Raw genomic sequence first — 115343 nt, 5'->3', positions numbered from 1 at the left:
CAAGCGAGCCTTGCAAACTCGGCTATGGGTGAAGGCGATAATGAAGATGTACATTTCTCAGATACCATTAAAGGAAGTGACTGGGGAGCAGACCAGGAAGTAGCACGTATGTTTACTCACTGTGCCCCAAAAGCCATAAGAGAACTTGCTCACTGGGGTGTTCCTTGGAGCAGGGTGAAACGCGGTGATAGAGAGGCAATTATCAATGCTAAAAAAGTGACTATAACTGAAAAAGATGAGGCGCACGGGCTTATTACGGCCAGAGACTTCGGAGGGACTAAAAAGTGGAGGACTTGTTATACCTCTGACGGTACGGGACACTCCATGCTTTATGCGATGGATAACAAAGCTCATGAAGAAAAAGTTGAGATACATGAGAGACTAGAAGCCATTTCGCTTATCCATGAAGACGGAAGATGCTACGGTGCAGTTGCAAGAAACTTGATGAGTGGAGAGTTGGTAGCCTATGTCTCAAAAGCTACGACTATAGCGACAGGCGGATACGGCCGCATCTACAGTGTCTCTACAAATGCGATTATCTGTCAGGGAATGGGTCAAGCCATAGCTTTGGAGAGCGGTGTCGCGACCTTGGGAAATATGGAAGCTATACAGTTTCACCCGACTGCTATCGTTCCTGTCGGGATTCTTACAACCGAGGGTTGTCGCGGAGACGGCGGTCTTTTACTGGACAAAGACGGTTACAGGTTTATGCCTGATTATGAGCCTGATAAAAAAGAGCTTGCATCCAGAGATGTGGTAAGCCGCAGAATGACGGAACACATCAGAAAAGGCAAGGGTGTAAAGTCCAAATACGGCGATCATCTTTGGCTTGATATTACAATTTTAGGACGTGAACATATTGAGAAAAACCTAAGAGAAGTAAAAGAGATATGTGAGAACTTTTTAGGAATAGACCCTGCAGTCGATTGGATACCTGTCCGTCCGACACAGCACTACTCAATGGGTGGAATTCGTACAAAGTACACAGGTGAGTCTCAGACTATGAAAGGTCTCTACTCTTGCGGTGAAGCAGCTTGCTGGGATTTACACGGGTTTAACAGACTGGGAGGAAATTCCGTAAGTGAGACAGTTGTATCGGGGATGCTTGTAGCCGAATATATTAGTGATTTTCTTGATAGCAGTGAGAGCGATATGAATATTCACAGTGCAAAAGTAGAGTGTTTTTTAAAACAAGAACATGACAAGATTGAAGCACTTCTTACAAAAGAAAATGGAGAAGATGCGTATGTACTTCGCCGTCGTATGGAAAAGATTATGATGGATAAGGTGGGCATCTTTAGAAACGGCAATGATTTAAAAGAAGCTGTTGACGAGCTTGAAGAGTTGCTTAGAAGAAGTAAAAACATAGAAGTCTTTCGTTCAAAATCCCGCGCTGCAAATCCTGCACTTGTAAATGCATACAGAACTAAAAGAATGATAAAAGTGGCACTTACTTGTGCGCTTGGAGCATATTTAAGAGAGGAGAGCCGCGGTGCTCACTCAAGAGAGGATTTCCCAGAGAGAGATGATGAAAATTGGTTAAAAAGAACCATAACTTCATGGCCGGACCCTCAGCAGATGCTGCCTAGTGTGAGTTATGAAGAGATTAACATATCCAAGATGGAGATGCCCCCGGGGTTTCGCGGTTATGGTAAAGATATGACTCATCATCATCCAATGACAAAAGTAAGGCAAGCCAGTGTAGAAGCAACAAGAGCGAAACTTGAAGAAGAATGTCTGGACAGATTTGAGATTCAAAACGCACTTATGCCTTTTATGGATAAGCTGCCTAAAAAATATCAGGGAATCAATGAGAGATTGGGAGAAAATGTATAATGGATGATAATAAACCGAGACTTTTAAAGATAAGCATCTTAAGATTTGACCCGCATGACCCTGAGGATGTTCCTCATATGGAAACCTTTGAGGTTGAAGAATCAGACGGAATGACTCTCTATATTGTCTTAAATGAGATCAGAGAGCACCATGACAACGCTTTGAAGTTTGACTTTGTATGTCGTGCGGGAATCTGCGGAAGCTGTTCTATGCTCGTAAACGGAAGACCAAAGCTTGCATGCAGAACTCTGACTTCAAAACTTGGAGAACACATCACCCTAGCGCCTCTTCCCCTTTTTGAGTTAATAGGAGACCTCTCTATTTATACAGGAAAATGGATGCGTTATCTTAACGAGCATCTGGAGACTTGGATACATGATAAAGAGGGTGAATTACAAGTAGATAAATTGGAAGAGAGAATGGAACCAGAGCTTGCTGATGAGATATATGAGCTTGACCGTTGTGTAGAGTGCGGGTGTTGTGTTGCGGGATGCGGTACTATCCAGATGCGACCGAAGTTCACGGGAGCTGTAGGGCTTAACAAGATAGCCAGATATCATCTTGATCCGAGAGATAAACGCAGTGATGAAGAGTATTATGAACTTATCGGGAATGAAGACGGTGTGTTTGGATGTATGACTCTTTTAGGTTGTGAAGATGTCTGTCCTAAGGATTTGCCACTGCAAAGCAAGATAGCATATTTAAGAAGAATGATGATAAAAACATCAATGAAAAATTAAGAGAATTAAATTTAAATAACAGGAATTTCAGTGACTATAGCAGAGAGTAAAATTAAAAAATTTGAGAGTGAAAATTGTGAGCAGGATAAGGTTTTTTATCAAGCGATGGAAGAGGTTATTTACTCAATAGCACCGCTTTTGGAATCAGATGAAAGATATAAGCAGCACGCGATTTTGGAGAGGCTTGTAGTTCCTGACAGGATTTTTAAGTTTAAAGTGACTTGGATGGATGATAACCAAAATATTCAGGTAAATACCGGCTACAGAGTACAGTTTAACAATGCACTCGGACCATATAAAGGCGGTCTTCGTTTTCATCCGTCTGTTAATGAGGGGATACTGAAGTTCTTAGGTTTTGAGCAGATACTTAAAAATGCACTTACGGGATTGCCTATAGGCGGTGGAAAAGGTGGAAGCGACTTTGACCCAAAAGGTAAAAGTGATTTTGAAGTAATGAAGTTTTGTTCGGCTTTTATGACTGAACTTCATAAATATATTGGACCTCGGATAGATATTCCTGCCGGAGATATAGGTGTGGGAGCGAGAGAGATAGGTTACCTTTTTGGTGAGTATAAAAAGATAACTTCTTCGTATGAGGGTGTTTTAACAGGCAAGCCTTTTATGTTCGGCGGTTCGCTTATGAGACCAGAAGCTACGGGTTACGGTGTCGTCTATTTTACTGAGACTATGCTTGAGATAGAAGGAAAAGAACCATTGGCTGGTAAAATATGTACTGTCAGCGGAGCAGGAAACGTTGCCCTCCATGCCATAGAAAAGCTTCAACAAATAGGAGCGATCCCCGTTTCATGTTCGGATTCTAAAGGAACTATCCACGATTCAAGAGGTGTTGACCTTAAACTGCTTAAGGAATTAAAGTTAGAAAAAAGAGCATCTCTGCAAGAGTATGTAGAAATACATACGGAAGCTAAGTATATTCCGGTCTCAGAGTATCCGGAAGATGGACATGCAGTTTGGGATATCCCTTGTTATGCGGCATTTCCTTGTGCGACTCAAAATGAGTTGAACGGTTTTGATGCACAGAATCTTATAGTAAATGGTTGTGTCAGTGTGAGCGAGGGTGCAAACATGCCATCAACGCCGAAAGCCATCAATGATTTTTTATCTCATAAAATCTGTTTCGGTCCTGCAAAAGCGGCAAATGCCGGAGGTGTAGCAGTCAGTGAGTTTGAGATGGCTCAAAATGCTTCTATGAGCAAGTGGAGTTTTGAAGAAGTTGATGAGAAATTAAAAGATACAATGCAGCAAATTGCAAAAAGAGTAGCATTGACTGCAAAAGATTACGGAGTTGGAGGCAACTACGTAGACGGAGCAAATATTGCAGGATTTAAAAAAGTAGCAGATGCCATGATTGCCGAGGGCATCTAAATATAACAAGGAGTCTCTTATAAAACAGCTAATTATAATTTTAATATTGGTCTTAAACCTGTTTGGTGATTCTGGTGCAGATTTCTCACCGTTTGTCCGTCAACAGCTTACTCTTATCAAACAGATGAATGATGATAATGTCACTCAAGAAAAGATTATGCAAATCGCTAAAGAGCAGGAAGCTTTTTATTCTATAGCTTTAGATGATATACTAAAGAATAAAAATAAATTCATAAATAAATCAAGAGTCTACGATTCTGAAATCTTTGCGCTAGAGAAAATCATAAAACTCAATAAACGTCTCGGTAATAGATATGCGACAATCAGAGATGAGGTATTAGTAAAGTCATATAAACTTTTAAATGCTCAAAATTCAATGATTAAAAATATTCTTTTAGCTTTGGATAAACTGAGTTTTGAGGACTTTCAGGTTTATGTGAGCGATATGTTTGCAAAAAATCAAGAATACAACGCAAATATCACAGATGTGGACTATGAAAATATATTGCAGCTTGATGAACCATCAAGAACTCTAAAACAAGCTCAGGAAAATATAAGAGATTATTACGCATTACTGGAGTTAAACGCGGATACTCTGAAATATCTTTCAGTGTTTGAGAAAAAAATGTACAGGTTAAATAAATACTCAAAGTACAATCTTATAAATCCTGTTATCTCAATAAACAATACCACTTTAGCAACAAAGATAAATTCAGTAATGCGTCCATACGGCTTGGATGTTGTCAAAATAATTTTCATGCTGCTTGTTTTTATTATTATATACATAATACGCAAATATCTCTATAAAGAGTTAGAAGCATATATAGTTAAGATTAAATCTCTTAAGAAGTATTCTAAAAATATTTTAAACAGTGTTCGTAAACCTATAGAGTTGATTATTATTTTAATAAACATAGAGGTGACTCTTTATATCTACAACGACTTTGCCGGTATAGGAAAGTTCGATAAATTTTTTACTATAAGTTATGTTGTCGTTCTTACATATATAGTTTACAAAGTCATAAATGTTATCTCCAGCATAAAAATACATGAGATAGATACAGAAAATAAAAAGATTAAAAGTGAAGTCATAAATGTAGGTATAAAGATAGTAAATTTTGCAATAATGATTATCGGATTATTATTTATTTTACATTTTGCGGGAGCAAATCTTACTACGGTGTTATCAGGTCTTGGAATAGGCGGCTTCGCGGTAGCACTTGCTGCAAAAGATTCTCTGGCCAATTTCTTTGGAACCCTTTCCATACTGATAAGTGATGTTTTTTCGCAGGGTGACTGGATAGTTATAGACGGAGAAGAAGGAACAGTAGTAGAGATAGGTTTAAGAGTCACGACACTCAGAACATTTGACAATGCTATTATTGCGATTCCAAATTCTATTTTAGCCAATAAGGGTGTAAAAAACTGGAACAAACGTTCACTTGGTCGAAGAATAAAGATGAATATAGGTGTTAAATACGATTCAAAACCAAGTGACATTAAAAATGCCGTAAATGAGATTCGAGAGATGCTTGAAAACCATCCACAAATTGCTACAAAAAATACAGAATATGACTATTCACACTCAAAACGTTCAAAACTTGTATCAAAAGACGATGAGCTTGGTGTCAAAAGAACTCTGCTTGTGCATTTGGATGAGTTTTCAGGTTCAAGTATAAATATACTTATTTATTGTTTTTCTAGAAGCGTAATGTGGAAAGAATGGCTTGAGACAAAAGAGGATGTTATGTATAAAATCATGCAAATCTTGGAAGAGAATTCATTAGAATTTGCATTTCCTTCAATCAGTATTTATAATGAAAACGGAGTTATTGAGCCAAGCTAATCATATTTTCAGTCTTTTGTGATAAAATCATCACTTTAAAAATAAGAATTTATAATTTTAACAAATAAAAAAGGTATATAACCTATGCAACAAACACAAGCAAGAGTGAATATTTACGCATTGATGTCTCGCATCTTACTGCAAGAATTAGATATCGATACGTTAAAAATGATAAAAAAAGATGAAAATATTTTAGATTTCTTTCCGACTTTTAAAGATTGGGAGGCATTAAAAGAGATTGACGAAGCTAAACTTTTGGATGAGTACATCAATCCGGATTTTGTAAATCTATCTATTCTTCACCTTATACCTTATGAGTCTTTTTATGTTAGAGAAGACCAGATGGTAGAAACCGGCGGAGCCAATCCTGTTACTGATATGTACAGTGCTTATAATTTTATGGTTGATTATGAAGCTTCCAGAACAGTCTCATCAGATCATATCGGTGTTGAACTTGAGTTTATGCATCATCTTTGTCAAGCAGAGTTAAAAGCTATGGAAGATGAGGATTTGGAATCTGTTAAAGAGATTAGAGAAGTTCAGCATGAGTTTTTAAACAAGCATCTAATCAAATGGGCACCTCTATATCTTATAAACATGAAGTTTGAAGCAAGAACACCTCTTTACTACGATGCTGCAGAGATGGCGTTGGAGTTTATTCTCAGCGATAATGAATATCTTACACAAGAGTCAAAATAGTTAAATGTCATTAATCTCATTAAATGCCAGCCGATGCGTTCGCTCACTCGCACGCGAGAGTGAATGTAACAAATGTGAAGTGATCTGTCCTACAGGTGCTATTGTCGTAGGGGATAATCCTCTGCCGGCGATTAACTTTTCATCTTGTGTCGGTTGCGGTGCATGTGACGCAGTCTGTCCAAGTGAGGCTCTTTCTCTTGATTCTTTCAAACCTACCGAGTTTTTCTTTGAGTTTGTAGAAGATAAAGATAATCTTATATCTTGTCGTAAAAATGTTCCTTGTATAGCAGCTCTTAGTGTAGAACATATCATCTCTTTGGCAGTGCTCAAAAAAGAGATGGTTCTTGATATGGGACATTGTGAAGGCTGCTCAATCGCTCACAAGTGTAAACCTCAAATCCTTAAAAACCATGAAGAGGCGACATACCTCTTAAGTGCCATGGAAAATGAGGCTGAGGTAAGACTTGAAGACGTTTGCTTTGAAAATGAAGAATCAGAAGAAAAAGAGAGTGGCAGAAGAGAATTTTTCAGCTCTATAACTATGGGAAATGTTGCAAAAGGCAAACATGCTTTTGAAGCAGAGGTCAAAAAAGCGACTGATGAGTTAGTAGAACATACACTTGAAAAAGCAGATATAGCACTGCTTAAGAAAAAAAGGGTACCGGAGAGAAGAAAGCTGTTCTTCACGGCTATAAAAAGAGTAAGTAAGCCTTCTAATTATCATGTAGTAGATGCCACAGAAGTAACGTTTACTTCGCAAAAACTTTTAAATGAAGATAGCTGTACGGCTTGCCAGATGTGTTACAGGGTCTGTCCTAGCGGTGCTCTGACATCAGATATCAAAAACTCGAAGATAGATTTTGACCCGTTTCTTTGTATAAAATGCAGCATCTGCCACGATGTCTGCGAACCGGATGCAATAACGCTGTCCACTTCGTACAATGTAAAAGAGTTTTTTGAGCCGAGTGTTCAAAATCTGATTTCGTTTAAAGTAAGAAGATGTGATGAGTGCAATATTATATTTAGCACAAACACAAATGATAAAATGTGTTACAGATGCAAAGCAGAAGATGAAGAAGCTCGAGAACTTTGGGGGATTGTAGGACAATGATGAATAACGCAAATGAAATCTCTCGTCAGACGAGACTGTTTGGGTATATTGGCGAGAATGCCGGTGTAAGCAGATTTAGCGCAGTGATAAACAAGATGTTTAAAGCAAACGGTGATGATGCAATGATGATTCCAATGAACATCAGAGAAGACGACCTTTATTTTACACTCTCAAATATGAAAAAATCACATGTAAACGGTGCTGTGATATCTACTGAATATGTTAATGATGTTGTAGAGATATTGGATGAAGCAAGTGGCATGGTTAAAAAGACCGGAATGTGCGATATAGTCTTTAAAGAGGGTGAGAAGCTTAGAGGTGATGTTTTTAGCATCAGAGTACTTAGCGAGTATTTAAAAGATATACGTGCTTCTAAAGTTGCTGTAATAGGTGTGAATGCACATGCTAAAGCTTTTTCTTTTTTAGCTTGCGGTTTTAATGTGAGTTATTTCAATGAAAACCTTGAAGAGCTTATGAAGTTTACAGAGGAAGTGGAACTTAAAGATGCAGACTTAAACCGAATAGCATCCGGTTTGACTCTTGATTTATCAGGATTTGATGCAGTTCTTGATTTTTCAGATTTAAACTCTTTAGAGATGATTGAAAAACTTCCGCCACTGAGTTTTGATATGAAAAACACAAAGCAGTTTTCGGCTTTGAGACAAAGAGCGCAAGAGTTAAATGCAAAGTATGTCAGTTATGATGATTTGATTGATAAACTTACTGAACAAGCATATAGATTAATAATTAAAGGATAAAAACAGATGAATGAACATGATTTAAGTGATTTAAGAGCAGAATTTGATAAGTTTGTTAGTGATAAATGTTCACTAAACCCAGAAGATGCAATGAAACAAGACAGAGATATCGGTGACAAGGAAGACGAAGAGCCTGTTCCACAATTTGTAGATGCTTTGACATCTAAACTTTTAGCACCTGCACACAGCGGTGTCTATCTTTCTCGTTTGGACATTAAAAGAATCGCAGAAGCAATCGATGAGTCTATTCCGATTAAAGAGCGTATAAAGATGGTCAGAGCGCTATTTAGACATACCACTAAAAAAGAATACCTAAAAGAAGCATTTGCAGAGATAGACAGACATATCAACGGACGTATTTTAATATATCAAGAACTTGCTGAGGCTTTTCCTGCATCTAAGAGTGTTTTTGATGAAAACATTGCTAAAGCTAAGAAAACTATGAAGATGTTCAGTACGATTGTTGAAGATTTTGAAGAGATAGAGCCTACAAGCGACCCTTTATTCGTTTAATTTTAATTGCGGTAGCAGTTAGAATTAAAATAGCAATGCATTTGCTGCGTTGCTTCGTTCGTCATGTACTTTTAGTACACTTCCTTACTCAGCCCTTGCAACTACACTACTCTTTTAATCCATTTGATTTAAAGTTGTAATGATGAATATTACATCATCCCCTGAAGTTGTACCCAAGCCTGCCAGATAAGTGAACTAACGATACCTGCCGCAAAACCTGCAACTATATCATCACCCATTACACCGATTCCGCCTTTGGCTTCTCTGTCTATTCTGCCTATAACGGAAGGTTTTTTGATATCAAAATATCTAAATAGAACAAATGATAAAACGGCTTGGATTAAAAATCCATTCTCAAATTGTGTTATCTCACCAACAGAGATGCTCATTGCAGGAGCTACGCTAAGTGCAAACCACATTCCTGCAAGCTCATCGATGACTATTCGTTTATCATCATGTATGCCGCTCTTTTCTTCATATTTGTTAATCTCACGGATTGCTATAATAGTAATCAATATAGTTGCTAAAAAAAGTGTCTCAACTTGAAAAAAGCCCAGTATTAAAATACCAAGTATAAGTGCCACAAAGCTTCCTGCAGTGCCGGGAGCTTTTGGAAACAGGCCACTGTAGCCCAGAGTTATAAAAAACCAGTTCATTATTTTCCTAAGTTAGTGATGTAGTTTGGTAGAGTTTCATTAACTCCAGGTAAAAATCTCTTTCAGTATGTTCTTCTAAAAGACCTTCCACAGGCAAGATATCATAGTATAGTTTCTCTAAGTTTTTAAATCTGTTTGGAAACAGTTTAGAGAGTATCTGTGCCGAGATTTCTTTTCTGATAAGCATAGTCGGAGGCAGTAAACCTAGCTCTAAAAGCTCTAATATGGAGTCTGCATGATAAGAGATTTGGTGATGCTGACCGTGAGGACAAGTGTTTTTACTTACAAGAGTAGTACATTTGTCGCAGTATACATATTCACTTGCCACTGTGATGTCTATATCGATTCCTACAACTTTGTCTATGATAGATTTATTTGAATTACAGTCATAAAACATACCAAGTCCGGCATGATTTCGCCCGATTGTCAATCTGTCACAGCCGTAGTTTTTGGCAACTATGGCATCAATGATAATCTCATTGTATCCTGCAAAGATATAGCTGTTCTCAAGAGGCACAACAATTACATGGTTCTTGGTTAAAAAGTTGTTTATGAAAAAATCCAAAGATTCTCTTCTTGTATCATAATCTAGATTTGACTCAGTGGATGACTTTAGTAAAAATATTACAAGCAAGTCAGTATTTTCTAATGCCTGACGAATAAGTCTTTCGTGAGCACGATGAAGAGGATTCGCTGCCATGACAAGAGAAGTAGTATGTTTTGCTTCTACAAGCTTTTTAGCATCTTCTATTATCTGTTTATTCTTATTACTTGATTTGTTGATCAGTTCATATTCACCACAAACGGCAAGAGGACCAAGTCTATTCATGGTTGCCTGTACACCTGGATGATTGACATCATCTGTTCCATAGATATGTTTGATTCTGTCACTGGGGTCAATATGAAAAACTTCTTCTACAACAAGTGTTGCAAAAGGTTTATTGTCAAATAAAATTGTAATCTCTTCACCGTTTTGCAAAGAGCTTAGAACTTCTGCATTTACTTTACCAGATGGTGCTAAGATGAACGGAAAAGGGAATGTTTTTCCATTTATCAGACCTGTCTTTAAAACATTTTGGCTCTCTTTGAAGTTCATCAAAGAAGTAGCAGGAGCAAGTAATCCGTCTTTTAACAACTCTAATGCAGATGCTGCTTCCTGGTCTATTAATAGAGTCTTATTTTTTCTTGATGATGTCATATTTCTTTCGTTTTTCCCATAAACTTTTACGGCTTATTCCTAATTTTTTAGATAGTTCGATATCTGGAAATTTATACTGGTAGTTAAGAACTATATACTTAACATAATCTTCTATCGGCAATATATCGCCCTGATCGAAAATATTGTTTTCACTCTTTATCTCTAGAATTTTATGCTCAACATCTTCAATTTTGTCCGTACTTGAGATAATGGCTTTTTTATTACTTATAAGAGAACAAAAAGTTTTTCTGTCGCCTTTTTTAAGTGTTTGATAATCTATTATGTAGATAATAGCGTCTTGATTCAATGATTCTATTTCACTCATAGCTTTTGGATCACTTAGACTTATAAAGTGGATTGGGAGATCTTTTTCATATGCATGTTCAAAAGCAAAAGCATCTGAATACTTTTGAAATGAAGATGATATAAAGATAGGAAGATCAATATTAGAGTGATCATATTCATGAGTGACTGTTGAAAAAGAGTGTGTCAAGTACTTTTTATAAGCTCTATCTCTCTTTTTTAGTTTTTCGTAATCTTGGTAGTGATCTATCTTTCTTATGAGTTCTTCAATCATAAATGGTTTTAAGATGTAGTCTTTCGCACCGGCACTAAGCGGTTTTGAAACAGTATCATTTGAGATGTAAGAAACCATCAAGATGATAATCGCATTTTTAAATGTCTCAATTACAGGGTTGAAATCTTGACCGTTGATGTTTGTAGAGAGTAAAACAACATCATAGTTGTTACTCTTTATAGCATCTCTGGTTGATGTACACATTTCACATATATGACCTAACTCGCCTAACTTCGTAGCAATACTCTGTGCTAAATAAACTTCGTTTTCTATAATTAGTATTTTCAAATCTTCGTCCAATCAAAATATTTTAAATTTGCATTCGCAATTACTCCAACGCCTTCACTTCGACCAATAAAGCCGAGTTTTTCAGTTGTTGTAGCTTTTATATTTACTCGTGAGCTGTCGCACTTTATTATATCTGCAATGGTCTTTCTCATCTGTAATTTATACTTGCCAATCCTTGGCGTCTGTGCTGCTATTGTTAAATCAACATTCACAATAACAAAACCAAAGTTGTATATTTTATTAACAACTCTTTGAAGTAGAATTTTTGAGTCAATATTTTTGTACTCATCACTACTGTCTGGAAAACTATCTCCAATATCACCCATTCCAGCCGCTCCTAAAAGAGCGTCAATAAGAGCGTGAATAGCAACATCACCGTCACTATGAGCTTTAAACCCGAAACTAGAGTCTATTTTGACACCGCCTAAATACATCTCTTCGTTTTCATCAAAAGCATGAACATCAAAACCCGTACCACTAAGTATGTCACTTGATGGCTGAGATAAACATGAAAGAGAGTTTAAGTCTCTTATAAAAGTTATCTTATTTGCCTCATTGTCTCCAAGTATAAATTCTCTTGAACCGCCGTTTGCAACTATGGCACTACTCTCATCGGTAAACTCTACATCTGTTTCAAGAGAATCTCTAAGTACAGATGTTTTGGATAACTGAGGAGTTTGGATTCTCTTTACTTGGTCTCTGTCTATAGTCTCATTATGATATACGATGGTATCGCTGACTTTTAAGTACGGGACTATGCAGTCAGCTTTTCCTTTTTTAGAAATAATGTTTTTCAAAAATTCTTCGTTTATACAAGACCTTGCAATGTCGCTTACAAGTACAAAATCAGTTTCAACTTCTTTTAAAGCATTCTTTAAAGAGTTTTGTCTAGTGGTAGAACCTTCTACAAATGTAAAAGAATCATAGCTTTTCATATATTCAATATCATCACTTGAAGAGGTGATGATTATTTTATTAAAAAGTTTAGTTTCTACACACTTACGGGCAACATATTGCCATAAAGGCTCATGACCAATCCTTAACCACTGCTTCTTAACATCACATTCAAAGCGACTTGAACTACCAGCAGCAAGTAAAATAAGTGTTATGCCAGCCAAATATACTCCTGTTTTTGAAAAGTGTTACGAAATTATACACTCAGAAAGCTTTTTTTTCTCTTGTTTTTACAATATAGTCTTATATTATCTTTGAAACCCTTTTTTATTGAAGCCCTTAATGCTACTTTAACTTTATTTGATTATATTTCCACATACTAATCTATAAACATATGGAGAATACTATGAGAACTTCATGGGTGAAAAAACGAGAAAATGATTCTGTAAGAACTCAAATGTATTATGCAAAACAGGGCATAATTACTGAAGAGATGGAACATGTTGCAAAAGTAGAAGATTTATCTCCTGAACTTGTAAGAAGTGAGATTGCAAGAGGTAGATTAATCATCCCTGCAAATATAAACCATACATCTTTAGAACCGATGGCTATAGGAATAGCAGCTAAATGTAAAATCAATGCCAACATAGGTTCATCTGCAATAGCTTCTGATGTTCAAGGCGAGGTAGAGAAGATGCAGGTATCTCAGCACTATCATGCCGATACAGCAATGGACCTCTCTACCGGTGGAGACTTGGATGAAATACGTAGAGCCGTAATAGGAGCTTCAAAGATTCCAATAGGGACAGTTCCAATCTATCAAATTCTTCACGATGTTGGAAATAAAATAGAAGACTTAAGCATAGATGTAATGCTTGAAGTACTAGAGCGTCAGGCACAACAAGGTGTCTCTTACTTTACTATTCATGCAGGTTTCTTGCTTGAGACTATGCCAAAGATTGCAAAAAGAAAAATGGGTATCGTAAGCCGCGGCGGTTCGTTAATGGCTGCATGGATGATGCACTATCACAGAGAAAACCCGTTCTATACAGCATTTGATGAAATACTTGATATTTGTGCAAAATATGATGTTTCACTAAGTCTTGGTGATTCACTTCGCCCGGGTTGTTTAGCAGATGCATCTGATGATGCACAGCTTGGTGAGCTTAAAGTTCTTGGTGAACTGACTCTAAGAGCTTGGGAAAAGAATGTTCAGGTAATGATTGAAGGTCCGGGACATGTTCCTCTAAATCAAGTTGAGCGTAATATGAAACTTCAGCGTGAACTTTGTCATGAGGCACCTTTTTATATACTTGGACCTTTAGTTACAGATATTGCTGCAGGTTATGATCATATATCTTCTGCTATCGGTGCTGCTGTGGGCGGATGGCACGGAGCTAGTATGTTGTGTTATGTGACTCCTAAAGAGCACTTAGGTCTCCCAAATGCAGATGATGTACGTGAAGGTATCATTGCTTATAAAATTGCTGCTCATGCGGCTGATATCGCTCGTGGCCGTAAAGGTGCAAGAGATATCGATGATGCTATGAGTGATGCCCGTTATTCATTCGACTGGGAAAAACAGTTTGAACTGGCACTTGATGGAGAGAGAGCTCGTGAATATCATGATGAGACTCTTCCTCAAGATGTATTTAAAGAAGCAGAGTTCTGTTCTATGTGTGGACCTAAATTTTGTTCTTATAAAATAACACAAAATATAATGGATAATCCTGAAGCTATCGAGCAGATTGCAAGAGAAGCTAAAGAAAAGGAAGCACAAGAAGCAATAGCTTAAAAAAATAAATTATTGATATAAGACAATTTTTGTCTTATTTAGATATGCTATAGTTTTAGAGTTGATTTTTACAAAATTAAAGCGCAATTTAACTATGCGTAGACTTGACACCGAGTCAAAACGATTGTAGATGTAGAAAATAAATTAAAGGAAATATATATAATGACTAATGAAATTGTAAATTCAGCACTATCAAAAGTTATGTATCCTGGTTTTACTAAGGATATTGTAACTTTCGGTTTTGTTAACAGTATAGAGATTAACGGAAATGACGTGAGTTTCAATGTAGAGATTACTTCGAGTGCACCTGAAGTTGCACAACAGATTATCGATGATGCGACTGCGGAGCTTAAAGCTGTCGGTGCTTCAAACGTAAAGTGTAACATTAACGCTCCTAAGATGCCGGAAGCTCCTAAACCGAAAAGCAAAAATATTGCTCCACAAGTTAAAAATTTTTTAATGGTTAGTTCTGGAAAAGGCGGGGTTGGTAAATCAACTACATCTGTAAATATTGCTATCGCTCTTGCTGCTCAAGGCAAAAAAGTAGGTCTTTTAGATGCTGACATCTATGGTCCGAATATTCCTCGTATGTTAGGTGTAGCAGATGTAAAGCCTGAGGTTAACGGAAATAAAGTTCTTCCTATTAAAGCTTACGGTCTTGAGATGATGTCTATGGGTTCACTTATGGAAGAGGGTCAGTCACTTATGTGGCGTGGTGCTATGATTATGAAAGCTATTGAGCAGTTTTTAAGAGATATTCTATGGTCTGAGTTAGATGTATTGGTTATCGATATGCCTCCGGGAACAGGTGACGCTCAGCTTACTTTGGCTCAAAGCGTACCGGTTACTGCAGGTCTTACTGTAACAACTCCTCAATCAGTTTCTCTTGATGATTCTCGTCGTTCATTGGATATGTTCAAAAAACTTAATATTCCAATTGCCGGAATCGTTGAGAATATGAGCGGATTCATTGCACCTGATACCGGTGTTGAGTATGATATCTTTGGTAAAGGCACATCAGGGCCAATGGCTAAAGAGTTTGATACTAAGATAATCGCAGAAATTCCAATAGAGCCAACTATCAGAACAGGTGGAGATGAAGGTAAACCAATTACTTTCGTAAGTCCGACTTCTGAGAGTGCAAAAAGATATATGGCTGCTGCTGAGTCTATTTGGGCTACTATCGAGTCTGTTAATGCAGCAGGCGGTGCTTCAAATGAGTCGGTACAACCAACAACACCTCCAGGAGTATCAGCTTGTTCTATGTAGAATAAGTTTTTCTTCGCAAAATTCAAATAGCGACGCATTTGTTGCGTTGCTACGTTCTCATGCACAACAGTGCACTTCCTCTCTAAGCGCCTTGCAACTACGTCACTCTTTGAATTTTTTAACTTATATGTTGCAACATCTGCAGAGCCAAAAAATAGAAAATAAATGCTGTTAGGAAAATCCAATTGTTTGAACGAAGTGAGTTTTGGATTTTTAGGGATTTGTGTTCTGCTTTTTGGGAACCTCACAAAGTGAGGCTCGAAGCCGTTGCAAGAGTTTTTGCTTACTTTTTGCTCACAAAAAGTAAAGAGAGAAAGGTTATCGTAAATCTCCGCTTTCGCCCATTTCTTTTTCATAATTAACAATCTTATTTCTACCTGTTGTTTTTGCAACATAAAGAGCCGTATCGGCAAACTTGATACATTTCCAGATAGTGTCTCCGTCTTTAGGAAATTTGGAAATTCCTATACTCATAGTCTTTTTCAGCGTTTCACCTGTTCCCACATCAAAAGAGAGGGCACCAAAAGCATCGTGAATTTTCTGAGCAACTTCCTGAGTCCCTTTATCACTAGGATTATGAAGCATTACTACAAACTCTTCTCCACCGTATCTGATAGCTAAGTCTGCACCGCGGATATTTGATTTTAAAACTTTGCCAATTTCTACGATTACTCTGTCTCCTACGTCATGTCCATATGTGTCATTTACCATTTTAAAGAAGTCGACATCAAGCATCATAACAGAGTAAGTCTCTTTTGATCTGTTTGCCTGCTGAACTAATTTATCTATAAACTCTTCTAAAAACCTTCTGTTATAAAGACCTGTCATACCGTCTCTAAGTGAAGTGTCTTTAAGTTTTTCCATTAGTATCTGACTCTCTATTACCGGTTTGGCAGCTTCAAAGTAGTGTTTGATACTTGTGATATGTGATGTTATCTCTTCAAGCTCTTCTTCACTTTCACCTGTAGCTGCAATAGATAGTGAAACATCATTATTGATAGTAAAAGGGATACATACATAATTTTGTTGTTCTGATAAGCATGCTTGACAAAGGTTTGGAAATTCAGTAGAAATCGTAACACTTTTTGTTCTGTATGCTCTACATTCAGTGGCATTTTTATTGACTTTTTCTTGACATATCAAAGCATTATCACCTGTAGAGAAAAATAATTTTCGCTCATGAGTAACATTATTTATTTCATAAAGTGTGAAATTTTTAAGATGGTATTTTAATCTTAGTATGTCAACAATTCTTGTGTAGACGTCATTTTTAGAAGCATCAAGCTCGATAGTCTTTTTAAATTTATAAACATCAGAGAGTTCATTTATAATTGTTTTTGCTTCATAAAGCGGATCTGCTGATGAAACACACCCTTGAGGAATAAATGTGGCAAGATTGTATTTGATATCTCCAAATGTTTCTTGCATCTTTGAAAAGAGTGTATTCATTTGATCAACTATACTCTTAGCATCTCCTCCAACATTAGTCTCAAACTTATGGGTAAAATCTCCGCTATAAGCTTTTTTGATACCGTTTTGCAGGTTAGAGAATAATTTCATATATGGCGTAACGTAGTGATTAAGAAGAAAAAGAACAACTACTAAAAACAGCATGTTTATTCCGAGTATCTTTAAAATTGTAAGCATACCGCTTGCTCTCATATCACTGATATCAAACTCCATGCTTATAGCACCAAGTGTATCCCCCCTTTTTACATTATGACAGCTTAAACAGTTTGTGCCTCCTCCATCAACAGTTGCTTTATAAGGAATGGTTACTCTAAGAGTTATATCATTTGAAGTTTCTATAATCTTTTTGACCGTCTCTCCCGTTCTTAAAACTTTTTTATCGATTTCATCTCTTACGGTCTCATCATTCAGACCTTCACCGTATTGTTTTATTACATGCTCACTTCTAGCAAGCCACAGAGATTTAACTTCTTTATTGTTTGCAGATATCTGATGCAAAAAGTACTCTCTTTTATCCATCATCCCATTAACCATATGAGCAGTTAAACCGTCTTTAACAATAGCCGCAGTCATTTTAGACTTTTCTTCAGCACCTTTAATACTGTACTCTCTAAAGTTTAGCGATATATTTATGATTGTCGCAGTCGTTAAGGCAAGCAGCATTATTGCTACGATAAAGAGAAGTTTAGATTTTGTTTGCATGTATATTCGCTTATGTTAGATTAAATTAGATTATAGATAGTATCTAATCAAAAATAAATTTAAAATGAAAGTGATAAAATATTTATAAGTAAATTTTATAACAGGTTGCATATTGTTAATAATATTATTCAACAGTTACACTTTTTGCCAAGTTTCTAGGCATATCTACGTCATTGCCCAATCTTACTGAGATTTCTAAAGATAAAAGTTGAACAACTACCATCATCTCAAAGAACTCCAACATATAATCTTTACATTTGGAAATGCGGATAAAGTCATCGGCCTTGTCAAACTCTATTGGACTTATAGCACATATAGTAGAATCTCTGGCACTCAGTTCTTCTACATTACTTTTTGATTTTTCATAATGAAGATGCTCAGGGAGCAACGCTATTGTAAATAACTCAGGATCAGCCAATGCAATCGGTCCATGTTTCATCTCTCCGCTTGGGTAGCCTTCAGCATGCAAATAAGATATTTCTTTTAGTTTAAGTGCACCTTCTAAAGCTAACGGAAAAAAGATATCTCTGCCGATGAAAAAGAAGCCGTGCCCGTGAAGATATCTTTTTGAGAGTCTTTTAAGCTTTTCATGAAGAACGTCTGTTACTTTTACGGATGCCGGTATCTCACGAAGTAGTGAGATCTGTCTTATGATTTCTTCTTCTTTTAGGGAACTACGAAGTTTTGCGATGTAGAGACTCAGCATCCAAAAGATTGTGACTTGAGTTGCAAATGCTTTAGTAGATGCTACACCTTTTTCTATTCCTGCACGTGTTAAAATTGTCGCATCTGCTAATCTGACCATAGATGAATTATCTACATTACAGATAACCAATGTTTTTAATCCGGCTTTTTTGGCCATCTTCAGTGTTTCGAGGGTGTCGGCAGTTTCTCCGCTTTGTGAAATGGCAATGAACAAAGTATCTTTACTCATTATAGGTTCTCTGTATCTAAACTCACTTGCTATCTCTACAGAAGTTTTTATTTTCGAATATCTCTCAAACAGATAAGATGCACTAAGAGCCGAGTGGTAAGAAGTTCCGCAGGCACAAAGTTTTATCTCGTTTATTCCATCAAACAAGCTTTTTTCAAATTCATCAAATATGATTTCGTCATCACTCAGTCTTCCCATTAGAGTATCTGCGATTACGTCACTTTGCTCATATATCTCTTTTTCCATAAAGAAGCGGAAACCGTCCTTTTGAGCTGAAAGCTTATTTTGAGATAGTTGAGTAAAAACAGGATTTTTTTTGTTGGCATCTTTATCAAATATGGATATCTCGTCATAGTTTACAAAACCGTAGTCACCGTCATCAAAATAATTAACTTCATGAGCATGACCTATAAGAGGAGTATCGGATGAAGCAAAATATTTTTCATTTTCACCGTCTATACCGACAAGCATGGGTGAACCATGTTTTGCAAAAAAGATGGTATCAGGCTGGGATTTTGTGGTTAGAAGTACAGCGTATGCCCCCTCTAACTCTGAGATAGTTTTTGAAAAAGCTTCAAAAGCATTCTTGTGTGTTTTTAGATTTTTTTCAAACTGATGAACTATTACTTCGGTATCCGTCTGGCTTAAAAAAGTGACTCCATCAGCTAAAAGTTCTTGTTTTAACTGAGCGTAATTTTCTATGATACCGTTATGAACAACATAAGAACTTTCGCCCAGATGCGGATGTGCATTAAGCTCTGTCGGTTTTCCGTGTGTTGCCCAGCGGGTGTGACCGATACCCACGGCAAATCCGGTAGTTGTAAAATCTTTAGTTTTTTCTTCAAGGTTTACAAGTTTACCGATTGCTTTGTAGTTTGAAAATTGACCGTTTTGTAAAACAGCGATGCCTGCCGAGTCATAACCTCTGTATTCTAACTCTTTAAGGCCGTCAAGTAAAATTTCTTTAGTATTTTTTTCGCCTAGGTATCCAACAATTCCACACATTACTCGCCCTTTGTTAATAGTTCATAAATTTTTTCGACATTATTGCATATATCGTTTTGTTTTTCCATTAAGAAGCTGTCACGGACCTTATGTTTGGTAGAGTGGATTTTTGCAGTTACAATATTGATGCCAAGTTCTTCAAAACACTCCATGATGTAAGCTAAAAGTCCAATCTGGTTCTTTGTGTTTATATTAACTTCTGCATGCGTTAATGAGTGCTCACAATCTATAACAATCTCTTTTTTGTTAATATTTACTTCTTTCATCTGAACATGTCTACTCATGTCAAAAGCATTGTTTACAATCTGCTCAACTTCTAAAAGTTCATCACCGGCTACATTTTTTATAAACTCTATCTTAAAGTATTTGATACCGTCAAAAAGTGTAAATATCTCCATGGAAGCTACATCCAAGTGACTAAGCGCTGCTAAAAGGTAACCGACATTCAAAGGTACTTTTCTGTATATCTCAATACTTAGAGATTTTTTAGCATATATGTTGTAGTCATACTCTTTTGTCACTTTTGCTTTTTTGGCTATGTTCACAATATCTTGCGAAGTATGTTTAAAAAAGAAGAGATTTGATTCTACATGAAGAAGTTTAGTTTGTAGAAGTTTTGGCAACTCTTTAAAAGCATCAGAATTTTTAACGCGTTTTTCTATGGTGATTCGTTTAGATGCATCTGTTATCCTGTCGCTATTTTCTGAGACTTCAAGTGCACTGATATATAAATCATGTAAAAGTTTAGAGTTAAAAGCATTGTATGCATTTCCTCCGACTCCGTTTATATCCGCATAAGTAAGTATGTACAGAAGTTTTAAGTTTTTAGTGTCTTTTACATTTGACATAAACTTATATAGAGTCTTCTCATTATGAATGTTTTCTTTAAAGGCTACATTGCTCATAAGTATATGATGTTTTATAAGCGTGACTGCTCTTTCAATAAGCTCTTCTTTTAGATTTAACTTATTTGCAAACGGAACTATAAGCTTCGCTCCGACTTCACTGTGATCTTGTTTTCTACCTTTTCCCGTGTCATGAAAAAGTACTACTACTTTTAGTAAAAGTTTTTCATCTTCACTGAGTTCATTGTAAAGTTCTTGTATAAATGGTTCATCGATGTCCTCAAGAGCCTGAACACATTTGATGGAGTGAAAATCAACGGGATAGTGGTGATATCCGTCAAATTGCGGCAGATGCAGAACTTTTCTAAAGTTTGGAAACAGCTCATGTAAAATTCCTGCATCGTAAAATAGTTTTAAAAAGCAGTAGATTGTTTTTTTCCTTAGTAACTCTTTTAATAGTACATAGGTCTCTTTTGTAAGAGGGTGAGAGATCTTTGTATATGTCAGTTGGTTTAAAAAACCTGCATCAAAGTGGTAAAACTTATCTGGTAAAGATATTAAAAGTTTTAGAAGTATGTTTATTGGTTGAATACTGAGGTTATAAGAAGCAAAAAGCCTGTCATCTAAAAGGTAGATTCCATGGCTCAAACGATTCTTTCTAAATTTCTTAATATAGCTCATATCAGCTATATACGGTCTGACCATTTTTTTAACAAATATCTGAGTGAAGTTACTAATTCGCCACTGGGCTTGAAGAACCCTTGTAAGCATCTTTTGTTCATTTTTAAAGCCCAGCATTTGTGCAACGCGAGGCATGTGCTCTAAAATAAGTCTGTCTTCTTGTTTGTGTGTGATTAGATGCAGGGCACTTCTGACGCGAAACAGAAGTTCTAGTGCTATTCTAAACTCTCTGTATTCATCGTCTGAGAAAACCTTTTGGCTTAAATCTTTTATATTATTTACCCCGTAAATCGTCTGGGCTATCCAAACTAGAAGCTGAGTATCACGAAGACCGCCGACACTCTCTTTGATGTTTGGTTGCATTGAAGTCGAGTATTTTTTGCGTCGTATCTGGGCTTCATTGATTTTGGCAAGTATAAACTCTTTTTGATTGTAGAGTCTTATCTTTGTAAGTTCTTTTTGCGTGGTATGCCAAGTAAATGGCGAACCCGTAATCAAACGTGATTCCATAAGTGAGGTTCGAATCGTAATATCTTCTCCGGCAGCTTTAAACAGGTCTGTTGTCTCATGTACTCTATGACCAAGTTTGAGTCCGGCATCAAGTGCGAGATAAAAAAGTTTTTCAATGATAAGCTGAGTGTTGAAACCGTCGACATCTTCGTAAACTATTAGAAGGTCTATATCACTGTGAACGCATAACTGCTCTCTCCCGTAGCTCCCTAGTGCCACGATAGCAATGGGAATAGAACTTCTCATAGGCAGGTAATTGCCAAATACCAGTCTTAAAACGGTCTTGTACATCAGAGATATGATCGAGTCTAGTTTTTTTGTGTGTTTGACTAAAAAATCTTTACCTTGAGAACTTTCAAAAAGCTCAGGCAGAGAAGTTTTATATTCGTTTATATACGCTTTAAAAAGTTTTGAAAGTTCAAAATCAGAACCGTTTTTTTCTATGATATCTTCTATTTGTAACAGTATGTCCAAACTAAATTCCTGAAGTTTTTTTATATTATAGTGTAGTTATAACAAATTAGATATAATCTTTTGGATTAAAATATGAGCAAATGGAGACACAAATAATGACAATTACAAAAAGAGTAACGTTTATAGCTAAAGAGGGTGATGAAGCAAAAATGAAAGAGCTTTTGCGCGCGATGGTTGAGCCGAGTAAAGCTGAAGACGGATGTATGCTTTATGATATTTACCAATATGAAAATAACCCTAGAAAATTTATGGCAGTTGAGACATGGAGAGATGAAGCGGCGCTTGACGGCCACAAAGCATCTGCACATTATGCAGTGTACAAATCAAGCTATGAGCCTTTTTGTGATGAAAAATATAGTGATGAACTAGAAATCTTAGGATAAAGTTTTGAGCTATTTAATGGCCATAGATGCCGGAACAGGAAGTGTCCGGGCAGTAATATTTGACACAGATGGAAATCAAATTTCTGTAGCGCAAGAGGAGTGGACTCACTTGCCAGAAGAGGGTGTGCCTAACTCTATGAGTTTTGATTTTAAAAGTAACTGGGAACTAGCAGTAGGATGCATAAAAAAAGCTCTCTTGGATGCAAAGCTCGGCGGTGAAGATATAGTAGCACTTAGTGCTACAAGTATGCGTGAGGGCATAGTTCTTTATGATAAAAACGGACAAGAACTCTGGGCTGTGGCAAACGTAGATGCAAGGGCTGATAAAGAAGTAAAATATCTTAAAGAGAATTTCCCAGGTATCGAAGAGGAGTATTACAAAGCATCCGGACAGACCTTTGCTCTTGGTGCGCTTCCAAGAATCATGTGGCTTAAAAACAATAGACCTGAGATTTATGAAAAAGTCAGCAAGATTTCTATGATAGGTGATTGGATTTTAGCCAAGCTAAGCGGAGAGATAGCAACAGACCCGAGTAACGGCGGAACAACTGGAATATTTTCCTTGGAGTCTCGTGACTGGATGCCAGATATGGCACAAAAAGTCGGTTTAAAAGATGATATCTTTGTTCCTTGTTTGGAAGTCGGGACTCCTATTGGAGATGTGAGTGAAGAAGCTTCAGCTATAACAGGACTCTCGACAAATACAAAAGTTGTTATGGGCGGCGGTGATGTTCAGCTTGGCTCTGCGGGACTTGGTGTAGTAGAAGTGGGTGATGTGGCAATTCTTGGCGGTTCGTTTTGGCAGCAGGTTGTAAACATAGCAAGTGACACACAACCTCCAAAAGATATGGGTATAAGAGTAAATCCTCACGTTATTCCAAATCAGTCTCAGGCAGAAGGGATTACTTTTTTTAGCGGTCTGGTTATGCGTTGGTTCAGAGATGCCTTTTGTGAGCTGGAAAAACTTCAGGCTAAAGAGCAGGGAGTAGATGCTTATGAATTACTAGAGCAAAAAGCTTCAAAAGTTCCTGTTGGTTCGTATGGAATAATCCCCATTTTTTCGGACTCTATGAAGTATGGAAAATGGTATCACGCAAGTCCAAGTTTTTTAAATCTAAGCATTGATCCAAAAGTCTGTAACCGTGCATCTATGTTTAGAAGTCTGCAGGAAAACGCAGCGATAGTATCAAGTATAAATCTGGATAAAATTAAAGAATTTACAGACTTAGAAATAGACACTATTGTTTTTGCAGGCGGAGCAAGCAGAGGTGCTTTATGGTCCCAGATATTGGCTGATGTTACAGGATGTAAAATCAAGATACCACGTGTTACGGAGGCGACGGCACTCGGGGCTGCAATGGCAGCAGGTGTAGGTGCAGGTATATATGATTCTATTTCAGATGCAGCGAAAAAACTGGTTGTTTGGGATAAATTATATGAGCCGGATATGCGAAACAATAAGATATATAAAGAGCTTAAAATCAAGTTTGAAAAAGCTTATGAAGCACAACTAAAGTTAGTTGATGATAATATCACAACTTCAATGTGGAAAGCACCAGGTTTATAGCCTAGATTAAAGTTGCTTTTCAAACTAGTTTTTAGGGAGACATCTCTTTAGGCTGATAATAATTTAAGGAAATAAATGTATTTATTCACAAGTGAAGTAGTAAGCCCGGGTCATCCGGATAAGTGTGCAGACATAATAGCTGACAGTATAGTTGATAGACTTATTATAGCAGATCCTAAAAGTAGAGTTGCAAGTGAAGTATTTGTAGCAGGTAAGCATGTAGTAATAGGTGGAGAGGTCACATCTAAAGCCAACCTTACTAATGCGGAGTATACAAAAATAGTAAAAGATGCTCTAATTAGTATCGGATATGACGGTAAAAGTGCTTTTACAAGAGAGCAGTGTCTGTTTCCAGAAGATGTAAAAGTCCAAGTACTTCTAAATCAACAATCACCAGATATAAATCAGGGAGTTGATCAAGAAGACGGTGAGACAGGTGCAGGTGATCAGGGAATCATGTTTGGATATGCTTCAAATGAGACTGCTGATTATATGCCTGCGGCTATTACTTACGCAAGAGTTTTATGTGACAAGGTTTATCACTATGCACTAAAACATAATCATAAGCTTGGGGTTGATATTAAGACTCAGGTTACACTTGATTATGAAACTAAAGAAAACTTTGAAAACTGTAATCCTCAGTCTATTCACACTATAGTTGTATCAGCTCCTTCAAATGAAGATATGGACATTAAGGAAGTGAGAGAACTTCTTCAAGGACTTATCGATGATGCAGGACTTCCGACTCATCTTTATGATCCTAAGAAAACTATCATTCACTTAAACCCTACGGGCAGATATGTAAGCCACTCTCCACTGCATGATTCTGGTCTAACGGGAAGAAAATTGATTGTTGACAGCTTCGGTGGTTACGCTCCTATCGGTGGTGGTGCACAGTCTTCTAAGGACTATACAAAAGTTGACAGAAGTGGTCTATATGCTGCTAGATGGTTGGCAAAACATATTGTTGCTGCGGGTTTTGCAAAAAAATGTTCAGTTCAACTCTCTTATGCAATCGGTGTTGCAAAACCGACTTCAGTATCTGTTGATACTTACGGAACAGTTTCAGTAGGTCTTGATGATGATATCCTATCAACTTTTGTAAGTGAGAATTTTTCACTTACTCCAAACTGGATAACTGCTAAGTTTGGACTTGATAAGCCAAGTGCCGAGACTTTCCTTTACGCTGACGTAGCTGCTCGCGGTCAAGTAGGTCAGAGTGATTATCCATGGGAAAAACTGGATGCTCTGGAAGTGTTTAATAAACTAAAATAATCTCGGAGTCACATATGGAGTATAGAGAGTTAGATATAAACAGTGTAGTACCCTATCTTAAAAGTGTCGATAAAGTCATGGACTACTTTGGAAGTGATGATTTAAAAGCAGATGAGATAGGTGACGGTAATTTAAATTATGTTTATCTTGTAAGCTCCATGCATGATGAAAAGAAAGCTCTTATAGTCAAACAAGCTGTTCCCTACCTTAGATGCGTAGGCGAAGAGTTTGCTCTGGGTCGTGAGCGTATGACCTATGAGATAAGAGCACTTTCAAAGTTTAAGAATATTGTTCCTGAGTTAGTTCCTGAACTCTATCATGTAAGTGAAGATATGTCGATTGTTGTTATGCAGTATTTGGGTAAACATATTATTTTAAGAGGTGGTCTCACAGATGCTAAGAGATATCCAAAGTTTAGTGAACATATCTCCACTTACTTAGCCCAGACACTCTTTAAAACTTCATCTCTCTTTTTAGACTCAACTGCCAAACGAAAATTAATTGATGAATTTAACTCTAATACCGAGTTATGTAAACTTACGGAAGATTTTGTATTTACTTTTGCATATATGCAAAATGAGACAAATGATGCCCAGAATGTAAAGGACAATCCACAAGCACAAAAGCTCTTTGGGGATATGAAGTTCAAAGAAAAAGTGCTTGATTTGAAATACAAGTTTATGACCTCTACAGATGCTCTCATTCACGGTGACCTTCACACAGGATCTATCATGTTAAACGAAAATGAGACTTTTGTGATTGACCCTGAGTTTGCCTTTGTGGGTCCTTTTGGATTTGACATTGGTGCCTTGGTGGCAAATATTGTAAATAATTATGTGCACCATACAATTGTAACCAAAGATGAAGGTTTTAAAGAATATTTGTTAGAGACAATAAAAGAGATATTAGAGCTTTTTGAGAGTAAGTTTTTAAAGCTATGGGAAGCCCAAAAAGATTCAGCTCTTTTAATAGAGGGCTATATAGATGATAAGACAGCCAAACACTACAAGAAGAAGTTTTTAAAAAGAATTTTGCAAGAGAGTGTCGGCTTTGCTGGCTGCAAGATGGCAAGACGAGTGTTTGGTGTAGCTGGAGTTGCAGAGATAAGAGGTATAGAAGATAAAAAAATGCGCCGAGAAGCAGAAGAGTTGGTTTTAAAAATTGCAAGAGAATTTGTAATGAAATATAACAATATAAATAGCAATGATGAAATACTGGAGATAATTAAGAGTGCAAGGTAAATACAGAGCTTTATGGCTCAATGATGATAATTTTTTAGAAGTAATAGATCAAACAAAACTTCCATTTTCTTATGAGACAAAAGTTTTAAAAAAAACAGATGAAATAGTTGAAGCAATAAAAGATATGACAGTCCGTGGAGCAGGTGTCATAGGAAGTGTCGCAGCGTTTGGCATCTACATAGCTTGTATGGAAGTAAAGGGCTACGATGAATTAAGAGAAAAGGCACTTCTTATAAGAGAATCACGTCCAACTGCGGTAAACCTTATGTGGGCGGTAGATAAGATGATGGAGCTTTTAAAAGATTCTAGCGATTTAGTTGCAGATGCCAAAAAATATGCAATAGAGCTTAATGATGAAGAAGCGTTAGAGAGCCAAAATATTGCCAAATTCGGTGCAGACATAATTGAAGATATTTTAAAGAAAAAGAACAAAAAAAGTATAAATATTCTGACTCACTGTAATGCTGGATGGTTAGCTGTAATAGATGAAGGAACAGCACTAGCACCTATCTATGAAGCAAAAAAGCGCGGTATAGATGTTCATGTCTGGGTTGATGAGACAAGACCGAGAAACCAAGGTGCATCTCTTACTGCTTGGGAACTAACTCAAAGCGGAGTGAATCACACTATTATCGCCGATAACACTGGCGGACATCTGATGCAGCACGGTATGGTAGATATGGTAATTACAGGAGCTGATCGTGTAAGTGCAAACGGTGACGTTGCAAACAAGATAGGTACATATTTAAAAGCACTCGCGGCATTTGATAACGATGTTCCTTTTTATGTAGCTATCCCAGCATCTACCTTTGACTTTGATATCATAGACGGTGTAAAAGAGATTCCTATTGAGCTAAGAAGTGAAGATGAGGTTAAGTATATGCGCGGCGAGGATGCTGATGGAGTTGTGAGAGAAGTTCTGATTACTCCAAAAGATTCACCTGCAATCAACTACGGTTTTGATGTAACACCTGCAAGATTAATTACAGGACTTATAACAGATAAAGGTATTTGCAAAGCAGATTATGAAGAGATTATGAAAAGGTTTAATTAGATGAAAAGTTTATGGAATGACGCTGAAGCAAAAGAGTTTAAAACAGATTTAGATTTAAGAGTATATACATCAAGACTGCTGGGACGTGATAAATCTTTAGTTTTGCATGGAGGTGGAAATACTTCTGTAAAATCAACTGCTACAAATCTTTTTGGCGAGAGAGAAGATATTCTTTATGTAAAGGGAAGCGGTTGGGATTTAGCGACTATTGAAGCTGAGGGTTTTGCTCCTGTAAAGATGGAGATGCTGCTTCGTATGGCTGAGTTAAAAGAGCTTAATGATACTGATATGGTTAAATATCAGCGTTTAGCTATGACAAACCCGTCCGCTCCGAATCCTTCTGTTGAAGCTATCTTGCATGCGGTTATTCCTTATAAATTTGTTGATCATACTCACACAGATGCCGTTGTAACTATCACAAATACAGAGGGCGGAGAAGAGAAGATAAAAGAGCTTTACGGTGACAAAGTTCTTATTATTCCTTATATCATGCCGGGCTTTGTTCTTGCAAAACTGATATACGATATGACTAGAGATGTGAAGTGGGATGAGTTAGAGGGAATGGTTCTTGTGAATCACGGTCTTTTTACTTTTAATGATGACGCGAAAAAATCTTACGAGAAGACTATAGAGTTAGTTGATAAGGCTGAAAAATATCTGGCTTCTAAAGGTGCCAACTTGGAAATAGTTGAAGATAGTACGACTATAGAGCTTTTAGAGTTAGCAAAAATAAGACGTGAGATGTCAGAGCTAAAAGGCTGTGCAACAATCTCAATCCTAAATGATTCAAACGAAGCAATAAACTTCTCAAAGCAAGATATAGAAAAAATTGCGACTCAAGGACCATTGACTCCTGACCATGTTATCAGAACAAAACGTATTCCTGCAATAATTTGTGAAGATTTTGAAGCTGATTTGGCTTCTTTCGTAAAAGAGTATATTAAATATTTTGAAGATAATAAAACGAACGAGACACTTCTAAACCCTGCACCAAATTTTGCAATACTAAAAAACAACGGAACTCTATCTTTTGGTAAAAATGCTAAAGAAGCAAATATCATTAAAGATATAAACGATCATACATTCGAAGCTATCTTAAAAGCTGAAAAACTTGGCGGATATAAAGCTCTGAGTGCAGCAAAGATTTTTGAAGTAGAGTACTGGGAATTAGAGCAAGCTAAACTGAAAAAAAGCGGAAGTTCTCCAGAGTTTAGCGGTAAAGTGGCACTTGTAACGGGCGGTGCTAGCGGTATCGGAAAAGCGATTGCAAAAATGTTAAACTCAAGGGGTGCGGCCGTTGTCGTTTTAGATATAAACCCTGATGTCGAGACTGTATTCAACAAGCCTGATGCAAAAGGCGTTAGATGTGATTTGACTTCAAGCAGTGATATTAAAAATGCAGTTAGCGTTGCAGTAAATAACTTTGGTGGAATCGATATAGTGGTGAGTAATGCCGGCATCTTTACACCAAGTGAGAACTTAGATTCTCTTAGTGATGAGAACTGGGAGAAAAGCATGAATATCAATCTTACTTCTCATCAAAAGCTTATTCGTGAAACAGCTCCATTTTTAAAACTTGGAATCGATGCATCTATAGTTATGGTAGCTTCTAAGAACTTTCCGGCACCGGGTAAAGGAGCGGCAGCTTACTCTGTGGCAAAAGCAGGTCAAACTCAACTCGCTCGCATCGCAGCACTGGAACTTGGTGAATATGGTGTAAGAGTAAATACTTTGCATCCTCACGCTGTATTTGATACTGCAATTTGGACGGATGAAGTTTTAGCAAACCGTGCAAAAGCTTATGGTATGAGCGTGGAAGAATATAAGACAAATAATATACTTAAAACAGAGATAAAGTCAGACGACGTGGCGGAACTTGTTTGTGCAATGGCAGGAAAAGCATTTGCAAAGACAACTGGCTCGCAAGTGGCTATTGACGGCGGAAGCGATAGGATAATATAGATGACATTAAGAGATAAAATTTTAGCATGTGAGAGAATCAACTTTGATGAAGCTCTTAGCCTTTATGAAATGGACTTTTTTGAGCTTGGTGAATTGGCAGATGCTAAGAGAAAAGCTCTTCATGGAAAGAAGACATACTTTAATATAAATCGTCATATAAATCCTACAAATAAGTGTGCAGATATTTGTAAGTTTTGTGCATACTCTGCAAACAGAAAAAATCCAAATGAGTACACTATGACTCATGAAGAGATAATGAGTATCGTAAAAGATGTTGATTCTCGCGGAGCAAAAGAGGTTCATATAGTTTCAGCTCATAATCCTGATACTGGTCTTGAATGGTACTTAGAGATATTTAAAAAGATAAAAGACGCTTATCCGCATATACATGTAAAAGCTCTTACTGCTGCTGAGGTTGATTTCTTGGCAAGAGAGTATGGGAAAACTTATGATGAAATACTGGACTTGATGGTAGAAAATGGTGTTGATTCTATGCCTGGCGGCGGTGCTGAGATCTTTGATGAAAAAGTAAGAAGCTATATCTGTAAGGGCAAAGTGACATCTGATCAATGGCTTGAAATCCATAGAAAATGGCACGAACGTGGAAAGATGTCAAATGTCACTATGCTTTTTGGACATGTTGAAAAAAGAGAACACAGAATAGATCATATGATGAGAATTCGTAATCTTCAAGATAAGACTAAGGGTTTTAATGCTTTTATCCCTCTTGTCTATCAGACTGAAAATAACTACTTAAAAGTAACAGAATTTATGACTGCAAATGAGATTTTAAAGACTATGGCAATCAGCCGAATCGTTTTAGATAATGTTCCTAACCTAAAAGCATACTGGGTTACCTCTACTGTAAACCTGGCTTTGGTAGCTCAAGAGTTCGGAGCAAATGACTTGGACGGAACGATAGAAAAAGAGTCTATAAACTCGGCAGCAGGTGCAAAAAGTGCAAACGGAGTTAATCTAGAAGAGTTTGTAGGACTTATTAAAAACAGTGGCTTTACTCCAGTTGAGAGAGATAGCGTATATAACGAAATAAAAGAGTGGTAAAATAGATGGATATATCGGTTGTAATTCCTACTTATAATCGATATGAAGTCCTTAAACGTGCTCTTGCATCTGTATATGCACAGACACATAAATCAAAAGAAGTTATCATTATAGATGATGGCTCAACTGATGAAACCTCACAGATAACAAAAGACTTTCCTGATGCTATGTATATTTACCAAGATAATGCAGGAGTCTCAAGTGCTAGAAACTTGGGAATTAAAAAAGCCAACTACGAATGGATAGCTTTTTTAGACTCTGATGATGAGTGGCATCCGCAAAAACTTCAAGAGCATCTAGAATTTCATCTCAACTATCCAAAACTGCAGATGAGTTATACAGATGAGCGCTGGATAAGAGAAACACTTGAGATAAAGGTTCCAAAGAAATACCGTAAATTTGGCGGAAGTATTTTTAAAGAGTGTCTGTCTCATTGTATTATAGCTCCATCTTCAACTGTTATTCATAAAGATTTACTTCATAGAGTAGGGCTTTTTGATGAAAGCTTGGAGGTTTGTGAAGATTATGATTTATGGCTTAGAATAGCTGTTGAAAATGAGATAGGACTAATTGATAAAAAATTGATTATAAAATATGGCGGAGATGAAGGTCAGCTTAGTATGAAGTTTTGGGGTATGGATAGGTTTAGAGTCAAGGCTTTGGAAAAATTACTCAATAACAAAGGAAGTAAAGCTTCAGTCTCGAAAGAAATAACAAATGAATTAACTAAAAAATATACGCTTCTTTTAAAAGGTGCAATAAAACATGTTAAAATACAAGATATTAATAACTATGAAAATAAAATAAAGAAATTAAATGTTTGATTTACAAAGAATAAAGTTAATATGAAATTAATTATACTGTTTTTTTTAATATCTTCACTTTATGCCGATAAACCTGAATTATTTCTTTTAAATAATTATAATAAAGTCACAAATGTAACTTCATGGTATATGAGTGAAAAACTCGATGGAGTCAGGGCTTATTGGAATGGTGAAAAATTAATCTCACGTAGCGGAAAAGTTTTTAGTGCTCCTGCTTTTTTTATTAAAGATTTCCCTAAACATGAATTAGATGGAGAGCTTTGGAGTAAACGCGGTGACTTCTCAAACATATCTTCAATTGTAAATCAAAAAAAAGCTCATAGTGGCTGGATGGATTTAACTTATAATATCTTTGAAGTTCCAAACTCAGCCGGGAATCTTTTGCAGAGATTAGAAAATGTTAAGACTACTAAATATCTCAAAGTCATAAAACAGATAAAAGTTAAAGATAAGAAGCATTTGAGTGAGTTTTTAAAAAACATTGAGAACAAGGGCGGAGAAGGTGTTGTTGTTCGTGATGGAAGCCTAAATTATTATACAGGACGAGATAATAACGCATTAAAAGTAAAGAGCTATAGTGATGAAGAGTGTGAAATTGTCGGTTATAACAAAGGTAAGGGAAAGTACAAAGAATCAGTAGGTTCAATAGTGTGTAAAATGGACAATGAACAAATAATCAATATAGGAAGCGGATTAAATGATAAGCAAAGAACAAATCCACCAAAAATAGGTGCTATAATTACATTTAAATATTATGGTTTAACATCTAAAGGCAAACCCAGATTTCCTGTGTTTTTACATGAAAGATATTAAAAAGAAGAAATATGAATTACAAACACAACTATAATCCTAGTATATCGGATGCAGATGTCTTTAATGAGATTGTAAAAGAGAAAGAAAGCATTGGTTACTATAACCTTGTTCATCAAAACACAGATGCTTTTAAAGAGTATGCCAAAAGCGTCAAACAAAAAAATATTGTAGTCATAGGTATCGGCGGAAGTACACTTGGAACATACGCAATATATAAGTTTTTAAAACATTCAAAAACTCTTAGTAAACAACTCTATTTTTTAGAGACAACAGACCCTATAGACATAAAATCGAAAGTAGAATCGATAGACTTAAATGACACGCTTTTTATTGTTATTTCTAAATCTGGTACAACCATAGAGACTATATCTATATTTAAATATATTAATTCTCTTGTTGAGTGTGATGAAAACAATACCTTAATCATAACGGAGAATGATTCGAAGTTAAGCTCTTATGCAAAAACTAATAATATAAAAACTTTTGAGATTCCAAAAAATGTAGGCGGCAGATTTTCCGTATTTAGTGCAGTTGGTTTAGTGCCATTGGCAATTGTGGGTATAGATATTGATGAACTGTTAAAAGGAACAAAGGAGATATATGATTCTTTTTTCGGTCTCAGCGACAACAAGGATATTTATGAAAGACTTATTAAAAAAGCAAGATTTTTTGTAGAGTATAAAAACAGTTTTAATATAAATGTAGTCTTCTCTTACTCCTCAAGACTTGAAGGTTTTAACAAGTGGTATATTCAGCTTTGGGGTGAGAGTTTAGGAAAAGTAGATATAAATTCTACAAGACAAGGGTTGACGCCAATCGGTATAATTGGACCGATAGACCAACACTCTTTTTTACAGTTAATTGTAGAAGGAAAAAGAGATAAAACAGTCACAGTTATAAAAGTAGATGACTTTGACAGTGATTTAAGAATCCCATCTGCAAAATTACAGGGGCTTGAAGAATTAGACTATATTGATAATTTAGAGTTTTCTAAGCTGATAAATATGCAAGCAGATGCTACTATAGAGTCTATAAACAACTTAAATGATATCCCATGTGATGTAATAACCATAGATGGTGTAAGTGAGAGAGCAATAGCAAGCTTAATGTATGAGTATGAGCTTTTGACTTCTATATGCGCTAAGTTTATGTACATAGATGCATATAATCAGCCTGGCGTTGAGAGTGGAAAAATTATACTTAAAGATAAACTGAAACAATAGTTTATATCATTTCTTGTTAGGGATAATGATTTCTTAAATTAATGAATAATAAAGTAAAATAATACTAAAATTCAAATATTGAACATAAGAATTGTAAGACATAGGAGAATTAATTTTGCAAAACGAAGAGTTAACATTATCAGTTTTAAGAAATATAGATACACTAAAAACTCAAAAGTCGCTTGCAAATGAGCTTGGGCTTAGTATAGGTAAGGTTAATTATGTGCTTAAAGCCTTAATAGAAAAAGGTTTTATTAAGGCTGAAAATTTCTTTGCAAACAAAAACAAAAACCAATACAAATATTTACTTACAGAACATGGTTTGAAAGAGAAAATAAACTTAACCGAAAAATTTATACAGAGAAAGAAAAAAGAGTATGATGAGTTAATATTTGAACTAGAAATGATGAAAAGTGAAGGTCAAGCATAAAATGACAAATATTATACTTTGTGGTGGAAATGGCACACGATTATGGCCAATAAGCCGTACCCTTATGCCAAAACAATTCGTAAAATTATTTGATAACAAATCATTGTTTCAACTAACGGTTGAGAGAAACTCAAAAGTTTGTGAAAGTCAGTTTATAGTTTCAAATTCAGAACAATATTTTCTAGCCCTTGATCAACTTGAAGAACTACATAAAACTAATAATGAATATCTTCTAGAACCAGTTGGAAGAAATACAGCACCAGCTATTGCTTTAGCCTGTATGGCTTTAGAACCAGAAGAAATTGTTTTAGTAACTCCTTCAGATCATCTTATAAAAAATGAAACAGAATATGGAAAAGTACTCAAAAAAGCAAGAAAATTGGCTTTTGAAAATAATATTGTCACATTTGGTATAACTCCAACGTTTGCTCAAACAGGATTTGGATACATTGAAGCTGATGATGCAAGTTGTGAAGCAAGTGAGTCTATTATGGAATATAGTGTAAAAGCTTTTCATGAAAAACCTGATATTGTTGAAGCCCAAAAATATATTGATTCAGGAAATTATTTTTGGAATTCTGGAATGTTTTGTTTTAAAGCAGGCTTGTTTTTGAATGAGCTGAAGAAATATTCACCAGGTATTTACGAATCGTGTGAAAAAGCAATAAAGAACCAGGTATGTGCTCCCTCTAAAAATGAAGATAAAGCTTTTATACGAAATATAATTAGAATAAAAAGTGAAGATATGCTGAATATTCCAGAAAATAGTATAGATTACGCAGTAATGGAAAAATCAAGTTTAGTTAAGGTAATACCATCAGATATAAATTGGTCAGATGTAGGTAGTTTTGACGCTTTATACGAAGAGTTACCAAAAGACGATAATAACAATACTATAAATGAAAATCATATATCAGTAGACAGTAAAAATAATTTTGTTTATGGAAATGAACGAAAAATAGTAACAGTAGATATTGAAGATTGTATCATTGTAGACACAGGAGATGCCCTGCTTGTATCAAAGAAAGGTTCTTCACAAAAAGTAAAGCAAGTAGTATCTGAGATTAAAAAAACTACTCAATTACATAATATTCATTTAACTGCTTATCGGCCATGGGGAACTTATACTATTTTGGAAGATGCTAAAGGTTTTAAAATAAAGCGTATAGAAGTAAAGCCTAATAAAAGACTTTCTTTACAAAAACATAAACATAGAAATGAGCACTGGGTTGTCGTAAGTGGAATTGCAACAGTAACAATAAATGATAAAACTTTCACATTAAATCAAAATGAGTCAACATATATAAAAGCAGGTGATGTTCATAGACTTCTAAATGATTCAAATGAACTGTTAGTTATAATCGAGGCTCAAGTAGGTGAATATACAGGTGAAGATGATATAGTAAGAATAGACGATGATTATAAAAGGAATGGATATATAAATGAATAAAGTAGCTTTAATTACAGGTATTACAGGGCAAGATGGGTCATATTTGGCTGAATTATTATTAGATAAGGGATATACGGTTCATGGAGTTGTCCGTCGTACTTCTACAAACACTACTGGTAGAATAAATCATCTCTTAAGTAATAAAAGTCTTTTTATTCATTATGGGGATGTCACAGATTTGTCAAGTATTATGTCTATAATTTCAAAAACTACTCCAAATGAAATATATAATTTAGCTGCTCAATCACATGTTCAGGTTTCATTTGAAGTTCCAGTATACACCGCACATGTAGATGCTATGGGAACATTAAATATTTTGGAATCTATTAGATTATTAAAGCTTCAACATCAAGTGAGATTTTATCAAGCCTCTACATCTGAGTTATATGGAAAGGTACAAGATGTACCTCAAAGTGAAACAACGCCTTTTTATCCAAGAAGCCCATATGGTGTTGCAAAACTGTACGGATACTGGATGATAGTAAATTATCGAGAATCATATAATATGTTTGCATGCAATGGTATATTGTTTAATCATGAGTCACCAAGACGCGGAGAAACTTTTGTAACAAGAAAGATAACTATGGCTGTTACAAATATAGCTAAGGGCAAGCAGAAAATTTTGGAATTAGGCAATCTAAATGCTAAAAGAGATTGGGGACATGCTAAAGATTATGTAGAAGCTATGTGGCTAATGTTGCAGCAAGATAAAGCAGAAGATTTTGTAATAGCGACGGGTGAAACTACTACAGTAAGAGATTTTGTAAGAATGTCATTTGAAGAAGTTGGTATTGAACTTGAATTTATTGGAGAAGGTGTAGATGAAATAGCTATTGTTAAGTTTTGTAGAAATGAAAAATATCAATTAGAGCTTGGATCAACAGTAGTTAAAGTTAATCCAGACTTTTTTAGACCCGCTGAAGTTGATCTATTGCTAGGTGATCCAAAAAAAGCTAAAGATAAATTGGGGTGGGAGCTAAGGTATAATCTTCAAAGTTTGGTTAGTGATATGATGAATAATGATTTAAATAATTAACATGTGCGGTATAGTTGGTCATATATCTAAAGATAATATAGAAAGTGCTGATTTTGTTTCATTGGTTAAATCATTAAATCATAGAGGGCCAGATGATTATGGTATATATGAAACAAAATGTGATGAAAATAAAGTTTTTTTAGGGCATACAAGATTATCTATTATTGATTTAAGTAAAAATGGACACCAACCAATGTATAGTCAGTGTTCAAGATATGTTATTGTTTTTAATGGTGAAGTTTATAACTTTAAAGATATTAAGGAAGATTTGATTGAAAAAGGTTATTCTTTCTTTTCAAGTACAGATACTGAAGTTATTTTAAACGGTTTTGTAGAGTATAAAGAGAAAATATTTTCTAAAATAAAAGGTATGTTCTCAATTGCCATTTATGACAAACAAGAGAATGAACTATTTTTAGCAAGAGATAAAAGCGGTATTAAACCACTATATTATTTTCATGATAAAAACAATTTAATTTTTTCTTCAGAAATAAAGATATTGAAAAAGTATTCAAATACTATAAATAAAGATGCAAAAATTTTATTTTTATTATTTGGATATATACCGGAACCAATTACAATTTATGATAACATAAAAATTTTGCCATCTGGTAATTATGCAATTTATAAGAATGGTAAATTAATATTTCATGAATTTGAAAGATATGAGTTTGCTCCAAAAATCATAAAAAGCGAACAAGAGATTATTAAAGATATTAGAAGTTTACTTGATAATAGTATAAAAAAACATTTAGTGAGTGATGCTCGTGTTGGTGTTTTTTTGTCTGGTGGATTAGATTCATCAGTAATAACGGCATTAAGTTCAAAGTATATAGATAATTTAACTACCGTATCGTTGGTCTTTGAAGATAAAAATCTTTCAGAAGAGTATTATCAGGATTTAATTGTTGATAAATACAACACTAATCATACAAAATATTTAGTTACTGAAAATATCTTTAAAGAAACATTTAGTACATTTATTGATTCTATGGACCAACCAACAGTTGATGGTTATAATACTTTTTTAGTATCAAAAGTTTCAAAAGAATTAGGATTGAAGGTTGTTTTATCAGGAATTGGTGGTGATGAAATATTTTATGGATACAGTACATTTCACAAAACTAACAGATTAAAGGAATTATTTTCTTTATATAAAATATTTATACCATTTCTAAAAAAAATAAATAAATTCAAAAAATTAGAATTTTTAAATTTCAATTCCCAAATTAGATATTATTTGGCTAGTAGAGGACTGTTTACTCCTTCAGAAGTAAGTGAATTAATAGATGTAGATTTAAGTTATATATATACTTTATTAGAAAATTTTCTATATGATAATTATAATATAGAAAATTTTGAGCTCTTAAGTAATGATGATATTACGGCTAATTATGAACTAAACATGTATATGAAAAATCAATTATTAAGAGATAGTGATATATTCAGCATGATTAATTCAATAGAACTTAGAGTTCCATTTTTGGATAAAGATTTAGTTGATTATGTACTAAAGATAGATTCAAAATTTAAGTTTAACGGTGTAAATAAGTATTTACTTGTAAAGGCAACAGAAGATTTAATTCCGTTAGAAATAACTAATAGAGATAAAAAAGGATTCGAATTACCTTATAAAACATGGTTTATGAATAATATAGATGAAATAAATATAAATCCAATAATTAAAAAACAATTTTTGGAAAATAAAACTCATTGGTCAAGAGTGTACTCATTAATGGTATTGGACAAGTTTAAATAATGATGAAAAATGAAATTTGCTTATTTATAAAAATGATTTATAGTGTTGAAAACTATATAGTTAAAATTTTTACTTCGATTCTTTTTAATAATAATAATATTTTTAGTGCTGATAATATATTGATTTTTAGAACAGGATCATTTGGTGATAGTTTATGTGCATTGCCATCAATTCAGATAATCAGAGAAAACTTCCCCAATGCTAATATAGATATATTGACTAATTCTGGAGGAAATAATTTAGTTTCAATAAAGGCATTGATAAAAGATGAAATAGTTAACAATATTATTGATTATACTAGTCTACCTAAAAAAACAGTTTATCAAAAATTAAAAGAAAATAATTACAACTTATTTATAGATTTAACTCAAGATTCAATAAATATTAAAACTATTTTTAGAAATATGTTTATCGTTAAACTTTTAAGAATAAAAAGTGCATTTGGATGGAGTATTAACTCAATTAAACTATTTAGCAAATATCAAAATGATTGTATAAAATTTGAACAAGAAACATTTAGATTAATTAATATGCTTAAGAGATATAAATTTAATATTAATGAGATTAGATATCCATTAAAAATTACAATGAATGATGAAAAAGTTGTAGAAACCATATTAGAAAACAATAATTTAATAGATAAAAATAAAAATATTGTTTTTATAGTTGGAGCTAAAAGAGAATCAAATAGGTGGCCCATCAATTATTTTAATGAAGTTGCAGAATATCTTGTTAAGGAAGGTTACAATATTTTATGTATAGGTGGTAAAGAAGATTTTGCACTAGTACAACAAATTAATGTAAGTGAGAATTTTTATAATTTTACAGGTCAATTAACTCCTATGCAAAGTGCAATTATATTAAAAAGATCAAAATTAGCTATTTCAAATGACACTGGTCCAATGCACCTATCTTATATTGTGAATACACCTGTAATTGCAATTTTCAGTTCAAGAGACTATAAGCATAAATGGTATCCGATTGATAGTACTTTTGCAAAAAATAAAGTATATAGAAATGATAATGTTAATTGTATAAACTGTTTTACTGAAAAGTGCATAAATGATAATTTATGCATGATGGAAATAACACCAAATCTCATTATCAATGAATTAAATTATTATGAAGTTTAAAAGGTAGTCAATGTTAGTGTATAAAATAAAAACTATAAAGATTGAACTTTTGCATGATACGTATGCAAATTTTATAGATGATATTCAAATTAATAGGTTAGCCAATGCAATATATAAGAAATAGTTCTTTTAATAAAAAGCCATCATTAATAAAAAATGCTGATAAATTTACCGTAAATTATTTGGAGATTCAATGAAAAAAAAGAAATTAGCAATATTCTTATCACATCCAATTCAGTATTTTTCACCGTTATTTAAATATATAAGTGAAAATTCTAAAATTATTGACTTAACAGTATATTATTTTTCAGATATTAGTATAAGAGGATTTGCAGATAATGATTTTAATCAAAAAATTACATGGGATATAGATTTATTAGATGGATATAATTACAAATTTTTAAAGAATATACATAATGAAAATACACCAAATAACTTTTTTTCATTGATAAACTTTGAGGTGTTTTCTGAAATTAAACATAACAATTATGATCTTGTATTAAACTTTGGGTGGTCTACTGTAAGTAATTTGTTTGTTGTTTTTTCATCAATTTTATATGATGTTCCCTTTGCTATAAGAGGAGAATCACCAAACATGTATGAGGTTGGAAGAAAAGGTCTAAAACAAAAGATAAGAAAACTACTTTTATCTTTTATCTTTAAAAAAGCTTCAGCATTATTTTACATAGGCACTCAAAATAAATTATTTTATGAAAACAGTTTTAATGTTGATAGTAATAAATTATTTTTTACTCCTTATTCAGTTAATAATGATTATTTTGTTGAATATGAATTAACACTTAACAAAGAAAAAGAAAGAGAACATTTAGGCATACCAAAAAATCAAAAAGTACTGATTTTTTCTGGTAAATTAATAAAGAGAAAAGAGCCTATGCTCATTCTAGAAGCTTTAAGGGAAATAAATAGGGAAGATTATTGTTTGCTGTTTTTAGGTAGTGGTCCACTAGAAGATGAACTAAAAGAATATTCTAAAATTAATGATTTAAATGTTAAATTTCTAGGTTTTATTAATCAAACAGATATTCCAAAATATTATTTATTTTCAGATATATTTATTTTACCATCTACGCATGAAACATGGGGATTAGTAGTTAATGAAGCTATGTGCTGTAAAAATGCGATCATATCAAGTTCACTAGTTGGTTCATCATATGATATTGTTAAAGATGATTATAATGGATATGTATTTAAATCTGGTGATGTAAACAGTTTAAAAGAAAAAATTGAATTATTACTATATGATAATGATATGTTAGAAAACTTTAAACTAAATAGTTTTAATATTATGCAAAGTTGGAATTATAAAAAGATACAAGAAGGGCTTGAAAGGTATTTTGTAAATGGAAAATCTTAGATTTAGTATAATTGTTCCGACATATAACGAAGAACATGATATTAGAGGTACATTAGAAAGTTTAATTAGTTTAACTTATGATAATAAAGAAATAATAATTGTTGATGATTCAAATGATAACACACCAAACATAGTCCGTGAATATGTTGATAAAGGGGTGCGGTTAATTATCCCAAAGGAAAGAAAAGGACGGTGTGAAGCTAGAAATATTGGTATTCGTGAATCATCAGGAGATATATTGGTAATATTAAATGCAGATGTGCTGATAGCAACTGATTTTTTAGAAAAAATAAAAGTTCATTATGATGAAGGGACGGATATAGTTTGTGTTAATTCAAGTGTGAAAAACATAGATGATTTATTTGCAAGATATGTTGAATGTGTTCATAGATTGGAAACAAGTGATAATAAGTATGTGCAAAGTCAATTATGGACAGAAGGATACTCAGTAAAAAGAGATGTTGCGTTAAAAACAAATTTATTCCCTAGTGGATTTTCTGTTCCGATTGTAGCAGGTGAAGATGCTTATTTTGGGCAAGCTTTAGCTGATATTGGTGCCAAAAAAATTGTTGATATGAGTATAAGAGTAGAGCATATTGCTCCAGCAAGTTTTAAAGAATATTGGTATATAAGAAAGGGAAGAGGTGCTGGAACTCCTCAGATAAGAAGGTTCCTGGATAAATGGAGTTATAGACAAATAGCTATAAGGGCTTATTTAAAAATAATCAGACGAATATTAATGATGTCTATATTGTTCCCTATGTTGCATTTTAATTATAAAGTTGCAAAGTTTTCTCCTAATAATAGATTAATTGATACAGTTTTATTCTCTTATTCATGGATAGTTGAACAACTAGCAATGTCTGTTGGTGAAATACAAAGTTTGAGAAAAATAATAAAAGAAGAAAATAAAACTAATGATTAAAGCCATAATTACAGGGATAAATGGACAAGATGGATTTTATCTAGCTAAATTATTACATAGTAAAGGCTATGAAATACATGGATTAATTAGACACAATAGTCTCAATAAAAATTTAGATAAAGAGGTAGAAAAATATATTACTTTACACTATGTTGATTTTGATTCATTTAACTCAGTTAATACTGTAATTGATACAATCAAGCCCCATGAATTATATCATTTAGCAGCACATAGCTTCATTGGTGCTTCTATGGATGATGAGCTAAAAATTATGCGTTATAATGTTAACTTGACACATTATATTTTATTATCAATAAAACAAATAAATAATAAGTGTAAAGTTTTTTTTGCCGGTTCTAGTGAAATGTTTGGCGAACCAGAATTAATGCCTCAAAATGAAAGTATAAATTTTAATCCAAAAAATATATATGGTATTTCAAAAGTATCGGCAAGTTTGTTAGTAAAATACTATAGAGAAAAAGAAAATATGTTCACTTGTACAGGAATATTATATAATCATGAATCTCCTATGAGAAAAATAAATTTTGTTACTAGGAAAATAACGTCAAGTATTGCAAAAATAAAACTTGGCATTTTAGATGAATTATATCTTGGTAATATTGACACAAAACGAGACTGGGGACATGCTCAAGATTATGTATATGCAATGTGGCTGATGTTGCAAAATAATGAACCTAAAGATTATGTCATTTCAACAGGTAAATTAACTTCAATTAGAGAATTTTTACAAAAAGCATTTTCTTTTGTAGGTTTAGATTATATGAATTATGTAAAGATAGATGAGAAATTTTATAGACCGTCTGAGAAAATTTTTTTATGTGGTGATAGTAGCTTAATTAAAAATGATTTAAATTGGGAACCAACTATTTCACTTGATGAAATTATAGCTGAAATGATTGAAAATGACATCAAAATATTGAAAGATATAACATGAATGTAATAACTAGTTCTTTTACAAGATTTCATATGTATGATCAAGCTTCTCAATTAAATAAACATGGTAAGCTTAAATATATAGTAACTAATTATCCTAAGTATTATGTAAAAAAATTTCATATTGATGAGGATAAGGTTGTTTCACTTCTTTTTACTGGTGTATTACATAGAAGCATTAATAAGTTATATAGATATTTAGGAATTAAAATTCCTGATAGCATTACTAAGTTACTACATAATTTATATTCTAAAGAAGTTGTACCAACTGTTAAAAAAAAGATAGATTTTTTTATTGGGCTTTCATCTTTTTCCTTAGAAGGAATAAAAAAAGCTAATGAATATGGAGTTATTACAATAGTTGATCATGGAAGTATAAATCTTGAAATTGAAAAAGAAATTCTATTACAAGAATTTAAAAAATTTGATGTAAACAAAGAGTATTTTAATACCGTACAAAATTGGATAATAGATAAAGAAAATGAAGAGTTTATTGAAGCAGATTATATTCTTTTAGGAAGTACTTTTGCAAAGGAAACCTTTATAAAGAAGGGATTTAGTGAAAATAAATTACTTGTAAATAATTATGGAGTTGACTTAAATAGTTTTAAGCATGTAGAGAAAATGGATAATAAATTTAGGATAATTTATTGTGGAAGTTTTAGCATTGGCAAAGGATTGCATTATTTATTAAAAGCTTTTAATGAATTAAAAATTAATAATGCTGAACTTTGGTTGGTTGGAGCAAGTAAAATTGTAGATAAAGCACTCTTAGAAGTCATTAGAAAAATGAATATTAACTTCGAAAATATTATTTTTAAAGGACAGTTTCCACAGAATGAACTATATAAGCTTTATTCTCAAGGAACAATATTTATTTTGCCATCATTGGCAGATGGATTTGCAATGGTTGTTCCTCAAGCATTATCTTGCGGGCTTCCTGTGATAGTTACTGAGAGTACAGGTGCAAAAGATATAGTTAAGGAAGGTGTAAATGGATTTATAATCCCTCCTGCTAATAAGAATGCAATAAAAGAAAAGATAGAATATCTTTACAATAATGCGGATGAATGTGAAAAAATGTCAAAGAATGCTATTTCATCAGTTTTAAACGGTTTAACATGGGATAATTATGGAGATAGATTGATTGATATATTGGAAAAATGTGCCAAAAACAGGGATTATGAATGAAAGATATTTATCAGAAAATAAATTTTATTTTTGATAAGAAAGATAAAAAGGTATTTTTTTATGTCTTTTTATTTTCTGTTCTAATATCATTAATTGAGGCAGTCGGTGTATCATTAATTATGCCGTTCATGTCTGTGGCAGGTAATTTTGATTTAATACATTCAAATGAATATTATAAAATTGCATATGATCTTTTTAATATTCAATCATCGGTTGATTTTGTGATTTACTTCGGTCTTTTTTTAGTTTTTTATTATATTTTTAGAGGTTTTATTAACCTTTTTTATACTTATAAATTATCAGAATTTTCAGAGGGACGTTTTTATAAAATTTCTTCACGATTGTTTCATCAATATATAAATATGTTTTACAAAGATTTTATAACAAAAAATACTTCAGTATTGACAAAAGTTTTAGTATCTGAAGTTTATAATTTAACACATGTAATATCCTCTATGTTATTAATGATATCTGAACTAATAATTGTAATGGCACTGTATTCTTTAATGCTTTGGGTAGATTGGAAAGTAACATTGGTTTTTACTCTATTTTTAGGATTAAAAGCATTTTTTTTAACCAAAAAACTTACACCTAAAATTAGGGAACTTGGTAATGAAAGAGAGAGTTATCACAAAAAATATTATGAAGTTATTAATACCACATTTCGTAACTTTAAGTATATTAAACTATTGTCAACTAAAATAACAATTTCTGACCAGTTTCGAAAACATAGTTTAGCATATGTTAAAACGAATATTATAGGAGCTACCTTAAGTCAAGTTCCTAAAGTATTTCTCGAAATGATTGGATTTACTATGCTTATTGTTTTAATAACATACATAGTATATAAGGAACAGACAGATATAAGTGGTTTTTTACCAATAATAACAATGTATGTTTTAGCACTTTATAGACTTTTACCCTCTGTTAATAGAATTATGAATAGTTATAATCAAATTAATTTTTATAATAAAACTACCAATATAGTTTTTGAAGAGTTATCATCTAAATTTGAAAAAGATGGTGATGATAAGTTAGTTTATAATAGTAAAATTGAAATAAAAGATCTATCTTATTCGTTTACTGATAGTAAAGTTGTTTTAGATAAAATAAATATGACTATTTGCAAGGGTGATAAGATAGGTATTAAGGGAGAAAGTGGTTCAGGGAAAACTACTTTGGTAGATATGATAATTGGACTTTATAAGCCATCTTTAGGTAATATTCTAGTTGATGGAATAGAGTTGAATGAGAATAATATTTCAAATTGGAGAAGTCATATAGGATATATTCCACAAGCGGTATACTTATTTGAGGGTAGCGTTGCTGAAAATGTTGTATTTGGTAGAGAATACGATGAAGAAAAAATTATTAAAGTATTAAAAGCAGCGAACATATATGACTTTTTGATGACAAAGGGCGGTATTAATACATCAGTAGGAGATGCCGGTGTTATGTTGAGTGGTGGTCAGCAACAAAGAATAGCAATTGCAAGAGCATTATATTCAGATCCAGATATATTAGTTTTAGATGAAGCTACAAGTGCATTAGATGATAAAACAGAAAGTAGTATCATGGAAGAGATATATTCTATTGGTAAGGATAAAACATTGATTATTATCGCACATAGATTAAGTTCCTTGAATGGATGTAATAAAATATTTGAAATTTCTCATGGAAAAATTATAAAAGGATAAAAATGAAAGTATTGCTGCTAGCAGGTGGATATGGAACAAGATTAAGTGAAGAAACAGATATAAGACCAAAACCAATGGTTGAAGTTGGGGGTAAGCCAATTTTATGGCATATTATGAAAATGTATTCACATTATGGTTTTAATGATTTTGTAGTTTTACTCGGTTATAAAGGGTATTATATTAAAGAATATTTTGCAAATTACTATTTACATCAAAGTGATGTTACGTTTGATATGTCAAATGGTAAAATGGAAGTTCACAATAATTCAAGTGAACCATGGAAAGTTACTTTATTAGAGACTGGTATGGATAGTATGACCGGTGGTAGAATAAAAAGAGCTAAAGAGTTCATTGGTAATGAAACATTCATGTTAACATATGGTGACGGCGTAAGTGATGTAAACATAAAAGAGTTAGTAGAATTTCATAAATTGAATAAGACAAAGGCAACTATGACAGCGATTCAGCCTGCTGGTAGATTTGGTGCTTTAGATATAAATTCACACTTAGTAAATGAGTTTGTAGAAAAACCTGCTGGCGATGGCAATTGGATCAATGGTGGATTTATGGTTTGTGAACCAGAAGTTTTGGATCTTATAGAATCTGATTCTACGGTATTTGAACAATATCCTCTTCAAACCCTTGCAGGCAATGGTGAGCTTAGTGCATTTAAACATAATGGTTTCTGGCAGTGTATGGATACACTTAGAGATAAAACAGGATTAAATGAATTATGGGATAATGATAAAGCTCCTTGGAAAATTTGGTAATGAAAAACCTGTTTGGTGGAATATATAAAGATAAAACTGTTCTAGTAACGGGTCATACAGGATTTAAAGGTTCATGGTTAGTATATTGGTTAGATCTCATGGGGGCAAATGTAGTTGGATATTCACTGGAAGCTCCAACAAATCCAAATCATATTTCTTTGTTAGATGTTAATATGGTTTCAATTATTGGTGATATCAGAGACTTAAACAAATTAAATAATGTAATTGAAGACTATAAGCCAGATATTGTATTTCATTTGGCCGCTCAGCCGCTTGTAAGATTATCTTATGAAAATCCAATTGAAACATATGAAACTAATGTAATAGGTACTCTAAAAGTTTTTGAAGCTTGTCGAAAAAATAATGTAAAAGCTATAGTAAATATTACAAGTGATAAAGCATATGAGAATAAAGAATGGATATGGGGTTACAGAGAAAATGACAGTATGGGTGGATATGATCCATACAGTTCATCAAAAGGATGTGCTGATTTACTAGCTAACTCTTACAGAAATTCTTATTTCAATATACAAGAGTATAAGAAAACCCATAGTACACTTCTTGCCTCATGTAGAGCCGGTAATGTAATTGGTGGTGGAGACTGGGCAAAAGATAGATTAATTACGGATATTATGCTTTCTGTATCTAAAGGTAAAAAGGTAAGTATAAGAAATCCACACGCTACAAGACCATGGCAACATGTACTTGAACCACTTAGTGGGTATTTACATGTTGGACAAAAGCTTCTTGAAGAAAAAGTAGAGTTTGGAGACGCTTGGAATTTTGGACCGTCAGATGATGGAAGTATTACAGTAGAAGATGTAGTGAAAAATGTGAAAAAACATTGGGACAAAATAGATTATGAAATTCATAGAGAACCAAATCAATTACATGAAGCAAGTCTACTAAAGCTTGATTGTTCAAAGGCTCATATGACTTTAAAATGGAAAGATGTATGGGATAGTAAAACTACTTTCGAAAAAACGGTTAAATGGTATAAAGCATACTACGATGAAGATAAAACAACTTTAACTTCTCAAGATTTGAAAAGTTATATATCTGATGCAAAAAATAAAGGTTTAGAGTGGACAAAAAATTAAATATTATTTCTACGTATTTAGATGGATTGTTTGTGATAGAACCAAATAAGTTTATTGATGATAGAGGTTCGTTTTCTAGGGTTTATTGTGAAGAAGAACTTAAAGAAATCTCTAATATTTCTATAAAACAGATAAATCATTCTATTAGTAGAAGTAAAGGAACAGTTCGCGGTATGCATTTTCAATATGAACCGAATGCAGAAGTTAAGATGGTAAAGTGTGTTAAAGGAAAAGTTTTTGATGTTGTTATTGATATAAGAAAAGATTCTCCTACATTTTTAAAAACTTTTTCAATAGAATTAACAGATGAGAATCAAAAAATGATATATATACCAAAAGGTTTTGCTCATGGTTTTCAAACACTTGAAGATAATACAGAGTTACTTTATCTTCATAGTACTATTTATATACCATCAAATGAAGGTGCCTTAAATGTAACTGACCCATTATTAAATATAAAGTGGCCATTAGATATAATCAACCTTTCAAAAAGAGATAATGAACACAGATTCTTAGATAATGACTTTAAAGGAATAGAAATAAATGAATTGTAGATTTTGTAAAACTAAATTAAATAATGTATTTGTTGATTTAGTAAATTCGCCTGCATCTAACTCTTTTTTGACAAAAGAACAGTTGGATGAACCTGAAGTTTTTTACCCACTTAAAATATATGTATGTGAAAAATGTAAATTAGTTCAAATAGATGAGTATAAAAAATCAGATGATATATTTGATAAAGATTATGCATATTTTAGTTCTTTTTCAATAAGTTGGTTAGCTCATGCCAAAGAATATGTGGAAAAAATAATTGATAAGTTGTCTTTGGATAATGAGTCTCTTGTAACAGAGATAGCTTCAAACGATGGTTATCTGCTTCAATATTTTAAAGAAAACAATATACCTTGTATTGGAGTTGAACCAACTTCTAGTACAGCTAGTGTTGCAAAAGAAAAAGGTATAGAAGTAATAGAAGATTTTTTTGGTAGCGAATTAGCAAATACACTAAATAAATCGGACCTAATACTTGGTAATAATGTTTTAGCACATGTTCCAGACATAAATGACTTTGTAAAAGGTTTGAAAATTGCACTAAAAGATAATGGAACTATTACCATGGAGTTTCCTCATTTACTAAATATTATAAAAGAGAATCAGTTTGATACAATATACCATGAGCACTTTTCGTATCTGTCTTTTTATACTGTAAAGCAAATATTTGAAAAACAAGGACTCAAGCTGTATGATGTAGAAAAACTTACCACTCATGGTGGAAGCTTGAGAATTTATGCTACACATTTAGAAAATGGAAATAAAAATATTTTAGAAAGCGTAACTGATTTACTGAATGAAGAAAAAGAATTTGGACTTTTTGATATAGATATTTATAAAAATTTTCAAAAAAAGGCAAATAAAGTTAAATATGACTTACTTGATTTTCTATTAAAAGCTAAAAAAGAAAATAAAAAAGTTATAGCATATGGTGCAGCTGCTAAAGGGAACACATTATTAAATTATGTTGGTGTGAAAAATGACATAATAGAGTTTGTTGTTGATAAATCCCCGTATAAACAGGGCAAATATATGCCAGCAAGCCATATCCCAATACTAAATGAAGACAATATAGAACAATACAAGCCTGATTACATACTAATTTTACCATGGAATATAAAAGATGAAGTTATTGAACAGCTTAATTATGTAAAAGCATGGAATTGTAAATTTGTCATCGCTATTCCTACCTTAAAAGTAATAAATTGAAAATACTTGTTACAGGTGCGACTGGATTTATTGGTAATTATGTAATAAAAGAATTACTTAAACATGATAATTTAAATATAGTCGCAACTTCTAGAAATATTAATAAAGCTATGGAATGTTCCTGGTTTAATAATGTGCAATATATACAGTATGATTTAAATAAAAATAGTGATGAAAATCTTTATGAGTTTTTTGGTAAACCTGATGCTGCAATACATTTAGGTTGGGAAGGGCTTCCTAACTATAATGATTTAGTGCATATTGAAAATAACTTATATAATAATTATTATTTTTTAAAGAATTTAATTTCAAATGGTTTAAAAAATATTTCTATCACTGGTACTTGTTTTGAATATGGTATGATTAATGGAGAGTTAAATGAAGATATGAATACACTACCATCAAACTCGTATGCTATAGCAAAAGATACATTGAGGAAATTTACTGAAGAATTACAAAAAAATTATAAATTTGATTTAAAATGGATTAGATTATTTTATATGTATGGAAAGGGACAATCCAAAACATCACTATTATCTTTGCTAGACAAAGCTATTGAAGATGGAGATACTGAATTTAATATGTCAGGTGGAGAACAATTACGGGACTATTTACATGTTTCGCAAGTTTCGTCAAATATTGTAAAAATTGCAAAACAAAATGAGATTACTGGAATAATTAATTGTTGCAGTGGGAAAGCTATATCAATTAGGAGTTTAGTAGAAAATTATTTATCTGAAAATAATTATAATATGAAATTAAACTTAGGCTATTATAATTATCCAAGCTATGAGTCGATGGCTTTCTGGGGTAATAGAAATAAATTATTAAAAATAAAAGGATGAATGTGGACAAAATAAAAAAATTTGAGCAAGAAAGAAAAGAAAGAATCAGTGGTTATTCAAATAATAAATTATTGAAGGAGACTGCAAATAAATTTATGATTGAAAGTACAATGCCACAATATTCATATAATTTTTCATGGATGGGACGACCAATTATACAATATCCGCAAGATATGGTAGCCATGCAAGAATTGATTTGGGAAATAAAACCGGATTTAATAATTGAAACTGGCATAGCACATGGCGGTTCTTTGATTTTTTATGCATCTATTATGGAACTTTTAGGAAAAGGTGAAATATTAGGAATTGATATAGATATTAGAGATCATAATAAAAAGGCAATAGAAGAACATCCTATGAGTAAAAGAATTAGCATGATTCAAGGTTCAAGCATTGATGAAAGTATCGTAAAGCAGGTGAAAAAATTTGCTGAGGGCAAAAATACTGTTATGGTTTGTCTGGATTCTAATCATACTCATGAACATGTTTTAAAAGAGTTGGAAGCTTATGCTGATTTAACTTCAAAAAATAGTTATTGTGTTGTATTTGATACTATTGTTGAAGATTTACCTGCTGGGTTTTACCCTGATCGGCCATGGGATGTGGGAGATAATCCAAAAACCGCAATATTTGAATTTTTAGAAACAAATGACAACTTTATAATAAATGATGAAATTGATAATAAACTTTTAATTTCTGTTGCTCCAAGTGGCTATTTAAAAAGAGTAAAATAGTATGTCAAAAGTATCTATATGTATTCCTGTTTATAATAGAGATGAATTAATTAAAAAAGCTCTTGAATCTTCTATGAATCAAACATATAGTGATATAGAAATTGTTGTTTGTGATAATTGTAGTACTGATAGAACGAAAGAAGTGGTTCTAGAATATGCTAAAAAAGACAGTAGAATAAAGTTTTTTGAAAATGAAGAAAATATTGGTGCTTTGAGAAATTTTAAAAAAACTATAGAACTAGCTACTGGTGATTTTGTTGTTTTATTAGGTAGTGATGATTGGTTGTCTGAAGATTTTATAGAAAGTAGAATGAAAGGTTTTAAATTATTTCCTGATGCTGCCTTTATCTCTGGACCTATGACTACAAATACAATATTTGATGACAATACATATAAAAAAAATATAGACTATATTTATAATTCTTCTAAATTATCAAAGGAATATGTATATAAAAATTTTTACAAAAAATTTCTAATTAGTTACTTTTGTTTATTTAGAAAAGATGACATACTAAATAACTTTGCGACTGATTTTGAAAACGAAATGAATTGGGAAATATATAAAACAGGTTATGGATTAGATTTAATAAATTGTTTGAATATTTTGAAAAAATACGATTATATGTATTATATTGGAAGTGGTGTTTACAATTTTGGTAACCCAAGTGACAGAGAATCTGAGAGCATAGTTAATGATAATATGAATATTAATGAACCAATTACTAAATTGATAGAGGATTATATATATGTTACTTACTTGTTTAATGAATATTACAAGTCTTTAGAATTAGATTATATAGCTAAAGAATTTGTAAATTATAAATTCTTACAACTAATGTATGAATTACTTAAATCCAGAATCTTGTTTCATAAAAATATTTTAGTTTTTATAAATATAATGAATGTCTCAAAATTAAGTATTTTTTTAACAGTTTTAAAAATGCCATTTTATATTTTTTATAGATTATATAGATTTAATATTAGAAAAAAATATGGTGTTGAAAGGAACTAGAATGATAACAAATCAATTGACAATAGTAATTCCAACATATAATAGACATAAGTATTTAAATAGAATTTTAAGCTACTATAAAAACTTTCAATTTAATAATATTTTAGTAATAGACTCAACTATTGAAGAATTTGATAACAAAGATGAATATAATATTGAGTATTTTCATTACCCAAATATAAGTTTTTCAGAAAAAATGTTAGATGCAATCAATAAAGTAAAAACAGAGTATATGGTGGTTTGTGCTGATGATGATTTTATTCTTTTAGATGCTTCATTGAAGTGTGTTGAATTTTTAGATAATAATCCTGAGTATGTTTCATGTTCAGGAACATTTGTGACATTTTATACAGAGTATCTTGAGAACTATAATTTTCTAAGTTTGGATGTTAATGAATTTAAAGAGTATAGTAATAAAAATTTATTAGATAGAATTGATTTTCATTTTAATAATTACTATACATTAATGTATTCAATTCATAGAACAAAAGTGTTTAAAAATTTTATAGATGATTTTATAGATATAAATCAACCTTTTTTAAGAGAAGTTGGACAATCATTTTATACTTTAGCGCAGGGTGGAAATAAAGTTTTACCATTTTTTTATGGTGCTAGAGAGTGTATGAAAGGTGAATCTGAGGGACAAACGAATGATAACCTTGAAGTTGTATCAAGTAACAAAAAATATGAAGATGAATATAACTTATTTTATTCAAAAATTTTAAACATTTTAAAGAAATACAATGGAGAAAATAATTTTATACATATTGTCGATAAAGCGATATCCGATTATAAAGAACAATGTATAGTATCTAAGCCTAATCCATCTAAAATTTTTTTAAAAAAAATATTTAGTTTTTTTGATTACATGAAAAAAAAACATACATATAAGCATAAATCTTTATTAAACTTGGAATCATTTACATCTGCTGAAGGTAATCTTAACCAATGGCTTATAATAGAAAAAATCATTAAAAAATATAAATAAAAGGTAAATAAATTGAAAAAATTTTTAAGTTATATGAAAATTATTATACCAGATTCTGTAAAAGCAATAATAAAAAAGTTAATACCTCTTGGGTTAATAAAAAAATATAGAAGTAAAACTTATATCATAGATCTTGTTGGTTCTTGTAATTTAAAATGTCCTTCATGTCCGAGTGGTAGTTATATGAAGATGAACCCTTATGGATATATGAATGAAGATCTTTTTGAAAAAATAGTCAAAAGAATTTCTATTGAAGACCCTTTTACAACTGTTGCCTTATATAATTGGACAGAGCCAATGCTACATACAAAATTACCAGAATTCATACAAATTTTAAATAAATATGAATTACAATCAACCTTAAGTAGTAATTTAAATATACTTAAAAATGTTGAAAATTTTGCTAAATCTAATCCAACTCATTTGACAATTTCATTATCGGGCTTTACACAAGATATCTATGAAGTTGGACATAGAGGTGGAGATATTGAAATAGTAAAAGAAAATATGAGTGTACTAAGTAGAGCTTTGAAAAAATATAACTCAAGTACAAATGTAACAGTATACTATCATAAATATAAGCATAATACTCACGAAGTTAAAATAATGCAAAAGTTTGCTGAGGATTTAGGTTTTAACTTTGGATCTGGATGGGCATATTACATGCCTATTGAAAGAGTTTTAGAATATAAAAATAATAAATTGATTGCTGAGGAAAAAAAGTTTATAAAAAATAATATAGCTTTAGATTTAAATAATGTTATTGAGAAGTCAATGCAATTTAAAAATGAAGAATGTAGTTTGCAAGAAAATATTATAACTATGAATCATAAGGGAGATATTCAACTATGCTGTGGTGTCTATGATTACAATAAATTCACAATAGGACATTACCTAGATATGAGTACAGATGAAATCATAAGAAAAATTAAGCAAAATTCTTTTTGCAAAACATGTAAAGCAAATGCTTTACATGTTTACTCTACATGGCATAATTATCCTGAATTACAAGATGTTTTTAATAAAAATGCTGAAGATAATTTAAATGTTTAACACGTTGTTTATAAGTGAAAATCTTTCCGAAAATAGTCATACTGATGATACGATTTCAGGGGTAGAAGCAAATGTTAACTTAATTGAAAAAATTAACTATACAGAAATGTATGAAACTAATGGAAAAATATATTTTGAAAAATATATTTTGAAAAAGATAGAAGAAAAAAATGTTGAATTGTTGATTTTTGCAATTGGTGCAGGAATGATTATAGACATCTTCTTTTTAAAAAAAATAAGTGAATGCTTTGATCTTAAAATTATTACGATGTTTTCTGATAGTGAACACTTATTTGAATCTAATGACAGGTATTATGCTCAAACATCAGATTTAACATGGTTGTTGAGTCCATCAACTGAAGAATTATTCAATTTATATGATATAAACTCAGTATGGACACAAGGCTTTGACAAAAATAGATACCCAAAAAAAGAACTTACTAAGTCTATAGATATTTCGTTTATTGGTGGAATAAATAGAAGTAATAGGCTTGAGTATATTGATTTTTTAAGAGAGAACGGTATAAATGTTGAACTGGCTGGTTATGGAACAGATAGAGGGCTTATAAGTGTTGAAGAGAAAAATGAAATAGTTTACAAAAGTAAAATAAATTTAAATTTTACTGGTGTTGAAAATGAAGATAAGAAAATATTTAAAAGAGTAAAACAGCCAAAAGGAAGACCTATGGAAATATCAATGCTTGGTGGCTTTACTTTGAGTGAGTATTCTTATGGTATAGAAAAAATGTTTGATGTTAACAAAGAAATAGATATATTTCATGATAAAGAAGAACTTTTAGAAAAAATTAAGTTTTATTTAGCAAATGAAAAAAGTCTTGAAGAAAAAGCTCAGTGTGCATATAATAGAGCATTCAGAGAGTATGAAACAAACAACAGCTTTTTAAAAGTCTTAGACGCGTTGGAAAAAATAAAGTATGTTAATAAAACATATTTTATAGATGATAATTTTGCTAAAAGATTTACAAGTACACGTTTTTATTATATGACTAAGTTTTTGATAATTGGTGAATTAAAGGCTTCTTTTGATGAGATTAAAACAATAATAAAATACAAAAATATAACTTTTAAGAATTTTTATTTTGATATTCCAAGGGGTATATTCCATGTATTAGATAAGAAAATTATTTATACAAGAAAAATTGTAAACTTTTTAAGAACGAAATAAATTATTAAAGGGATTAGATGACTCATATTCAAAAAGTATATGTAGATTGATACATGCAAGGTAATATAAAAAAATATTTAATTATGGCTTTATAATGGCTATATATCAAAGGAAGTGTTAATTTGATTTTTGATTATCTTATAGTCGGTGGTGGCATTATTGGTTTAACTATTGCTTACGAATTAATTGAATCTAATCCAAAATTAAAAATAGCTATTGTTGAAAAAGAAAACGATGTAGCAAAACATGCTAGCGGTAGAAATAGTGGTGTTTTGCATGCAGGATTTTACTACAGTGCAAATAGTTTAAAAGCGAAATTTACTGTAGAAGGAAATAAACTTATGAAACAATTTTGTAAAGATAATGATATTTTTATTAATGAAACTAAAAAAGTAGTTGTTGCGAATGATGAAAATGAACTTCTTGGGCTTCATGAACTCCAAAAGCGGGCAGAGTTAAATGGAGTAGATACTAAAATTATTTCAGAAGTAAAACTGAAGAAAATTGATTCAAATGCAAAAACATATAAAGAAGCTCTTTATTCACCTTCAACAGCATCTGTAGATCCTAAAGTTGTATGTATTAAATTGAAAAATAATCTACAAAAGATGGGAATAAAGTTTTATTTTAATAAAAAATTTCAAGATATTGATTTTGAATATAAATACTTAATTAACGCAGCAGGAGCTTATGCCGACAAAATAGCTCAAAAGTTTGGATTAGCACAAAATTATACTATGCTTCCTTTTAAAGGTATATATCTCAAATATATGGATGATAAAACATCTATTCAAACAAATATTTATCCTGTGCCAAATCTAGAGAAGCCATTTTTAGGAGTTCATTATACTATAACTGTTGATGGAAGTATTAAGATAGGTCCTACTGCTATTCCTGCTTTCTGGAGAGAAAATTATAAAGGATTTAATAACTTTAATCTAAATGAAATGGTGGAAATTTTATATTACGAAAGTAAGTTGTTTTTGCTTAATTCATTTAATTTTAGGAGTTTAGCTATAAGTGAAATGAAAAACTATATTAAAGCTATTTTCATTAAAAAAGCTAAAAATATGGTGTATGAAATTGGAGACAACTTTAAATCTCTTCCAGCTGGCATTAGGTCTCAACTTTTAAATACTCAGACAAATGAGTTAGTACAAGATTTTGTTGTAGAGCATACCAAAAATTCAACACATATTTTAAATGCTGTGAGCCCAGCTTTTACATGTTCATTCGCATTTGCAAAATATATTGTTGAAGAGGTAAATCAGAATAGGAGTACGAATAATGAATAATTATATAAATAAGCATATAAATGAATCTATAGAGGTGAAAAAACAAATTTTAGACAATATAAATATTATTAATAATATTTTAAAAGCTTCTCAGGTTTGTATAAAAGCGTATAAAGATAATAAAAAAATATTGATTGCTGGTAATGGTGGAAGTGCTGCAGACGCACAGCATATTGCAGGTGAACTTGTAAGTAGGTTTTATTTTGACAGGCCAGGACTTGCAGCAGTTGCTCTGACCACTGATACTTCAATATTAACTGCTATTGGGAATGACTATGGATACGAAAAAATTTTTTCAAGACAAATAGAAGCTAATGGAGATTGTAATGATATCTTCATAGCTATTTCAACATCTGGTAATTCTAAAAATATTATAGAGGCCATTGTAGAGTGCAAGAAAAAAGGAATAACTACCATAGGACTTACCGGAAATGAAAATTGTCAAATAGATGAGTTATGTGATATTTGTATAAAAGTTCCATCAAGTTCTACACCAAGAATTCAAGAATCTCATATATTAATAGGACATATATTATGCGCAATTATTGAAGAAGAAATATTTGGAGATAAATTTTAATGGAAGCAATAATTTTAGCTGGTGGATTTGGCACAAGACTGCAAAGTGTAGTGAAAGATGTTCCTAAACCTATGGCTGATATAAATGGAAAACCTTTTTTAGAATATATTTTGAATATGTTGTCAAAACAGGGTGTTACCGATGTAGTGTTTTCCGTGGGATACAAAGCTGATATTATAAAAAAGTATTTTGGTCATAAGTATAAAAATATAAATATTAATTATTCTATTGAAGAAATAGCACTAGGTACAGGTGGAGCTATTAAAAAATCGTTAGATATGTGTAAAGAAAAGGATGTATTAGTCTTAAATGGAGATACATATTTTGATGTAAGCTTAAACGAACTTTTTGATAAATATAAAGAATTAGACTGTAGCTTAATTTTATCTTTAAAAGTTATGCATAATTCGAATAGATATGGTAGTGTAATTGTTGAAAATAATTATATAAAGAGTTTTACTGAAAAAAAATACAAAGAAAAAAGTTTGATAAATGGAGGTGTTTATATCATTAATAAAAACTTATTTACTAATAGCATATTAAATGGTACATTTTCATTTGAAAGTGATTTCTTAGAAAAAAATGTCAATAATCTTAAATTTGGTTTTTTAATCTCTAATGGTTATTTTATTGATATAGGAATACCGGAAGATTATGAAAAAGCTAAGCTAGATTTACAATAATGACAAAAGCACTTTTTTTAGACAGAGACGGAATTATTAATGTAGATAAAAAGTATGTGCATAAAAAAGATGAATTTGAATTTACAGATGGTATTTTTGAATTTTGCAAATACTTTATGGATAATGGTTTTTTGATTTTTGTTATAACAAATCAAGCAGGTATTGGAAGAGGATATTATACTGATAATGACTTTTTGACTTTGACAGAATGGATGAAAGGTGAATTTAAACAGAACAATATATTTATTAAAGATGTGTATCATTGCCCACATCATTCGGAGAAAGGTATAGGAAAATATAAAATAGATTGTAATTGCAGGAAACCTAAACCAGGAATGATTTTGAGCATAGCTGATAAATATAGAATAGATTTAAATTACTCTATATTAGTTGGGGATAAAAAAAGTGATATTGAAGCAGGAATTCGTGCCAAGATAAAAAATAATTTTTTAATAAAAAGTGAATATCAAAATGAGTATGATTTTAAAACTATTAAAGATTTACTAGACCATTTGAAGGAAATAAAAATATGATCTTATCAAGAACACCACATAGGATATCATTTTTTGGTGGAGGCACCGACTACCCAGAATACTACCGTGAATATGGTGGAAAAACGTTAGGCGTGGCTATAGATAAATACTCATATTTAAATGTTAGGAAGCTTCCACCATTTTTTGATTATAAACATCGTATAGTTTATTCAAAACAAGAAAATGTAGTTAATTTGGATGATATAGTTCATCCTTCGGTACGAGAAACTTTAAAATATATGCAAGTCAACAGTGGTATTTCTATCCATCATGATGGTGATATCCCCGCTAGAAGTGGAATGGGATCAAGTTCCTCTTTTACTGTCGGTTTGATAAATAGTATAAATGCATTAAATGGAAAAATGAGTTCAAAAGATGAATTAACTCAAAAATCAATTCATATAGAACAGAATCTTATAAAAGAAAATGTTGGCTCACAAGACCAGGCTTTTGCTGCACATGGTGGCTTAAATATTATAAATTTTTTACAAAATGGTAAAATAAGTGTTACACCAATAATTATGAAGAAGAACAGGATGATTACATTTCAAGATAATATTATGCTGTTTTTTAGTGGTATATCTAGAACTGCTTCAGATGTAGTGGTAGAACAGATAAATAAAACTTCTATAAATGTCCCAAATTTAAACAAGATGAAAGATTTAGTTGATGAAGCACATGATATTTTAATTTCAAATAGAAACTTAAATGAGTTTGGTGAATTATTAAATACTACTTGGGAGTTGAAGAAATCTTTATCTAGTAAAGTTACAAATAAACAAATAGATGATATGTATAATAGGGCAATAAAAGCTGGAGCTATTGGTGGTAAGTTGCTAGGTGCAGGAGGTGGCGGTTTTATGTCATTTTATGTTGAAAAAGAAAATCAAGAAGCTGTAAAAGAAGCTTTGCACGATTATTTATATATACCATTTAACTTTGATTTTGAAGGGTCGAAAATAGTAGTATATGAACCAAATTATAAGGACAAATAAAATATGAATTATGAATTAGCTTACTCAACATTTGATCAGGCAGAAAAAGATGCAATGTTTCAAGTAATAGAAAGTGATATGTTTACAATGGGTAAAAATGTCAAACAGTTTGAAAAAGAATTTTCAAGTTTTTTTGGAAAAAAATATGCTGTTATGGTGAACTCCGGTAGCTCAGCAAATTTAGTAGGGTTAGCAGCATTATTTTACAAGAAAGAAAATCCTCTAAAAAAAGGTGATGAAGTTATTGTTCCATGTGTGTCATGGGCTACCACATATTATCCACTTCAACAATATGGTTTAAAACTAAAATTTGTAGATATTGAACTTGATACTTTAAACTACGATATTGAAGAACTTAAAAAGGCAGTTACAAAAAATACTAAAATGATTGTTACTGTTTCAGTGCTTGGTAATCCAAATTATTATGATGAGATAGAAAAACTATGTGAAGATAATAATATTGTATTGTTTGATGATAATTGCGAATCAATGGGAGCTAAATATAATGGTAAGTTTACAGGTACTAGTGGACTTATTAACACATATTCTACATTCTTTTCTCACCATATTTCAACTATGGAGGGTGGTTTAATATTAACGGATGATTTTGAGATATATTCATTATGTAAATCACTTAGAAATCATGGATGGACAAGAGATCAGGATGAAAATAGCCCGATTTATGAGAAAAAAGATGATGATTTTTTTGAAGCATATAGATTTATACTTCCAGGATATAACGTAAGGCCAGGAGAGCTTCAAGGTGCTTTAGGATTACAACAAATAAAAAAATTACCCGATATGATAATTCAAAGAAGAAAAAATGCAGCGTATTTTGAAAGTAAATTTAAAAATGATGATAGGTTTATAATTCAAAGGGATACAGGAGAAAGTTCTTGGTTTAGTTTTGCAATGATTATTCATCCAGATAGTAATTTAGATAGAGAAGTAGTATTTAAAGCACTAAGTGATGCTGAAATTGGATATAGAATTATTACTGGCGGGAATTTTTTGGAACATGATGTTATTAAATATTTTGATTATGAAGTGACTAAATCAGATAATGCGAGTTATGCACATAACAATGGCTTTTTTGTAGGAAATTCACCTCATGATTTAACTAAAGAGATAGATATTTTATATATGGCGCTAAAAGGTTTATAATTGCTATATATATCTTCTGCATGTGTAAAACAAAATAGCATTATTGATTCAATAATTGCACTAAAAAATATTACCAAAAATATTGAGCTGTCTGGCGGAACAAAAATACAAAATAATATGCTGAAAAGTATTGTTGAATTAAGAAAAACAGATATGTTTAGTTTTTTAGTTCATAGTTATTTTCCTCCACCGTCTGAAGATTTTGTATTGAACTTTGCAGACACATCAAGTAAAACAAGAGACTTTATTATTAAGAGTATGAAGTATGTAAACGACTTGGATATAGAGTATTACTCTATACATGCAGGATTTAAAAAAGAATTTAATATTGAAAATGAATTACTAATAGATGGAAAAGATTCGTTTAGTATAGATGGAATTAAGGAAAATATTTTTTGGTACTATTCAATTTTTGAAAAAAAGCTTGCATTAGAAAATTTATTTCCAAATGGACAAAATGAAACTTGTTTTGGATCTCATATTGATGAAATAATAGAAATTATGGATTTAGATAAAAGAGTATATTTGCTTTTGGATTTAGGACATTTGAAAATATCAGCTAGATTTTATGGATTTGATTACTTAAAAGCGGTAAACTTACTTTTCAGTAATTATTCAAACAGAATACTTGAAATTCATTTATCAGAAAACAACGGATTAGAAGATGATCATAATATGATCTTTTCTGACAGTATTCAATATATGATACTAGAGAAGTATAAAAAAAATATAATGGATAATAACATTAATTTGGTGATTGAAGCTAGGGGATATAACATTCAAGAATTGAAAAAATGCTATAATCTAATTAACAATATGATAGGAGAAAAAAAATGAGTTCAAATATATTGGTTACAGGTGGTGGGGGTTACTTAGGCTCAGTTATGGTTCCAGAATTACTCAAGTTAGGTCATAAAGTTACAGTCTTAGATACATTCATGTTTGGTCAAAACTCACTGGCTGATGTGTGCCATCTTGATAATTTCAATGTAGTTAAAGGTGATGCTAGAGATAAGTCACTTTTAAAATCATTAACTAAAGAGCAAGATATAATTATTCCATTAGCTGCACTTGTTGGTGCTCCGTTATGTAATCGTGATGCTATTGGTACAGTTACAACAAATAGAGATGCAGTTCAAACATTATCAGATGTTTTATCAAAAGAACAAAGAGTTTTAATGCCAATTACTAATAGTGGTTATGGTGTTGGTCAAGATGGTATATATTGTACGGAGGAAACACCATTAAATCCAATTTCTACATATGGACAAACTAAAGTTGATGCAGAAAAGATCATTTTAGAGAGAGAAAACTCTATGAGTTTTAGACTTGCTACAGTATTTGGTATGAGCTCAAGAATGAGATTAGATTTACTTGTAAATGATTTTACATATAGAGCTGTAAATGATGGTTTTATTGTGATTTTTGAAGGTCATTTTAAAAGAAACTATATTCATATTCGTGATGTTGCAAATGCTTTTATCCATGGTATAGATAATTTTGATACTATGAAAGGTGAGGCTTATAATGTAGGTTTGTCTGATGCCAATCTTTCAAAACTAGAGTTGTGTGCAAAGATTAAAGAGCATGTACCGAACTTTACAATTATGGAAGCGGAAATTGGAAAAGACCCAGATCAACGAAATTACATAGTTTCAAATGATAAAATAGAAGCAACAGGATTTAAACCCCAGTTTAGCCTTGATATGGGTATAAAAGAGCTTTTAAAGGGATATACAATTATAAATAATAGTAAGTTTGCCAATGTTTAATCAAGATTCTGCAATATATGTGGCTGGTCACACTGGTTTACTTGGCAGTGCTTTAGTTAAAGTACTGAATAATGATGGATATAAAAATATTATTACCAGGTCACATAATGAGCTAGAATTAACTGATAAATCTAAGGTTGAGCACTTTTTCAAGGAAAATAAAATTGACTTTATATTTTTATGTGCCGGTAAAGTAGGTGGAATAATTGGCAATAAAACTAATCCAGCTTCTTATTTACATGAAAATTTACTGATTCAAGATAATATATTTGAGATGGCAAATAAATACGAAGTTCAAAATGTTATTTTTTACGGTTCATCTTGTACTTATCCAAAAGTCTGCAAACAACCAATGAAAGAAGAATATTGGTTAACAGGTCCGATTGAAGAGACAAGTATGGGTTATGCAGCTGCTAAAATAGCAGGTATAATTGGATGTAAATCATACAATACTCAATATAATACAAATAGATTTATTTGTGTTGTACCAAATTCTATATATGGTGCCAACGATAACTTTGATTTAGAAAACTCTCATGTGTTTTCGGCTCTCATAAGAAAGATAGATACAGCAAAACAAGAAAACAAAGATAGTTTAACTTTGTGGGGTAGTGGAAATCCAAGAAGAGAATTTATCTATAGTGAAGATGTAGCAAGTGCATCTATCTTTTTAATGCAAAATACTGAAAAATTGGAAAATAATCATTATAACCTTGGTTCAGGCACTGACTATTCTATTAAAGAGTTAGCTGAAGCTATTTCAAAAGTTGTAGGATATGAAGGTAAAATTGAGTGGGATAGTGAAAAACCAGACGGCACGATGAAAAAACTACTAGACAGTAGTAAATTTTTAGCACTTGGCTGGAAACCAAAAGTTAAGTTTATAGATGGATTAAAATCAACTTATCAATGGTATAAGGAAAATTATGAGTAACATACAACAGTTAAAAGAAAAATCAAAATTTATAAGATGTGAAACTCTTAAAATACATAAAATAGCACCGGAAACAAGAGTTGCTTCATCTTTATCTCCGATAGAAATTTTTGTGTCTTTATATTATGGAGATATACTAAATTTTAATCCAAAAGATCCAAGAGATAACAATAGAGATAGATTTATTATTTCTAAAGGGCATGGTTCTATATCTATGTATCCTCTTCTTGCAGATGTTGGTTTCTTTGATAAGAACGAATTAGATAATGTTTGTAAAGATGGTACATTCTTAGGTGGTATTCCAGATCCTATCATTCCCGGGTATGAAACAGTAAATGGTTCATTAGGTCATGGTTTAGGAGTAGGATGTGGTATAGCAGTTGCCCTTAAAACTAAAGGAAATAAACAAAATGTAGTTGTGTTAACTGGGGATGGTGAACTAAATGAAGGTTCAAATTGGGAAGCTATAATGTTTGCTCCTCAACATAATCTTGATAATGTTACTTTAATAGTAGATTATAACAAGGTCTCTATGCTTGATTTTAGTAAAAATATTATAAATATGAATTCATTAAACGATAAGTTTAAGGCGTTTAATTGGAACGTTTACGAAATAGTAGATGGTCACGATGTTGAAGAGGTGTATTCAACATTAAAAGAAGCAATAAAGGATAGAGATAATAAACCAAAAGTAGTAATTGTAAATACCATAAAGGGAAAAGGTGTTCCATTTTTAGAGACACACTCTTTAAGTCATATACTTTCTGTTAAACCAGATGATATAGACACTTTAATAGAGGAAATTCAAAATGCAGATTAAAGCTATGAGAGACACTTTTTTAACTTCTTTATATGAGAAAATGAAAAGTGATAAAACTATATTTTTTGTTGCAGCTGACTTTGGTGCTCCAATACTGGACAAAATTAGAGAAGATTATCCTGATAGATTTATAAATGTTGGAATTGCTGAGCAAAACCTTGTAAATGTAGCTACAGGTTTGGCTTTAGAAGGGTTTACTGTATATGCCTATGCAATTGCTCCATTTATCACTATGAGATGCTATGAACAAATAAGAGTAAATATATCAGTACTCTCGCATGTAAGACCTATGAATATAAATTTAATTGGAGTTGGTGCAGGAGTTAGTTATGCTATGAGTGGACCTACTCACCATTGTTTAGAAGATTTATCTATTATGAGTACATTGCCTAATATGGAAGTGTTTTCTCCAAGTGATTATATGACGGCAGAAGCTTATGTACAAAGAACACTATCTATAAAGAAACCAAAATATGTAAGATTTGATGCTAAACCAATGATAGCTTTAAAAGATGATATTCAAGATTTTGATAATGGATTTAGAGTTTTACAAAAAGGCAAAAAGTTAGCTATTATCTCTACAGGGTATATGAGTCAAAAAGCTATGGAAATAGCTAAAGAATTTGATATAACACTTATAGATTTATATTTTATTAATACTTACGATAAAAGTAAATTAGCGAAATTATTAAAAGATATTAATACTATTATAACGATTGAAGAGGCATTTAAAAGTAGCGGCGGTTTAGATGCTCAAATAAACTTTAATTTTAAAGATAAAAAAATTGTTAATTTAGGATTTGAAAAAAAATATACTTTTGAAATAGGAAGTCGTGAGTTTGTTCATGAAGAAAATGGGTTGGGTGATAAAGATATAAGAGAAGAGATTAAAAAGGCTCTGCAATGGTAGATATTGTATTTGTAAATCCTGGTGACAGAAAAGCAGTATTTCAAGATTTGGGCAAAGATTTAACAGCTATAGAACCTCCATTCCAAATAGCATCCTATGCTGCTTTTCTCAGAAATGAAGGTTATACGGTAGCTATAATAGATTCAAATGCTGAAAATATTTCTCCTGATGAGACAGCTAAAAAAATAAAAAAGTTAAACCCTCTTTTAGTAGCAGTCATAGTTTATGGAAATCAACCATCTGCGAGTACTCAAAATATGACTATAGCAGGTCGTATTGTTACAGCAGTTAAAGAATACACAAATAGTAAAGTAGTTATGGGTGGACTTCACCCTTCAGCACTTCCTAAAAGAACTATAGAGGAAGAAAATGCAGATTTTGTTATAGAAGGTGAAGAACAGATTCCTTTAAAGGAATTGATAGCGTGTATAAAAAGTGATAATGATTTATCAAAAGTCAGTGGACTTTGGTACAAAGAAAATAACGAAATTAAAAATAACGCAAAACCAAAACTCATAGATAATTTAGATAAATATTTGCCAATTGCTGCTTGGGATTTACTCCCAATGGAGAAGTATAGAGCTCATAACTGGCATTGTTTTGATAATATTGAAAATCGTATGCCTTATGGAGCTATATATACATCACTTGGTTGTCCATATAAATGTACTTTTTGTTGTATAAATGCTCCATTTGGAGGAAATAGTATAAGATATAGAAGTCCTAAGCTGGTAGTTCAGGAGATGGAACTATTAAATAAAAAATATGGTATAAAAAATATAAAAATAATTGATGAGATGTTTGTTCTTGATGAACGACACTATATGAAGATAATTGATTTACTGATAGAAAAAGATTTAGATTTAAATATATGGGCTTATGCAAGAGTAGACACTATACATGAAAATACTTTATCTAGAATGAAAAAAGCTGGGTTTAACTGGTTAGCATTAGGAATAGAGTCAGCAAATGCAGAAGTAAGAGATGGTGCCTCTAAAAAGATGAAGGTAAAAGATATCCAGAGCATAGTAACTAAGATTCAAGATAAAGGTATAAGAGTAATAGGAAACTATATATTTGGTTTACCAGATGATACTTTAGAATCTATGCAAGATACACTAGATATGGCAAAAGAGTTAAACTGTGAGTTTGGAAACTTTTATTGTGCTATGGCATATCCGGGCTCAGAACTTTATAATATAGCTTTGAAAGAAGGCTTAGAATTACCGAAAGAATGGACAGGGTATTCTCAACACTCTTATAACATTCAACCGCTACCATCAAAAACAGTGAGTGCTAAAGATATAGTACTCTTTAGAGATAATGCTTTTCATGAATATAATAGTAATCCAAAATATTTGGACATGTTGGAAAAAGAATTTGGATTAGATGTAAGGGAGCATATGGAAGAGATTACTAAAACTAGATTGAAAAGAAAAATTCTTGAAAATTAGTTTTAATAATGAATAAATATGAATATTTTCTTGAGTTATTATGAGTAAAAAAATATTAATAGTAACTAATAATTATTTACCTGGTTATAAAGCTGGAGGGCCTGTAAAATCTATTTCATCGATATGTAATATTTTGAAAGATAAGTATAATTTTACTGTTCTTACATCTAATTGTGATTTTGGAGAGAATAATGTATATGACAATGTGGAGTTTGATAAACCAATAAGGTTTCACGGATATAAAGTTATATACTTATCTAAAATAAATTTTAATACTATTAAATTATCTATAAACAATTGTTTACCAGACGTAGTTTATTTGAATAGTTTTTTTTCAAAATTTACACAGGTAATATTATTTCTGAAAAAAATTGGATTAATAAATACTAAAATTATTTTAGCACCAAGAGGTGAATTGTCTGATGGTGCTTTATCAATTAAGAATGTTAAGAAAAAACTATTTTTAAAAGTTTCTAAATTTCTATGTTTATATGATAGTGTCGTATTCCATTCAACAGATAAAATAGAGACTGTAGATATACAAAAATTATTTCCTAACAAAGTAAATTGTATTGCAAATTTAACAACTATAAATGAACAATCATTTGAAGGTATTAAAAAAAATAAAAATGAGATAAAAATTATTTTTTTATCTAGAATATCAAGAAAAAAAAATCTCTTTTATGCATTAGAAATATTGCGTAAATATAAATTTCAAGGTAATATAGTTTTTGATATCTATGGAACAATAGAAGATGAAAATTATTGGAATGAATGCCTAGAACAACTTTCATTTATGGATAATAATATAATTATTAAATATAAATCTCCAGTAAAACCCGAAAATGTTTCAAAAATAATGAGCCAATATCATATGTTTTTTTTACCAACTAAAAATGAAAACTTTGGACATGCTATTGTAGAAGCAATGCAAATAGGGTTAATACCATTGATAAGTGATCAAACCCCTTGGATTGATTTAGAATATCAAAAGGCTGGTTATTCAATAAGTTTAGAAAACCAAAAAGACTTTGTTCTCGCAATTTCAACTGTTTTAAAATATTCTCAAAGTGAATATTTGGAAATATCAAACAATGTAAAAGAATATGTTAATAGTAAATTAAATAATGATAAGTTAATAATTGAATATATTAATATGTTCAATTATAACTAATTGCAAAAAAGCTTTATTTTGAATATAAATAATAATTTAACTAATGTATTGAATTTTTTAAGATGGACAGCTGCATTTTTTGTTGTTTCAGGACATTTAAGGTCTTTTATCTTTCTAGATTATCAAAGTATTGACAGTATGAATAAAACTATTTTTATTAAATTTTTTTATTTTATTACAGGATTTGGACATCAGGGCGTTATAGTTTTTTTTGTAATTTCTGGATATTTAGTTGGTGGAAAAATTCTTAATGAATATATCTATAATAAAATTGATGTATTCTTTATAAAAAAATATTTTGTTAATAGATTCACAAGAATTTATATAGTCCTAATTCCAGCAATTGTTTTAGGGTACATATTTGATACTATTGGTCATACTATGTTTGATGAAAAGATTTATTTAAATTTTTATCATTTTTCAGCTATGAACTATATTCCAATAGATAGATTGAGTTATGTTAATATAATTGGAAACATATTTAATTTACAGGGCATCTCTATTAATACATTAGGCTCAAATGCTCCATTGTGGAGTTTATCAAATGAGTGGTGGTATTATATAATATTTATTTTATTTTTTATTAATAGATTAACTTTTATCTTTGCTTTATTTATTATTGCAATGATTCTATTTTTTGGTAACGGTCAGTTGCTTTTATATTCATCAATTTGGATATTAGGGGCTATCTCTTTATTAATTAATAAAAACATTATTAATGTATTTATATCTATAATAGTCTTGTTTTTTGTATTGTTATTTTCAAGAATATATGATGGATTTGTAGTTGATTTTCTATTAGCTACATCACTAGTTCTGATGATTAATGGTATTAAGTATACGAATTTAAAGATTAATTATTTCAATAAAATGAATTTAAAATTTGCAGATTTCTCCTACTCGCTTTATTTATTTCATTTTCCATTCATTGTTTTAATGCTTTCTATTTTAAACTATAAAGATTTAATTATAATACAACTTACTCCTAATGTAAATGCTTTTATTATTTTTTTCTTTATGTTGGTTTTTGTCTATCTATATAGTTTTTTTGCTTATATACTATTTGAATCAAAGACTAGTTTCATGAAACAAAAAATATATAAGATTTTAGGGTTGTGTTAATTTTAATATGCTTATATATACAATAATGTTAGAATTGCATTGATAAGGAATTAGAAAATGTTTGAAAATAAAATATTATTAATTACTGGTGGAACTGGGTCGTTCGGAAATGCAGTTCTTAGAAGATTTTTAGATACAAATATAAAAGAAATAAGAATTTTTTCTCGTGATGAAAAAAAACAAGATGATATGAGAAAAGAATATAACAATTATAAGTTGAAATTTTATCTTGGTGATGTTAGAGATATAAATTCTATTATAGATGCAATGAGAGGTGTTGATTATGTGTTTCATGCAGCAGCTCTTAAGCAAGTGCCATCTTGTGAATTTTATCCTATGCAAGCGGTTCAAACTAATGTTATAGGCACTGAAAATGTATTAAATGTTGCAATAAATGCTAATGTTAAAAAAGTTATTGTTTTAAGTACAGATAAAGCTGTTTATCCTATAAATGCTATGGGTGTAAGTAAAGCGATGATGGAAAGAGTAGCAGTTGCAAAGAGCAGAAGTTTTGATGAAAATGAAATAATGATAGCATGCACAAGATATGGCAATGTTATGGCTTCTCGTGGTTCTGTTATACCATTATTTATAGATCAAATACGAAATGATAAAAGTATAACAATTACAGACCCTTCTATGACTAGATTTATGATGAGTTTGGATCAAGCTGTAGAACTTGTATTGTTTGCCTTTGAAAATGGTAAGAACGGGGATATATTTGTGCAAAAAGCCCCTGCTGCGACTATAGAGCTTTTAGCAAACACATTGAAAAAGATGCTCAATAAACCGGAGCATAAAGTTGGTATTATAGGCACAAGACATAGTGAGAAACTTTACGAGACTTTATTGACGCGCGAAGAGATGGTTAATGCTATAGACATGGAAGGTTATTATAGAATTCCAGCAGATAATAGAGATTTAAATTATGATAAATTTTTTGAGGATGGGGAAGTTGTTGTAACTGAAGCACATGAATATCATTCTCACAATACTCATAGACTAAATGAAGATGAGTTAAGAGAGATGTTGTTAGACCTTAGAGAAATTCAAGATGATTTAAAAGAATTCGGAATAGTTTAATTGAAGATACTTATAACTGGTTCAAATGGTTTCATTGCTAAAAATTTAATAGAACATTTAAAAAGAGATTCGGATATTATATTATATTTATACAGTAAAAAAGATTCTCCAAGTATTCTTGAAGCTTATGTCAAAGAAGTTGATTTTATATTTCATCTAGCAGGTGTAAATAGACCTAAAAATGTAAATGAATTTTATAAAGGAAATAGTGATTTAACAAAAACTATTGCAGATATTTTAATTAGTTCAAATAAAAACACACCCATATTATTATCATCATCGACTCAAGCAAATCTAAATAACGATTATGGAAAAAGTAAATTAGAAGCTGAAAATTTATTAATTAATTATGCGAAAAAAACAAGTACTAATGTATATATTTATAGATTACCAAATGTTTTTGGTAAGTGGTCAAAGCCAAACTACAATTCAGTTATATCTACATGGTGTCATAATATAGCTAATAATTTAGAGATACAAGTAAATGATAAAGATGTAGAATTAAATCTTGTTTATATTGATGATGTAGTAAAATCTTTTATTAAGAAATTAGATAATAAAACTGATGAAAAATATATTCATTTAGATATAGTATATAAAAAGACTTTGGGACAAATAGAAGAATTGTTGTATCAATTCAAAAATAATAGAGAAACTTTGGTTATTCCGGCAGTAGCTTCTGGATTTGAAAGAGCACTTTATGCTACTTATTTAAGTTATTTATCTATGAATGATTTTTCTTATACATTAAAAGGGCATAAAGATGATAGAGGTACTTTTTATGAGATTTTAAAAACTCTAGATAGTGGACAGTTTTCACTCTCTACAACTGCCCCTGGTATAAAGCGCGGAGATCATTATCATCATACAAAAAATGAAAAGTTTTTAGTGGTTAAGGGCAAAGCAATAATTGAGTTTAAGCATATTTTAACAAATGAAATTATCTCATATCGTGTTGATGACAAAAAGATGCAAGTTGTGGAAATGATACCTGGATACAGCCACAATATTAAAAATATAGGTGATGAAGAGATGATATTGTTAATATGGGCAAATGAGTGCTATGATGTAAATAATCCGGATACATATTATTTAAAGGTTTAAAATGATTAAAAAGTTAAAAGTTATAACTATTATTGGCACAAGACCGGAGATTATTAGACTTTCTTGTGTTATTGCTAAACTTGAAGAATCAAATGCGATTGAACATATATTAATTCATACTGGACAAAATTATGACTACGAACTCAATGAAGTGTTTTTTAATGATTTTAATCTAAGAAAACCGGATTATTTTCTAAATGCTGCTGGAGCCAACCCATCTGAAACAATAGGTAAAATTTTAATTGCTGTTGACCCTGTTTTAGAAAAAGAAAATCCTGATGCAGTCTTGATATTAGGAGATACTAATAGTTGTCTTTGTGCAATACCTGCAAAAAAGAGAAAAATACCAATTTTTCACATGGAAGCAGGAAATAGATGTTTTGACCAAAGAGTTCCAGAAGAAACAAATAGAAAAATAGTTGATCACACTAGTGATATAAATCTTACATATAGTGATATCGCAAGGGAATATTTACTTAGAGAAGGACTACCTGCTGACAGGGTAATAAAAACTGGAAGTCCAATGTATGAAGTTATAAACAATAAATTAACAGATATAAATAACTCTAATATACTTGAAGAACTATCTTTGGCTAAAGGTCAGTATTTTGTGATTTCAGCACACCGTGAAGAAAATATAAATTCTGATAAGAACTTTTTAGATTTAGTGGATACAATAAATGCCATTGCAAATATATATAAACTCCCAATAATTATTTCAACGCACCCTAGAACGCGAAATAAAATAGAAGAAAAAAGCGTTAAATTTGATTCTCTAGTGTCACTGATGAAACCCACTGGATTCAATGACTACATAAAACTGCAAAAAGAGGCTAAAGCAGTCTTGAGCGATAGTGGAACAATAAGTGAAGAGTCATCTATCTTGAAATTTCCTGCACTTAACATTAGAGAAGCGCATGAAAGACCAGAAGCTATGGAAGAAGCGTCTGTTATGATGGTAGGACTAGAAAAAGAGAGAATCTTACAAGGTTTAGAAGTTTTAACTACTCAAAAAGAAAATACTTTAAGAACAGTAGCAGACTATAGTATGTCAAATGTATCTGATAAAGTATTGAGAATAATCTTGTCGTATACAGACTATGTAAATAAAGTGGTGTGGAAGAAGAGTTGAACGCAAAAAATATTTTGATAGTAACTGAGTACTTTTACCCGGAAGAATTCAAAATAAATGAGATAGCTCTCGAGTGGAAAAAAAAAGGTTATAAGGTTGATGTTTTGACTCAAATGCCAACATATCCTCAAGGTAAAATATTTAGTGGTTACGAAAATAGATGGTATTCTAAAGATAAATATGAAGATATGAATGTTTATAGAGTAAAAGCGGTTACTGGATATAGAGAAAGTCTATTTAAAAAATTTTTTAAGTATTTTGTTTTCATGTTTTTAGGAAGTGTTGTAAGTTTAAAAATTGGCAAAAAATATGATTATGTTTTTGGATTTGATGTTGGTGCTTTATCAGGTATGATTCCAGCTGTATTACTCAAAAAGTTTTATAATAAAAAAGTTACTTTATGGATACAAGATATTTGGCCGGATAGTGTTTATGCCTATGGCTTTAAAAGAACAAAGTTTTTAGAGTTTTTTTTAAATTCTTTTGTAAAATTTGTTTATAAAAACAGTTCCAATTTTGCTGTTTCAGGAAATGGTTTTGTAAAGAGAATTAGGCAATATATAGAAAATGATAAAGAAATTAAATATTTACCAAATTGGGCTGATGAGTTTAATAAAGATTTAGAACCTTTTATATTTAACAAAGATAAAAAAATTCATTTTACTTTTGCAGGAAATATAGGCAAAGTTCAAAATCTAGATAATATTATAAAATCATTTGGTGATTTACCTAGTGAGTATATTCAAAGAGCACAACTAAACATTATTGGTGATGGTTCACATCTTCAAACTTTAAAAGATTTAGTAAATAAACATAACTTTGATAATATAATTTTTTGGGGTAGAAAGCCAAGAAATGATATGTATAAATATTTTAGAGCAAGTGATTTTTTAATAGTATCTCTAGTAGATAAACCAATATTCTCACTGACTGTTCCAGCTAAAATCCAAACATATATAGCAGCGAATAAACCTATTTTAGCTATTATAAATGGAGATGCTTCTGATATTATAAAAGATAATAATTTAGGCTACTATGCTAAACCAGATGATATTTCTGAGATTAAAAAAATCTTCATTAAATGTATTGATACAGATGAAAAAAGTATAGAAGAGTTTACAAAAAATTGTGAGCACCTTACTAATACTGCTTTTAATAAAGAGAGAATAATTGACTCTTTGCTTAAATTAACAATAGGAGAAAAATAATGATAGCAATTATTTCATTATTACCAATATTTGGTTTTGCTGCACTTTTTTATATTAATTTTAAAAAGAATATTTCCGTATCAATCTTTTTATCTATAACGTTTATTATCACGGTGCTATTCCTTTTTGGAATGATAAATTTCTTAAAATATGGAGCATATTTACTGTTTTATGGTGGTATTGGATTATTGCTATTGTTTAGTGTAAAGCATAAAGAAAAAATGTTTGGTGCATTAAAGTCGGTGCCATTTGCAATATATGTATTAAGTAGTATTGCATATCTGTATTTGATGAAAGATTCACAGTTGTTTTTTTGGGATGAGTATTCACACTGGGGCGCATTTATAAAAGAGATGAGTTATTTTAATGCATTTTATGATGCCTCAAGTGTTGCAGCGCATATAAACTATCCCCCAGGAATATCAACTTGGGAATATTTCATAGTTCTGCCAACAGGTTTCACTGAAGGGAAATTATATTTTGCATATTTTCTAATACTTTTTAGTTCTACACTTATGATGTATGAGAGATTAAACTTTAAGCAAATACATTGGATAGTTTTAATCTTTGCTTCTCAAATGATTTTATTTGCTGATTTTGGTCATTGGTTTAGCTCTATTTATGTGGATCATGTGGTTGGGGCAATGTTTGCTGGAATTGTCTTGAGTTATATATCAGATAAGTTTACTTTCAAAGAATTCTTACTGTTTATCTTTCCATTAGTTTCTATTTTATTGGTAAAAGAAATTGGTTTATACTTTGGAATAGCATCAATTGGGATGATGTTTATTTTAGAAATATTAAAAGTTAAACAAAGAGATGAAAAATCTTTATTATCAACTATAAAAGAAAAAAAAGAACTTGTGTTTATCTTCATTGCAATTCTGGTTTCATTATTATTTATATTGAAAGTGTGGGGAATAAGATTAGATTCTCATGGAATCTCAAAAGAAGGTCAAACCATAAGTGGTATAGCTAAAAGTTTACTATCTGATGAAAAAGTTTTGGATTCAAAGGTAGAAAAGGAAGTAAAAGAAAGATTTTGGACTGTTGTGAAATATCAACAACTGCATAAAGAACAAATATCACTTAACTACAATGAATTTAGTTATGGACTTATGCCAAAATATAAGCAAGAACTCAAGTTAAGCACAATAGGCATTTTCTTCTTTTTTGTTCTTATGAGTTTACTAGCTTACTGTATAACAGAAAATAAAAATAAAAAAAGAGATTTAAGTGTAATCTCTAGCTACATGCTGTTAATTACAATTATTTATTTATTTATTTTGTATTTTAGTTTTTTGGTTGCTTTTGGCAATGGTGCATTAAGAATCCCATCTTTTGTTAGATATATGAATATGTCAATATTGCCTCTATTATTAATAGGATTTTCATTATATCTCCCTGTATTTCAAGGGACAGAATCTTTTGCAAAAAAATTTACAAATAATAAAATCTTTTTATCAGGGTTAGGAGTTATTCTAATTCTGACATTTATAACAGAACCTTATTTTAAGCCATTGTATTCTCAATTCACAAATAGTTTTAGATTGCAAATAGATAAAGCAACAGAAAATATACTCAAAGAAATACCTGAAAAATCTACTATATTTGTGATATTTCCAGTTAAAAATAATGGAAGTTTAAATAATATATTGAAGTACTCTTTAATACCGGCAAAAGCCACTATTAGTGATAGTTCATTTTCTAGTAAAACATCTGATGAAATGATGAATACATTTTTGAAATATGATTATATTTGGTTTGCATCATTAAATCAAGAACTGCTAAATAAAAATAGAAGCTTTTTTAAGGCAGAATCAAATACAAATATTTATACTCTTTATAAAATAGAAAAAAAGAATGATTCAGTAAGTATTAATCCAATAAAATGACAGTATAAATGTTAAAAAAACAAATAATTAGATTTATAGCAGTCGGGATAGTAAATACTTTAGTATATTATTTTTTATATAGTTTATTTATATATTTAGAGTTTGATTATAAGTTGGCAGTTCTATTTTCTTCACTAATAGGAATGTTATTTAGTTTTATTACATTTGGAAGATATGTTTTTTCAAATAATAATAAAAAACTTATAGGAAAATTTTTTTTAGTATACGCTATATTATATGTATGTAATATAGGAATAATAAGTCTTGTTGAAGTAATAATACACAATTATTATATTTCTGGTTTTTTAGCAACAATATGTTGTGCAATTTTATCGTTTATTCTAAATAAATGGTATGTATATAAATAAATTAAAGGTAAATAATGAAAAATATTGCAGTATTAATACCGTGTTATAACGAAGAGTTAACGATAGCTAAAGTGATAAGTGATTTTAGGAAAGAACTCCCTGAAGCTATAATATATGTGTATGATAATAATTCTACGGATAATACAGCTTTGATTGCAAAGGAAAATGGTGCAGTTGTGAAGTTTGAAACAAGACAAGGTAAGGGGAATGTAATTAAGTCAATGTTTAGAAATATTGATGCAGATATTTATGTGATGATAGATGGTGATGATACATATCCTGCTGAATTTGTTCATAAAATAATACAACCAATAATTGATGATGAAGCGGATATTGTCATAGGTGATAGACACAGTAATGGGACGTATAAAGATGAGAATAAACGCCCATTACATAATTTTGGAAATAATTTAGTGAAAAATTTAATTAATAAATTATTTGTAGCAGACTTAAAAGATATTATGAGTGGATATAGAGCTTTTAATAAAAAATTTGTTAAAAATATTGCAATAAATAGTGGTGGCTTTGAAATTGAAACAGAGATGACTTTGCATACTTTAGATAAAAAGTTTTTACTGAAAGAAATACCAATAGAATACAGAGATAGACCAGAAGGTAGCTTTTCTAAGTTAAATACTTTTAGCGATGGTATTAGAGTATTAAAAACTATCTTTTGGGTTTTTAAAGATTACAAACCTTTGACATTTTTTACTCTTTTATCTTTTGTCTTTTTTCTACTGAGTTTGATAGTCGGATTACCTACTATTATGGAATTTATAAACACCTCATATGTTACAAAAGTACCTTCTGCTATTTTATCTGTTGGCTTAATGTTAATTTCTATATTATCTTTATTTAGTGGATTTATTTTAGATACTATTGTAAAGCAGCATAGGGAAAGTTATGAATTGAATTTTATTAGATGGATTGAAAGTAGTCGTAAGTAATGAAACAAATTCTACTCACAGGTTCAACGGGTTTTGTCGGAAATTATTTTATAAATAAGTATAATGATAAATATGAGATAAATACATTTTCGTTTTTAAATGATGACTTGAATAACTTGAATCTTAATAAGATAAATACAATTGTTCACTTGTCGGCATTGGTTCATCAGATGGGTGGGGCTAGTGCTGAGGAATATAAAAAAGTAAATATAATTCAAACTTTAGAGTTAGCTAAAAAAGCAAAAGTTTCTGGAATAAAACATTTTATATTTATGAGTACAGTTAAAGTATATGGGGAAGAATCAAATAAACCATATAATGAAAATACCATTTGCAAACCACAAGACGATTATGGAAAAACTAAATTAAAAGCAGAGCAGGAACTTAAAAAATTAGAAGATGATGATTTTATAGTTTCAATCATTAGAACGCCAATTATATATGGTTATGGTGTAAAAGCAAATATAAAAAATCTTATAAATCTAGTAAGTAAAGTTTCTATTTTACCTTTTGGAAAAATAGAAAATAAGAGAAGTATGGTTTATATTGGCAATATTTGTCATATGATTGATGTTATTATTCAAAAGCAAGTAAGTGGTGTATTTTTAGCATCTGATGACAATCCTTTGAGTACAACAAGGTTAATTAAATTAATAGCAAGAGAGTTGGATAAAAAAGTATATTTAATAAAAATTCCTTTTTTTGAGAGTTTTTTAAAGTTAGTTAAACCATCTTTTCATAAAAGACTATATGAGAGTTTAGAAGTTAATAATAGTCTGACGAAAAAAGTTTTAAAATATAAAAACATATATAGCATTGATGATGGAGTTAGGTTTATGATTAAGGGCATAGATAAATGACATATGTTGTTTTATTTCTACTTTCCTTTATGTTAACATATTTCATAAAAAACATAGCACTAAAAAAATCATTGGTAGCCATACCAAATGATAGAAGTTCTCACACGGAACCAACTCCACATGGTGGAGGGATTGCTGTAGCAATTACCTGGTTTGTTGGAATATCATATTTGTACTACATAAACGATATGAATAGTATTTTATATTTTTCATTACTTGCAGGCATGATAATATCTGTAGTCTCTTATTTAGATGATTTATATGAAATTAGTGCAAGAGTTAGGCTGCTTATTCAATCATTAATAGCTTCTTTGGCTTTATATTTACTGGGTGGCTTACAAAATATTGATTTATTCTTTTTTTCTATTGATAATCAAATAATTACAAATATTTTTGCTTTTTTTACTATAGTTTGGTTTATTAATCTCTATAACTTTTTAGACGGTATAGATGGATATGCTGGAAGTGAAGCTATTTTTTTGGGGCTTGCAGGTTTTTTACTATTTGGTGAAAGTCACTTTTTAGTTTTAGTTTTTGCCGTTTTAGGCTTTTTAGTTTGGAATTGGCACAAAGCAAAAATATTTATGGGAGATGTTGGTAGTACACTTCTTGGCTACAATATAGCTATATTTACAATATATTATGCCAATCAAGACGCTTTAAATTTATGGGTTTGGATTATCCTATTTGGACTTTTTTGGTTTGATGCAACTATTACACTTCTAAGAAGATATAAAAATAATGAAAAATTAAGTCAAGCGCACAAAAAACATGCATATCAAAGACTGACACAAAGTGGATGGACACATGATAAAGTGGTGATAGTTTCTATTGTTGTTAACTTGATTTTATTAATACTAGTTTATATTATTTCAAATACAGCAATGGCATTTTTTATATCAGTTATGTTATTGTACTTTGTTCTAAAGTTCATAGATAAAAAAAAGGCTTTTAATGCTTAATATAGATAGAAGAATATTAAACTTTCTAGTAATAATCATATTTACATTTATCACATTTTGGTGGACTTTTTTCATATTTCATCAATCATTTGATATATCTATAGTTCTAAGTGTTATTGCTATTCGTATGGTCGCTTCTAGGTCTATATTTAATGATTACTCTCTGGCTTGGTCAAAAGCTTCTCAAAAAACCTTTCTCATAAAAAGCTTTGTGTATATAGCAGCATTTTTTGTTTATTTGCCTATATTTTATGGAGAAATCAGATTTTCATTTATGGTGTCAGAACTCTTTTTATATCTTTTTACTATAAACTTTACTATGTATATGTATTATTATTTAGTAAATAAGAGTCGTACAGTGAAGACAAAATCAGTCGTAATATATGGTGCTGGAAGGGCTGGTGTTAAATTAGAGTCAGAGTTTATACATAGTGAATATAGAGTCAAATATTTTGTTGATGATGACAACATAATTCAAAATCGTTCAATTGATTCTATTAAAGTGATATCAAGAGAAAAATTAAAAAACAATATTGTAGATGTTAAACTTGATTTATTGGTTATTGCAATGCCCTCAGTTTCCAAAGAGGTGACAAAAGAAATCTATAATGATTTAAGTGAATATTTTAAAGAGATAAAAATTTTACCATCTATGGATGAAATATTAGAGAGCAAAGACTTTTCTACTCAACTTAAAGATATCTCAGTCGAAGATTTACTTGCACGACATCCGAAAGATTTAGATAAACGAAAGATAGAGAGTTTTATAAAAGATAAAACTGTTTTAGTAACAGGTGCCGGTGGGAGTATAGGTAGTGAAATATGTAGGCAGTGTGAGAAGTTTGGTGCAAAAAAACTTATATTGCTTGACCATAGTGAATACAATCTTTATGCAATATCTGAAGAAATAAATATGGATACTGTATGTGTCATGCAGAGTGTAGTAAATAGAAAAAATTTGGATGATACATTCAAAGCCCATAAACCTGATATAGTGATTCATGCAGCCGCTTATAAGCATGTGCCTTTGGTTGAGGCGAATATACAAGAGGGCATTGTTAATAATATTTTAGGTACTAAGAATGTTATAGATGCATCTATAAAGTATGGTGTAAAAAAGTTTGTGATGATATCAACGGATAAAGCAGTTAGACCGACAAATGTTATGGGAACAACTAAGCGAGTCTGTGAACTTTATGCTCAAAATTCTAATGGAAAAGGTACTGACATAGTTGCGGTAAGATTTGGTAACGTACTGGGCAGCAGTGGAAGTGTTATTCCTAAGTTTAAATTTCAAATTGCTAATGGAAAAAATATTACCGTGACGCATCCGGATATTACAAGGTATTTTATGCTTATACCTGAAGCTTGTGAGCTCGTACTTCAAGCTGGAGCTATAGGAACAGGCGGAGAGATATTTATTTTAGATATGGGTGAGCCTATAAAGATAGTTGATTTAGCTAAAAAGATGATTGAATTAAGCGGTAACAAAGATATAAAAATAGAATTTACAGGACTTCGTCCAGGAGAGAAGCTTTATGAAGAGCTTTTAATTGATGACAGTGACGCCAAAACTGATTATGATTCCATAACGGTTGCCACGCCGACTCATTATGATATAGATAAACTTAATGCCGATATTGAAGAACTATTGTCATCAGAAAATAAAATAGCAAAACTAAAAGAGATTGTACCGGAGTTTAATCATCAACTAAATATATGACATTTTGACATAATAATTGAAAAATATTAATTTTTATTATATACTGCTTTAAATTAAAAAAGGAGTTGAAATGAAAATTTTAGCAATGGTTATTTTAGGGTTTAGTATATTGTTTGGTGCCGTAGATATAAATACGGCAAGTAAAGAAGAATTGATGACATTAAAAGGCTTAGGAGATAAAAAAGCTGCTGCTGTTATTGAATATAGAGCTACTCATTGCTTTGAAAGTGTAGATGCTATAGTAAAAGTAAAAGGTATAGGAAAGAAATTTGTTAAGAATAATAAAGATAATCTAACTGCCAGTGAGTGTAAAAAATAAATATTTCTACACTTGTGGGCTTGTTATACTAAAACATGCCCCACAAATTTACTCATATTATCCATGATCTCTGAGCCTTTTCTAAAGCTAAGTCCGCAAGACTCATATGCGAAGAAAACACCGGCTTGGTATTTTGACCCTTTTGCATCTTTATTGAACTCCACATACTCTTGATAGACTTTTTTATAGTTACCGTACGGTCCGTCAATATGCTCTAGAATTTGACCATCAGCATCTATGATCTTAGTGTTTGCACCTTCTCTGCCAAATGCACTCTTTTCAACTTGTTTAGTAGCATTTAAAGGCTCAAAAGAAGTTTTTAGAAGGTATGGGCTGTCCGGGAACAAATCATACATGATTTTCATTATGCCTTTTGACTGAAAGAGCAGGGTGTATGCAGGGTTGAGTATAATCGCTTTTTGGTTTTTTATGATAGTTGTCAAGGTAGTAGCAAGTTCAGGTTCATCACTTCCTATATCTTCCCAAGGAAAAAGTTTAAACCAATACTCATATTGATTATCATGAGCGTCATATATTCCGCTCTCATCAAACTTTATATTTTGTAAATATTCAAACCCTGTATTGAAGCCTGCATCTGTAGCCATTTGTTGTAGAAGTCTTGTTGTCGCTTCTTCTTCATCATTACCTTCGACGCTTGAGAAAAGAATTTTCCAGCCGTCATAACGCTCTTCAAAGGTTGATAAATCATCTTCTAGCGTTATAAGTCTTTTAAAATTTTCACTGATTGCTTCATATATATTGTTGAACTGCTTATCTTCATCCATATTATTTTGTTTAAGCAAAGCCCATTGAAGCAGGGTTGTCTCAAAAAGAGATGTCGGTGTATCAGCATTGAATTCTATCAATTTAATTGGCTTGCCGTCTATTCCACCTGCTAAATCAAAACGACCGTATACATGCCAGTGAACATCGTTTTCCCAGCTTTTTTTGATTGTCTCTATAAGATTAAACGGAATGCCGAGTTCAAAAAAAAGATTATTATCAATGACGAACTGAGCTGCTTCAACGTACATATCATATATTTTATTGCCCGCTTCATAGTAAGATTCGGCTTCGGCTGATGAGATTTCGACAAGTTCATCGTTAATATATTTGCTTCCGTCACTGTCTGTATGCCAAGTAAAACCCAATTCTTCAAGGGTACCATCACTTAATGGGTTTAATTTTTGTAATGTAATCATCCTGCGTAACTTCTGCTCCCGTAAGATGATGTTTTACTGCTTCCGCCAAAAAAACTCTTTTTAGTGGAGCTGCTACTAGAGGCTCTTGAAGCTGCAGAACGGCTGTAAGCACTTTTATTTACACTGCTTGAGCGCTTTGAAAAGTTTTTGTTGTTCATAAGTGCATTACCTATCATGTTTCCAAGAAGTGATCCTGCTGCAACGGCAAGTATGGTTCCTGCTAGTCCCATACCGGCACTGCTGTCTCCGTTTTGAACAGTTTCAGATGTTCCATTTTGAACTTTTTGATACTCTTGTTCAGCCATAGCTTTCATCTCAGATTCATTCATAAAACGCTCAGTTACATTTCCATTAGCATCTTTTTCACGTATGATTGCTCTGCTTGGGCCCTCAGTCGGCATCTCTTCAACTACGATATATTTTCCATTGGTTTGCTGCTCTATTACTAAAAATTTATTTTGAGCTTGTTCTTGCTGTTGTGAACATCCGCTTAGGACACTCATCATGATTACTCCTGCACTCCCTAGTGCCACGCCGTTTGCTATATTTGAGATATGTCTCATTTAATTAAATCCTTTTTATTTAGAAGTATCGTTTTTTTAAGTTCATAGTCATAAAATGTGATTTTCTTTCTGCCTTCATAGTAAGCATCACCTCTGTATGTGTACTTACTGTCTTTATATGTAACATTTTTTTTCATTAACAGAATCTCTCCAAGATTATTACCGACTATAGGAATAAGTGTTGAAAGTGATGCCACAGATAAAAAACCAATTACGATAATGCTAATTTTTATGTTGTTGATATAAGTATATACAAATCCTATTAGAGCACTTGTAAGTGCATAGATATAAATATTCTGATGATCTGCAAACAGGATGTTGTAATACAAATCAATTTTATAAAAATCAATATAGTTTAGCTTTATACCCAAAAATATAAAATAATCAAAAATAAATGTAAAAAAAATACCGGTCAAAAATGCTTGAAAAAACTTTGTCATCTTATTCTTTTCCTTCTTGAATGATTGATTTTATAAAGAGAGGAAGAACTCAACTCCCTTAATCCATCTTTGTTCTCTACTATTATATCAGCTTTTTGCATACAAAAGTCACGGTCAAAATTTTTGCTGGATTCATTTGCCGAGGTAGAATAGTGCCAAAAATATTTTTTTAATACTTGAGAATCAAGAGAACTTTCATGTACTCTAAATGCCCTGTTTTTAACAATAAAAGTTGTCTTCTTTGACCTGCGAACTCTGTTTTTAAACTTGCTTGGTATTCTATGTTGGGATGCAAGCAGAGTTTTAAAGTTTTTATATACTTTTATGAATGGTTTGGAAGATTGTCTAGACTTTATATCTTGTAGTTTTTTTTCATCTTGAGATAAAAAACCGACGGTAGTGTCGGTCTGAGTTAGTATGACCTTCACGCTTAAGCGAGAAAGTCTTGTAGAGCTTGAGAAGCTGCCCATGAGCCGTCACCCATTTCATCAAGTGCTAAGATAAGAGCTCTTGCCGCACTAAGAGTCGTGAAATATGGAATATTTCTCTTTAGAACTTCTTGACGGATAACTACAGCATCTTTTTTTGAAGTGTTGTTGTCTGAAGTGTTGATTGCCATTGAAATCTCATCATTTTTCATGCTGTCTTCAATATTTGGACGACCTTCAGATATTTTTAAAACACGTTCACAAGGAATGCCCGCTTCTTCGATGATTGCTTGCGTACCTTTAGTAGCCACAAGTTTGAATCCGTGTCTATTCAGTCCGTTGGCAATCTCTGCCGCATGAACTTTATCAGTATCTACGAAAGACAAGAAACAAGTTCCTTCTGTCGGGATTTTATTTCCTGCTGAAAGTTGTGCTTTTGCAAAACTGATGCCGAAGTTTGAGCTGATTCCCATAACTTCACCAGTTGATTTCATCTCAGGAGAAAGAACCAAGTCCGCACCATAAAGTTTATGGAAAGGGAAAACTGCCTCTTTAACAGAAACGTGACCTTTTAGCTTGGGTTTTAGCAGACCGTTAACTTCTTGAACTATGTCATATCTGTCATAATACGCCAATGCATTTCTAAGAGTCTCACCTACCATTACACGAGTCGCAACTTTTGCTAAAGGCATACCGGTAGCTTTTGATACAAAAGGAACAGTTCTAGAAGCTCTTGGATTAACCTCGATTAAGTATATTTCATCTTGGAAAATTGCATATTGAACATTCATAAGACCGACAACACCAAGGCCGAGGGCTATTGTTTTAGTCTGCTGTTCTACTTTTTCAATCATATCGGCTGAAAGGTTTACAGGAGGAAGTGAACACGCACTGTCTCCCGAGTGAATTCCCGCTTCTTCGATGTGCTGCATTACGGAACCGATGTAAACATCAGTGCCATCACAGATAGCATCTACGTCTAGTTCAATCGCCTGGTCTAAAAACTTGTCAATTAAAACAGGGGCTTCATTAGAAACAGATATAGCCAAGTCCATATATTGGCGAAGTTCATCTTCGCTGTAAACGATTCTCATACCGCGACCGCCAAGAACGAAAGATGGGCGAACAAGTACTGGAAAACCTAGTTTCTCTGCAATGATAAAAGACTCTTCTTTTGTGCGAGCTAAACCGTTTGCCGGCTGTTTAAGTCCGTGTCTGTTTACAAAATCTGAAAACTGTTCTCTGTCTTCTGCAAGATCGATCACTGCAGAAGGAGTTCCAGAGATATTGGCACCTATCTTCGTTAGGCCGTCTGCAAGTTTTAGTGGAGTCTGACCACCAAAGTGAACGATGATGCCATCTGGTTGCTCGTTTTCAATAACCTCTCTAACATGTTCAAAGTCAATAGGTTCAAAGTAAAGTACATCAGAAGTATCGTAGTCAGTAGAAACAGTTTCAGGATTACAGTTGTACATAATACACTCAATATCCATCTCCTTTAGAGCAAAAGCAGCATGAACACAACAGTAGTCAAACTCGATTCCCTGACCGATTCTGTTTGGTCCGCCGCCTAGAATAAGAACTTTTTTCTTGTCACTTACTCTGTTTTTTGCAGTAGTAGATGCAGTAATGTTAGTAGTTGAGTAAAGATATGGAGTAAGAGCTTCAAACTCAGCAGCACAAGTATCAACTTCATTGAACTCTAAGGATACGCCTAGAGCTTTTCTTGCTTTATAAACTTCACTTTCACTAACGTTCTGGTTTGAGTTCTTAGCTATTAGTTGAGAGATTCTTTTATCTGAAAAACCATCAACTTTAATGCTTCTCATAAACTTCGCATCAAATAAAATCTTGTCCGTAATGGTTGTTTCAGCTTGAAGAATCTCTTCTAGTTGGTAAAGGAACCACGGGTCGATCTGACATGTCTCAAACATCTCTTCAACACTCATCCCACGACGAAAACCTTCAGCAACATATAAAATACGGTCGGCATTTGGACGGCGAATCTCATGTTTGACAAATTCATCATCAGCATCTATAGGCTCAAAACCACAAAGACCCGTCTCAAGCGAACAAAGAGCTTTTTGTAAAGACTCTTTAAATGTTCTACCAATTGCCATAACTTCACCGACAGATTTCATACTAGTACTTAGTGTGCTTTGTGCTTCTGGGAATTTTTCAAATGTAAAACGAGGTATCTTTGTAACAACGTAGTCAATTACAGGCTCAAAAGATGCTGGTGTTCCAGTTATATCATTTGTAATTTCATCAAGTGTATAACCGATAGCCAGTAGAGTTGCAACTTTTGCAATAGGATAACCTGTTGCTTTAGATGCAAGAGCAGAAGAGCGAGATACACGAGGGTTCATCTCGATAACAATCATTCTTCCTGTTTTTGGATCTATTGAAAATTGAACATTAGATCCACCCGTGTCAACACCGATTTCTCTCAGAATATCAAAAGAGGCATTACGCATTCTTTGGTACTCTTTGTCAGTTAGTGTAAGAGCTGGAGCTACTGTAATAGAATCACCCGTATGAACACCCATAGGGTCAAAGTTTTCTATAGAACAGATGATGATGCAGTTATCCGCTTTATCACGGATAACTTCCATTTCATACTCTTTCCAACCAAGCATAGATTCCATAATTTCAATTTCGTTTACAGGAGAAGCTGAAAGACCTTCTTGTGCTAATTTTTCAAACTCTTCCATATTATATGCTACACCTGAACCACCGCCTGCAAGTGTAAAAGAAGCTCTACTGATTACTGGAAAACCAATCTCACGAACTACTTCTATTGCCTCTTCAACACTGTAGGCATTAGCACTTTTTGGTAAGTCCATACCAATTTTAGTCATAGCCTCATTAAAAGCTGAACGATCTTCACCTTTATGGATGGATTCTGGAGATGCACCTAAAAACTCAACTCCTTCTAGCATCCCTTTTTCATACATGCTAGTAGCTACGTTAAGTGCAGTTTGTCCGCCCATTGTCGGAAGAATTGCATCTACGTTTTCTTTTTTTATAATCTCGGCAATTACGTCTTCTTTGATAGGTTCTATATAAGTTCTATCGGCAAATTCCGGATCTGTCATAATTGTTGCAGGATTTGAATTGATAAGGATTACACGATACCCTTGCTCTTTTAGCGTTTTAACAGCTTGAGTTCCTGAGTAGTCAAATTCACAAGCCTGACCAATAATAATTGGACCAGAGCCTATAAGTAAAATAGTGTTGATGTCGGTGCGTTTTGGCATTTTTTACCTTCTAATAATCTATACATAAAAATTTTGTTATTATAGGCAAAAAGCACTTAATATTTGATGAGTTTTAAGAAGCTTTTTTAATATTGAAAAGTATATATAAGAGATAATAATCCTGAGTAGATATAATCATCATTTACTATAGGACTATTTGTAGCTTCTTTAGAGATTTTGTCCACCCTGAGATTGACAAGAGCAGACAATTTTTTAGTAAAAGGATATTTGATGTAAGTCTGTGCTCCAACTTGAAATCCTTCATTAGGTATATACTCTTTTCGTGTGCCTAATTCTTCTGATTTTTTAACACCGTAATAGTAGTTTATAAAGTCACTGGATTGATATATAAAAATCAAACTTGGATATAGTGAAAAATTTGCAAACTCAAAATCATAACCGACTTCTGTCTTTAATATCCACGATTCATGTCTGTCTAGCATATCTGTTAGAGCCATTATCTCTATGTAAGCTTTGTCGGTTTTTGCACTGAATGCCAAACCGCCTTCCCAAGAAGTTTTTCTCTCATCCATACCTTGTATATCCGAAGATTTATAACCGTAAATCCTTGGTTGTGCCGTTAAAGAAAATCCCCAAGAGTAATCTTCTTGTTTGTCTCCGTAAAAATAAATACCTATTCTGGTCCACCTTGCATAAGCTACACCATTGTCAAAAAATATTACGGGAGATGGAAGGAGTATATCATCAACATTATTATACGGCTGAGTCTGAATATATGGACCCGCACCTATCGTAATTTTCTGCTTTTTTTCTTGAGCATTTGCAACTGATAAAATTAATAATAATATAAGAAAATATTTCATCTTACATCCTTTATCATATAAAAATAATTTGGGTCATTTGCTTTATAGTAAGGCTCTATAACTGCGTTTTGATAACCTTGAGATGTCTTGACAGATAATACACGTCCTACTTTTAGACCTTTAAAAAAAATATTATCCAGTCCTGAGGTTATAACTTCATCACCGATTTCAATTTTAAACCATGCAGGAATAAATTTTACGATCAGGTTTTGCGCATTATTTCCATGAGCAATTCCCGGAGCTTTTTTCCCACCCACATAAACGGCATATGAACTTTGAAAATCTTTATTTAGGAGTCCCAATGGCTTTTTGTTTTTTGGAATTATTATACCTGCAACTAATTCATTATATGTAAGTCCGTAGATTTTAGAAGAATTATAGTCTTTTACATCTATCCAGATTCTGTTTAAATCTCCAAATTTTTCATAAGAGATTGTTCTTACTAACTCTACTTTTGGAGATGTGCTTAGCTCGGAGTTGTTAGCTTTAAAGAGGTCATTTATCTCAGATGCCATTTGCTGCATGACAAGATGATTGTTTTCATATTTTTGTAGTTTTTCTTTAAGTTGGGTAATATAGTCGGCTTGAAAAGTGTGTTTATCAATGCTGTTTTGTATAAATTCCGTAGTATTATGATAGTTTGATTTTAAGTGGTTAAGAGCCGAAATTAAAGGCCCTTGAATATTGTTTGTATAATAAAGTGCACCCACAAAGAGTGCAATAAAAAGTGAAAAAAAGCTAAGTAGCTCTTTATTCATTTTCGAAAAGTTCTTGTAGTAGGTCTATCTCTTCTAGTGCGCGACCGGTTCCACGAGCTACTGCAAGCAATGGCTCATCAGCAACATATACAGGAACTTTTACGATATCGGCTAAAAATTTATCAAGTTGACGGATAAGAGCCCCGCCACCTGTTAAGATAATACCATGGTTTACAATGTCACCTGAAAGATCCGGCGGCATTTTTTCCAACACATCGCGAAGTGCTTCAGCAACTTCTTTGAGTGGTTCTTTCATAGCTTCTCTTGCATCTTCACTTGTTAGTTCAACCGAACTTAAAAGACCTTCAACCTGATCTCTACCGTTAACAACCATAGTAAGTTCTTCATTTAATGAAACTGCTGTTCCGATATTTATTTTAATCTCTTCAGCCGTTCTCTCTCCGATAAGAAGATTGTACTTTTTCTTTACATAATCAACTATTGCTTTGTCAAGTTTGTCCCCGGCTGTTCTTATAGACTTAGACAGAACAAGTCCACCAAGTGAGACAACACCTATCTCTGTTGTACCGCCACCGATATCAACGACTAAGTTTCCTTGAGGTTCACGAATATCAATTCCTGCACCGATTGCTGCTGCCATAGGTTCTTCTATAAGAAAAACTTCACGAGCACCTGCACTTAAAGCCGACTCTCTAACTGCTTTTCTCTCAACCTGAGTCAGACCGTAAGGTACACAGATAATAATTCTGGGACTAATAAGAGTGCTTCTTCCGTGAGCTTTTTCAATGAACTTTCTAATCATTTTCTCTGTCATATCAAAGTCAGCGATTACACCGTCTCTCATAGGACGAATAGCTTTAATGTTTCCAGGTGTTTTACCGACCATCTCTTTAGCTTCATGGCCAACTGCCAGAACTCTTTGATGACCATATTTTTCAGTTTTTACGGCAACAACAGATGGCTCATTAATAATAATCCCGCGACCCTTTGCAATTACAATTGTATTTGCCGTTCCTAGGTCGATAGATAAATCGTTTGAAAAAAGCCCTATTAGTTTGTTAAATATCATTCTTTTACCTTATGCTATTTTTTTTGTTGATTTTTTGATATAAACAGGATCTTCATTGCCTTCAATCACCTCTGCGGTAATTAAAACCTCGTAACCTGCATATTCAGGAAGTTCGTACATAATGTCAATCATTCTTTCTTCCAATATTGCACGAAGACCGCGAGCACCTGTTTTTCTTTTTATGGATTTAGTCGCAATCGCTTTTAATGCCGCTTCTTCAAAATTAAGTTCGACATCATCAATGGAGAAGAGTTTTTTGTACTGTTTAATGAGAGAGTTTTTCGGTTCTGTCAAAATACGGACCATATCATCTTCACTGATCTCATTTAATGAGGCAATAATAGGCAGTCTTCCGACTAACTCCGGAATAAGACCGTAAGAGACTAAATCATCAGGTTCAACCATGTCATAAGTCATCTTTTGTTCATCTTTACTTTTTTTGTCATGACCAAAACCTAAGATGTTATCACCTTGTTTTCTTTTAAGAATTTCATCAAGACCGTCAAAAGCACCGCCACAAATAAAGAGTATGTTTGTAGTGTTGATAGTAGTAAATTCTTGGTTTGGATGTTTTCTTCCGCCTTTTGGCGGTATATTTACTTCAGCACCTTCTACTATTTTTAACAGAGCTTGCTGAACACCTTCACCCGAGACGTCTCTTGTGATAGAACGATTTTCACTCATTCGTGAGACCTTGTCTACTTCATCGATAAAGACAATTCCCTGTTGTGCTCTCTCAACATCACCGTCAGCCGCTTGAATAAGTTTAGTAAGAATATTTTCAACATCTTCACCTACATAACCCGCCTCTGTAAGACTGGTTGCATCTGCAATTGCAATCGGAACGTTTAAAACTCTGGCAATCGTTTGAGCCATAAGTGTCTTACCGCTACCTGTAGGACCGATAAGCAGAACATTTGATTTTGCTATCTCTGTATCATCATCAGCTACATTTTTAGTTTTGAAAATTCTTTTGTAGTGATTGTAAACAGCTACGCTCAGAAGTTTTCTTGCTCTTTCTTGACCGATAATATAATCACCTAAAAAGTTGTTTAATTCTTTTGGAGTCATTAGATTGTTTACCGCTTCGAGAAGTTCGTCTTCGTTTGAGATTTCACTCTCTTTTTCATCACCAAACATTATCTTGTATGCTGAAATTACACAGTTCTTACAGATATATACACCGTTACCGGCAATTAGCGGGTTTTCTTCACTCTCGCTTGCATCACAAAAACTACAGTGTCTATGAATCATAGATATCTCCTTTTAGTCATCTGACTTCTTTCTGTCAAAAGGTATTCCTCTTTTTGTTTTTAAAACAAAGTTACATAAATCGTTTACATAGTGATTTTGAGTATTTTCTAAAAGTTCACTAGCACTCTCTTTTAGCGGTTTTCCAGACTCAAAAAGCTCTCTATAAGCAGATTTGAGTTCATTTATATCTTCTCTATCAAGGTTTCTTCTAAGTCCCGTAAGATTTAGTCCTCTCAGAGATGCACGATTACCTTCAGCCATGCAAAACGGAGGTACATCCTGAGCAAGTGCAGAAGCTCCTCCGACCATTGCATAGTCACCGACATGAACAAATTGATGAATAGGCGTCATCCCTCCGATAACGGCATAATCTCCAATTTCAACGTGTCCTGCCAAAGTTGCAGCGTTTGCCAAAATACAGTGATTACCAATAATAACATCGTGACCAAGATGCACATAACCCATAAAAAGATTATGATTGCCGATGATTGTCTTTCCACCGCCGCCTTTTGTCCCGGGATTAAAGAGTGTGAACTCTCTAATCCTGTTGTTATCTCCAATGATAAGTTCAACTTCTTCACCAGCAAATTTCAAGTCCTGCGGGATAGACCCGATTACAGCATGCGAAAAAATAGTGTTATTCTTACCGATAGTCGTTTTACCGTATATACAAGAGTTCTGAGCAATCTTAGTTCCATCACCTATTGTAGCTTCGCCTGAGATATAGCAATATGCACCTATCTCAACATTTTCACCAATTACTGCGCCGTCTTCAATAATAGCCTGTGGGGAAATATTACTCATAATAGCCCTGATTACTTATCAACGATCATGGCTTTTAATTCAGCCTGGGAAACTAGGTTGTCATCAACGTAAGCTTTACCGTCTAGCATCCAGATAGAGCCTTTGTGTTTGATAACACTGATTCGATATTCGAGTCTGTCACCCGGTTTAACAGGAGCACGAAATTTAGCCTTATCGATGCTCATAAAATAAACAACCTTGTTTGCTGCTTCTTCCTCCGTCATGTCGTCCATACTTTTAAATGCTAAAATACCGCCGGCTTGAGCCATACCTTCTAAAATCATAACACCTGGGTAAATCGGGTGACCGGGAAAGTGACCTTGAAATACATTGTCACCGATAGTTACATTTTTATAACCTACCAAAGTTTCATTTTTTACAAGATCGGTAACACGATCCAAAAGTAAAAAAGGGTAGCGGTGAGGTATAATTTTTTGAATTTCCATAACGTCCATAATCATAAGAAGAAACCTTGTAAATAATTTTGGATATTTTAGCCAAAAAAAGATTATAAAATGATTAGTTTCTCTTTTGTGTCTTCATAAGTTCTTGCATCCAGAGTTATGGTCAGTTTGGAATCTGTAATATTTTCTACAACTATAATCGTAGATAATGAATAATACGCGGGTTCTATCAAGTTTCTTATCTTTAGTTCTTCATCAAAACTGGGAGGGTTGAAAATCAACTCTTTTATGTTTTTATAATTAGAGTTACATAAGGAATTAAAATACTTTAACTCTATAAATTTGACCTCTTCACGGTTAAAATAGTGAATCTTTTTATCTTCAAATTCTATGCGGCCTTCTGCTCTTTTTCGAGGTAAAGAAGAGTAAATAATGGCATATGCAGGTATAACTTCTTTTTTGCCTTTGATTAGTTTGAAGTTAAATTGTCTATAGTTTAAAAATTTCTCTTTAATGATTTTATATTCTGTATCTTTATCTTCAAGTTTCATCCTATGCTCATACATCTCTAGGCGTTCTTCTATGGATGCAGGCAGTATTGTGTTTGATATAGGCGAAAACATTTCATCCATCAGACGGTCTTGCTGCTCTCTTTGCATTGTAAGTCCGTAGAAGCATCCGCAATAGTCTTGGCGGTACAGTTTCTCTTCTTTTGTAACTCTGCTTTGGTCTTGCGTCCCGCCGTTGGCGCGGTAATCGACTGCTATAAACTCAATGCCGTACTTTTCATAAAAAGCATCTCCGCTTTTTTTTAGCTGTTCTTGAGATTTTAGAGGGCTGACCAGTAGCGTGGTCGTAATCTTGTCTTCACCTAGCTCTAACGCTTTTTTCGCACTTACTTCAAAACGTTTATCAAAACAGACTTCGCATCTGGCACCTTTTTCAGGCTCTTTTTCGAGTCCGCGTACAGCTTGCATCCAAGCTTCAAAGTCATAATCGCCTTCTAGAACTTCGATGCCGAGTTTTTTACAAGAGCGTTGTACATCCAAAAGTCTAAGTCGGTATTCTGAATATGGATGAATGTTAGGGTCGTAGAAGAAGCCTGTCAACTTTTCATCGGGAAAGTCATGTTGGAGCTTTTGTAAGAAAAAGTGGCTATCCACACTGCAGCATATGTGTACCAACATTTATATTACCTTTTGTCCGCTCCAAATTATTGGAGCGAGATTAATTGATGAGAGATTATTCTCTTGTTTCTAAGACTTTTATAGACTCAATTGCGTCTTGCATCTGAATGCTGTCAAGAACAGCAAAACTCTCAGCATCATCTTCTTCGATAGCACCAAAAACAGTGTGAACACCGTCTAAGTGCGGAGTAGCAACAAAAGTGATGAAGAACTGGCTTCCGCCTGTGTTTGGTCCGGCGTGAGCCATAGAGAGAGTCCCGCGTCTGTGAATAGAAGTATTAGTATTTGTCTCACACTTAATAGCCCAGTCAGGTCCGCCTGTTCCAGTTCCGTGCGGACAACCGCCTTGAGCCATAAAACCAGGGATTACACGGTGAAAGTTAAGGTTGTCGTAAAAACTTGTATTTGCTAAATGTGCAAAATTTGCAACTGTATTTGGAGCTTCCTCAGGGAATAGTTTTATCCAGATAACACCTTTGCTTGTTGATACTTTTGCCCATTGTAGTTTGCTTAATTCTTCAGCACTTAAGTCGTAGTCTTTTAGTTGGGGTCTTCCAAACATTATTAATCCTTGTGATTCTTTTTTGAAATTATAATGATTTATTCTTAGAGTATTAGAAAATTATGAGTTTAATTTATCTAAGTATAGTTATTACTGTATAATTGCACTCATGAAAATAAGATCACTCTTTAAAAATGTAACCATAAAACAAGCAAATATCTTCACTATATCAGTTATATTTGTATTCACTATGATTTTTGTGGGTCTTTTAGTAGAAGAGATGTATAAGGATTATGAAAGAGCGCTGGAACAAAGCTATGTGACAAGTAGCGATGTGAATTCTTCTAACGAGATGTTGGCGCAAAAGCATAAAAGATTAAAAGCTCTTTTGATAAAGACAGTCTTAGTGATAGTAACACTCTCTTTTATATTATTTGCAATTTTCTTAGGGTTGCATAATCTTTTCAATAAACTCCTTCACAGAGATACTCAGACTTTTTTAGACTTCTTTGAACAGGCTGCACATAAAGATCAGGTTATAAATCCAAAAACTATGTTTTTTAAAGATTTTAAAATAATGGTCGGATATGCAAACGAGATGGTCGCCAAGATCAACGCGCAAAAAAGCTCGCTTCAAGAGATGAACTTGGGACTAGAAGACAGAGTAAAAAACAAAACAGCTGCACTTCAACTTATCAATGAAAATCTGGAAAAAGAGAAACAGTTTTCTCAGGATCTGCTAAATTCACAAAAAGAGTTTTTAAGGTACACGGTTCACGAGACAAACACACCTCTTAGTGTCATACTTACTTCAATTGAGTTATATGTAATGAATCATCCAAAAGATAGACAGCTTTCAAAGATAGAAGCCGCTGTTAAAAATATATTTAGCATCTATGATGATTTGAGTTATCTGGTCAAAAAAGATCAAGTAGAATATCCAAAGGCCGTACTGAACTTTGAAAAATATATAGGAAGCAGAATAGACTTTTTTACCGAAGTCGCACAGCACTCCAGAGTTACTTTTGATTATACGGCAGATGCAAAGGACCTGCATATATATTTTAATGAGACAAAACTTCAACGTATTGTTGATAATACCATTACAAATGCCATTAAATATACTTTAGCCAATGAAATAGTTCATGTTAAACTAGAACAAATCGGTGCATATCTTGAGTTTTCAGTTGGTTCAAAATCAAAAATTATTAAAAATACGGATAAAGTTTTTGAAGAATACTATAGAGAAGAGGACAAAAGAGACGGTTTTGGAATCGGTCTTAGACTTGTAAGAACGATATGTGATGAAGAAGATGTTAAGATTTCGGTATCTTCAGATGATAATGAAACGGTATTTAAATACAGATTTAAGATGATGGGTGAATAATGAAAATATTGCTACTGGAAGATGAGGTGATGTTAAATGAGTCTATTTGTGAATATTTAGAATCTGACGGTCATAGAGTCGAGACTTTTTTTGACGGTTCAGAGGCTTTTGAAGCTATAAAAAACAACTTATATGATCTGCTCATCTTAGACATTAACGTTCCAGGTATAGACGGACTTAGTTTTTTAGAAAAACTTCACACACTTAAAATTCATGTACCTGCTATCTATATAAGTGCGTTAGTAGATATAGAAGATATTTCCCGTGCTTACAACCTTGGATGCTATGATTATTTGAAAAAGCCTTTTCACTTAAAAGAGTTATCTCTTCGAATAGACAGAGTGAAACTTGAAAAAGAAACACCCAGAGTGCATCTAAGACTTTCCAAAAACTATAGTTACGATCAGGAACATAGTCTTCTTCTGTTTAACAATGAACCTCAAGTCCTTACAAAGAGACAATCTCAGATTATAGATTTGCTCGCAAGAAATAGAGGTATGGTAGTTGATTTTGAGCAGTTTAGAATCTATGTATGGGACGAACAGATTATAGACAATGCGACAATTAGAGCTGAAATTAACAGATTAAAAAAGTTTTTGCAAGAAGATGTAATTATAAATGTAAGAGGTATGGGGTATATGATAGACAAGCCATAAGAGTTTAAAAATATAAACGTTACTAATCTACTCATATAAGAAAATCAAATCACTTTTTATCTAAAAAAACCTCTTTGCTACGTTCATGCTATATTCATATTTTAGTATTGGAGTGTTAAATACATTCTGAGGGAAGATATATGAAAAAGTATATAGCACTAAGTGCAATAGCAATAGGACTTTTAAGTTCAGCAAATGTTCAAGCAGCTGATGACTTAAGTTCAATGTTTAGTGAAGGTAAGGCAAGCGGACAAATCCGTGCTTTTTACATCAATCGTGATGATAATACAAAAGCGGATAATCAAATAGCAACGGCAATCGGTGGGCACTTAAAGTATGAAACGGCAGCTTACAAAGGTTTAAACTTTGGTGCAGCGTTTTACACTACAAATCGTATTTTACAGAGTGCTGAATCAAGTACGGCATCTATGTTAAATACGACATTATTAAAAAATGACGGTTCATCTTATTCAATCTTGGGTGAGGCTTTTGTTCAATTTAACGCTAAAAATTTAGGTACAAAGACTACTTTAAAAATCGGTCGTCAAAAGTTAAATACACCACTTGCGGGTGCTGATGATGCAAGAATGATCCCCAACTTATTTGAAGCATATGTTTTAAGTAACAACGATATCGCAAATACAACTTTAATAGCAGCACACGTTACAAAATTTGCAGCTGGTACATTCTCAAATGCTTACAACGGCGGTATAGTAGGTGCAACAGGCGGTTATACATCAGTTGTTGGAAATACTGCAAAATATCAAGGTGAGTTTACAAATATGGGTACATGGGCTGTTGGTCAAGAAACAGATGGTGTAACTGCAGTCGCTGCAATATTTAAAAACGACAACTTTAAAGTTCAATTATGGGATTACTATGCTTACGATATCTTAAATGCAGTATATGCACAAGTGGATGCTAAGTGGAAATGCCTATTAAGTGATTCTGTTAAGCCGTTTGCTTCTGTTCAATTCATTAAAGAAGATGGAATGGGATCAGTTACAGCTGTTAAAGATATTGATAGTATGTATTGGGGTGCTAAAGTTGGTGCTGGAATCGGTGGATTCAAAGCATATGTTGCATACTCTCAACAAAGTGATGCTAAAGCAGGTAAAAGTATAGAGAACTCTACTATTACACCATGGGGTGGTATGCCTGCGTTTACTCAAGGTATGGTTACTCGTCACATGTTCTTAGCTGGAACTAAAGCTACAAAAGTTGCTGCGACTTATAACTTTAAAGAACATGGAGTTAATCTATCTGCTACCGGTTACTACGCATCTTTTGATATGGACGCTAACAGTGGATACGGTACGGCTAGAACAGCTAAAGAACCTGGTTTTGACCTACAGTACTATCCTGCTGCTGTAAAAAATCTTCAGTTACGTCTTCGTGGAAATTTCCCGACAGAGTTTGGAAACAACAGAGATTGGAACGAGTACAGATTTATAGCTAACTATAACTTCTAAAACGTCACAAATTAAAGGACTTAATATGAACAAAGATATTGTTGATAAAATCAAGGCAAACCCAGATTATCAAGAACTAGTATCTAAAAGATCTAGTTTTTCGATAAAACTGACAGTTGCTATGTTAGTAGTATATTTTACATTTATTCTAACAATAGCATTCGATCCATCAGCGTTAGGAACTCCACTCTCTTCTAACTCTGTGACAACAATTGGTATTCCTATCGGAATCGCTATTATTATTTTTGCATTTATTCTTACTGGCATCTATACAAAGCGTGCAAACGGTGAGTTTGATGATTTGGCAAATAAAATCAAACGTACGATGAAGGAAGACTAGATGAATATGAATAGAATATTTTTATTTTTAATACTTGGAACAATTGCAGTATTTGCAGGTGGTGCTATTGAGGGTGAAGTTGAGAAACAAGCTCTTAATATGTCTGCAATCGTTATGTTCTTGTTATTTGTCGGTGGTACATTAGGTATTACTTATTGGGCAGCAAAAAGAACAAAAAGTGCAAAAGATTTCTACACTGCAGGTGGTGGAATCACAGGTTTTCAAAATGGTATGGCAATTGCGGGTGACTATATGTCGGCTGCGTCATTCCTTGGAATTTCAGGTCTTGTATACTTAAAAGGTTACGATGGTCTTATCTACTCAATCGGTTTTCTAGTTGGCTGGCCGATTATTCTTTTTATGATTGCCGAGCCTTTAAGAAACTTAGGTAAATATACTTTTGCCGATGTTGCATCTTATAGATTACGTCAAACTCCTATCCGTTCATTAGCGGCATCTGGATCAATCGCGACAGTTATTCTTTACTTAATCGCTCAAATGGTTGGTTCTGGTAAACTTATTCAACTATTGTTCGGTCTTCAGTATGAAGTAGCGGTAATCCTTGTTGGTGTTCTTATGATTCTTTACGTAACATTCGGTGGTATGCTTGCTACTACATGGGTACAGATTATTAAAGCGTTCTTACTACTTTCAGGTGCGACATTTATGGCTTTAGCTGTTATGGCACACTATGACTTTAGTTTTGGTTCACTTTTTGCAGAAGCTGTTGAGATGAAGGGTATCGCTGTGATGAGTCCTGGTGGTCTTGTTTCTGATCCTGTTTCGGCGATATCGCTTGCAGTTGCTCTTATGTTTGGTACAGCCGGTCTTCCACACATTCTTATGAGATTTTTTACGGTTGCTGATGCAAAAGAAGCTCGTAAATCAGTTTTCTATGCAACAGGTTTTATCGGTTATTTCTATATTCTTACTTTCATCATCGGTTTCGGTGCTATCGTAATGGTATTTAAAAACCCACAATATTTAGATATGGCTAAACAAGCTATTAGCGGTGGTTCTCCGATTCTTGGCGGAAATAACATGGCAGCAATTCACTTATCACACGCTGTTGGTGGTGACTTCTTCCTAGGGTTTATTTCAGCTGTTGCATTTGCGACTATCTTAGCTGTTGTATCTGGTCTTACTTTAGCTGGTGCATCTGCGATTTCACATGACCTTTATGCATCTGTTATCAAAAGAGGTAAAGTTGATGGTATAAAAGAGATGAGAGTTTCTAAAATTGCTACTATTGTTTTAGGTATCGTTGCTATTATTATGGGTATTATGTTTGAGAAACAAAATATCGCGTTCGTTGTCGGTCTTGCTTTTGCAATTGCAGCATCTGCTAACTTTCCGATTCTTTTCCTTTCAATGTATTGGAAAAAACTTACAACTCGCGGTGCGGTAATAGGTGGATCTTTAGGTCTTGCGACTGCTGTTTTACTTGTTATACTTGGTCCGATTGTATGGGTTCAGATTTTAGGAAATGCAGAAGCGATTTTCCCTTATAAATATCCGGCATTATTCTCTGTAACCGTATCATTTATTGGTATTTGGTTCTTCTCAGTGACTGATAAGAGTCATGACGCTCAGGCTGAAATTGAAGCGTTTGAAGCTCAATATGTGAGAAGTCAAACTGGTATTGGAGCTGAGGGTGCATCTGAGCACTAATCTTTTTTAAGATGAGAAATTTTTTCTCATCTTGATTAAAGTCCAAAAATCTAATTTTCCTGTTGAGGGAAAGCTTATTGTTTGAGACTGCAATAAGCTTCTTTCATTTTGTAAAATAAATTAAGGAGTAACATAGTTGAGTATTCTAGATCAAAGAAAGCTTATCGAGTCCATACATCCGTTTGAACTCTTAAGTACCACCACGCTTGATAACCTGATGCAAAAAATTGATATTGCATACTACACTAAAGACACTCTTCTTATTTCTAAAAACCTCCCATCTATCGCTTTTTATATCATTATTAAAGGTTCTGTTACAGAGTTGATCGACGATGAAGTACACAATGTATATTCTTACGGTGACTGCTTTGATGCAGATGCTTTAATATACGGTAAATGTGAAGGAAAATTTGTTGTTGATGAAGATCTTATCTGCTATGAAATAAAAAAAGAGGATTTCTTAGAACTGATGCAAAATAAAAAAGTACAAAGCTACTTTTTACAAGATTTTGTAACTCGCCATCAGCATCTTAAAAATTATGATTTGCAGAGTGAATTGTCCGGATTCTTAATGGCAAAAGTCTCAGATATATTTTTACATGAAGCTTGTGTTGTTGACTATAGTGAGAGCATCTATGAAGCTCTTAAAAAACAAGAAGATTTAAAAGCAAAAGTCATTATTGTTAAAGATGGACTGAACTACTCCATTGTTACAGATACCGACTTAAGAAAGCATGTTCTTTTAGGTCCTGTTGATATCAAAGACAACATAAGTAAAATCTCTACAAAAGGTCTTATCAGTATAGATATAGACGATTTTTTATTTAATGCTCTTTTAATCATGACTCAGAGTGAGATAAAAAGAGTTGTTGTAATGAAAAATAAGCAGATTATAGGAGTACTCGAGCAATTGGATCTACTTAGTTATTTTGCAAATCATTCGCATTTGGTCTCCGTGCAAATCGATAAAGCAGTGAAAATCGATGACTTAAAAATGCTTCAGGATGATTTGAAAAATCTTATTACAACGCTTAGAGCAAAAGGTGTTAAAGTAAGGTACATAAGTAAACTTGTATCTGCGCTAAATCTTAAAGTGTATAAAAAAGTTTTTAATATGTGTGTAGATGAAAATCTACGAAATGATTGTGCTTTGATTGTTATGGGAAGTGAAGGCAGAGATGAACAAACTGTTAAATCTGACCAAGACAATGCTCTTATAGTAAGAGATGGAATTAATATTGATCTCTACAAAGAGCCTATGATGAAATTAAATTCTTACTTACTTGAACTTGGTTTTCCAGAGTGTAGCGGCAATGTAATGGTAAGCAACGAATTTTGGAGAAGAGATGTATCAGGTTATAAAAATCTGATTAATGAGTGGGCTCATAGCATGAATGATTCAGACGTGCAAAATCTTAGTATTTTTCTAGATGCCAAGTGTGTCGCAGGAGATGTGGAACTTCTTGAAGAACTAACTACTTACCTGCATCATAACTTTCACCAAAGAGATGATGTTTTAGCTCATATAGCAAAAGCCGTTTTAAACTTTGAAACACCTCTTTCTCTGTTTTCGGGCTTTGTTTTGGAAAAAGAGCATCAGAATAAACTTGACTTAAAAAAAGGGGGTGTATTTGCGCTTGTTCATGGAGTCAGGACTCTATGTTTACAATATGAAATTACTCAGACTAATACTATAGAGAGAATTAAAGAGTTAAACAACAAAGGCATTATTGACAAGAATTTTGCTACTGAGCTTATAGAGAGTTTCGATACTCTTAGTGCCATTCGCCTAAAAGCGATGTTAGAAGCAAAGACTATAGATGAAAGTAACTATATAAATCCTCAAAATCTTGAAAAGATTCAAAGAGACTTATTAAAAGATAGTTTTAAAATCATAAATAAATTTAAAAAGTTTATGAGTTTTCATTTTCATTTAAATATGGTTTCATAATGTTTTTTTCTTTTATTCAAGGTTTAAAAGCCAAATCTAACCGTCGTGGACTTAAAGAAAAGGAGTTTGAGTTTCTTTTTGAAGAGGACACCAGCGGTGAGTATGTTGTTTTTGATACGGAGACGACAGGGCTTAACCCAAAAAAGGATGAGATACTTTCTATTGGAGCTGTAAAAATAAAAGACAATAAAATAATCACTTCACAAACTTTTGAAGTTTTTATAAAAAACTCGTGCGAGATAAGCTCTAAAAGTATAGAGATTCATAAAATTCGCCCGATTGATTTAGAGAATGCTAAAACAACGGATGTAGCTATACGTGAGTTTTTAAACTTTATAGGTTCACGCCCATTAGTAGGGTATTACTTAGAGTTTGATGTAAGTATGGTAAACAAATATATAAAACCGATGTTGGGAGTGACTCTTCCAAACAAAATGATTGAAGTATCGGAGATATACTTTGATAAAACAATTTCATTAATTCCGCAAGGAAATATTGATTTACGATTTGATACAATCTTAAAAAAGTGTGGTGTTCCGGATATGGGAGCGCATAATGCTGTCAATGATGCTATTATGACAGCAATGATATATTTAAAATTAACGAAGGAAAAATAATGTCAGATAAAAAACCAGTTTTTAAACCAAATAAAGAGTTTGCAAAAAACGCAAATATTAAAAATATGTGTGAGTATCATGAACTTCAAGATAAAGCAATGGAAGATTATGAAGGTTTTTGGGGTGATTATGCAAAAGAGAAAATCGATTGGATTGAGCCGTTTACAAACGTTTTAGATGAAAGTAAAGCTCCATTTGTAAAATGGTTTGACGGTGGTAAATTAAATGTAGCCGAGCAATGTATTGACCGTCATTTAGAGAGTCGTAAAAACAAAGCTGCTATTATTTTTGAAGGTGACAGAGGTGATGTTCAGACTATCACTTATTTAGATCTATATAAAAATGTAAATAGATTTGCAAACCTTTTAAAAGAGGATTTTGGAGTTAAAAAAGGTGATAGAGTAGTTATCTATATGCCTATGATTCCTGAAGCCGCATACGCTATGCTCGCATGTGCTAGAATCGGTGCTATTCACTCTATCGTATTTGGCGGGTTCTCTTCTGAAGCACTGCGTGACAGAATCGAAGATGCTGAGGCAAAAGTGGTAATCACTGCTGATGGAGCATTCAGAAAAGAAAAACCGTATATGCTAAAACCTGTAGTAGATGCTGCACTTGAAGGTAAAACACCTGTTAAGAAAGTTTTAGTTGTTGAGAGAAACCATGAAGATGTTGAGTGGGTAGCAGGACGTGACTACTCTTACAATGAACTTATTAAAGATAAGTCTTCTGTCTGTGCGGCTGAAGTTATGGATGCCGAGGATCCACTTTTCTTGCTTTATACTTCAGGTTCAACAGGAAAACCAAAAGGTGTTCAACATAACTCGGCAGGTTATATCCTTTGGGCGCAGATGACTATGGAATGGGTATTTGACGTAAAAGAGAACGATACTTACTGGTGTACTGCCGATGTAGGTTGGATTACAGGTCATACTTATATTGTTTACGGTCCTCTTGCAATGGGTGCTACAACAGTTATGTTTGAAGGTGTTATCACATTCCCTGATGCCGGTCGTCCTTGGGCAATGGTTGAAAACCACAGAATTAATCAGTTCTATACAGCTCCTACGGCTATTCGTGTACTACATAAAATGGGTGAAGATGAACCGGCAAAATATGATATGAGTTCTCTAAAAGTTCTTGGAACAGTTGGTGAGCCTATCGATCCTCCGGCATGGAAATGGTACTATGAAGAAGTCGGTCAAAGCAAGTGTGCTATCGTTGACACATACTGGCAGACTGAGACGGGTGGACACATAGTATCTCCGCTTCCTGGTGCTACACCAATCAAACCGGCATGTGCTACTCTGCCGCTTCCTGGTATTATGGCTGAGATTTTAGATCCGGCAACAGGAGAGAGAGCGGAAGCAGGTGAGACAGGTTATATGTGTGTTACTCGTCCTTGGCCTTCACAAATCCGTGGTGTATGGGGTGATGAAGAGAGATATGTTAAGTCATATTACGGTGATGTTAAAAAAGACGGTAAACCTGTTTATTTTACAGGTGACGGTGCTGTTTATGATGAAGATGGTTATATCACTATTACAGGTCGTACCGATGATGTTATCAACGTTTCGGGTCACCGTATGGGTACAGCTGAAGTTGAAGCTGCTATCAAGAAACATCCTAATGTTGCAGAAGTTGCAGTTGTCGGTAAACCGCATCCGTTAAAAGGTGAGGGAATTTTTGCATATATCGTTCTTAAATCTGACGATGGTGTGGCTGATGAGGTTGAAGAAGTTAAAGCTATTAACAACATTATTAAAAAAGAGATAGGTAATATCGCTTTATGTGATGATATGGTATTTGCTCCTGGACTTCCAAAAACTCGTTCAGGTAAGATTATGCGTCGTATCCTTCGTGCTATTGCTAAAGGCGAAGAGATTACACAAGATACTTCAACTCTTGAAGATCCAAGTGTAGTTGAAAAAATAGCAGCTATGGTTAAGTAGGTTCTCCTACTTTTCCGCCCTTACTCTTTAAACTTTCCTTTTTAATTACCGCATTAAATACAAATGAATAATCATTCATTATTGATTAAGAATAATATAGTTATACTACTTTTTATTATATTACAAAGGTATTATTATGAAATTATCCATTCAGTTGAGATTACAGATTCTTATATTTGCAGCAATGTTTTTCATGTCCATTGCTATTGCGGCACAATTTGTAAATGAAGTGAACAAGGCTACAGATAAAAACATAGAAAATTACACAAATGAAACATATGAGGCAAAAAAGAATGAGTTGAAGATGTTTACATCTATTGTTATTAAAACGTTGAATTCCTCTTATGAAAAAAACAAAAATGTACTTTCAGATCAAGAACTTAAAAATCATCTCAAAAATATTATCAGTACGATAAGATACTCAAATGACGGATACTTTTGGATAAATAATCTTGACGCTGTTATAATTTACCATCCAATAAAGCCAGAACTAAACGGTAGAGATATGTCAAAACTCCAAGATAAAAACGGTGTGTTTTTATTTTCTGAGTTTGCAAAAGTAGCCAGTGAAAAGGGTAGCGGCTATGTTGATTATGTCTGGCCAAAACCGGGAATGGAAAAAGCAGAAGATAAAATATCTTATGTAGAACTGTTTAAACCCATGGGATGGGTTATTGGAACAGGAGCATATAAACAAGACTTGGTAGAGAGCATCAAACCAAAGATACAGAAGATAAAGGATGAAGCTTCACAAACTATTCAAACTATTATATTTAATGTGATAAGTTCAGTAATAATAATTTTGATTATATTTATGGGAAGTGTTTATTTCCTAATCAAAAACGGAATTACCCAGCATATTATAAATCTTGAAGAGGTAATGAGCAGAATCTCAAAAAATAGAGATTTGACTATTAAAATAGCTACAAACACTCCAAAAGAAATAGCTCAGATAGGGTTAGCTTTCAACTCTCTTATGGGATCACTGAACACTCTTATACATGAGGCTAGAAGCGGAGCGATTGAAAACGCATCCATTTCACAGGAACTATCTACTACATCTCATGTTGTCAGTAATAATGTACATAAGTCCGTAGATATTATCAAAGAGACGACAGAGAGTACAGCCGAGATGATAAATGAGATAATAAGAGCAATAAAGGACTCTAAATCAAGTAAAGAAGAGATACTAGAAGCAAGTAATATGCTAAACGATGCAAGAAAAGAGATAATAGATCTTACAGGCAAGGTACGAAGAAGTGCAGAGTCGGAAGTAGAATTAGCATATCAGATAGAAGCACTATCTCATGATAGCGAACAAGTAAAAGATGTACTGAGTGTAATTTCTGATATTGCAGATCAAACTAATCTTCTAGCTTTAAATGCTGCAATCGAAGCAGCACGTGCAGGCGAACACGGTCGAGGTTTTGCTGTTGTAGCTGATGAAGTCCGTAAACTTGCCGAGCGTACCCAAAAATCTTTAGCAGAGATAAATGCTACAATAAATGTTATCGTTCAGGCAACTCACTCAGCAAGTACAAGCATGAATCAAAATTCAAAACAGATGGAAGAGCTTGCTCTGGTATCGACAAATGTAGAAGATAAGATAAACACGACTACAGAGATTGTAAACAAAGCTACACTGGCAAGTGACAGAAGTGTTGAGGACTTTGAAAAAGCAGGGAAACACATGGAGTTGATATCTGATAAGGTTGATCATATAAATGATATATCTATCTCAAACGGAGAGAGTGTTCATGAGATTACGGATGCTGTTGCACATTTGACTAATATGACTCATAAATTAACCAATCAATTAGAGCTGTTTAAAACTTAATATTTGTTATACTTTCACAAATAAAACAAAAAGAGTATAAATGCAGTTATGTGTAGCACTTGACTTACCTACAAAAGAAGAGAACTTAGACCTGATAGAAAAAATAAAAGAGTACGATGTCTGGCTTAAAGTCGGACTTCGTACTTACATTAGAGATGGTGAAGAGTTTCTGCTTGCAATCAAAAAAATAAACCCCGATTTTAAAATATTTTTAGATTTGAAATTATATGACATACCAAATACTATGGCAGATGCAGCTGAGTCTATCATGGGACTTGGTGTCGATATGTTCAACGTTCATGCATCTGCAGGTAAAAGAGCTATGAGTGGCGTTATGGATAGACTAAGCTCTTACTCTTCAAGACCTATAGTTTTAGCCGTGACGGCTCTTACCTCGTTTAGTGAAGATGAGTTTGTAGAAGTTTATGAAAAGGGCATAGCATCTAAGGCTGACCAGTTTGCAAAAGATGCATATGATAGCGGGCTTGACGGTGTTGTATGTAGTGCTTTTGAGAGTGAGTCTATAAAGACAATCACATCTAAAGAGTTTATGACTCTTACTCCTGGTATCCGTCCTTTTGGAGAAGATGCAGGAGATCAGCAAAGAGTTGCAGACGTGGCTTTTGCCCAGAGTGCCATGGTTGATTTTATAGTCGTAGGCCGTCCAATCTATCAATCAAATAATCCCTCAGAAGTAGTAGCAAAGATTTTAGAAAAACTTTAATTATCTTTTTTTACTTTTCTAAGGAGGTCTTGAAACTTGGGAGAGTAGTTCTGTACTTTTATAAGCTTGTTGTTTTTGTCTATTTTATAGACTCCGTGTTCATTTATAAAAGTATCCGCTTGCAAGTCTTTTCTAGTCTCAAGATTTAAAATCCTAAAACTGAGATTGTCTAAGATGAGCGGTGATTTTCCCTTTTTTTCAAAGTAACTCAAAACCATGTGGTAACCGCCTATATACTTCTCATTTACGGTAGTTAGAAATAACTTCTTTTTATCGAATCCAAGTTTTAACAAGCTAAAGTATTTGATAATGACATAGTCTTCGCAATCTCCGTAACCTGCAATCAAAAACTCTTTTGGAGTCGCCCAATAATCCTCTTGTTTTTGCATCACATCATCATACTGTGGCAGAAGTTGATTTAGGTAGAAGTTTACTTTTGAGAGTTGTTTTTCGCGAGATAATTTTTTATAGGAGTACATGGTCTTTTGATAATCTTCCGCTCTGTTTTTTGCTATTTTTCCTGCACTCTTTTCTATGTTGAGAAAATCTTTTTTTGTGAAGTGAGGATAGAAGTCTGCAAGCAATGAGCCGACAAATAAGAAGTATATAAAGAGCTTTATAATATGTTCCTTTTGTTGCTTTTAATTATTATAATATAAACATGTTTTATTTAAGCTAACTGTTATACTAAAATGATTATAATTCCCGTCTTCAAACGGACAAGTGGGTGAGCGGCTGAAACCACATCCCTGCTAAGGATGCGTATGGGTAACTGTACCGAGAGTTCGAATCTCTCCTTGTCCACCACTTGAAGATTTTAAATCCCCAAATTTATTTAACATACAAACTTAAACTTATTAAACCGTTTCTACTCTGTTACGGCCATTATTTTTTGCTAGATAAAGCGCTTCGTCTGCATGTTTAAATAGACTACTAAAATCTAGGTTTTCACTGTACTGTGCTACTCCAAATGAAGCAGTCATATTTTTAACAATTTCAAAATCATATTCTTCTATTTTTTTACGTATTTTTTCTGCCAGGATTTCAGCATTTTTTACATCAGTGTTTGTACATATTATCATAAACTCTTCACCGCCCCAGCGCCCGAGCATATCAATTTTACGAATATTGTCTTTTATTATGTTGGAAAACTCTTTTAAAATTAAGTCACCTAAATCATGACCGTAGGTGTCATTTACAGTTTTAAAGTAGTCAATATCAAGGAGTATTATTGAAAATTTATTGTGATTACGTTTGAAGTCATCAATACAATACTGTATGAATTCTTCCGTTTTTTTTCTATTGTTTATCTGTGTTAGTTGATCTGTCGTAAATAGTTTTTCAAGCAAAGTAATATTTCTTAAAACAACAATAGATTTTTTTTCTCCCTTAACATTAAACTCTTTTACAGATACATCAAAGATATACTCAATACCGTTTTGTAGGATTAAAGCTTTATGTACTTCATTAGGGTTATCCAGAATATATTGAGTCCACTTTTTACCATCCACTACCTTGCTTAAGTAACCTTTTCTGTTGTCAAACATGTCGCAAATACAGTCATATTTAATTTTAAACTTTTCAACAGAGTCAAAACCGGTAAAAGCAAAAAATTTATCATTTGCTTTAATAAGACCTTCGCCAGTAGTCACCAATGTTATGTCCGGTGCAATGTCAAAAAGTATGTTAAGTTCAAGATTTTTATGTTCAAGTGTTTTATTTACATTGATATAAATGATGTATATGAGATAAACAAGTAATAATAGCTCTATATAAAGTGCATAATAGATATAGCGTAAGTTGTTTTGTTTTTTCTCGGCAATTTTTTGAATTTCTAAAACAGTTTGATTTGTTAATTTCCATAACTCTTCACTTTTAGAAAAAATAAAATCAATTTTATCTCTTTGAAGAGTATCTTTATTTTTATGAATATATATTTCCAGTTCATCTCTATAATGCGCTATATTTTTTATTAGAGGTACTATAGTAGGAAAATCAACGTTGCATAAATCAATAATCTCATTTATTTTATCTTCAAGATTGATATGAGTGTGATTATATGCTGTATTTGTGTTTGCATACATGAATTCTTTGGCCTCTTTTTGAATACCGCCTCGGATCTGTCCAATTTTATTAATAATCATAGCATCGTGTTTTACACTGTTTTGTATATAAGTGATTGCTAAGTATGTTAACAATACTACAAAGATATGAACAAACAATAGTATAATAATTCGCTTAGAAATTCTGTGTTTATTCATAGATGTATAATATCACAAAATTTGAAAGTAGAGATGATTCCTATTGAAGTAGACAAAACAAAGACAAATAATGTTACAAAAGATGCATTTACTCTACCCGATTACGTCCTTTTTCCTTTGCAAGATAGAGTCTTTCATCAACCTGGGTTATATATGTGTCAATTATTTCTTGATTGAGAGGTTTTGTATTGTCAATCATTACTGAGATAGTTCCGATGCTAACTGTATATTTGATTTTAATATCTTCTATAAGAACTTCTTGCGTGGCTGCAGAATCACAAACTTTTTGAGCAAGAACCAAAGCCTCATCTTTATCTGTCATAGGAAGTAAAATCATAAACTCTTCACCGCCGAATCTAAAAATATAATCAGACTTACGGAGTGTTTTTTCCAACACACCCGAAAAATGTTTGAGAACTATATCTCCAACTGCGTGACCGTAGGTGTCGTTTATGCGTTTGAAGTAATCCAAATCACACATCATAAGTGCAAACTCTCTTCCTGTTGCTCTTGCGATATCGAGCTTATTAATCATAATCTTGTTAAATAGACGCCTGGTAAGCAGATGTGTAAGCGGATCTTTTGAACTCTCCTCTATCTCATTTAAAAATGCAATCTCATTTCCTATTTCAAGTGAATAGTAGTCTATACGCTGCATAAGGTGAATAAGAGTTGATGAATGAGGTTCTTTACTCTTGCAATGGTTGATTACATTTGCAGCAAGGTCATGAAGGTTTATATGAAGCTTTTCTATTACTTTATAGTGTGATGTTGAAATCAAATATGAAGTTGTAGTGCTATGCATCCATTTACCAAATTCACATAGATTCGGATTCAATTCAGGATAATTATCATCATAATCTTTTTTTTGAATATAATCGATAAGGTTTAATATCCATTGAATATGATTCTCATAATGAATCATAAATTTTTTATCAGGCATTATTGAGATATGAGATAGTCGAAGTTCATTTTTAAGTATTAGTTTGTTTAAAAATCTTTGTAGATATAAGACGGTAATACGATGTTCATGTTCTGTAAAATAGTTGTTGATTTCGTTAATGTGCTCTAACTCCTGCTTTTCTAAGAGCAGACCGAGCAGTTTACGGACAACCGTGATAAGTTCACTATATAAAAAGAGGTATGATATTTCATGTTCTATGGTAAAGTTTACCAATATTTTTGTGTTTATATCTATGTCTTCTTTGGAATTTGAGAGAAGAAGATTTAAAAACAGTTTCTTGTACTCTGTAATCGCATGTGTGTACAAAAGTTCTCTTGAAGGGCTGTTTTGTAAACTCTCTAGACTAATATTAAAGTCTTTTATGCATTCCTGTATTTGGGGGAAATATTGTTTAATTATTTGCATCTGGCTGCTCCAATCTTAATCAAATGGCTTACTAATAGATAAAATGTAGACTATTATATCGTTAAAATTTTTAAAAGTCTGCAGAATGTTTAGTTTTATAACCTTAAAGAATATCCTACTCCTTTTATGGAATCAATAGGAATGTTTATTATCTTTTTTTTAATATTTTTTATATGAACAGAGAGAGTGTTTTGTAAAATCTCCTTTTCCTTCCATACAAAATTTACAATTTTTTCATGAGATACGATTTTATTTTGATTAATGATTAAAAGATATAAAATACTCTGCTCAGTCTTTGTAAGTCTTATATATTTTTCTTCTTTAAATACACTATTTTGTGATAGTGAATAGGAGTAGTCTCCCACAAGGTCTATTTCGTCGGATTTCATTTTTTTTCTAACTGCTTTCATTGCCCGAAGTTCCAGTTCTTTTAGAGAAAAAGGGTAAAGTATGTAGTCTTCACAATATCTTGCAAAAGCTTTTGACATGATTTCTATAGAATCTATATAGCTTAAAAATATGACAGAGGCGTGAACACCTAAGACATTTATATGGTCTAGTACTTCAAGAGCATAAGAATTATTTTGTTCTATTGATAAAAATATCACATCGTACTGAGCAATAAAATGGTTGAAATTTACAGAGTTCAGTAATTTATCACACTTCTTATAACTGTCTACAAGAAAACCTTTTTTTAAAAAGTAATTTTTGAAATCCATAGTAAATTTTTTTTCAGAGTTTATAATTAATATTTTCATATACAATTGTATCTTAATTGTAGACTTTCTTCACTATTTCTTCACTATAATTTATTATAATACTGGATTATTATAAACAAATATGTATGTAAAAATTAGGAAACAATTTTATGAACAATATCATCAGCAAAGAAAAAATAATTTTATTTTTAGGTATTTTAGTTGTAGGTTTTGTACTATATTTAGAGTTCTCTTACAAAAAAAATGAATATCTTAAAGAAAAGATTTACGATTTACAGCTTCAATATAGTGAAAGAATTATCTCAAATAAAAGAGTTGTTAACATACTTTTTCTTGAAATTTTACAAAACAGCCAAATAGCTGATATGCTCGATAAAGCAAATTTAGATGTGGATAAAGAGATAAACAGAGATAAACTCTACTCGATGTTAAAGATCAATTATGAGAGGATGAAGAAATCAGGAGTATTACAGTTACATTTTCATTTAGCAAACGGTGATACATTTTTTAGATTTCACAAACCGGAGAAAAGTGGAGACAGTTTACTCTTTAGAAAGAGTATCAGAGAAGTTATAAAGACACAAAAACCGGTATATGGCTATGAAGTAGGCAAATATTTTGATGGATTCAGATATGTATATCCTATCTTTAAAGAGAAAAAATATGTAGGCAGTGTTGAGCTGTCTATAAGTGCAAGGTCTATTATTCAACAGATGCAAGAAGCTTTAGATGCCGATTACTCAATGATTGTAAAAAAAGATGTTATGGATGCAACGGTAGTTCAAGAGCATATTAAAAAATATTACCATCCTTTTTGTGCCAGTGATAAGTACTATATGTCAAACGGTGTTCATTCAAACAATTTGGCTCTAAAGGAGTCTATAAAAAATATTTTTGACCACATAAGTGAACATATAGAGCAGGATAAAGCTTTTGCAAAAAACAGTTTTAACATCGGAGTAAATAAAATATTTATTTTTGTCCCTATAAAAGATGTCTCCGGTAACACTGACGGATATATAATATCAAACAGAAAAGATAATACAATCTACAATCTTTTTATTGTTCAGTCAATAAAATATCTAATTGTAATATTACTTTTTATATTGATATATTATATCTATAAACAAAGTAGGGAAAAAACAAATACGATAGAACAATTACAAAATGCCATCGACAAAACAACACTGGTCTCTAAAACAGACTTAAAGGGCAAAATCACATATGTCAATGATGCCTTTGTCAAACTCTCGGGATATTCTGCAAATGAGCTGCTTGGCAAACCTCATTCGATTGTTAGACATAAAGATACTCCTGCTGAAGTCTTTAAAGATATGTGGGATACAATCAAAGCCGGAAATGTATGGTATGGAAAAGTTAAAAATAGAAAAAAAGACGGAAGTTCATATACTGTAAATGTGAACATCTTCCCAATAAAAAACAATAAAAACAAAATTGTAGAGTATATTGCTATCAGACATGACATTACAGAATTAGAAGAGTTAAAAGAGATTTTGCAAAAAGAACTAAGTAATTCAAATCAAAGCTTACAAGATAAGATGAATCTACTTTCTCAGTATGAAAAAGCAATTGAGAGTGCAGCTTCCTTTACAAGAACAGATAAAGACGGTGTAATTACATATTTGAATGAGACACATGAAAAACTTACGGGTTTTAGTAATGAGGAACTTATAGGAAAAAAACATACTCCTTTTCTTAGAAACAAAAATGTACCAGATGAAGTATACAAAGAGTTATGGGAGACGATCACTGCTAAAAAGAACTACAACGGTGTTATTAAAAACATAACTAAAAGCGGAAAAACAATATATCTTGATACTTTTATTGCACCTATTTTAGATTTAAATAATGAGATTATTGAGTATATGAGTATTCAATATGATATCAGTGATGTCATTAATGTTCACAAAGAGATAGAAGAGACACAACGCGAAGTAATCTATAAAATGGGTGAGATAGGCGAATCCCGCTCAAAAGAGACGGGAAACCATGTTAAACGTGTTGCGGAGTACTCTAAACTGTTAGCTTTAAAGTATGGATTGTCAGAAGAAGAGTCAGAGCTGCTATATGATGCTTCACCAATGCATGATATAGGAAAAGTCGGAATACCTGACAGTGTTTTGAAAAAACCAGGAAAACTTGATGCTGATGAGTGGGAGATTATGAAGACTCATAGTGAAATCGGTTTTAATGTTTTAAAAGGCTCAAACAGAGAGATATTAAAAGCTGCCGCTACAGTAGCGTATGAGCATCATGAAAAATATGACGGTACAGGGTATCCTAACGGTTTAAAAGCTGAAGATATCCATATTTACGGACGCATTACGGCAGTTGCAGATGTTTTTGATGCTTTAGGTTCAGATAGAGCTTATAAGAAAGCTTGGAGTGATGAAGATATCTTTGAACTATTTAGAAGTTCAAGGGGCACTCATTTTGATCCAAAACTTGTAGATATCTTTTTTGAAAATTTAGATCAATTTTTAGAGATAAGAGGTAAGTTTAGAGATTAATAGTTTTTTTTAGCTTACTCTATCTGAGTAAGTCTTTTTCCACTTCAAACAGTTCGCCGTTTTCATCTTCAACAAGTGCTGTTGCTTTTCCGTCTTCGGTAAATACGGTTATGATTTTAACTTGTGAATCATTGTATGTATAAGTTTGAGTTTCTGTATTGTTTGTATGAGACATTTATTACTCCTTTTAAAGTTGTTATATCTTTACATATTTTTTTTATTTTTTTAAAATATATTTCATTTTGTCAAAAAATATTTGAAAGGATATCGTAAAAGACCTCATAAGAATGTTAAATTTGATATACTTGTGATGACTTAAGATTAGTATTTTTATTAAAGGTTTTTATGTGGAGAGTGAAATAGTCTATTCTGTTATAGGCATAGTGATTTTTATTGTTATTATTGTTATGACCTTGCGCAGTGACGTAGTTGAGATTGTTCAGAGTAAAGAAGAAAAAAGAGCAGATATAATAAACGGATATAAAAAAGAACTTTTAGAGGCTTTAGAACCGTTAAGAGACGATACTGAGGCGAGAGTGGCCAAAAAGAGCGAGATGCTAAAAAAATTTAGTAATGAACTCTCTTTAAATATCTTTTTTGATAAAGATGAACTAAGAGAGATTGTTTTAGAATTATCAAAAGTGGATTAGTCTGTTATGGTTTTGAATGAAAAGTGGTATCATCTTTTGGTAGCCGAGATGCATGAGCCATATTTTGTAAGACTCCAAGAATTTGTAGAAGCAGAGTATGAGAGAAAAATCATCTATCCAAAGTATGAAAATATTTTCAAGGCTTTTAACCTTGTGTCTCCAGAAAATGTAAAAGTCGTCATCCTCGGTCAAGATCCGTATCATGGAGAGATGCAGGCAAACGGCCTTGCATTTTCGGTTTGTGATGAATGCAAGATACCGCCTTCATTAAAAAATATATTTACTGAATTAGTCGATGATATGGCTTGTAATACCCCAAGCTCTGGAAATCTTACAAAATGGGCACAAGAGGGCGTTTTACTTATAAACAGTGTTTTGACTGTTGAACAGGCCATGGCAAACTCGCATAAAAATAAAGGGTGGGAGAAGTTTACGGATTTTGTCATAAATAAGTTGGCATCTGAGTATGAAAACATTGTCTTTATTTTATGGGGTAACCCGTCTCAAAAGAAAGAAAAACTCATAGATGCATCTAGACATCTAATCATAAAATCTCCGCATCCTTCACCTTTGTCGTCATATAGAGGTTTCTTCGGTTCAAAGCCTTTTTCAAGGTCAAATGATTACCTAAAAGCTCATGGAAAAAAAGAGATAGATTGGTGTCTTAGTTAAATCTGAATTTTGCTATTACAGGTAGGTGGTCAGAGTAACCTTTACCTTTGTGTTTTGGAATTCTTGAGCGAGATACTTGCCATCTGTAGACTTGTTTCTTTTTAAAGAGATACTTTTTATTTAAGTTTGTAATGGAATCATTTATATATGAGATTCCTTTTTTATCCAGCAAAGGCTGAGAGACTAGAATGTTATCAAGTGCCTCTTTTTCTCCTTTAAATATATATGAATATCTGTTGTCTGCGTCTGTATCATACCAGAGGTTGTAGAAGTTGTCTTCCTCATACACTACATCTTTTGCTTTTTGCTTTTGTTTTATAGTTCTAAGTACGTGGTTGATTCCTGTTTTTCCGTTGGTATCGTTAAGTCTTCGGTCTTTTTTAAATCTTATATTCTCTTCATAGTGTGAGTTGAAATCTCCGAGTAAAATGATGTTCTTGTCGTAACCTATTTCGCTTATTCTTTTTCTAAGAGCTTTTGCAGATACTATTCTCATGCTCTCAGGACCAGACTTGGCCTTCCAGTGGTTTACAAATATATAGAGGTCATTACCGTCTATCTTAAATTTTGATTCTAAAATATTTCTATATTTGTACGTTGAGGTTACAGCGAGTTCTTTAGCGTAAGTAAATGGAACTTTACTTAAAAATGCGACATGAATAGCGGTGTTTTTTTTATCTGCAATTTTGAAATACTGATAGTATAGACCATTTTGTTTCAGAGTAAATCTTAAGTCTTTTAAAGCCTCAAGTGAGTGGATTTCTTCGAGTGCTATGATATCTGCATCTATATCTTTGATGACTTTGGCAATGTTTTGGAGTTTTATCTTATACGTTCTTTGGTTCCAGTTACTCTTAGTATTTGGTTTGTATTCTTTGTATTTGTAACCTTTTTCTTGCAAATCAAAAAGGTTTTCCACATTGTAAGTCGCTATTGTCAAAGTCTTATCTCCAAATAGTGTAGCCCATAAGAGTATAAGAGCTAAAAAGTATCTCACTGATTAATGCCGTTTAGTCTTAGCAGGTTTTGCGGGTTTGGCTCTCTCCCCATTAACTCTTTAAAATAATCATCCATACTTTTTGCACCACCGCCGCTTAGGACAATCTCAAGATACCATTTTGCAGTCTCAGAGTCAAAGATGCCCTCATCTACAACATTAAAGAAGGCATCTGCACTTAGAACTTCTGCCCATTTATAGCTATAATATCCTGCCGCATAACCGCCTGCAAAGATGTGTGCAAAACCATTTTGAAACTTGTTGTATGATGGAGTCTTGATAAGAGCAGTGTCTTTTCTTATCTCGTTGAGCAGGTTTTGAACCTCTTGTCCCTGATAGAGCTTAGTATGAAGCTTAAAGTCAAAGATAGAAAATTCTAACTGTCGTAACATTCCAGATGCAGATAAAAAGTTCTTTGCACGTACCAGTTTTTCTATCATCTCATCTGGGATGATTTCTCCCGTCTCATAGTGAGATGCAAAGAGTTTTAAAACGTTGGGCTCATAGGCAAAGTTTTCTAAAAACTGAGACGGAAACTCAACTGCATCCCATTCAACACCGTTTACACCGCTTACTTCATTTTCACTTACATTACTGAGCAGGTGATGGATTGCATGCCCCATCTCATGAAAAAGTGTCACAACATCATCATGGCGAAGAAGGGATTTTTGAGTCTTGTTAGATGGGGGAAAGTTACAGACTATAAATGCAGATGCAAGCTGTTCATCTGCGTTTTCATCAAGACAGTGAGCTTGCCAATTATGCATCCATGCTCCGCCGCTCTTACTTTTTCTTGCCTCAAGGTCGAAATAGATTCTTGCTTTTAACTCTTCGCCTATAAAAATGTCATAGGATGT

The 115343-nt window shown here is 32.5% G+C and carries 105 protein-coding genes and 1 tRNA gene (2 of these 106 running past the window's edge); 79 read left to right on the top strand and 27 right to left on the bottom strand.

The window, feature by feature from the left end; translation table 11 throughout:
* From ABYK18_RS01080 to ABYK18_RS01045, 8 genes are all read left to right on the top strand, one after another.
* Positions 1–1836, top strand: the 3' portion of a protein-coding gene (locus tag ABYK18_RS01080; RefSeq protein WP_373034714.1) for a fumarate reductase flavoprotein subunit. Its footprint begins 153 nt before the window's first position; the window shows 1836 of its 1989 coding nt (coding positions 154–1989); its start codon lies beyond the left edge, outside the window; it ends in the stop codon at positions 1834–1836.
* On the top strand, positions 1836–2576 hold the full coding sequence (locus tag ABYK18_RS01075) for a fumarate reductase iron-sulfur subunit (protein ID WP_373034713.1): 741 nt from the start codon (positions 1836–1838) through the stop codon (positions 2574–2576). Before ABYK18_RS01080 ends, ABYK18_RS01075 begins: the two co-directional genes overlap by 1 nt.
* 30 nt (positions 2577–2606) lie before the next feature.
* Positions 2607–3962 (top strand): NADP-specific glutamate dehydrogenase, encoded by a 1356-nt coding sequence (gene gdhA, locus ABYK18_RS01070; protein ID WP_373034712.1) that lies wholly within the window; start codon positions 2607–2609, stop codon positions 3960–3962.
* On the top strand, positions 3946–5808 hold the full coding sequence (locus ABYK18_RS01065) for a mechanosensitive ion channel family protein (RefSeq protein ID WP_373034711.1): 1863 nt from the start codon (positions 3946–3948) through the stop codon (positions 5806–5808). The genes gdhA and ABYK18_RS01065 overlap by 17 nt, the downstream gene beginning before the upstream one ends.
* Positions 5809–5892: 84 nt before the next feature.
* The gene (locus tag ABYK18_RS01060) at positions 5893–6507 is read left to right on the top strand and encodes a molecular chaperone (RefSeq protein ID WP_373034710.1); all 615 of its coding nucleotides are present in this window, start codon (positions 5893–5895) and stop codon (positions 6505–6507) included.
* Between the two features lie 4 nt (positions 6508–6511).
* On the top strand, positions 6512–7618 hold the full coding sequence (locus ABYK18_RS01055; protein WP_373034709.1) for a 4Fe-4S binding protein: 1107 nt from the start codon (positions 6512–6514) through the stop codon (positions 7616–7618).
* A complete protein-coding gene (locus ABYK18_RS01050) occupies positions 7618–8376 on the top strand; it encodes a hypothetical protein (RefSeq protein ID WP_373034708.1) in 759 nt (252 codons plus the stop codon). Before ABYK18_RS01055 ends, ABYK18_RS01050 begins: the two co-directional genes overlap by 1 nt.
* A 6-nt stretch (positions 8377–8382) precedes the next feature.
* Complete coding sequence (locus ABYK18_RS01045) at positions 8383–8889, top strand: hypothetical protein (protein ID WP_373034707.1); 507 nt, start codon at positions 8383–8385, stop codon at positions 8887–8889.
* 149 nt (positions 8890–9038) lie between these two features.
* Here ABYK18_RS01045 and ABYK18_RS01040 read toward each other — a convergent pair whose 3' ends face one another.
* The 4 genes from ABYK18_RS01040 to ABYK18_RS01025 are packed head-to-tail and all read right to left on the bottom strand — an operon-like array spanning position 9039 to position 12726.
* On the bottom strand, positions 9039–9545 hold the full coding sequence (locus ABYK18_RS01040; RefSeq protein WP_373034706.1) for a phosphatidylglycerophosphatase A: 507 nt from the start codon (positions 9543–9545) through the stop codon (positions 9039–9041).
* A gap of 7 nt (positions 9546–9552) precedes the next feature.
* Positions 9553–10743 carry a sulfate adenylyltransferase gene (locus tag ABYK18_RS01035; RefSeq protein ID WP_373034705.1) on the bottom strand — a complete coding sequence of 397 codons (1191 nt, stop codon included), beginning with the start codon at positions 10741–10743 and terminating at the stop codon, positions 9553–9555.
* A complete protein-coding gene (locus tag ABYK18_RS01030; protein ID WP_373034704.1) occupies positions 10721–11608 on the bottom strand; it encodes a response regulator in 888 nt (295 codons plus the stop codon). Before ABYK18_RS01030 ends, ABYK18_RS01035 begins: the two co-directional genes overlap by 23 nt.
* Positions 11605–12726 carry a bifunctional 2-C-methyl-D-erythritol 4-phosphate cytidylyltransferase/2-C-methyl-D-erythritol 2,4-cyclodiphosphate synthase gene (locus ABYK18_RS01025; RefSeq protein WP_373034703.1) on the bottom strand — a complete coding sequence of 374 codons (1122 nt, stop codon included), beginning with the start codon at positions 12724–12726 and terminating at the stop codon, positions 11605–11607. The genes ABYK18_RS01030 and ABYK18_RS01025 overlap by 4 nt, the downstream gene beginning before the upstream one ends.
* A gap of 182 nt (positions 12727–12908) precedes the next feature.
* Between ABYK18_RS01025 and thiC the strand changes: the two genes are divergently transcribed.
* Positions 12909–14297 (top strand): phosphomethylpyrimidine synthase ThiC, encoded by a 1389-nt coding sequence (gene thiC / locus ABYK18_RS01020; protein WP_373034702.1) that lies wholly within the window; start codon positions 12909–12911, stop codon positions 14295–14297.
* Positions 14298–14459: 162 nt separating this feature from the next.
* A complete protein-coding gene (locus tag ABYK18_RS01015) occupies positions 14460–15566 on the top strand; it encodes a P-loop NTPase (RefSeq protein ID WP_373034701.1) in 1107 nt (368 codons plus the stop codon).
* 318 nt (positions 15567–15884) lie between these two features.
* On the opposite strand, the gene ABYK18_RS01010 is transcribed toward ABYK18_RS01015, so the two are convergent.
* The 3 genes from ABYK18_RS01010 to ABYK18_RS01000 all read right to left on the bottom strand — a co-directional run bounded on the left by ABYK18_RS01010 (position 15885) and on the right by ABYK18_RS01000 (position 22187).
* Complete coding sequence (locus ABYK18_RS01010) at positions 15885–17738, bottom strand: GGDEF domain-containing protein (RefSeq protein WP_373034700.1); 1854 nt, start codon at positions 17736–17738, stop codon at positions 15885–15887.
* A gap of 124 nt (positions 17739–17862) precedes the next feature.
* Positions 17863–19677, bottom strand: a complete 1815-nt coding sequence (gene glmS / locus ABYK18_RS01005) for a glutamine--fructose-6-phosphate transaminase (isomerizing) (RefSeq protein WP_373034698.1) — start codon at positions 19675–19677, stop codon at positions 17863–17865.
* Positions 19677–22187 carry an HD domain-containing protein gene (locus tag ABYK18_RS01000; RefSeq protein ID WP_373034696.1) on the bottom strand — a complete coding sequence of 837 codons (2511 nt, stop codon included), beginning with the start codon at positions 22185–22187 and terminating at the stop codon, positions 19677–19679. The genes glmS and ABYK18_RS01000 overlap by 1 nt, the downstream gene beginning before the upstream one ends.
* A gap of 95 nt (positions 22188–22282) precedes the next feature.
* On the opposite strand from ABYK18_RS01000, the gene ABYK18_RS00995 reads away from it, so the two are divergent.
* From ABYK18_RS00995 to ABYK18_RS00725, 55 genes are all read left to right on the top strand, one after another.
* Positions 22283–22570, top strand: coding sequence for a putative quinol monooxygenase (locus ABYK18_RS00995; RefSeq protein ID WP_373034695.1), 288 nt, complete (start codon positions 22283–22285; stop codon positions 22568–22570).
* Positions 22571–22574: 4 nt separating this feature from the next.
* Positions 22575–24137: an autoinducer-2 kinase gene (lsrK, locus tag ABYK18_RS00990; protein ID WP_373034694.1), complete on the top strand. Its 1563-nt coding sequence runs from the start codon at positions 22575–22577 to the stop codon at positions 24135–24137.
* Between the two features lie 75 nt (positions 24138–24212).
* Entirely contained in the window at positions 24213–25412 is a 1200-nt protein-coding gene (gene metK / locus ABYK18_RS00985; RefSeq protein WP_373034693.1) for a methionine adenosyltransferase, read from the top strand.
* Positions 25413–25426: 14 nt separating this feature from the next.
* The gene (mtnK, locus tag ABYK18_RS00980; RefSeq protein WP_373034692.1) at positions 25427–26653 is read left to right on the top strand and encodes an S-methyl-5-thioribose kinase; all 1227 of its coding nucleotides are present in this window, start codon (positions 25427–25429) and stop codon (positions 26651–26653) included.
* On the top strand, positions 26643–27707 hold the full coding sequence (mtnA, locus tag ABYK18_RS00975; RefSeq protein ID WP_373034691.1) for an S-methyl-5-thioribose-1-phosphate isomerase: 1065 nt from the start codon (positions 26643–26645) through the stop codon (positions 27705–27707). The genes mtnK and mtnA overlap by 11 nt, the downstream gene beginning before the upstream one ends.
* Positions 27708–29669 (top strand): bifunctional aldolase/short-chain dehydrogenase, encoded by a 1962-nt coding sequence (locus tag ABYK18_RS00970; protein ID WP_373034689.1) that lies wholly within the window; start codon positions 27708–27710, stop codon positions 29667–29669.
* A complete protein-coding gene (gene mqnE, locus ABYK18_RS00965; RefSeq protein ID WP_373034688.1) occupies positions 29670–30731 on the top strand; it encodes an aminofutalosine synthase MqnE in 1062 nt (353 codons plus the stop codon). It abuts the gene before it with no gap.
* Positions 30732–30736: 5 nt separating this feature from the next.
* Positions 30737–31555: a glycosyltransferase family 2 protein gene (locus ABYK18_RS00960; protein ID WP_373034687.1), complete on the top strand. Its 819-nt coding sequence runs from the start codon at positions 30737–30739 to the stop codon at positions 31553–31555.
* Positions 31556–31576: 21 nt separating this feature from the next.
* The gene (locus ABYK18_RS00955; protein WP_373034686.1) at positions 31577–32368 is read left to right on the top strand and encodes a DNA ligase; all 792 of its coding nucleotides are present in this window, start codon (positions 31577–31579) and stop codon (positions 32366–32368) included.
* Between the two features lie 11 nt (positions 32369–32379).
* The gene (locus ABYK18_RS00950; protein WP_373034685.1) at positions 32380–33591 is read left to right on the top strand and encodes a glucose-6-phosphate isomerase; all 1212 of its coding nucleotides are present in this window, start codon (positions 32380–32382) and stop codon (positions 33589–33591) included.
* Between the two features lie 115 nt (positions 33592–33706).
* Positions 33707–34021, top strand: coding sequence for a MarR family EPS-associated transcriptional regulator (locus ABYK18_RS00945; protein ID WP_373034684.1), 315 nt, complete (start codon positions 33707–33709; stop codon positions 34019–34021).
* 1 nt (position 34022) lies between these two features.
* Positions 34023–35471: a mannose-1-phosphate guanylyltransferase/mannose-6-phosphate isomerase gene (locus tag ABYK18_RS00940; RefSeq protein ID WP_373034683.1), complete on the top strand. Its 1449-nt coding sequence runs from the start codon at positions 34023–34025 to the stop codon at positions 35469–35471.
* The gene (gmd, locus tag ABYK18_RS00935; RefSeq protein WP_373034682.1) at positions 35464–36507 is read left to right on the top strand and encodes a GDP-mannose 4,6-dehydratase; all 1044 of its coding nucleotides are present in this window, start codon (positions 35464–35466) and stop codon (positions 36505–36507) included. Before ABYK18_RS00940 ends, gmd begins: the two co-directional genes overlap by 8 nt.
* 1 nt (position 36508) lies before the next feature.
* The gene (gene asnB, locus ABYK18_RS00930; RefSeq protein ID WP_373034681.1) at positions 36509–38266 is read left to right on the top strand and encodes an asparagine synthase (glutamine-hydrolyzing); all 1758 of its coding nucleotides are present in this window, start codon (positions 36509–36511) and stop codon (positions 38264–38266) included.
* 2 nt (positions 38267–38268) lie between these two features.
* A complete protein-coding gene (locus tag ABYK18_RS00925; protein ID WP_373034680.1) occupies positions 38269–39399 on the top strand; it encodes a glycosyltransferase family 9 protein in 1131 nt (376 codons plus the stop codon).
* A 193-nt stretch (positions 39400–39592) separates the two neighbouring features.
* On the top strand, positions 39593–40774 hold the full coding sequence (locus tag ABYK18_RS00920; RefSeq protein ID WP_373034679.1) for a glycosyltransferase family 4 protein: 1182 nt from the start codon (positions 39593–39595) through the stop codon (positions 40772–40774).
* Positions 40761–41699, top strand: coding sequence for a glycosyltransferase family 2 protein (locus ABYK18_RS00915; RefSeq protein WP_373034678.1), 939 nt, complete (start codon positions 40761–40763; stop codon positions 41697–41699). Before ABYK18_RS00920 ends, ABYK18_RS00915 begins: the two co-directional genes overlap by 14 nt.
* Entirely contained in the window at positions 41692–42654 is a 963-nt protein-coding gene (locus ABYK18_RS00910) for a GDP-mannose 4,6-dehydratase (protein WP_373034676.1), read from the top strand. Before ABYK18_RS00915 ends, ABYK18_RS00910 begins: the two co-directional genes overlap by 8 nt.
* 32 nt (positions 42655–42686) lie before the next feature.
* Positions 42687–43844 carry a glycosyltransferase family 4 protein gene (locus ABYK18_RS00905; protein WP_373034675.1) on the top strand — a complete coding sequence of 386 codons (1158 nt, stop codon included), beginning with the start codon at positions 42687–42689 and terminating at the stop codon, positions 43842–43844.
* Positions 43841–45541: an ATP-binding cassette domain-containing protein gene (locus ABYK18_RS00900; RefSeq protein ID WP_373034674.1), complete on the top strand. Its 1701-nt coding sequence runs from the start codon at positions 43841–43843 to the stop codon at positions 45539–45541. Before ABYK18_RS00905 ends, ABYK18_RS00900 begins: the two co-directional genes overlap by 4 nt.
* Positions 45542–45543: 2 nt before the next feature.
* Positions 45544–46311 (top strand): glucose-1-phosphate cytidylyltransferase, encoded by a 768-nt coding sequence (gene rfbF, locus ABYK18_RS00895; protein ID WP_373034673.1) that lies wholly within the window; start codon positions 45544–45546, stop codon positions 46309–46311.
* Positions 46311–47411, top strand: coding sequence for a CDP-glucose 4,6-dehydratase (rfbG, locus tag ABYK18_RS00890; protein ID WP_373034672.1), 1101 nt, complete (start codon positions 46311–46313; stop codon positions 47409–47411). The genes rfbF and rfbG overlap by 1 nt, the downstream gene beginning before the upstream one ends.
* Positions 47396–47965: a dTDP-4-dehydrorhamnose 3,5-epimerase gene (gene rfbC / locus ABYK18_RS00885; protein WP_373034671.1), complete on the top strand. Its 570-nt coding sequence runs from the start codon at positions 47396–47398 to the stop codon at positions 47963–47965. Before rfbG ends, rfbC begins: the two co-directional genes overlap by 16 nt.
* Positions 47955–49172, top strand: coding sequence for a class I SAM-dependent methyltransferase (locus ABYK18_RS00880; protein WP_373034670.1), 1218 nt, complete (start codon positions 47955–47957; stop codon positions 49170–49172). The genes rfbC and ABYK18_RS00880 overlap by 11 nt, the downstream gene beginning before the upstream one ends.
* Entirely contained in the window at positions 49169–50017 is an 849-nt protein-coding gene (locus tag ABYK18_RS00875) for an NAD-dependent epimerase/dehydratase family protein (protein ID WP_373034669.1), read from the top strand. Before ABYK18_RS00880 ends, ABYK18_RS00875 begins: the two co-directional genes overlap by 4 nt.
* 2 nt (positions 50018–50019) lie before the next feature.
* Entirely contained in the window at positions 50020–50751 is a 732-nt protein-coding gene (locus ABYK18_RS00870; protein WP_373034668.1) for a cephalosporin hydroxylase family protein, read from the top strand.
* A gap of 1 nt (position 50752) precedes the next feature.
* The gene (locus ABYK18_RS00865; RefSeq protein WP_373034667.1) at positions 50753–51763 is read left to right on the top strand and encodes a glycosyltransferase family 2 protein; all 1011 of its coding nucleotides are present in this window, start codon (positions 50753–50755) and stop codon (positions 51761–51763) included.
* Position 51764: 1 nt separating this feature from the next.
* The gene (locus ABYK18_RS00860; RefSeq protein ID WP_373034666.1) at positions 51765–52751 is read left to right on the top strand and encodes a TIGR00180 family glycosyltransferase; all 987 of its coding nucleotides are present in this window, start codon (positions 51765–51767) and stop codon (positions 52749–52751) included.
* Positions 52752–52763: 12 nt separating this feature from the next.
* Positions 52764–53804 (top strand): radical SAM/SPASM domain-containing protein, encoded by a 1041-nt coding sequence (locus tag ABYK18_RS00855; RefSeq protein WP_373034665.1) that lies wholly within the window; start codon positions 52764–52766, stop codon positions 53802–53804.
* On the top strand, positions 53797–54990 hold the full coding sequence (locus ABYK18_RS00850) for a glycosyltransferase (protein WP_373034664.1): 1194 nt from the start codon (positions 53797–53799) through the stop codon (positions 54988–54990). The genes ABYK18_RS00855 and ABYK18_RS00850 overlap by 8 nt, the downstream gene beginning before the upstream one ends.
* 122 nt (positions 54991–55112) lie before the next feature.
* Positions 55113–56285, top strand: coding sequence for an L-2-hydroxyglutarate oxidase (gene lhgO / locus ABYK18_RS00845; protein WP_373034663.1), 1173 nt, complete (start codon positions 55113–55115; stop codon positions 56283–56285).
* Entirely contained in the window at positions 56278–56862 is a 585-nt protein-coding gene (locus tag ABYK18_RS00840) for an SIS domain-containing protein (protein WP_373034662.1), read from the top strand. The genes lhgO and ABYK18_RS00840 overlap by 8 nt, the downstream gene beginning before the upstream one ends.
* Positions 56862–57545: a nucleotidyltransferase family protein gene (locus ABYK18_RS00835; protein WP_373034661.1), complete on the top strand. Its 684-nt coding sequence runs from the start codon at positions 56862–56864 to the stop codon at positions 57543–57545. Before ABYK18_RS00840 ends, ABYK18_RS00835 begins: the two co-directional genes overlap by 1 nt.
* On the top strand, positions 57545–58078 hold the full coding sequence (gene gmhB / locus ABYK18_RS00830) for a D-glycero-beta-D-manno-heptose 1,7-bisphosphate 7-phosphatase (RefSeq protein WP_373034660.1): 534 nt from the start codon (positions 57545–57547) through the stop codon (positions 58076–58078). Before ABYK18_RS00835 ends, gmhB begins: the two co-directional genes overlap by 1 nt.
* Entirely contained in the window at positions 58075–59073 is a 999-nt protein-coding gene (locus tag ABYK18_RS00825) for a kinase (RefSeq protein WP_373034659.1), read from the top strand. The genes gmhB and ABYK18_RS00825 overlap by 4 nt, the downstream gene beginning before the upstream one ends.
* 3 nt (positions 59074–59076) lie before the next feature.
* Positions 59077–60237, top strand: a complete 1161-nt coding sequence (locus ABYK18_RS00820; protein ID WP_373034657.1) for a DegT/DnrJ/EryC1/StrS family aminotransferase — start codon at positions 59077–59079, stop codon at positions 60235–60237.
* Positions 60238–61074 (top strand): hypothetical protein, encoded by an 837-nt coding sequence (locus ABYK18_RS00815; protein WP_373034655.1) that lies wholly within the window; start codon positions 60238–60240, stop codon positions 61072–61074. It begins immediately after the preceding gene.
* Complete coding sequence (locus tag ABYK18_RS00810) at positions 61071–62009, top strand: NAD-dependent epimerase/dehydratase family protein (protein WP_373034654.1); 939 nt, start codon at positions 61071–61073, stop codon at positions 62007–62009. The genes ABYK18_RS00815 and ABYK18_RS00810 overlap by 4 nt, the downstream gene beginning before the upstream one ends.
* 19 nt (positions 62010–62028) lie before the next feature.
* Complete coding sequence (locus ABYK18_RS00805) at positions 62029–62943, top strand: GDP-L-fucose synthase family protein (protein WP_373034653.1); 915 nt, start codon at positions 62029–62031, stop codon at positions 62941–62943.
* Complete coding sequence (locus tag ABYK18_RS00800) at positions 62936–63763, top strand: transketolase (protein ID WP_373034652.1); 828 nt, start codon at positions 62936–62938, stop codon at positions 63761–63763. Before ABYK18_RS00805 ends, ABYK18_RS00800 begins: the two co-directional genes overlap by 8 nt.
* Positions 63753–64673, top strand: a complete 921-nt coding sequence (locus tag ABYK18_RS00795) for a transketolase family protein (protein ID WP_373034651.1) — start codon at positions 63753–63755, stop codon at positions 64671–64673. The genes ABYK18_RS00800 and ABYK18_RS00795 overlap by 11 nt, the downstream gene beginning before the upstream one ends.
* A complete protein-coding gene (locus tag ABYK18_RS00790; protein ID WP_373034650.1) occupies positions 64667–66127 on the top strand; it encodes a radical SAM protein in 1461 nt (486 codons plus the stop codon). Before ABYK18_RS00795 ends, ABYK18_RS00790 begins: the two co-directional genes overlap by 7 nt.
* 40 nt (positions 66128–66167) lie before the next feature.
* A complete protein-coding gene (locus ABYK18_RS00785; protein ID WP_373034649.1) occupies positions 66168–67301 on the top strand; it encodes a glycosyltransferase in 1134 nt (377 codons plus the stop codon).
* An 18-nt stretch (positions 67302–67319) separates the two neighbouring features.
* Positions 67320–68423: an acyltransferase family protein gene (locus tag ABYK18_RS00780; RefSeq protein ID WP_373034648.1), complete on the top strand. Its 1104-nt coding sequence runs from the start codon at positions 67320–67322 to the stop codon at positions 68421–68423.
* A gap of 57 nt (positions 68424–68480) precedes the next feature.
* Positions 68481–69506, top strand: coding sequence for a polysaccharide biosynthesis protein (locus ABYK18_RS00775; RefSeq protein ID WP_373034647.1), 1026 nt, complete (start codon positions 68481–68483; stop codon positions 69504–69506).
* Complete coding sequence (locus ABYK18_RS00770; RefSeq protein ID WP_373034646.1) at positions 69507–70610, top strand: NAD-dependent epimerase/dehydratase family protein; 1104 nt, start codon at positions 69507–69509, stop codon at positions 70608–70610. It begins immediately after the preceding gene.
* Between the two features lies 1 nt (position 70611).
* On the top strand, positions 70612–71742 hold the full coding sequence (gene wecB / locus ABYK18_RS00765) for a non-hydrolyzing UDP-N-acetylglucosamine 2-epimerase (protein ID WP_373034645.1): 1131 nt from the start codon (positions 70612–70614) through the stop codon (positions 71740–71742).
* Positions 71727–72950 carry a glycosyltransferase family 4 protein gene (locus tag ABYK18_RS00760; RefSeq protein ID WP_373034644.1) on the top strand — a complete coding sequence of 408 codons (1224 nt, stop codon included), beginning with the start codon at positions 71727–71729 and terminating at the stop codon, positions 72948–72950. The genes wecB and ABYK18_RS00760 overlap by 16 nt, the downstream gene beginning before the upstream one ends.
* Positions 72950–74845, top strand: a complete 1896-nt coding sequence (locus ABYK18_RS00755) for a hypothetical protein (RefSeq protein ID WP_373034643.1) — start codon at positions 72950–72952, stop codon at positions 74843–74845. The genes ABYK18_RS00760 and ABYK18_RS00755 overlap by 1 nt, the downstream gene beginning before the upstream one ends.
* Positions 74846–74853: 8 nt before the next feature.
* Complete coding sequence (locus ABYK18_RS00750; RefSeq protein ID WP_373034642.1) at positions 74854–75213, top strand: GtrA family protein; 360 nt, start codon at positions 74854–74856, stop codon at positions 75211–75213.
* A 14-nt stretch (positions 75214–75227) separates the two neighbouring features.
* Positions 75228–76160, top strand: coding sequence for a glycosyltransferase (locus ABYK18_RS00745; RefSeq protein WP_373034641.1), 933 nt, complete (start codon positions 75228–75230; stop codon positions 76158–76160).
* A complete protein-coding gene (locus ABYK18_RS00740) occupies positions 76160–77020 on the top strand; it encodes an NAD-dependent epimerase/dehydratase family protein (RefSeq protein WP_373034640.1) in 861 nt (286 codons plus the stop codon). The genes ABYK18_RS00745 and ABYK18_RS00740 overlap by 1 nt, the downstream gene beginning before the upstream one ends.
* The gene (locus ABYK18_RS00735; RefSeq protein WP_373034639.1) at positions 77017–77982 is read left to right on the top strand and encodes a glycosyltransferase family 4 protein; all 966 of its coding nucleotides are present in this window, start codon (positions 77017–77019) and stop codon (positions 77980–77982) included. Before ABYK18_RS00740 ends, ABYK18_RS00735 begins: the two co-directional genes overlap by 4 nt.
* A complete protein-coding gene (gene pglF, locus ABYK18_RS00730) occupies positions 77975–79705 on the top strand; it encodes a UDP-N-acetylglucosamine 4,6-dehydratase (configuration-retaining) (RefSeq protein ID WP_373034638.1) in 1731 nt (576 codons plus the stop codon). Before ABYK18_RS00735 ends, pglF begins: the two co-directional genes overlap by 8 nt.
* Positions 79706–79775: 70 nt before the next feature.
* The gene (locus tag ABYK18_RS00725; protein WP_373034637.1) at positions 79776–80024 is read left to right on the top strand and encodes a ComEA family DNA-binding protein; all 249 of its coding nucleotides are present in this window, start codon (positions 79776–79778) and stop codon (positions 80022–80024) included.
* A 23-nt stretch (positions 80025–80047) separates the two neighbouring features.
* Here the strand turns inward: ABYK18_RS00725 and ABYK18_RS00720 are convergent, their stop codons facing one another.
* The 13 genes from ABYK18_RS00720 to ABYK18_RS00660 all read right to left on the bottom strand — a co-directional run bounded on the left by ABYK18_RS00720 (position 80048) and on the right by ABYK18_RS00660 (position 92740).
* The gene (locus tag ABYK18_RS00720) at positions 80048–81226 is read right to left on the bottom strand and encodes a glutathionylspermidine synthase family protein (protein WP_373034636.1); all 1179 of its coding nucleotides are present in this window, start codon (positions 81224–81226) and stop codon (positions 80048–80050) included.
* Entirely contained in the window at positions 81223–81789 is a 567-nt protein-coding gene (locus tag ABYK18_RS00715) for a hypothetical protein (protein ID WP_373034635.1), read from the bottom strand. The genes ABYK18_RS00720 and ABYK18_RS00715 overlap by 4 nt, the downstream gene beginning before the upstream one ends.
* A complete protein-coding gene (locus tag ABYK18_RS00710; RefSeq protein WP_373034634.1) occupies positions 81786–82229 on the bottom strand; it encodes a hypothetical protein in 444 nt (147 codons plus the stop codon). The genes ABYK18_RS00715 and ABYK18_RS00710 overlap by 4 nt, the downstream gene beginning before the upstream one ends.
* The gene (locus ABYK18_RS00705) at positions 82226–82699 is read right to left on the bottom strand and encodes a hypothetical protein (protein WP_373034633.1); all 474 of its coding nucleotides are present in this window, start codon (positions 82697–82699) and stop codon (positions 82226–82228) included. The genes ABYK18_RS00710 and ABYK18_RS00705 overlap by 4 nt, the downstream gene beginning before the upstream one ends.
* Positions 82660–85917, bottom strand: a complete 3258-nt coding sequence (carB, locus tag ABYK18_RS00700; RefSeq protein WP_373034632.1) for a carbamoyl-phosphate synthase large subunit — start codon at positions 85915–85917, stop codon at positions 82660–82662. Before carB ends, ABYK18_RS00705 begins: the two co-directional genes overlap by 40 nt.
* Before the next feature lie 86 nt (positions 85918–86003).
* Positions 86004–86741 (bottom strand): MipA/OmpV family protein, encoded by a 738-nt coding sequence (locus ABYK18_RS00695; protein ID WP_373034631.1) that lies wholly within the window; start codon positions 86739–86741, stop codon positions 86004–86006.
* Positions 86738–87499, bottom strand: a complete 762-nt coding sequence (gene mreC / locus ABYK18_RS00690) for a rod shape-determining protein MreC (RefSeq protein ID WP_373034630.1) — start codon at positions 87497–87499, stop codon at positions 86738–86740. The genes ABYK18_RS00695 and mreC overlap by 4 nt, the downstream gene beginning before the upstream one ends.
* Entirely contained in the window at positions 87492–88529 is a 1038-nt protein-coding gene (locus ABYK18_RS00685) for a rod shape-determining protein (RefSeq protein ID WP_373034629.1), read from the bottom strand. Before ABYK18_RS00685 ends, mreC begins: the two co-directional genes overlap by 8 nt.
* 9 nt (positions 88530–88538) lie before the next feature.
* Entirely contained in the window at positions 88539–89783 is a 1245-nt protein-coding gene (clpX, locus tag ABYK18_RS00680; protein WP_373034628.1) for an ATP-dependent Clp protease ATP-binding subunit ClpX, read from the bottom strand.
* A gap of 12 nt (positions 89784–89795) precedes the next feature.
* The gene (gene lpxA / locus ABYK18_RS00675) at positions 89796–90587 is read right to left on the bottom strand and encodes an acyl-ACP--UDP-N-acetylglucosamine O-acyltransferase (RefSeq protein ID WP_373034627.1); all 792 of its coding nucleotides are present in this window, start codon (positions 90585–90587) and stop codon (positions 89796–89798) included.
* Positions 90588–90598: 11 nt separating this feature from the next.
* Positions 90599–91045: a 3-hydroxyacyl-ACP dehydratase FabZ gene (gene fabZ, locus ABYK18_RS00670; RefSeq protein WP_373034906.1), complete on the bottom strand. Its 447-nt coding sequence runs from the start codon at positions 91043–91045 to the stop codon at positions 90599–90601.
* Positions 91046–91095: 50 nt separating this feature from the next.
* A complete protein-coding gene (locus ABYK18_RS00665) occupies positions 91096–92178 on the bottom strand; it encodes an epoxyqueuosine reductase QueH (protein ID WP_373034626.1) in 1083 nt (360 codons plus the stop codon).
* Between the two features lie 55 nt (positions 92179–92233).
* Positions 92234–92740 carry a peptidylprolyl isomerase gene (locus ABYK18_RS00660; protein WP_373034625.1) on the bottom strand — a complete coding sequence of 169 codons (507 nt, stop codon included), beginning with the start codon at positions 92738–92740 and terminating at the stop codon, positions 92234–92236.
* Positions 92741–92849: 109 nt separating this feature from the next.
* On the opposite strand from ABYK18_RS00660, the gene ABYK18_RS00655 reads away from it, so the two are divergent.
* The 10 genes from ABYK18_RS00655 (at position 92850) to pyrF (ending at position 105287) form a co-directional block, all read left to right on the top strand.
* Positions 92850–94067 carry a sensor histidine kinase gene (locus ABYK18_RS00655; protein WP_373034624.1) on the top strand — a complete coding sequence of 406 codons (1218 nt, stop codon included), beginning with the start codon at positions 92850–92852 and terminating at the stop codon, positions 94065–94067.
* Complete coding sequence (locus tag ABYK18_RS00650) at positions 94067–94723, top strand: response regulator transcription factor (protein WP_373034623.1); 657 nt, start codon at positions 94067–94069, stop codon at positions 94721–94723. The genes ABYK18_RS00655 and ABYK18_RS00650 overlap by 1 nt, the downstream gene beginning before the upstream one ends.
* 140 nt (positions 94724–94863) lie before the next feature.
* Complete coding sequence (locus ABYK18_RS00645; protein WP_373034622.1) at positions 94864–96195, top strand: OprD family outer membrane porin; 1332 nt, start codon at positions 94864–94866, stop codon at positions 96193–96195.
* A 25-nt stretch (positions 96196–96220) separates the two neighbouring features.
* Positions 96221–96535 (top strand): DUF485 domain-containing protein, encoded by a 315-nt coding sequence (locus tag ABYK18_RS00640; protein ID WP_373034621.1) that lies wholly within the window; start codon positions 96221–96223, stop codon positions 96533–96535.
* Positions 96536–98206: a cation acetate symporter gene (locus tag ABYK18_RS00635; protein WP_373034620.1), complete on the top strand. Its 1671-nt coding sequence runs from the start codon at positions 96536–96538 to the stop codon at positions 98204–98206.
* 136 nt (positions 98207–98342) lie between these two features.
* Complete coding sequence (locus ABYK18_RS00630; RefSeq protein ID WP_373034619.1) at positions 98343–100157, top strand: putative nucleotidyltransferase substrate binding domain-containing protein; 1815 nt, start codon at positions 98343–98345, stop codon at positions 100155–100157.
* Positions 100157–100774, top strand: a complete 618-nt coding sequence (locus tag ABYK18_RS00625) for a 3'-5' exonuclease (RefSeq protein ID WP_373034618.1) — start codon at positions 100157–100159, stop codon at positions 100772–100774. Before ABYK18_RS00630 ends, ABYK18_RS00625 begins: the two co-directional genes overlap by 1 nt.
* A complete protein-coding gene (gene acs, locus ABYK18_RS00620; protein WP_373034617.1) occupies positions 100774–102726 on the top strand; it encodes an acetate--CoA ligase in 1953 nt (650 codons plus the stop codon). The genes ABYK18_RS00625 and acs overlap by 1 nt, the downstream gene beginning before the upstream one ends.
* 136 nt (positions 102727–102862) lie before the next feature.
* Positions 102863–104563 (top strand): methyl-accepting chemotaxis protein, encoded by a 1701-nt coding sequence (locus ABYK18_RS00615; RefSeq protein WP_373034616.1) that lies wholly within the window; start codon positions 102863–102865, stop codon positions 104561–104563.
* Between the two features lie 40 nt (positions 104564–104603).
* Entirely contained in the window at positions 104604–105287 is a 684-nt protein-coding gene (gene pyrF / locus ABYK18_RS00610) for an orotidine-5'-phosphate decarboxylase (protein WP_373034615.1), read from the top strand.
* Here the strand turns inward: pyrF and ABYK18_RS00605 are convergent.
* On the bottom strand, positions 105284–105871 hold the full coding sequence (locus ABYK18_RS00605) for a transglutaminase-like cysteine peptidase (protein ID WP_373034614.1): 588 nt from the start codon (positions 105869–105871) through the stop codon (positions 105284–105286). The genes pyrF and ABYK18_RS00605 overlap by 4 nt on opposite strands.
* A gap of 133 nt (positions 105872–106004) precedes the next feature.
* Between ABYK18_RS00605 and ABYK18_RS00600 the strand changes: the two genes are divergently transcribed.
* Positions 106005–106094: transfer RNA gene (locus ABYK18_RS00600), tRNA-Ser, on the top strand.
* Between the two features lie 50 nt (positions 106095–106144).
* Here the strand turns inward: ABYK18_RS00600 and ABYK18_RS00595 are convergent.
* The 3 genes from ABYK18_RS00595 to ABYK18_RS00585 all read right to left on the bottom strand — a co-directional run bounded on the left by ABYK18_RS00595 (position 106145) and on the right by ABYK18_RS00585 (position 109675).
* Positions 106145–107548 (bottom strand): GGDEF domain-containing protein, encoded by a 1404-nt coding sequence (locus ABYK18_RS00595; protein ID WP_373034613.1) that lies wholly within the window; start codon positions 107546–107548, stop codon positions 106145–106147.
* 88 nt (positions 107549–107636) lie between these two features.
* The gene (locus ABYK18_RS00590) at positions 107637–108917 is read right to left on the bottom strand and encodes a sensor domain-containing diguanylate cyclase (RefSeq protein ID WP_373034612.1); all 1281 of its coding nucleotides are present in this window, start codon (positions 108915–108917) and stop codon (positions 107637–107639) included.
* A gap of 95 nt (positions 108918–109012) precedes the next feature.
* Positions 109013–109675, bottom strand: coding sequence for a response regulator transcription factor (locus ABYK18_RS00585; RefSeq protein WP_373034611.1), 663 nt, complete (start codon positions 109673–109675; stop codon positions 109013–109015).
* Between the two features lie 110 nt (positions 109676–109785).
* On the opposite strand from ABYK18_RS00585, the gene ABYK18_RS00580 reads away from it, so the two are divergent.
* Positions 109786–112167, top strand: coding sequence for a PAS domain S-box protein (locus ABYK18_RS00580; protein ID WP_373034610.1), 2382 nt, complete (start codon positions 109786–109788; stop codon positions 112165–112167).
* Positions 112168–112186: 19 nt separating this feature from the next.
* Here ABYK18_RS00580 and ABYK18_RS00575 read toward each other — a convergent pair whose 3' ends face one another.
* Positions 112187–112342, bottom strand: coding sequence for a hypothetical protein (locus ABYK18_RS00575; protein ID WP_373034609.1), 156 nt, complete (start codon positions 112340–112342; stop codon positions 112187–112189).
* Between the two features lie 172 nt (positions 112343–112514).
* Between ABYK18_RS00575 and ABYK18_RS00570 the strand changes: the two genes are divergently transcribed.
* Together ABYK18_RS00570 and ABYK18_RS00565 are read left to right on the top strand one after the other, a co-directional pair.
* On the top strand, positions 112515–112817 hold the full coding sequence (locus tag ABYK18_RS00570) for a hypothetical protein (RefSeq protein WP_373034608.1): 303 nt from the start codon (positions 112515–112517) through the stop codon (positions 112815–112817).
* Positions 112818–112823: 6 nt separating this feature from the next.
* Positions 112824–113489, top strand: coding sequence for a uracil-DNA glycosylase (locus tag ABYK18_RS00565; protein ID WP_373034607.1), 666 nt, complete (start codon positions 112824–112826; stop codon positions 113487–113489).
* On the opposite strand, the gene ABYK18_RS00560 is transcribed toward ABYK18_RS00565, so the two are convergent.
* Together ABYK18_RS00560 and ABYK18_RS00555 are read right to left on the bottom strand one after the other, a co-directional pair.
* The gene (locus ABYK18_RS00560; RefSeq protein WP_373034605.1) at positions 113482–114486 is read right to left on the bottom strand and encodes an endonuclease/exonuclease/phosphatase family protein; all 1005 of its coding nucleotides are present in this window, start codon (positions 114484–114486) and stop codon (positions 113482–113484) included. The genes ABYK18_RS00565 and ABYK18_RS00560 overlap by 8 nt on opposite strands.
* Positions 114483–115343 carry the 3' end of a M3 family metallopeptidase gene (locus ABYK18_RS00555; protein ID WP_373034604.1) on the bottom strand. 1104 nt of this gene lie beyond the right edge of the window, so 861 of the gene's 1965 nt are visible here — the last part of the coding sequence; its start codon lies beyond the right edge, outside the window; the stop codon is at positions 114483–114485. The genes ABYK18_RS00560 and ABYK18_RS00555 overlap by 4 nt, the downstream gene beginning before the upstream one ends.

Origin of the sequence: Sulfurimonas sp., assembly GCF_041563495.1 — a bacterium.
Lineage (GTDB): Bacteria > Campylobacterota > Campylobacteria > Campylobacterales > Sulfurimonadaceae > Sulfurimonas.
This window is presented reverse-complemented; position numbering and strand designations above follow the sequence as displayed.

Excerpts from the sequence above, each read along its gene's own strand:
- ABYK18_RS00755 (WP_373034643.1), top strand. The coding sequence starts at position 72,950 with ATGATAGCAATTATTTCATTATTACCAATATTTGGTTTTGCTGCACTT.
- rfbF (WP_373034673.1), top strand. The coding sequence starts at position 45,544 with ATGAAAGTATTGCTGCTAGCAGGTGGATATGGAACAAGATTAAGTGAA.
- thiC (WP_373034702.1), top strand. The coding sequence starts at position 12,909 with ATGAGAACTTCATGGGTGAAAAAACGAGAAAATGATTCTGTAAGAACT.
- ABYK18_RS00775 (WP_373034647.1), top strand. The coding sequence starts at position 68,481 with ATGTTTGAAAATAAAATATTATTAATTACTGGTGGAACTGGGTCGTTC.
- ABYK18_RS00905 (WP_373034675.1), top strand. The coding sequence starts at position 42,687 with ATGTATGATCAAGCTTCTCAATTAAATAAACATGGTAAGCTTAAATAT.
- ABYK18_RS01010 (WP_373034700.1), bottom strand. The coding sequence starts at position 17,738 with ATGCAAACAAAATCTAAACTTCTCTTTATCGTAGCAATAATGCTGCTT.
- ABYK18_RS00565 (WP_373034607.1), top strand. The coding sequence starts at position 112,824 with ATGGTTTTGAATGAAAAGTGGTATCATCTTTTGGTAGCCGAGATGCAT.
- metK (WP_373034693.1), top strand. The coding sequence starts at position 24,213 with ATGTATTTATTCACAAGTGAAGTAGTAAGCCCGGGTCATCCGGATAAG.
- ABYK18_RS01050 (WP_373034708.1), top strand. The coding sequence starts at position 7,618 with ATGAATAACGCAAATGAAATCTCTCGTCAGACGAGACTGTTTGGGTAT.
- rfbG (WP_373034672.1), top strand. The coding sequence starts at position 46,311 with ATGAAAAACCTGTTTGGTGGAATATATAAAGATAAAACTGTTCTAGTA.
- ABYK18_RS00640 (WP_373034621.1), top strand. The coding sequence starts at position 96,221 with ATGAACAAAGATATTGTTGATAAAATCAAGGCAAACCCAGATTATCAA.
- ABYK18_RS00915 (WP_373034678.1), top strand. The coding sequence starts at position 40,761 with ATGGAAAATCTTAGATTTAGTATAATTGTTCCGACATATAACGAAGAA.
- ABYK18_RS00750 (WP_373034642.1), top strand. The coding sequence starts at position 74,854 with ATGTTAAAAAAACAAATAATTAGATTTATAGCAGTCGGGATAGTAAAT.
- ABYK18_RS00795 (WP_373034651.1), top strand. The coding sequence starts at position 63,753 with ATGCAGATTAAAGCTATGAGAGACACTTTTTTAACTTCTTTATATGAG.
- mqnE (WP_373034688.1), top strand. The coding sequence starts at position 29,670 with ATGACATTAAGAGATAAAATTTTAGCATGTGAGAGAATCAACTTTGAT.
- ABYK18_RS00725 (WP_373034637.1), top strand. The coding sequence starts at position 79,776 with ATGAAAATTTTAGCAATGGTTATTTTAGGGTTTAGTATATTGTTTGGT.
- ABYK18_RS00925 (WP_373034680.1), top strand. The coding sequence starts at position 38,269 with ATGAAAAATGAAATTTGCTTATTTATAAAAATGATTTATAGTGTTGAA.
- ABYK18_RS00940 (WP_373034683.1), top strand. The coding sequence starts at position 34,023 with ATGACAAATATTATACTTTGTGGTGGAAATGGCACACGATTATGGCCA.
- ABYK18_RS00800 (WP_373034652.1), top strand. The coding sequence starts at position 62,936 with ATGAGTAACATACAACAGTTAAAAGAAAAATCAAAATTTATAAGATGT.
- ABYK18_RS00705 (WP_373034633.1), bottom strand. The coding sequence starts at position 82,699 with ATGGGCAGCTTCTCAAGCTCTACAAGACTTTCTCGCTTAAGCGTGAAG.
- ABYK18_RS01040 (WP_373034706.1), bottom strand. The coding sequence starts at position 9,545 with ATGAACTGGTTTTTTATAACTCTGGGCTACAGTGGCCTGTTTCCAAAA.
- glmS (WP_373034698.1), bottom strand. The coding sequence starts at position 19,677 with ATGTGTGGAATTGTTGGATACCTAGGCGAAAAAAATACTAAAGAAATT.
- ABYK18_RS00590 (WP_373034612.1), bottom strand. The coding sequence starts at position 108,917 with ATGCAAATAATTAAACAATATTTCCCCCAAATACAGGAATGCATAAAA.
- wecB (WP_373034645.1), top strand. The coding sequence starts at position 70,612 with ATGATTAAAAAGTTAAAAGTTATAACTATTATTGGCACAAGACCGGAG.
- ABYK18_RS00645 (WP_373034622.1), top strand. The coding sequence starts at position 94,864 with ATGAAAAAGTATATAGCACTAAGTGCAATAGCAATAGGACTTTTAAGT.
- ABYK18_RS00840 (WP_373034662.1), top strand. The coding sequence starts at position 56,278 with ATGAATAATTATATAAATAAGCATATAAATGAATCTATAGAGGTGAAA.
- ABYK18_RS00950 (WP_373034685.1), top strand. The coding sequence starts at position 32,380 with ATGAATTACAAACACAACTATAATCCTAGTATATCGGATGCAGATGTC.
- ABYK18_RS00955 (WP_373034686.1), top strand. The coding sequence starts at position 31,577 with ATGAAATTAATTATACTGTTTTTTTTAATATCTTCACTTTATGCCGAT.
- ABYK18_RS00660 (WP_373034625.1), bottom strand. The coding sequence starts at position 92,740 with ATGTTTGGAAGACCCCAACTAAAAGACTACGACTTAAGTGCTGAAGAA.
- acs (WP_373034617.1), top strand. The coding sequence starts at position 100,774 with ATGTCAGATAAAAAACCAGTTTTTAAACCAAATAAAGAGTTTGCAAAA.
- ABYK18_RS00835 (WP_373034661.1), top strand. The coding sequence starts at position 56,862 with ATGGAAGCAATAATTTTAGCTGGTGGATTTGGCACAAGACTGCAAAGT.
- ABYK18_RS00810 (WP_373034654.1), top strand. The coding sequence starts at position 61,071 with ATGAGTTCAAATATATTGGTTACAGGTGGTGGGGGTTACTTAGGCTCA.
- ABYK18_RS00695 (WP_373034631.1), bottom strand. The coding sequence starts at position 86,741 with ATGAAATATTTTCTTATATTATTATTAATTTTATCAGTTGCAAATGCT.
- ABYK18_RS01035 (WP_373034705.1), bottom strand. The coding sequence starts at position 10,743 with ATGACATCATCAAGAAAAAATAAGACTCTATTAATAGACCAGGAAGCA.
- ABYK18_RS00860 (WP_373034666.1), top strand. The coding sequence starts at position 51,765 with ATGATAACAAATCAATTGACAATAGTAATTCCAACATATAATAGACAT.
- ABYK18_RS00910 (WP_373034676.1), top strand. The coding sequence starts at position 41,692 with ATGATTAAAGCCATAATTACAGGGATAAATGGACAAGATGGATTTTAT.
- ABYK18_RS01055 (WP_373034709.1), top strand. The coding sequence starts at position 6,512 with ATGTCATTAATCTCATTAAATGCCAGCCGATGCGTTCGCTCACTCGCA.
- ABYK18_RS00685 (WP_373034629.1), bottom strand. The coding sequence starts at position 88,529 with ATGATATTTAACAAACTAATAGGGCTTTTTTCAAACGATTTATCTATC.
- ABYK18_RS00585 (WP_373034611.1), bottom strand. The coding sequence starts at position 109,675 with ATGAAAATATTAATTATAAACTCTGAAAAAAAATTTACTATGGATTTC.
- ABYK18_RS00850 (WP_373034664.1), top strand. The coding sequence starts at position 53,797 with ATGTTTAACACGTTGTTTATAAGTGAAAATCTTTCCGAAAATAGTCAT.
- gmhB (WP_373034660.1), top strand. The coding sequence starts at position 57,545 with ATGACAAAAGCACTTTTTTTAGACAGAGACGGAATTATTAATGTAGAT.
- pglF (WP_373034638.1), top strand. The coding sequence starts at position 77,975 with ATGCTTAATATAGATAGAAGAATATTAAACTTTCTAGTAATAATCATA.
- ABYK18_RS00650 (WP_373034623.1), top strand. The coding sequence starts at position 94,067 with ATGAAAATATTGCTACTGGAAGATGAGGTGATGTTAAATGAGTCTATT.
- ABYK18_RS00900 (WP_373034674.1), top strand. The coding sequence starts at position 43,841 with ATGAAAGATATTTATCAGAAAATAAATTTTATTTTTGATAAGAAAGAT.
- ABYK18_RS01060 (WP_373034710.1), top strand. The coding sequence starts at position 5,893 with ATGCAACAAACACAAGCAAGAGTGAATATTTACGCATTGATGTCTCGC.
- ABYK18_RS00785 (WP_373034649.1), top strand. The coding sequence starts at position 66,168 with ATGAGTAAAAAAATATTAATAGTAACTAATAATTATTTACCTGGTTAT.
- ABYK18_RS00625 (WP_373034618.1), top strand. The coding sequence starts at position 100,157 with ATGTTTTTTTCTTTTATTCAAGGTTTAAAAGCCAAATCTAACCGTCGT.
- ABYK18_RS01015 (WP_373034701.1), top strand. The coding sequence starts at position 14,460 with ATGACTAATGAAATTGTAAATTCAGCACTATCAAAAGTTATGTATCCT.
- ABYK18_RS00820 (WP_373034657.1), top strand. The coding sequence starts at position 59,077 with ATGAATTATGAATTAGCTTACTCAACATTTGATCAGGCAGAAAAAGAT.
- ABYK18_RS00880 (WP_373034670.1), top strand. The coding sequence starts at position 47,955 with ATGAATTGTAGATTTTGTAAAACTAAATTAAATAATGTATTTGTTGAT.
- ABYK18_RS00790 (WP_373034650.1), top strand. The coding sequence starts at position 64,667 with ATGGTAGATATTGTATTTGTAAATCCTGGTGACAGAAAAGCAGTATTT.
- ABYK18_RS01075 (WP_373034713.1), top strand. The coding sequence starts at position 1,836 with ATGGATGATAATAAACCGAGACTTTTAAAGATAAGCATCTTAAGATTT.
- lpxA (WP_373034627.1), bottom strand. The coding sequence starts at position 90,587 with ATGAGTAATATTTCCCCACAGGCTATTATTGAAGACGGCGCAGTAATT.
- mtnK (WP_373034692.1), top strand. The coding sequence starts at position 25,427 with ATGGAGTATAGAGAGTTAGATATAAACAGTGTAGTACCCTATCTTAAA.
- ABYK18_RS00735 (WP_373034639.1), top strand. The coding sequence starts at position 77,017 with ATGACATATGTTGTTTTATTTCTACTTTCCTTTATGTTAACATATTTC.
- ABYK18_RS01045 (WP_373034707.1), top strand. The coding sequence starts at position 8,383 with ATGAATGAACATGATTTAAGTGATTTAAGAGCAGAATTTGATAAGTTT.
- ABYK18_RS00580 (WP_373034610.1), top strand. The coding sequence starts at position 109,786 with ATGAACAATATCATCAGCAAAGAAAAAATAATTTTATTTTTAGGTATT.
- clpX (WP_373034628.1), bottom strand. The coding sequence starts at position 89,783 with ATGATTCATAGACACTGTAGTTTTTGTGATGCAAGCGAGAGTGAAGAA.
- ABYK18_RS00745 (WP_373034641.1), top strand. The coding sequence starts at position 75,228 with ATGAAAAATATTGCAGTATTAATACCGTGTTATAACGAAGAGTTAACG.
- ABYK18_RS00920 (WP_373034679.1), top strand. The coding sequence starts at position 39,593 with ATGAAAAAAAAGAAATTAGCAATATTCTTATCACATCCAATTCAGTAT.
- ABYK18_RS00825 (WP_373034659.1), top strand. The coding sequence starts at position 58,075 with ATGATCTTATCAAGAACACCACATAGGATATCATTTTTTGGTGGAGGC.
- ABYK18_RS00970 (WP_373034689.1), top strand. The coding sequence starts at position 27,708 with ATGAAAAGTTTATGGAATGACGCTGAAGCAAAAGAGTTTAAAACAGAT.
- ABYK18_RS00710 (WP_373034634.1), bottom strand. The coding sequence starts at position 82,229 with ATGACAAAGTTTTTTCAAGCATTTTTGACCGGTATTTTTTTTACATTT.
- ABYK18_RS00595 (WP_373034613.1), bottom strand. The coding sequence starts at position 107,548 with ATGAATAAACACAGAATTTCTAAGCGAATTATTATACTATTGTTTGTT.
- ABYK18_RS00960 (WP_373034687.1), top strand. The coding sequence starts at position 30,737 with ATGGATATATCGGTTGTAATTCCTACTTATAATCGATATGAAGTCCTT.
- ABYK18_RS00655 (WP_373034624.1), top strand. The coding sequence starts at position 92,850 with ATGAAAATAAGATCACTCTTTAAAAATGTAACCATAAAACAAGCAAAT.
- ABYK18_RS00715 (WP_373034635.1), bottom strand. The coding sequence starts at position 81,789 with ATGAGACATATCTCAAATATAGCAAACGGCGTGGCACTAGGGAGTGCA.
- ABYK18_RS00995 (WP_373034695.1), top strand. The coding sequence starts at position 22,283 with ATGACAATTACAAAAAGAGTAACGTTTATAGCTAAAGAGGGTGATGAA.
- ABYK18_RS00720 (WP_373034636.1), bottom strand. The coding sequence starts at position 81,226 with ATGATTACATTACAAAAATTAAACCCATTAAGTGATGGTACCCTTGAA.
- ABYK18_RS00615 (WP_373034616.1), top strand. The coding sequence starts at position 102,863 with ATGAAATTATCCATTCAGTTGAGATTACAGATTCTTATATTTGCAGCA.
- asnB (WP_373034681.1), top strand. The coding sequence starts at position 36,509 with ATGTGCGGTATAGTTGGTCATATATCTAAAGATAATATAGAAAGTGCT.
- pyrF (WP_373034615.1), top strand. The coding sequence starts at position 104,604 with ATGCAGTTATGTGTAGCACTTGACTTACCTACAAAAGAAGAGAACTTA.
- carB (WP_373034632.1), bottom strand. The coding sequence starts at position 85,917 with ATGCCAAAACGCACCGACATCAACACTATTTTACTTATAGGCTCTGGT.
- ABYK18_RS00865 (WP_373034667.1), top strand. The coding sequence starts at position 50,753 with ATGTCAAAAGTATCTATATGTATTCCTGTTTATAATAGAGATGAATTA.
- ABYK18_RS00665 (WP_373034626.1), bottom strand. The coding sequence starts at position 92,178 with ATGTTGGTACACATATGCTGCAGTGTGGATAGCCACTTTTTCTTACAA.
- ABYK18_RS00740 (WP_373034640.1), top strand. The coding sequence starts at position 76,160 with ATGAAACAAATTCTACTCACAGGTTCAACGGGTTTTGTCGGAAATTAT.
- ABYK18_RS00635 (WP_373034620.1), top strand. The coding sequence starts at position 96,536 with ATGAATATGAATAGAATATTTTTATTTTTAATACTTGGAACAATTGCA.
- gmd (WP_373034682.1), top strand. The coding sequence starts at position 35,464 with ATGAATAAAGTAGCTTTAATTACAGGTATTACAGGGCAAGATGGGTCA.
- ABYK18_RS00575 (WP_373034609.1), bottom strand. The coding sequence starts at position 112,342 with ATGTCTCATACAAACAATACAGAAACTCAAACTTATACATACAATGAT.
- mreC (WP_373034630.1), bottom strand. The coding sequence starts at position 87,499 with ATGAATAAAGAGCTACTTAGCTTTTTTTCACTTTTTATTGCACTCTTT.